Here is a 112,183-nt window from a genome sequence, read left to right as displayed (position 1 = left end):
GGCACAGCGCTTTGGGGATTTCCCGGGACCGCCAAGGGGAATTTCAGATTCGCATCGACGGGCAGAACGCCCGCAGTGCTGCGCAACTGGCAGAAATCCTGCCGCTGCAATTGATCAACCCCGACAGCTTCCGCCTGTTGGAAGGCGCGCCGAAAATTCGCCGGCAGTTTCTGGATTGGGGTGTGTTCCACGTGGAACCGCGTTTTATGTCCACGTGGCAGCGCTTGCAGAAGGCCCTGCGCCAGAGAAACTCTTGGCTGCGGCATGGTACACTTGACGCCGTTTCGCAAGCGGTTTGGGACAGAGAATTGTGCCAGGCCAGCGCTGAAATTGATGAATACCGCCGCGCTTATATCAAAGCCTTGAAACCAGTCTTTGAACAGACCTTGAGCGAACTCGTCGAACTCGAGGGCTTGACGCTTAGCTATTACCGGGGGTGGGACAAAGAGCGAGAGCTGAGTGCAGTGCTCGCCGCGTCCGTTCACCGGGATCAGCAAATGGGGCATACCCAGGCCGGACCACAACGCGCTGATTTGCGTCTTAGATTGGGCGCACACAATGCCGCGGACATCTTGTCCCGTGGTCAGCAGAAGTTGGTGGTCTGTGCATTGCGGATTGCCCAAGGGCATTTGGTCAGCCAGGCCCGGCGCGGCCAATGTATTTATCTGGTGGATGACTTGCCGTCCGAGCTGGATGAGCAGCACCGCCGTGCGCTTTGCCGTTTGCTGGAAGACTTACGCTGCCAGGTGTTTATCACCTGTGTAGATCACGAATTATTGAGGGAAGGCTGGCAGACGGAAACGCCAGTCGCCCTGTTCCACGTGGAACAGGGCCGTATCACCCAGACCCACGACCATCGGGAGTGAAGGCATGAGCGAAGAAAATACGTACGACTCAACGAGCATTAAAGTGCTGAAAGGCCTGGATGCCGTACGCAAACGTCCCGGTATGTACATTGGTGACACCGACGATGGCAGCGGTCTGCACCACATGGTGTTCGAGGTGGTCGATAACTCGATCGACGAAGCTTTGGCCGGCCATTGCGACGACATCAGCATCATCATCCACCCGGACGAATCCATCACCGTGCGCGACAACGGTCGTGGCATTCCGGTAGACGTGCATAAAGAAGAAGGCGTCTCGGCAGCCGAGGTCATCATGACCGTGCTGCACGCCGGCGGTAAATTCGATGACAACTCCTACAAAGTATCCGGCGGTCTGCACGGTGTAGGTGTGTCGGTTGTAAACGCTCTGTCTGAAGAACTGGTCCTGACCGTTCGCCGCAGCGGCAAGATCTGGGAACAGACTTACATCCACGGTGTTCCGAAAGAGCCGATGAAAATCGTTGGCGAGAGCGGAACCACCGGTACCCAGATTCACTTCAAGCCGTCCGACTTGACCTTCAAGAACATCCACTTCAGCTGGGACATCCTGGCCAAGCGGATTCGTGAACTGTCCTTCCTCAACTCCGGTGTTGGCATCGTCCTCAAGGACGAGCGCAGCGGCAAGGAAGAGCTGTTCAAGTACGAAGGCGGCCTGCGTGCGTTCGTTGAATACCTGAACACCAACAAGACTCCGGTCAACCAGGTGTTCCACTTCAACGTCCAGCGTGAAGACGGCATCGGCGTGGAAATCGCCCTGCAGTGGAACGACAGCTTCAACGAGAACCTGTTGTGCTTCACCAACAACATTCCTCAGCGCGATGGCGGCACTCACCTGGTGGGTTTCCGTTCGGCACTGACGCGTAACCTGAACACCTACATCGAAGCGGAAGGCCTGGCGAAGAAGCACAAAGTCGCCACCACCGGTGACGATGCCCGTGAAGGCCTGACCGCGATCATTTCGGTCAAGGTACCGGATCCGAAGTTCAGCTCCCAGACTAAAGACAAGCTGGTTTCTTCCGAAGTGAAGACCGCGGTCGAACAGGAAATGGGCAAGTACTTTTCCGACTTCCTGCTGGAAAACCCGAACGAAGCCAAGCTGGTTGTCGGCAAGATGATCGACGCGGCCCGTGCTCGTGAAGCGGCGCGTAAAGCCCGTGAGATGACCCGTCGTAAAGGCGCGCTGGATATCGCCGGCTTGCCGGGCAAACTGGCGGACTGCCAGGAAAAAGACCCTGCCCTGTCCGAACTGTACCTCGTGGAAGGTGACTCTGCTGGCGGCTCCGCCAAGCAGGGACGTAACCGCAAGACCCAGGCGATTCTGCCCCTCAAGGGCAAGATCCTGAACGTCGAGAAGGCGCGTTTCGACAAGATGATCTCTTCGCAAGAAGTGGGCACCTTGATCACTGCGTTGGGCTGCGGCATCGGTCGCGACGAGTACAATATCGACAAGCTGCGTTATCACAACATCATCATCATGACCGATGCTGACGTCGACGGTTCGCACATCCGTACCCTGCTGCTGACCTTCTTCTTCCGTCAGCTGCCGGAGCTGATCGAACGTGGTTACATCTACATCGCTCAGCCGCCGTTGTACAAAGTGAAGAAAGGCAAGCAAGAGCAATACATCAAAGACGACGACGCCATGGAAGAGTACATGACGCAGTCGGCCCTGGAAGATGCGAGCCTGCACCTGAACGAGGAAGCACCGGGTATTTCCGGCGAAGCCCTTGAGCGTCTGGTGAATGACTTCCGTCTGGTGATGAAGACCCTCAAGCGTCTGTCGCGCCTGTACCCACAGGAACTGACCGAGCACTTCATCTACCTGCCAGCGGTGAGCATGGATCAACTGTCCGATCACGCAGCGATGCAGGATTGGTTGGCCCAGTACGAAGTTCGCCTGCGCACTGTCGAGAAGTCTGGCCTGGTCTATAAGGCCAGCCTGCGTGAAGACCGTGAACGTAACGTCTGGCTGCCAGAAGTCGAACTGATCTCCCACGGCCTGTCGAACTACATCACCTTCAACCGCGACTTCTTCGGCAGCAACGATTACAAGACTGTTGTCTCCCTGGGCGCTCAATTGAGCACCTTGCTGGACGACGGCGCGTACATCCAGCGCGGCGAGCGCAAGAAGCCAGTCACCGAGTTCAAGGAAGCCCTTGAATGGCTGATGGCTGAAAGCACCAAGCGTCACACCATCCAGCGATACAAAGGTCTGGGCGAGATGAACCCGGATCAGCTGTGGGAAACCACCATGGACCCAAGCCAGCGCCGGATGCTCAAAGTGACCATCGAAGACGCCATTGGCGCGGACCAGATCTTCAACACCCTGATGGGTGATGCGGTCGAACCTCGCCGTGACTTCATCGAAAGTAACGCCCTGGCAGTGTCCAACCTGGACTTCTGATCCGGTGTCGGTTCTCAGAATGAATGAGAACGCTCACAAATAAACGACTCAAGCTTGTCAGCTCAACTGACTGAAAAAGCCAACGTTTAAAAACGTTGGCTTTTTTTTATCTTGAACAGCGTGGCGAAGTTGACCCGCGAGTGATACAGCGCGGTGGCGAATTCGTCGAGAAACATGAACAGCGCGGCCCAGATGGAAATCTGCACGAAGTTACTGAACAACATCAGTAACATCACCATCGACAACAATAGGATATTCAGCAGCGGTTACAGGACAACGATGATGAAAAGCCCCATCTTCGTCAGGAGTAACCGGCCTGGGTGACATGAAGGAAACATGGGCCCGTCAGATCTTCGGCTGGTCGTCCGGCACAGCGCCTTGCGGCTGATCCTGCACCCACTGCCAGAACAGCTGATAACCGACCGCAAGCACCACCGGGCCGATGAACAGACCGATAATGCCGCTGGTGACCATGCCCCCCAGTGCACCGATCAGCACCACGGGCATCGGCACATCGACACCGCGTCCCAGCAACAGTGGCTTGAGTACGTTATCGGCAAGGCCAGCAACGAAAATATAGAGAGAGAACACGATGGCTGTCGTGCTGGCACCTTCGGTGGCGAAAACAAAGACGATCACCGGAATGGTAATCAGCATGGCCGGTAACTGCATGATGCCGAGCAGCAGCACCGCCAGTGCGAGCAGACCTGCGCCGGGGATCCCCTTGACCACGAAGCCGACGCCAATCAGCAACATCTGGATGAAGGCGATACCGACCACACCCAGCGCTACCGCACGGATGGTGGCGGTGCACAGTTCGGTGATTTTCGGCCCCTTGAGCGGACCGCTGAGGCGCGAAGCGATCTGCACAGCGCTACGGCCACCGCTTTCACCATAAGCCATGAAAATGCCGGCGATGATCAGGGCGAAGATGAATATCAGGAGACCCATGCCGAGGCCGGCGAGCTTGCCCAGCAGGGTGAGACTGACATTTTTGAGCTGCGGTGCGAGCTTCTGCGCTAGACCGCTCAGGTCGGTGGCGGCTTGCAGCCAGAAGCCATACACAGGCTTACCCACCAGTGGCCAGCTGGCTACCGATTCGGCCGGCGGCGGAATATGGAAACTGCCGCTCTTGACCATGGCCAGGGCATCCTGCACCGAGTCGGCCATCGAGGTGCCCAACAGATAGATTGGCGCCATGAGGATGCCGATGGCAATCAGCACGATCAGTGTCGCGGTGCGCCCCTCGTTGTTCCCCAGCATGCCCTTGAGCCTGTCTTGTAGTGGGTAGAGGGTGATTGCCAGGATCAACGACCAGAGCATCAGGTCGAGGAACGGGTGGAAGATCTGGAAGCAGAAAATCACCAGAACGGCGATCAGCCCGGCGCGAATCAATACATCCAGCAGGCCACGGGACAACGCCTTTTCAGAAGTGGGTGTGGGCACCATTGATTGCCTCCCAGCAGATCGCTGCAAAGGTATGAGATCGGTAAGCCCAGCATAGACGCTCAATGGAGGGTCGTAGGCAACTACGGTTTGTCCACACGCGACTCCTCCCGACCGCCGATGAATGTGTCCCTGTGTTTGCAGGTGAGCAGCACCATCTATTTTGTGACTCTACATCCGGTGTGATCTGCAGTAATTAAAAAGGCCAACGCTCAGCGTTGGCCTTTTTAATTGTTCACAAAATACGGCTGAAGATGTTATTCGCTCGCCGCCGTGACGCTTTCCAGTCGATACCCATACCCGTAGATCGTCAGCAACTGCCAACCCCGATCGGCCGTCAGCCCCAGCTTGTTGCGCAAGCGGTAGATGTGGGTATCCAGTGGCCGTGAAGACACCATCTCTTCATGGGTCCAGAAACGTTCGTAGAGATATTCCCGTGATAGCGGCCGACCCAGGTTGGCAAACAGGCAGCGGGCCAGACGGTATTCCCGTTCCGTCAGGCTGATCGTTTTGCCGGCGCGGGTCACCGTCAGTTCGGCGTCGTCGAAGTTCAGATCGTTGAAACTCAGCACTTCGCTGGCCGCACTGCGCTGCAATCCATGTCTACGCACTACGGCGCTGACGCGGGCCTTGAGCTCATTGGGACGGAACGGCTTGCTGACGTAATCATCGGCGCCGGCGTTCAACGCCTGGACGATGTCACTTTCGGCATCGCGGCTGGTGAGCATGATGGCGGCGGGAGGCGCTTCCATGTGTTCGCGGGTCCAGCGCAAGAGCGATAGACCACTGAGATCAGGTAGCTGCCAGTCGAGTATCAACAGGTCGAAGGTTTCGCGTCGCAGCTGGCGGAGCAGATCTTCACCACGCTCGAAGCTGTGCAAGGTCCACGCTTGCTCTCCGGTTCCGGGAATCTGTCGCAGTGTCTGTTCCACCCGGCGTAGCTCGGCGGGTTCGTCATCCAGTATTGCGACACGCATGCGGGGCGTTTCCTTCAGCTCGTAGGGTGCGATGGGTAAAAAATCCTATGTGCCGAGTTTAGGCTGATTGTCTGAATCTGAACAATTATGGTGATTTTCTTCAGATTCCTTGTGTCTGGTTAGGCTGATATCAATTGGCCGTCAACCGGCGGATATCGGCTCGAAGACTCGAGGACACAACGATGGGGAACTGGCTGAATCTTCGTGCACTGATCGCGAAGGTGACGAAGGGGAAGGCGCTGATACGCGGCCTGTCGTTGGCGTGTGTGGCCTATGCGGGAGTTGTTTCGCATACCGTGAACTCGAGCGGCGAGGTACCGGATGAACACGTGACGCAACGCTACTTCAGTCCCGCGACGGCAAATGTGGCGTTCAGTGATTCACGGGGCTTTGCACCGGTGAGCACTTCCGCTGACGGCGAGCAATTGCCGTCGCTGCTGCTTCGTGAAGAGCAGCAGCGTTGGGTGTTTTAACGAAGGGGGGCGGGCAATTCTGAACAAATATGGAGAATTGCCTCAGCGACCCTGGGTGTCGGTAAATTCTCAAGCGTTGAGTGGCACAGGAGCATTCGGAAGTGCTCCGACACAGGGAGTGTCATCGCCAACCTGGCGGGACCGCCGATCGCCGGTTCGCTTGCGGTCTGCAGTTCAGGGGAAAAAAAGGAGTGCCACTTCACGTTGTAAAACCGGATCAATGTTGAATTGGTTCCGACACAAGGATGTGTCACCTCCTACCTTTTTTGATTTGTATACCGGCATGGATAACTGCGACTGCCTTTGTAATCGATGTGGGCGTTATGCATAGACGTGGGCTATCTGCCATAGAGCCCTGTCAGGTATGGTGCGTAAGGCTGATGAATCAGCTGGTCGGCCAGATTCCAGGAAAAGCGTGAAAAGCGAATCCAATGAACCCCATGACTTCTTTGCACTGCCGCCACCTGAGCACCTGTCTGTTGCTGGTCGTTGGCGTGGCAGGCCCATTGACGCAGAACGCATCCGCAGCGCTCTTCGACTCAAAGCGCTTGCCGTATATCGATGACCATCAGCAATGCCGTGGACAACCCCTGCCCGCCACCGTCGAGCACCTGACGGGCGAAGCCTGGAAGCTCGACCGCAAAGGCAAGCAGGTGGCGCTCGAAGAAGGAATGACGGTTGACGAGCAGGAAGGTGTGAAGACCTCTCCTTTAGCATTCGTCAGTCTGTCGCTGGGCGATGGATCGCGCATTGTTCTGCCGTCCAGTTCACAGGTCACGTTGCGTTTGAACGAAGAACTCGCCGTCCCGCAGGTGATACTTGAGCAAGGTCAGATCGAGTCGTATGTGATCAAGCGCGCCAGCGACTATGATCGTTTTCAGATCGTGACACCGGTCGGCGTGCTCGGGGTTCGTGGCACACACTTTCGGGTGCGAAACAGTGACAATGGGCAATCGTTGATCGAAGTGCTGAATGGCCAGGTGGCCGTCGATCGTGGTGAAGTCGTTGACGCGCCATCAAAAAAACGCACAGGCAAACCGCTCGCGAAAAAGGCCGAAAAACCAGCAGATGAAGTGCAGGTCATGGCGCGCCAGGGGTTACGCATTCAGAAAGAAGGCAAGCTGACGCCGATCGACCTGTTGCCCGCGCCGCAGTTGTTGGGGCAGACCGGTCAAACCGGCTCCACACCGGTTTGGCAGTTGATCATGAAACCCTTGCACGGGGCCACGCGCTACCGGGCGCAAGTGGCGACCGACACGGACTTTCTGAACATCAAGCAGGAACAGTTTTCCAGCACGCCAGAGATCAACTTCAGTGGATTGAAAGCGTTTTTCTACCATGTTCGACTCTCTGCGTATGACGCGCAGGGGCTTGAGGGAGAAACCGGGGTATATGACATCTTCTATTACCCCAGGACCACGCGTGTTCAATAACGACTCGGCTATTTGTCGATGAAGCGCTGGCCAAGGAAGGAAGGTCGCGAGCCGACCCAGGCACAGCGGTTGTTTCGTCGGATGGTCCGGGAATGGCTGTGGGTCAGTCTGATCCTGCTGCCGTTGACGGCGATTCTGTCCTTGAGCCATGGGCTGACGCTAAGCAATCTGCTGTACGACAACCTGCGTCGGCTGAGCCCGCTGCCGGTCGACCCGCGAATTCTCATCGTCACCATCGACGATTACAGCTTGCAGCAACTCGGTCAGTGGCCCTGGTCGCGGACCTTGCACGCCGACCTGCTGGATCGGCTCACCGAGGCGAAGGCCAGGGGCGTGCTGTTCGACGTCATCTTCAGCGAGCCCGACAAGCTTCCCGAGAACGACCTGCGCCTGGCACAAGCGATGTGCCGGGCCGGCAATGTGTTCGTGCCTTTGCTGCGCGAAGGGGTTGCGCGTTATGGGCAGCCGCTGGGTGAAATCGAACCTGTTGCGTCGTTGAGTCGCTGTGCCAAAGATATTGGCCATATCAACGCCGAGGCGGATGCTGATGGCATCGTGCGTAGTGTGTATCTGCGCGAAGGCCCTGAGCGCAACCCGAGAGCGCAACTGGCGTGGTTACTCTACGAGACGACCACTGACGGCTCGGACACCCTGCCCGGCTCGCCGTCGTCATTGACGGTTCAAGGCTGGCAACGAACCAACGGTATTCGAATTCCCTTTATCAGCGCGAATGCGGGTTTCCCCAGTGTTCCCTACGTCAGTGTGCTGCGCGGCGAAGTGCCGCCCGAGTTGCTGCGTGATCGCCTGATCCTGATTGGCTCCACGGCGCCTGGGCTGGGCGACCGATACGTGACACCGCAATCGGAGAGTATCGGCACAACACCGGGCATCGAGATTCAAGCCAACATCCTCAATGGCCTGTTGCAACAGCGCAGTATCGTGGTGCTCGCCGATGGCTGGGCGGTCGGGTTGTCGACGGTCGTCGTCGCGTTGCTGCTGGCCTTGCTGCTGTTCCGTCCACGACGCGCCTTATGGTTGACCCTGGGATGCATGGTGATGGCCCTGCTCGCCTCGGCGCTGCTGCTCCGAGCGGGTTGGTGGTGGTCGCCCGCCGCCAGTGTGCTCGGAATGCTGCTGGGTTACCTGATCTGGAGCTGGCGCCGCCTGAGCGCGGTGCTCGCCTACTTCGGCTGGGAACTGGCACGGCTTGATAGTGAGCCGAAAGTGTTTCCCGAGCGCCGCCGCACGCCGTCACCGGCCGGCGATGTATTGCAGGACCAGATCGTCGCGCTGGAACAGGCGATGAGCCGGACCCGCGACACCCGGCGGTTCATCGCCGACGGCCTGGAGTACCTGCCGGTGGCGACGCTGATCAGCGATCCCAACGGTCGAATTTTGCTGGCCAACCGCAATGCCCGGAGTCTGTTTGCCAGCGATCTGGTCGGCGAAGACCTGCTGCAACGGCTCTCGGATCTGGGTTGCCCGGGACTGCTTGAACAGGGACGTTGCGCGTTGTCGACACTTGAGACCAGCGAGTTTCGCGACACCCAAGGTCGAAGCCTGCGTCTGGACCTTGCGCCGTTACTGCCGGCTGAAGGTGGAACGGCGATTGGCTGGCTGCTCAGCCTCACGGATTTGAGCGTCGAGCGCGATGCCGAGGAACAGCGCACGGTGTTGCTGCGGTTCCTTTCCCACGACCTGCGCGCACCGCATTCGGCGATTCTGGCCTTGCTCGACGTCCAGCATTACCAAGGCACGGGTGATACGCAGCTGTTCAGCCAGATCGAATTGCAGGTACGCAAAGCCTTGAGCCTGACCGAGGCCTTTGTACAGTTGGCCAAAGCCGAGTCCGAGGCGTACCAGTTCGAACCGAGCATGTTCGCGATGTTGGTGCTCGATGCGTTCGATCAAGCGATGAGTACCGCGCAACTCAAGCAGATCGAGCTGCTGCACGATCTGGATGACGAGGCAGAATGCAGGGTCCTGGCCGACCAGTCGTTGCTGACCCGGGCACTGTTCAATCTGCTGGAAAATGCCATCAAGTACAGCCCGGCAGGTTCGCAGGTCCGCGTAAGGGTGAGTTGTGCACAGGGCTGGCTGACCTGCGCGGTCACCGACCAGGGAAAAGGTATTGCGGTCGAGGAACTGCCTGAGCTGTTTAGCCAGTACCGGCGCTTTGCCTCGTCTCAAGACAGTGACGGATTGGGCTTGGGGTTGTCGATGGTCAAAGCCGTAGTGGATCGCCATGGTGGACGGGTTTTCTGTGAAAGCCGGATCGGGCAAGGCACGACCTTCAGCGTTCAACTGCCGTTGCTGGAGGAGTGAAGGACTTTTAAACAGGCGTAAAAAAACCGGCGCAAATAGCCGGTTTTTTTAGTGCCGTGAAAACTTATGCACGTTTTCCTGCGTTTTATGAGCTTAAGAAATATCTATATAAATCATAAATTTAGCTGGCAAATAAGATGCTTTTCAACAAAACGGTACACAGGTTATCCACAAAACCTCAGACAGTCTCTTTATCCGCCGCAGCGGGCAGTGGCGGCAGCGAACCGATGTCCCGTTGGGTCTGTTCGTTCCAGGCCGCAGCACGGTCGTTGAGCTCGGCAATCGCTCGTGGGCCAGTGCCTTCGGCATACATCGGCGCACCGATGACGACGGTGATGGTGCCTGGTGTTTTCAACCAACCGGTTTTCGGCCAGAACTTGCCGGCGTTATGGGCGATGGGCAGCACCGGCAACTGCGCGTTGACCGCCAACGCCGTGCCACCACGAGAGAACTTGCCCACGGTGCCGAACGGTACGCGGGTGCCTTCCGGGAAGATCAGTACCCAGACATTGTCCCTGAGCAGCTCATCGCCCTTCTTCGCCACATGCTTGAGCGCGGCCTTCGGGTTGTCGCGATCAATAGCGATTGGCCGCAGCATGGCCATCGCCCAGCCGAAGAACGGCACGTACAGCAGTTCGCGCTTGAGCACCTGGCTCAGTGGCTCGAAGTAGGCCGACAGAAAGAACGTCTCCCAGGTGCTCTGGTGGTTCGACAGAATCACGCACGGCTGGTCGGGGATGTTCTCGGCGCCTTTGACTTCATAGCGGATACCCAGGAACACCTTGCTTAGCCACAACGCGCAACGGCACCAGTAGACGTTGATAAAGCGGTAGCGCGCCTTGAACGGTAAAAAAGGCGCGATAAAAAAGCTCAGGCTGCACCAGAGCAACGAGCTGGTGCCCAGCAGCAGGTAAAAAAGAAAGGTTCTGATTGCCTGCAAGATCGACATAGCGGCATTTGCCTATTAAAAGTGCGCTCCCGAACAGTCCTTGATCAGGATGTCAGAATCGCCCTAGTTGTGGATAAGTTCTGCGGCAATCGCCGCCAGATCGTCAAAAATCAAAGTACCTACCGGTAGGGTCAAGCCCTGAGTCTTTTCGCCTTTTCCGGTTTTTACCAAAACTGGCTGACAGTCGACGGCTTTTGCCGCCTCCAGGTCACCGAGACTGTCGCCGACGAACCATAGGTCAGTCAGCGCCACGTCGTAATGTGCGGCAATGGTTTTAAGCATGCCGGGTTTGGGCTTACGACAGTCGCAGCCTTCGTCCGGCCCGTGCGGGCAGTAGACGACGAGGCCGAGTTCGCCGCCCTGCTCCGCCACCAACGTGCGCAAGCGCTCGTGCATGGCGTCGAGGGTGGCGACATCGTAGTAGCCGCGAGCAATGCCCGACTGGTTGGTAGCCACGGCTACCGTCCAGCCGGCTTTGCTCAACTGCGCGATGGCTTCGATCGAACCGGGGAGCGGAATCCACTCTTCCACCGACTTGATGTAAGCGTCGGAGTCGTAATTGATCACTCCGTCCCGATCGAGAATCAGCAGTTTCAACAGCAGCTCCTCAGCCCAGCAACGAGATGTCGGCAACGCCGAGGAACAGGCCGCGCAAACGTGCCAGCAACGCATAACGGTTGGCACGGACCTTGGCGTCTTCCGCGTTGACCATCACCGCTTCGAAGAACGCATCGACCGGCTCGCGCAAGGCCGCCAGACGCGCCAGCGATTCGCTGTACTGACGGGCCGCAGCCATTGGCTGCACCGCTTGATCCGCTTGCTGGATCGCCGAGTACAGAGAAAATTCGGCGGCGTTGTCGAAGTACTTGGCTTCGACGGTGGTCGGCATGCTGCCTTCGAGTTTGCTCAGCAGGTTCGATACGCGCTTGTTCACCGCGGCCAATGCAGCGGCTTCCGGCAATTTGCGGAAGGCTTGCACCGCTTGTACGCGCTGATCGAAGTCCAGGGCCGAGCCCGGTTTCAGGGCACGAACCGACAGGTAAGTGGCGACATCCACGCCTTCGTCTTCGTAACGGGCACGCAGACGGTCGAAGACGAACTCCAGCACCGAATCAGCCAGGCCGGCAGCCTTGACCTTGCTGCCGAACGAGTTGACGGCGAAGGCCACGGCGTCGGTCAGGTCCAGGTCGAGCTTCTTGTCGATCAGGATCCGCAACACGCCGAGCGCGGCACGGCGCAGGGCATACGGGTCTTTGCTACCGGTGGGCAGCATGCCGACGCCGAAGATCCCGACCAGGGTGTCGAGTTTGTCGGCGATCGCCACAGCCGCACCGGTCAGGGTGGTCGGCAGTTCAGCGCCGGCACCGCGCGGCATGTATTGCTCGTTCAGCGCCAGCGCGACATCTTCCGGCTCGCCATCGTTGAGGGCGTAGTAGTAACCGGCGACACCTTGCATCTCCGGGAACTCACCGACCATCTCGGTCGCCAGATCACACTTGGACAGCAGGCCGGCACGCGCCGCCCACTGGGTGTTGCCGCCAATGTGTGGAGCGATGAACGCGGCCAGTTTGGAAACGCGCTCGGCCTTGTCGTAGACGCTGCCGAGTTTTTCCTGGAACACCACATTTTGCAGGCGCAGGTTGAAGTCTTCGAGTTTCTGCTTCTTGTCTTGCTTGAAGAAGAATTCGGCGTCGGTCAGGCGTGGGCGAACCACTTTCTCGTTACCGTCGATGATCTGCTGCGGGTCTTTGCTTTCGATGTTGGCCACGGTAATGAAACGTGGCAGCAACTTGCCGTCGGCATCCAGCAGGCAGAAGTACTTCTGGTTGTCCTGCATGGTGGTGATCAGGGCTTCTTGCGGCACATCGAGGAAACGCTCCTCGAACGAGCACACCAGCGGTACTGGCCATTCCACCAGCGCGGTCACTTCGTCGAGCAGCTCTGGCGGAACGATCGCAGTCCCTTCCTGACGGGTCGCCAGCTCAGCGGTACGCGTGCTGATCAGCTCGCGGCGCTCATTGGCATCGGCCAGCACAAAGGCAGCGCGCAGGTCATTCAGGTAGTTGGCCGGCGAAGTGATGCGTACGCTTTCCGGGTGGTGGAAGCGGTGACCACGGGAATCGCGACCAGCCTTCTGGGCGAGGATGGTGCAATCGACCACCTGGTCGCCGAGCAGCATCACCAGCCATTGGGTTGGACGAACGAATTCTTCCTTGCGAGCGCCCCAGCGCATGCGCTTCGGGATAGGCAGGTCGTTCAGCGAGTCTTCGACGATGGTCGGCAACAGGCTGACGGTCGGCTTGCCAGCGATGCTTTGGCTGTAACGCAGCTTCGGCCCGCTTTGATCGATTTCGCTCAGCTCTACGCCGCACTTCTTGGCGAAGCCCAGGGCGGCCTGGGTCGGATTGCCTTCGGCATCGAAGGCGGCCTGACGTGGCGGGCCGTCGAGGTTGATGCTGCGATCCGGCTGTTGGGTGGCCAGTTGGGTGAGCAGCACGGCCAGACGACGCGGTGCGGCGTAGACCTGCTTGGCTTCAAAGCTCAGGCCAGCAGCCAGCAGGCCCTTCTCGATACCGGCAAGGAACGCATCGGCCAGGGTGTTCAGGGCCTTGGGTGGCAGCTCTTCGGTGCCCAGTTCAACCAGGAAATCTTGAGCACTCATTGTGCAGCCTCCAGCTTAGCCAACACTTCATCGCGCAAATCCGGGGTCGCCATCGGGAAGCCCAGCTTGGCGCGAGCCAACAGGTAGGCTTGCGCAACGGAACGCGCCAGGGTGCGGACACGCAGAATGTATTGCTGACGCGCCGTCACCGAGATCGCCCGGCGTGCATCCAGCAGGTTGAAGGTGTGCGAGGCCTTCAGGACCATTTCGTAGCTTGGCAGCGGCAGCGGTTGATCGAGTTCGATCAGGCGCTTGGCTTCGCTTTCATAGAAGTCGAACAGTTCGAACAGCTTCTCGACGTTGGCGTGTTCGAAGTTATAGGTCGACTGCTCCACTTCGTTCTGGTGGAACACGTCGCCGTAGGTCACTTTGCCGAACGGACCGTCAGTCCAGACCAGGTCGTAGACCGAGTCCACGCCTTGCAGGTACATGGCCAGACGCTCGAGACCGTAAGTGATCTCGCCGGTCACCGGGTAGCACTCGATGCCGCCTGCTGCCTGGAAGTAGGTGAACTGGGTCACTTCCATGCCGTTGAGCCAGACTTCCCAGCCCAGACCCCAGGCGCCGAGGGTCGGCGATTCCCAGTTGTCTTCGACGAAACGGATGTCATGCACCAATGGGTCCAGGCCCACGTGCTTGAGGGAGCCCAGGTACAGTTCCTGGAAGTTGTCCGGGTTCGGCTTCAGGACGACCTGGAACTGGTAGTAGTGCTGCAGACGGTTCGGGTTTTCGCCGTAGCGGCCGTCAGTCGGGCGACGACTGGGCTGCACATAAGCGGCGTTCCAGGTTTCCGGGCCGATGGCGCGCAGGAACGTGGCGGTATGGAAAGTGCCGGCGCCTACTTCCATATCGTAGGGCTGAAGTACCACACAACCTTGCTCGGCCCAGTATTGCTGGAGGGCGAGGATCAAGTCTTGGAAGGTACGCACGGCTGGCGTAGGCTGGCTCACGAAATTCACCTGTTTCTTGGGCTGCGATTTAAAGAGCGGGAGTATACCCGATTCGTTCGTCCGCACGCCCCCTGGAGCCTTATGCCACGCTGCTTTTGGTGTTCCGAAGATCCGCTGTACATGGCTTATCACGATCAAGAGTGGGGCGTACCGCTACGCGATGCGCAGCGCTTGTTCGAGTTGCTTTTGCTCGAAGGGTTCCAGGCCGGTCTGTCATGGATCACCGTGCTGAGGAAACGCGAGCGCTACCGTGAGGTGTTGTTCGGCTTCGATGTACAGCGCGTGGCGCAGATGAGCGATGCCGAAATCGACGAATTGATGCTCGATCCAGGGATCATCCGCAACCGGCTCAAACTCAATGCCGCCCGGCGCAACGCTCAAGCCTGGCAGGCGCTGGAAGACCCGGTGGCGCTGCTCTGGTCATTTGTCGGTGGCACGCCGAAGGTCAATCATTTCAAAGACCGCAGCCAGGTGCCGGCGGTGACGCCCGAGGCCGAAGCGATGAGCAAAGGGTTGAAGAAAGCCGGCTTCACCTTTGTCGGCCCGACCATTTGCTATGCCCTGATGCAAGCCTCGGGGATGGTCATGGATCACACCACCGATTGTGATCGCTACGCCATCTTGCGCAGTGGGCGGTTAGAATAGCCGGCTCGTGATACGGATCATGACGTCGGATTAGAAGATCAGGAGTGACCTGTGGATAAGTTTAAAGGCGCCTTGCTGGTAGGCGCTCTGCGGTTATTTGCCCTGCTCCCGTGGCGGGCGGTGCAAGCGGTGGGCGCGGCGATTGGCTGGGTCATGTGGAAAACCCCCAACCGTTCCCGCGACGTGGTGCGCATCAACCTCGCCAAGTGTTTCCCGGACATGGACGCCGCCGAGCGCGAGCGTTTAGTGGGACAGAGCCTGATGGACATCGGCAAATCGCTGACCGAAAGCGCCTGCGCCTGGATCTGGCCCGCCCAGCGCTCCATCGATCTGGTGCGTGAAGTCGAAGGCCTGGACGTGCTCAAGGATGCCTTGGCTTCGGGCAAAGGCGTGGTCGGCATCACCAGCCACCTGGGCAACTGGGAAGTGTTGAACCACTTCTATTGCAGTCAGTGCAAACCGATCATTTTCTACCGTCCACCCAAGCTCAAGGCGGTGGATGAATTGCTGCGCAAACAGCGCGTGCAATTGGGCAACCGTGTGGCGGCGTCCACCAAGGAAGGCATCCTCAGCGTCATCAAGGAAGTGCGCAAAGGTGGTGCAGTGGGCATACCCGCTGACCCGGAACCGGCTGAATCCGCCGGGATCTTCGTGCCCTTCTTTGCCACCAGGGCCCTGACCAGCAAGTTCGTGCCGAACATGCTCGCGGGCGGCAAAGCGGTCGGAGTCTTCCTGCACGCCCTGCGCCTGCCGGACGGTTCAGGCTACAAAGTGATCCTGGAAGCCGCGCCCGAAGCTATGTACAGCACCGATACCGAGACGTCCTGCGCGGCCATGAGCCAGATCGTCGAGAAGTACGTGCGGGCTTACCCGAGCCAGTACATGTGGAGCATGAAGCGCTTCAAGAAACGCCCGCCGGGTGAAGAGCGCTGGTATTGATCCCATTGGCATGATCTGTGGATAACCTTGGGCTGGGGTTATCCACAACCGTTCACGCAAGGACGCAGAAGATGTCCGAACACCGTAAGTCATTTCGAATCAAGATCCAGCACGAGAGCTTCGGTGAGTGCCTGGGCCAGACTCGCAACCTGTCCGCCAGTGGCGTCTATGTGAAACACCCGTCGCTCGCGGCGTTGGCCAAGGGCACGGTGGTTTATGGCCAGGTGCAGGGTTTGCCGGGCAGTGCGCCGCGTGTGCCTATGGAAGTGGTGCAGGTCGACGCTGACGGTATCGGTCTGCGTTACCTTTGAATTGAGCGTTTTTTGATCAGTTGCCCAATCGGTCAAGCTTCTTCAGAAACACCGTCATTTCCTTTTCTGCCTGCTTGTCGCCATGTGCGCGGGCAGCTTCCAGGCCCTGTTCCCAGGCCTGACGGGCGGCGGCATGGTCAGCCAGTGCCAAGTGAGCCTTGCCCAACAACTTCCAGGCCGCCGAATACTTCGGATCGAACGCCACGCACCGGCTGAAATGCTCGGCGGCCTTGGCGTTTTCGCCCAGATCCAGATAACCCTTGCCCAGGCCGAAGCGCAGCAGCGAGTTATCCACACCCTTGGCGAGCATTTTTTCCAGGGATTCGATCATTGGTGGGTTCCTTTAAGCGTTGGAAGCGAAGATCAAAAGATCGCAGCCTGCGGCAGCTCCTACGCTGGCCTCTGTAGGAGCTGCCGAAGGCTGCGATCCTGGCAATGTCGGATCAGAAAAAGCTCAACCCCACATGGAACAACTTCTCCACATCGCGAATATGCTTTTTATCCACAAGGAACAGAATCACATGGTCGCCAGCTTCGATCACCGTGTCGTCGTGGGCGATCAGCACTTCTTCGTCGCGAATGATCGCACCAATGGTAGTGCCTGGCGGCAGGACGATGTTTTCGATGGCCTTGCCGATGACCTTGCTCGACTTCGCATCGCCATGGGCAATCGCCTCGATGGCTTCTGCCGCCCCGCGGCGCAGTGAGTGCACGCTGACGATATCGCCACGGCGCACGTGGGCCAGCAAGGTGCCGATAGTCGCCAGTTGCGGGCTGACGGCGATGTCGATGTCACCGCCCTGGATCAGGTCGACGTAGGCCGGATTGTTGATGATAGTCATCACCTTCTTCGCGCCCAGGCGTTTGGCCAACAGTGACGACATGATGTTGGCTTCGTCGTCGTTGGTCAGCGCCAGGAAGAGATCGGCGTCGGCGATGTTCTCTTCCAGCAGCAAATCACGGTCCGAGGCACTGCCCTGCAACACCACGGTGCTGTCGAGGGTGTCCGAGAGGTGGCGGCAGCGCGCCGGGTTCATCTCGATGATCTTCACCTGATAACGGCTTTCGATGGCTTCGGCCAACCGTTCGCCGATCTGCCCGCCGCCGGCGATGACGATGCGTTTGTAACTCTCATCGAGCCGGCGCATTTCGCTCATGACTGCGCGAATGTTCGCTTTGGCGGCGATGAAAAACACTTCGTCGTCGGCTTCGATCACCGTATCGCCTTGCGGCAGGATCGGCCGGTCACGGCGGAAAATCGCTGCCACGCGGGTGTCAACGTTGGGCATGTGTTCGCGCAGCTGGCGCAGTTGCTGCCCCACCAGCGGCCCGCCGTAATAAGCCTTGACTGCCACCAGCTGGGCTTTGCCCTCGGCGAAGTCGATGACCTGCAAGGCACCGGGGTGCTCGATCAGGCGCTTGATGTAGTGGGTCACCACTTGTTCCGGGCTGATCAACACATCGACCGGAATCGCGTCGTTGTCGAACAGGCCGGCGCGGGTCAGGTACGCGGCTTCGCGCACCCGGGCGATCTTGGTCGGCGTGTGGAACAAGGTGTGCGCGACCTGGCAGGCGACCATATTGGTTTCATCGCTGTTGGTCACCGCCACCAGCATGTCTGCGTCGTCGGCACCGGCCTGGCGCAGCACCGTCGGGAACGAACCGCGACCTTGCACGGTGCGGATATCGAGGCGGTCACCGAGGTCACGCAGGCGTTCGCCGTCGGTGTCGACCACGGTGATGTCGTTCGCTTCACTGGCCAAGTGTTCCGCCAGTGTACCGCCCACCTGCCCGGCGCCGAGGATGATGATCTTCATCCGGTCACTCCCTTGAAATCCGCTTAACCGCGTGCGGCGGCAATCTTGATCAGCTTGGCGTAGTAGAACCCGTCGTGACCGCCCTCTTGCGCCAGCAACTGGCGGCCATGCGGTTGCTTGATGCCCGCCTGGCTGGCGATATCCAGCTCGCGAGCGCCCGGGGTGCGGGAAAGGAAGGCTTCGATGACTTCGGTGTTTTCGGTCGGCAAGGTCGAGCAGGTGGCGTACAGCAGAATGCCGCCGACCTCGAGGGTCGGCCACATCGCGTCGAGCAGTTCGCCTTGAAGCGCCGCGAGCGCCGCGATGTCATCCGGCTGGCGGGTCAATTTGATGTCCGGGTGCCGACGAATCACGCCGGTCGCCGAGCAGGGCGCGTCGAGCAGGATGCGCTGGAACGGCTTGCCGTCCCACCACGTCTGAGTGTCGCGGCCGTCGGCGGCGATCAATTCGGCGCTGAGGCCCAGCCGCTCAAGGTTTTCCCGCACGCGAACCAGACGCTTGGCTTCCAGGTCCACGGCCACCACGCCGGCCAGTTTGGGCTCGACTTCAAGGATGTGGCAGGTCTTGCCGCCCGGTGCGCAGCAGGCGTCGAGCACCCGTTGGCCCGGTGCCAGGTCCAGCAGATCCGCCGCCAGTTGCGCGGCTTCGTCCTGCACGCTGATCCAGCCTTCGGCAAAGCCTGGCAACTGGCGCACATCGCCCGGCGCGTCGAGCACGATGCCATCCCGGCTGAACACGCACGGTTTGGCCGCGACGCCGGCATCGTTCAGCAAGGCGAGGTAGGCATCGCGGGAATGATGGCGACGGTTGACCCGCAGGATCATCGGTGGATGCGCATTGTTTGCCGCGCAGATCGCTTCCCACTGCTCAGGCCAGAACGCCTTGAGGGATTTTTGCAGCCAGCGCGGGTGAGCGGTGCGCACCACCGGATCGTGCTCAAGCTCGGCCAGCAGCGCTTCGCTTTCACGTTGGGCGCGGCGCAGCACGGCGTTGAGCAAGGCTTTGGCCCACGGCTTTTTCAGCTTGTCGGCGCAGCCCACGGTTTCGCCGATAGCGGCGTGAGCCGGGACACGGGTGTACAGCAACTGGTAGAGGCCAACCAGCAACAGCGCTTCGACATCGGCATCGACCGCTTTGAACGGTTTTTGCAGCAGCTTGGCCGCCAGCGCCGACAAGCGCGGCTGCCAGCGTGCGGTGCCGAAGGCCAGGTCCTGGGTGAAACCGCGATCACGGTCTTCGACCTTGTCCAACTGCGTCGGCAGCGAACTGTTCAGCGAAGCCTTGCCGTTAAGGACGGCGGCCAGAGCCTTGGCGGCGGCCAGACGCGGGTTCATTGGGCGTCCACCGCTTGCCCCAGGACGGTCCCAACGGCAAATTTCTCACGACGGCTGTTGAACAAGTCGCTGAAGTTCAGCGCCTTGCCACCGGGCAATTGCAGACGGGTCAGGCACAGCGCCTGTTCACCGCAGGCGACGATCAAGCCGTCCTTGCTGGCGCTGAGAATCTCGCCCGGTGCGCCCTTGCCTTCAGCGAGGCTGGCGGCCAGCACTTTCAAGGCTTCGCCATTGAGCGTGCTGTGGCAGATTGGCCACGGATTGAACGCGCGAACCAGACGTTCCAGCTCGACCGCTGGATGGTTCCAGTCGATGCGCGCTTCGTCTTTGTTCAATTTGTGAGCATAGGTGGCGAGGCTGTCGTCCTGCACTTCGCCTTCCAGCGTGCCTGCGGCCAGCCCGGCAATCGCCTGAATCACTGCTGACGGGCCCATCTCGGCGAGACGATCATGCAGGCTGCCGCCGGTGTCAGCGCCGCTGATCGGTGTGGTGACCTTGAGCAGCATCGGCCCGGTGTCGAGACCGGCTTCCATGCGCATCACGGTCACGCCGCTTGCAGCGTCGCCCGCTTCGACGGCGCGCTGGATCGGTGCTGCACCGCGCCAGCGTGGCAGCAACGAGGCGTGGCTGTTGATGCAGCCCAGACGCGGGATATCCAGCACCACTTGCGGCAGGATCAGGCCGTAGGCCACGACGACCATCAGGTCCGGCTTGAGCGCGGCCAGTTCGGCCTGGGCGTCGGCGTTGCGCAGGGTGGGCGGTTGCAGCACCTGGATGTTGTGTTCCAGAGCCAACTGTTTGACCGGGCTCGGCATCAGCTTTTGCCCACGGCCCGCCGGACGATCCGGTTGGGTGTAGACCGCAACGATCTCGTAAGGGCTGTCGAGCAGGGCCTTGAGGTGTTCGGCGGCAAATTCGGGGGTGCCGGCAAAGACGATGCGCAGTGGCTCAGTCATGGGAATTCTCGGTTGAAAACACGCGGAAAAGAAAAAGGCTTGCCGCAGCAAGCCTTTGGAGGGGCATCAAGCGTTCTGGCGATGGAGCTTTTCCAGTTTCTTCTTGATCCGGTCGCGTTTGAGCGTGGACAGATAATCGACGAACAATTTGCCGTTGAGGTGGTCGCATTCGTGCTGAATGCACACCGCCAGCAGCTCTTCGGCGATCAGCTCAAAAGGTTTGCCGTCACGGTCCAGGGCGTTGACCTTCACGCGTTGCGGGCGGTCGACGTTTTCGTAGAAGCCCGGCACCGAAAGGCAGCCTTCCTGGTACTGACCCATCTCGTCGGTCAGGACTTCGAACTCGGGGTTGATGAACACCCGCGGTTCGCTACGGTCTTCGGAAAGGTCCATGACCACGATGCGTCTATGTACGTTGACCTGGGTCGCCGCGAGGCCGATGCCGGGTGCTTCATACATTGTTTCAAACATGTCATCGACCAACTGCCGCACTTCGTCGTCCACTACGGCCACCGGTTTGGCGATAGTACGCAGGCGCGGGTCGGGAAATTCGAGGATGTTCAAAATAGCCATAAGCGTAATTGCTGCACGTGTGAAGTAAAGTCTGGGCCGATGGCCTGGCGGGTCCGAAGATGCAGGCTACCGTTGTAAAACGTAGCTCCCTTCTTTTCATTAGCAAGGGGGGAGCGAGCCACGGGGGCTCTGGCGTTCTACGCGAATGCACATAATAAAGGGATTCACCGCATGAGGAAATCACTACTCGCCTTGCTGCTTCTGGCCTCGGCCGGTTTCGCACACGGACAAGTGCAACTCAAGGAAGGTTTTCCACAGCATTACACGGTGGTGGCGGGTGACACACTTTGGGACATCTCTGGGAAATTCCTTCGCGAACCCTGGAAATGGCCCGAACTCTGGCAGGCCAATCCGCAAATTGAAAACCCCAACCTGATCTATCCCGGCGACTCGCTGTCGCTGGTCTATATCAACGGGCAACCGCGCCTGACCCTCAATCGCGGGGCTTCACGGGGCACCCTCAAGCTCTCGCCACAAGTGCGCAGCACGCCGATGGCCGACGCCATTCCGAGTATTCCGCTGCGATCGATCAACAGCTTCCTGTTGAGCAACCGCATCGTCGACAACCTGGAGGACTTCAACAAGGCGCCGTACATCGTTGCCGGCGACGCCGAACGGGTGCTCAGCGGCATGGGCGATCGCATCTACGCACGCGGCAAGTTCGACCCGGCGCAGTCGGTGTACGGCATCTTCCGCCAGGGCAAGGTCTACAGCGACCCGCAAAGCAAAGAGTCTCTGGGAATCAACGCCGATGACATCGGCGGCGGCGAGATCATCGCCACCGAAGGTGATGTAGCGACCCTCGCCTTGCAACGCACTACCCAAGAGGTCCGTCTCGGCGACCGTTTGTTCAGCGGCGAAGAGCGGGCGATCAACTCGACCTTCATGCCCAGCGCACCCAAAACCGATATTCACGGCTTGATCATCGACGTGCCACGGGGTGTTACGCAGATCGGCGCGCTCGACGTGGTGACCCTGAACAAGGGCCAGCGCGACGGTTTGGCCGAAGGCAATGTGCTGGCGGTGATGAAAACCGGTGAAACCGTGCGTGACCGGGTGACGGGCGAGCAGGTGAAAATCCCGGATGAGCGCGCCGGTTTGCTGATGATCTTCCGCACCTACGAAAAGCTCAGTTATGGCTTGGTGCTCAACGCTTCACGCTCCCTCGCGGTGATGGATAAAGTGCGCAATCCGTAAAAGACTCAACAAGTTACCAACAGACTTATCCACAGCTTGTTGCTGATTCAACAGGACCAATAACGATCAAGGATGATCTTATGCCGCTGTTCGCCTCTACGCAGGTTTCACCCGCGGAACTGGAAGCGCGTTTGCGTTTACATCGTCTCCCGGAGCTCGGTCCACGACGGTTTCAAAAGCTGCTCGAAGCCTTTGGTTCGGCCTCAAAAGCCATCAGTGCCCCGGCCAGCGCCTGGCGCGCGTTGGGGCTGCCAGCGGCGTGTGCCGAGGCCCGACGCAGCCCCGAAATACGCGATGGTGCCTACCATGCACTGGCCTGGTTAGAGCGTGAGGGCCAATATTTACTGATGGTTGACCAGCCGGGCTACCCGGCACTGTTGGCAGAAATCAGTGATCCACCGCCGCTGCTATTTGTTGCGGGCGATCCGGGCATTCTGGAAAAACCGCAGCTGGCGATGGTCGGCAGCCGACGCGCGTCGAGGCCGGGAATGGACACCGCCGCAGCGTTTTCCCGCAGCCTCGCGGGCGCCGGTTTTGTTATCACCAGCGGTCTGGCGCTGGGCATCGATGCGGCGGCGCATCAGGCCGCGCTGGATGTTGGAGGGCAGACGGTTGGAGTGCTCGGCACTGGCCTGGAAAATTTTTATCCACAGCGCAATCGACGCATTGCCGACGCGATGATTGCTCAGGGCAGCGCGGTGGTGTCCGAGTTTCCGCTGGACGCCGGGCCACACGCCAGCAACTTCCCACGGCGCAACCGGATTATCAGCGGATTATCCCTCGGGGTGCTGGTGGTCGAGGCCAGTGTTGCCAGCGGCTCGTTGATCACCGCCAGGCTGGCGGCGGAGCAAGGGCGTGAAGTGTATGCGATTCCAGGCTCCATCCATCATCCCGGCGCCCGTGGTTGCCACCAGTTGATCCGCGATGGCGCGGTGTTGGTGGAAACCATCGAACATATCCTCGAAGGTCTGCGCGGTTGGCAGAATCTGCCGTTATCCACAGAAGCCCCGGCGCCCATCGATCACCCGTTGCTGTGCCTGCTGTTTGCCGCGCCGCATACCAGTGAGGCCTTGGCCGACGCGGCGGGATGGGCGTTGTCGAAGGTATTGGCCGCGCTGACAGAGCTTGAAATGGATGGCCGGGCGGTGAGCGAAGGCGGACGCTGGTTTGCACGCCTACGCTAGGTTCATGAAAGATCGGTAAACTGCGCACAGCCTTATTTTGGAGAGTCGGTAATGGTCAACAGTTGGCGTGTGCAACAAGCCGCACGAGAAATTCGCGCAGGGGCGGTGATTGCCTATCCAACCGAAGCCGTCTGGGGCCTGGGTTGCGACCCGTGGGATGAAGAGGCGGTGTATCGCTTGCTGGCGATCAAGGGCCGTTCGGTGGAAAAGGGCTTGATCCTGATTGCCGACAACATTCGCCAGTTCGACTTCCTGTTCGAAGACTTCCCGGAACTGTGGATGGATCGCATGGCCAGCACCTGGCCGGGGCCGAATACCTGGCTGGTGCCCCATCAAAACATGCTGCCGCAATGGATCACCGGGGTGCACGAGACCGTGGCGCTGCGGGTCAGCGATCACCCGCTAGTGCGGGACTTGTGTGCGTTGGTCGGGCCGTTGGTGTCGACTTCAGCCAACCCGCAAGGCCGGCCGGCAGCGCGCACGCGAATTCGCGTCGAGCAGTATTTCCGCGGGCAAATCGACCTGGTGCTGGGCGGTAACCTGGGCGGGCGCAAGAACCCGAGTGTGATTCGCGATCTGGCGACGGGCAAGGTTGTGCGCCCGGATTGAGACCGACTTGAGGCCTTCGCGAGCAAGCCCGCTCCCACACTGGATCTATGTCGTACACAAAATCTGTGTTCACTGAAGATCTACTGTGGGAGCGAGCTTGCTCGCGATGAGGCCCGATCAAACACCCTGATACTTAAGGCAAAAGCACCGTCGACCCGGTCGTACGCCGTGCCGACAACTCAATCTGCGCCTTCGCCGCTTCCGCCAATGGATAACGCTGGCTGATGTCCACTTTCAGCTTGCCGCTGATGATCATCCCGAACAGCTCATCGGCCATGGTTTGCAGGTTCTCGGCAGTGTTTGCGTAAGTCCCCAGGGTTGGCCGGGTCACGTACAGCGAGCCTTTCGCGGCGAGAATCCCCAGGTTCACCCCGTCCACCGCCCCCGACGCATTACCGAAACTCACCACCAGCCCGCGTGGCGCTACGCTGTCGAGCGAGGTCAGCCAGGTGTCTTTGCCGACGCCGTCATAGACCACCGAGCACTTTTTGCCGTCAGTCAGTTCCAGCACCCGCTGTGCGACGTTTTCCTTGCTGTAGTCGATGGTTTCCCAGGCGCCGAGGGATTTTGCCAGCGCGGCTTTCTCCGGTGAGCTCACGGTGCCGATCAACTTCACGCCCAAGGCCTTGGCCCACTGGCAAGCCAGCGAACCGACACCACCGGCAGCGGCGTGGAACAGAATGGTTTCGCCACCCTTGAGTTCATAGGTCTGACGCAGCAGGTACTGCACGGTCAGGCCCTTGAGCATGACGCCCGCGGCCTGTTCGAAGCTGATGGCGTCCGGTAGATGCACCAGATTGTCTTGCGGCAACACATGCACCTGGCTGTAAGCACCCAGCGGGCCACTGCCATAGGCCACACGGTCGCCGACCTTGAAACGAGTGACTTCGCGGCCCACCGCTTCGACTACGCCTGCGCCTTCCGAGCCCAGGCCTGATGGCAGGGCGGGCGGTGCATAGAGGCCGCTGCGGAAATAGGTGTCGATGAAATTCAGGCCGATGGCCTTGTTGCTCACGCGCACCTGCTGCGGGCCAGGCTCGGCCGGTTGGAAGTCCACATACTCAAGCACTTCGGGGCCGCCATGGGCTCGGAACTGGATACGTTTGGCCATCTGCTCTCTCCTTGGGTCTTGGCTACTAGCGTTGTAGCGCGTAGCGCCCTATCGGACTCCTAAGCTTGATCTTCGTCAACTGCGACGGTCACGAGTGCAGTGTTATGCTACGCGCCCATTTGCGCCGGCCGCCGTTCTGATCGAGCGCCGCGTAGCTTTGCCCGATTCAAGGTGATGCCATGACTACCCGCACCGAGGCCGTTAAAGCCTACCTGCTCGACCTGCAAGACCGTATTTGTGCCGCGCTGGAAGCCGAAGACGGCGGTACTCGCTTCGTCGAAGACGCCTGGACCCGGCCTGCCGGTGGTGGTGGTCGCACGCGAGTGATCGAAAACGGTGCAGTCATCGAGAAAGGTGGCGTCAACTTTTCTCACGTCTTTGGCAGCGGTCTTCCGCCGTCCGCCAGCGCCCATCGGCCGGAACTGGCCGGGCGCGGCTTCGAAGCCCTTGGCGTGTCGCTGGTGATTCACCCGCACAATCCACATGTACCGACGTCTCACGCCAACGTGCGCTTTTTCATCGCTGAGAAAGAAGGCGAAGAGCCGGTCTGGTGGTTTGGCGGCGGCTTCGACCTGACCCCTTACTACGGCAATGAAGAAGACTGCGTGCACTGGCACCGCGTGGCTGCGCAGGCTTGCGCGCCGTTCGGTCCGGACGTCTACAGTCGTTACAAGGACTGGTGCGACAGCTATTTCCACATCAAGCATCGCAACGAGCCCCGGGGGATTGGCGGCCTGTTCTTCGATGACCTGAACGAGTGGGACTTCGACACCTGCTTCGCTTTCATGCGTGCTATTGGCGACGCTTACATTGATGCGTACCTGCCGATCGTCCAGCGCCGCAAGGCGCAAGCCTTCACCGAGAAACAGCGCGAATTTCAGGAATTCCGTCGCGGGCGTTACGTCGAATTCAACCTTGTTTACGACCGTGGCACGCTGTTCGGCCTGCAATCGGGTGGGCGTACCGAGTCGATTCTCATGTCGCTGCCGCCGCAAGTGCGTTGGGGCTACGACTGGAAGGCCGAGCCAGGCAGTGAAGAAGCGCGCCTGACCGAGTATTTCCTGCAAGACCGCGATTGGTTGGCTAACGCCTGAACGAGGAATCCTGATGGACCGTTACGTCGTATTCGGTAACCCGATTGGCCATAGCAAATCGCCGTTGATCCATCGCCTGTTTGCCGAGCAGACCGCTCAGCACCTGGACTACAGCACCTTGCTGGCGCCACTGGATGACTTTTCCGGTTGTGCCACCGAGTTTTTCCGCGAAGGCCGTGGCGCCAACGTCACCGTGCCGTTCAAGGAAGAAGCCTATCGTCTGGCCAACAGCCTGACGGAACGGGCGCAGCGGGCCGGTGCGGTCAACACCTTGAGCAAACTGGCCGACGGCAGCCTGTTGGGCGACAACACTGATGGCGCTGGGCTGGTGCGGGATTTGACGGTCAACGCCGGGTTCAGCCTGCGCGGTAAACGCATTCTGCTGCTGGGCGCAGGCGGTGCGGTGCGTGGCGCGTTGGAACCGTTGCTGGCCGAGCAGCCGGCGTCGGTGATCATCGCCAATCGCACGGTGGAAAAAGCCGAATTGCTGGCCGAGCTGTTTGCCGATCTCGGCCCGGTGTCCGCCAGTGGTTTCGACTGGCTGCGTGAGCCGGTGGACCTGATCATCAATGCGACGTCGGCCAGTCTGTCAGGCGATGTACCGCCGATTGCCAGCAGCCTGATCGAGCCCGGCAAGACCGTTTGCTACGACATGATGTACGGCAAGGAACCCACCTCGTTCTGCCGCTGGGCCAGCGAGCACGGCGCGGCGGTGGCGATGGATGGCCTGGGGATGCTGGCCGAACAGGCCGCCGAAGCGTTCTTCCTGTGGCGCGGCGTACGCCCGGATACCGCGCCGGTGCTGGCCGAACTCCGCCGGCAGTTGGCGCTTTAAGATCAAAAGATCGCAGCCTTCGGCAGCTCCTACGCCGTACTCCTGTAGGAGCTGGCGAAGCCTGCGATCTTTTCAATCCTCAAACCGGATCGGGCATTTCTCCGCTCCTTCGAGCTTTATCAACTCTTCGACCACATGCCCCCGCGCCCGGCGCAGGATCAGGCTGCGGTTATCTCTAAGCAGTCGTCGCGCTTCCTGGTGCAGCATCTCTACGCCGGAATAGTCGATGAAGTTGATGTACTGCGCTTCGATCACCACCTTCAGACCTTGAGTATGTTGCAGGCGGACTTGCAGGTAGTGGCTGGCACCAAAGAAGATCGAGCCACCGAACCGCAGAATCTCTTCATCGCCTTCGCGCCATTGCTGCACGCGGGGTTGCGAGGTGCGTTTGAGGTAAAAAAACAGCGAGGCCAACACCCCGGCGTAGATCGCCGTTTGTAGCTCCAGCAGCAAGGTGGCGACGCAGGTCAGTGCCATCACCGCGAATTCGGCATGGCTGACCCGAAACAAAGCGCGAATGCCGCGATGGTCCACCAACCCCCAGCAAATCAGCAGAATGCTCCCGGCCATCGCTGGAATCGGGATCTGGGCAATCAACGCTGCCCCAGTCAGCGCAAACAACGCCACCCACAGTGCCGAGAACACCCCGGCCAGCGGCGAACAGGCGCCCGCTTCATAACTCAAGCCCGAACGGGTAAAGGAGCCAGCCGACAGCGAGCCTGCGAAAAAACTGCCGACAATGTTCGAAAGCCCCTGCGCGCGGACTTCCTGATTCGCATCGAGCAACTGCTGCGAGCGCGCTGTCAACGAGCGGGCAATCGACAGGCTGGTGACCAGCCCGAGCATGCCGACCGCCACCGCGCTGGGCAGCAGGCGCAACACCAGGTCCAGATCCAGCGGTAACGGGCTGAACGGCGGCAACCGGCCCACGAACGAGCTGACCAACTTCACATGGCCAAACATCGATGGCCACAGCCACACCAACAGGCCGCTGAAGATCAGGCTGAACAGCAGACTCGGCCAGCGTGGCACCAGCAGTTTCAGCGCGATGCCTACCGCCAGTGTGACGAGGCCCAGCGCCAGCGACGGTTTATCCAGCTCGCTGATGTGGCCGATCAAGGACATCAAACTGTTCAGCGCCGTGGCCTGATTCGGCAGATCCAGCCCCAACAGGTTCGGCAACTGCCCGAGGGCGATCACCACCGCCGCACCCAAGGTGAAGCCCAGCACCACCGAGTGCGAGACGAAGTTCACCAAGGCACCAAAGCGCAGCATGCCCAGCAACCACTGGAAAACACCGGCGAGGAAGGTCAGCAACAGGATCAGCGTGACGTAGTCCTGGGAGCCGGGTACGGCCAAGGGACTGACGCTGGCGTAAAGAACGATGGAAATCGCCGCCGTCGGGCCACAGATCAAATGCCAGGAAGAACCCCAGAGGCAGGCGATCAATACCGGGATGATCGCGGCGTACAAGCCGTATTCGGCGGGTAACCCGGCGATCAATGCGTAGGCAATGGACTGCGGCAACGCAAGAATCGCCCCGCTGAGACCAACGACAAGGTCGCGGCCGACGCTGGCACGGGTTTGCCGGGGCAGCCAGCTGAGAAAGGGGAAGAGTTTATGGCGGTTGGGGATTGCCATGGATCCTCTCGGTGAGTGACTGAAAATGCTTCAGAGTGGTGTTTCAGTTGCGGCGGTGCAAGGGCAAAAATCGATTCGCGAGCAAGCTCGCTCCCACAGGTTCGCGCATTTCTCTGTGGGAGCGAGCTTGCTCCGGGCGGCGATCCGACGATGGCGTCCTCGGACTTTATAACTTGGCTTTGACTACTGACAACGCATCCTTCCCATCCGCCGTTTTCACGCCATCCAGCCACTTCTCCAGCACTGCCGGGTTGGCCTTGATCCACGCCTTCGCCGCGTCGGCGTTGCTGACCTTTTTGTTCACCACCTCGGCCATGATGCTGTTCTCCATCTCCTGGGTGAAGCTCAGGTTGGTCAGCAGCTTGCCGACGTTCGGGCAGGCCTGTGCATAACCTTTACGGGTCAGGGTGTGGACGCTGCCGGTGTCGCCAAAGTACTTTTCGCCGCCCTTCAGGTAATGCATTTTCAGCTGCACGTTCATCGGGTGCGGGGTCCAGCCGAGGAAAGTCACGAACTTCTGTTTTTTCACCGCACGGGAGACTTCGGCGAGCATCGCCTGTTCACTGGACTCGACCAGCTTCCACTGGCCGAGGTTGAAATCATTCTTCTTGATGATCTCTTGCAGCGAGATGTTCGCCGGGGCACCGGAGCCGATGCCGTAGATCTTTTTATCAACTTCTTTTGGGTGTAGCTCGGCGTACTTGTTGAGGTCGGCAAAGTCATGCACGCCGGCATCCCATACGTAGTCCGGCACGGCCAGGGTGAACTCGGTGCCGTCGAGGTTCTTCGCCAGTTGGGTGACATCGCCATTGGCCACGAACTTGTCGTAGAAGCCTTGCTGCGCCGGCATCCAGTTGCCCAGGAACACATCGACCTGGCCATCCTTGAGCCCGCCAAAGGTGATCGGCACCGCCAGGGTGTCGACCTTGGCCTTGTAACCCATGCCTTCAAGCAGGAAACCGGTGATGGCGTTAGTCGCGGCGATGTCGCTCCAGCCCGGATCTGCCATTTTCACCGTGTCGCAACTTTGCTCGGCGTAGGCCGACACACTGCTCAAGGCCAGCAGCCCCGCTGTCAGTACTGTGGATAACCTTTGCATGTTCTTCCCCTTACGTTATTGGTTTTGGCAGGGTTGTGGATAACGTGCTTTGCGCTCCAGATCATCGAGGTCGATGTGGTTGCGCATGTATTGCTGACTGGCGTCGACCAGCGGCTGGTGGTCCCAGCTCTTCAGCTTGCCGAGCGTCAGTGCCTGAGAGACGAAACGTCGTCGACGCTGGCTGTCGAGCACCTGTTGGTGGATCGCCGGGATGTTCCATTTGGCCCGCGCTTCGGCGAGAAAATCGTCGAACAACGGGCGATTTTGCGCGGATTGGCTGAGTTCTTCCTGTTCACGCGGATCGTTATGCACGTCGAAGAGCAGACACGGGTCGTCTTCGCTGTAGATGAATTTGTAGGCACCGCGGCGGATCATCATCAGCGGACTGATGGTGCCTTCAGCCATGTATTCGCCGAACACTTCGTCGTGCCCGCCCTGCCCCAGCAAGTGTGGAACCAGCGAACGACCGTCCAGCGGCAAACCGGGTTCCAGGCTACCGCCGGCCAGTTCCACCAACGTCGGGAGCAAATCGGCAGTCGACACCGCTGCGCTTACTCGGCCTGCCGCAAATTGCCCCGGCGCACTGACCAGCAGTGGCACCCGGGCGGCCATTTCGAACCAGTGCATTTTGTACCAGAGCCCACGCTCGCCGAGCATGTCGCCGTGGTCGCCCGAGAAGACGATGATGGTGTCGTCGATCAGTCCGGTTTCTTCGAGGGTTTGTAGAAGTTTGCCGACGTTAGTGTCGATATAGCTGCATGCACCGAAATAGGCGCGGCGCGCATCGCGGATCTTATCCACAGGCAGCGGCTTGTCCCACAGGTCGTAAACCTTGAGCAGACGCTGGGAATGCGGATCGAGTTCGTCTTGCGCCGGGGTTTCCGGCAGCGGGATGTCTTTGTCGTCGTATAGGTCCCAAAAGGCTTTGGGAATGGTGTACGGATCGTGTGGGTGAGTCATCGACACGGTCAGGCAGAACGGCTGATCGCCGTCTTCGCGGATGTGATCGAACAGGTACTGCTGGGCCTTGAACACCACCTCTTCATCGAAATCCAGCTGATTGGTGCGCACGCAGGGCCCGGCCTGCAGCACCGAGGACATGTTGTGATACCAGCTCGGGCGCACGTCCGGTTCATCCCAGTTCACTGCCCAACCGTAGTCAGCCGGATAGATATCGCTGGTCAGGCGTTCTTCGTAGCCATGCAGCTGATCCGGGCCACAGAAATGCATCTTGCCGGACAGCGCAGTGCGGTAGCCGAGGCGCCGCAGGTAGTGGGCATAGGTCGGCACGTCCGCAGGAAAATCTGCCGCGTTGTCGTAGGCGCCGATCTTGCTCGGCAACTGGCCGCTGACCAGGGTGAACCGCGAAGGGGCGCACAACGGGCTGTTGCAATACGCGGCGTCGAACACCACGCCCTGCGCGGCCAGGCGGCTCAGGTTGGGCAGCTTGATCGGTGATGGGCCGTAGAACGGCAACAGGGGCGCGGCCATTTGATCGGCCATGATGAAAAGAATGTTCTTGCGCTTCATGTGATCGCGGCATTCCATAGTGAGGAGTTATGCGAAAGTGCTGTGATCGAGGATGTAGCCCATGCACTTCGTGGTAAATCCCACGCCAGGCAATGACTAGGATAAGAGCAGCTTATGTATGACGCCCTTGGTGATTTGTCCCTGGACCTGTTCCGCGCCTTTGAAGCCGCCGCGCGTCATCGCAGCTTCACCGCCGCGGCAGTGGAGCTCGGCACCACGCAGCCCGCTGTCAGCCAGCAGATCAAACGGTTGGAGGAGCAACTCGGTACGCGGCTGTTCGACCGCATTTACCGAGGCATCGAGCTGACCGAGGCCGGGGCGATTCTGTTCGAGCAAGTGCAGGCCGGTTTGCAGAGCATCGACGCCGGACTGAATGCGATCAGCGCCCAGCATCAGCACGAGGTGTTGCAGGTGGCCACCGACTTCGCCTTCGCCGCGTATTGGCTGATGCCGCGCCTGCACCGCTTTCACCAAGCCAACCCGCAGGTGGACGTCAGCCTGGTCACCAGCGAGCGCAGCCACACCATGCTGCGCACCGACATTGATGTGGCCGTGCTGTTTGGCGATGGGCGTTTCAAGCAGGGCGAAAGCCATTGGTTGTTCAGCGAAGAAGTGTTCCCGGTGTGCAGCCCGTTGCTGCTCAAGGAGCGCACGACGCCCCTGCCCGCTCACGCCCTGCAAGCGTTGCCGCTGCTGCATTTGCGCGGCGAAAACAGCAGTCACTGGTTCGATTGGAGCGGCGTATTCCGCGCACTGGGTATCGCCACACCACCCGCGCCGGGGCAGTTGCGCTTCGACAACTACACGCTGTTGATTCAAGCGGCGATTGGCGGCCAGGGCGTGGCCATCGGTTGGCGGCACCTTGTGGATAACTTGCTGGCGCAAGGTTTGTTGTGCCGGCCGATTGCCGAGACGGCGATATCGAGCTTCGGCTATTACGTGGTGCTGCCCCAGCGTAAACGCCGCAGTGCGCTGATCCAGCAGTTCGTCGACTGGCTGATGGCCGAACAGGCCAGCAGCGCTGAATCACTGACTGGCTTGGCCCTGCCGTCGATTGCGGTGTAGCGTTGCGGGTGGGGAATGAATCCCGCGACACGAGAACGCTATGCAACAGATCACGGGCTACCACGCCCACGTTTACTTCGACGCGAGCACGATTGATCAGGCGCGAGCCCTGTGTGAGAAGGCTGCGCGGTTGTTCCCGCTGAAGATGGGCCGGGTGCACGAACGGCTGGTCGGCCCGCACCCGGACTGGAGTTGTCAGCTGGCCTTCGCGCCGGAGCAGCTTGGCGAAGTGCTGCCGTGGCTGGCGCTCAATCGCAAAGGTTTGGTGGTGTTTCTGCACCCGGATACCGGTGATGACCTGGCTGACCACACCGATCATGCAATCTGGATGGGTGCGATACGGCCACTGGATTTGTCGATTTTTTGAGCAGGGTGGGAGCTGGGTTGGCTGTCAGGGCCTCATCGTCGGAACGCCGCCCGGAACAAGCTCGCTCCCACATTGAAATGCGTTCCCCTGTGGGAGCGAGCCTGCTCGCGATGGCGGTGGTTCGGACTACACAAAACCCCGATCAACACTCAATACAACACACCCTCCAGCACCTCATAAACCACCCCGGTGCCTATGGCAATCAGCACAATGTCGCCGCCCATGCGTCGCCATTCGTAACCCGGATAGTACGGCAAGTGTTCGAGGGCTCGGCTGTCCAGGCGTTCGCCGTAGTAGCCGCGCGGCAAGGGCTGGCCTCTGACCCAACGAATGCCCGGCGGTGGCGGTGTGCCGCGTACGAAATACCCGTGGTTGACGCGGATGACTTCGCGTACCGGGCCGAAGTCCCGTGGTGGTTCGCGGTAGTACCGGCCATGATCGCGGTGATCATCGTCGCGATGCTCATACCGCGGGCCGCCGCGATCATGATCGTCGCGTTCATCGGCGCTTACGTGGAGCAAGGGCGTGGCGCTGAGCATCAATACACCCAGGCTGGCGATCAGGCGTTTGGGCATTTTCATTTGGGTCTTCCTCACAGCGTCCACAGCAAAAAAAGGGGGCTCAGAACTCGGTTCCAAACCCCTGGGTCTTGCTATTTAGTCTGCGGCGCCGGGCGCTAATTCCTCTGTATCAGGAACTTTACTCTCAGCTGACGCGGGCCTTACGCACGCCTTCGGACAATGCCGAGCACAGGCTCAGCACGCCGTCGATGGCTTGCTCAGGTGTGGTCGCGTTGGCGATGTGGTCGATCAGCGCCGAACCCACCACCACGCCGTCTGCCAGACGGGCAATGGACGCAGCTTGCTCCGGTGTGCGGATGCCGAAGCCGATGCTGATTGGCAGGTCGGTGTGGCGACGCAAACGGGCGACGGCTTCTTCGACGTGCTCCAGCGTCGCTGCACCAGCACCGGTCACACCGGCCACCGACACGTAGTAAACGAAACCGGAACTGCCATTGAGCACGGTCGGCAGGCGCGCGTCATCGGTGGTCGGGGTGGTCAGGCGGATGAAGTCGATGCCTGCCGTTTGCGCCGGGTCGCACAGCTCGGCGTTATGCTCGGGCGGCATGTCGACCACGATCAGACCGTCAACACCGGCTTCTTTGGCATCGCTGATGAAGCGCGGTACGCCGTAGTAGTGGATCGGGTTGAAGTAACCCATCAGCACCAGCGGAGTGTCGTTGTTGTCTTTGCGGAACTCGCGAACCATTTGCAGGGTTTTCGCCAGGTTCTGTTTGGCGCCCAGGGCGCGGATGTTGGCGAGCTGGATCGCCGGGCCGTCGGCCATCGGATCGGTGAAGGGCATGCCCAACTCGATCACGTCGGCACCCGCCGCTGGTAAACCTTTGAGGATCGCCAGCGAGGTGTCATAGCTCGGGTCGCCGGCCGTGACGAAGGTCACCAGGGCGGCGCGGTTCTGTTCTTTGAGTTCGGCGAAGCGCGTTTGCAGGCGGCTCATCAGTGTTTCTCCTGCTTGGACTGTTCCATGTGGTGCATCACGGTTTGCATGTCTTTGTCGCCACGGCCGGACAGGTTGACCACCATCAGGTGATCTTTCGGCAGGGTCGGTGCGCGTTTGAACACTTCGGCCAGGGCGTGGGCGCTTTCCAGCGCGGGAATAATCCCTTCCAGGCGGCAGCATTTGTGGAAGGCGTCGAGGGCTTCGTGGTCGGTTACCGAGGTGTACTGGACGCGGCCGATGTCATGCAACCAGGCGTGTTCCGGGCCGATGCCCGGATAGTCGAGGCCGGCGGAGATCGAGTGTGCGTCGATGATCTGGCCGTCGTCGTCCTGCAACAGGAAGGTCCGGTTGCCGTGCAGCACGCCCGGTACGCCGCCGTTCAGGCTGGCTGCATGTTTGCCGGTTTCGATGCCATGACCCGCCGCTTCAACGCCGATGATTTCGACGCTTTTGTCATCGAGGAACGGGTGGAACAGGCCCATGGCGTTGGAACCGCCGCCGATGCATGCCACGAGGCTGTCCGGCAGGCGGCCTTCCTGGGCTTGCAGTTGTTCGCGGGTTTCCTTGCCGATCACCGCCTGGAAGTCGCGGACCATCGCCGGATAAGGGTGCGGGCCGGCCACGGTGCCGATCAGGTAGAAGGTGCTGTCGACGTTGGTCACCCAGTCACGCAGGGCTTCGTTCATTGCGTCTTTCAGGGTGCCGGTGCCGGCAACCACCGGGATCACCTCGGCGCCCAGCAGTTTCATGCGGAACACGTTGGCCTGTTGGCGCTCGATGTCGGTGGTGCCCATGTAGATCACGCAATCGAGGCCAAAACGTGCAGCCACGGTGGCGGTGGCCACGCCGTGCATGCCGGCGCCGGTCTCGGCGATGATGCGTTTTTTGCCCATGCGCCGCGCCAGCAGGATCTGGCCGATGCAGTTGTTGATCTTGTGCGCGCCGGTGTGGTTCAGCTCTTCGCGCTTGAGGTAGATCTTCGCGCCGCCGCAGAACTCGGTCAGGCGTTCGGCGAAATACAGCGGGCTTGGGCGACCGACATAGTCGCGCTGGAAGTAGGCCAATTGTTCTTTGAACGCCGGGTCGATCTTGGCCGCTTCGTATTCGCGGGCCAGGTCGAGGATCAACGGCATCAGGGTTTCGGCAACGTAGCGGCCGCCGAACGCGCCAAACAGGCCGTTGGCATCAGGGCCGTTGCGCAGATTAGTCTGGGTCATGGGGCGCTCCAGGTGAATTCGTGAAGTGGCAATGGCATTCACTCTACCCCTGACGTTCCAACCTGAAAACCGATAAGATCGCCGTAACCTGTCAGGAAAACTCACAGATCATATGAGCCACGACCTTCCCCCGCTGAACGCTCTGCGCGCCTTCGAGGCCACCGCCCGCTTGAACAGCGTCAGTCAGGCTGCGGAGCAATTGCACGTGACCCACGGCGCGGTCAGCCGGCAGTTGAAACTGCTGGAGGAACATCTAGGCGTGAGCCTGTTCGTCAAGGATGGGCGCGGCCTGAAACTCACAGATGCCGGCGTGCGGTTGCGCGATGCCAGCAGCGACGCCTTTGAGCGTTTGCGCACTGTGTGCGCCGAGCTGACCCAGAGCACCGCCGACGCGCCGTTCGTGCTCGGGTGCTCCGGCAGCCTGCTGGCGCGCTGGTTCATTCCGCGTCTGGGCCGGTTGAATGCCGACCTGCCGGATTTGCGCTTGCATCTGTCGGCCGGCGAAGGCGATCTCGACCCACGGCGACCGGGGCTCGATGCCTTGTTGGTGTTTGCCGAGCCGCCGTGGCCTGCGGACATGCAGGTGTATGAGTTGGCCAGCGAGCGGATCGGCCCGGTGCTAAGCCCACGCTTTGCCGATTACGACACCCTGCGTCAGGCGCCGGCCGCTGCGCTGCTCAACGAACCCTTGTTGCACACCACCTCACGCCCGCAAGCCTGGCCCAGCTGGGCGCAGCGCAACGGCCTCGACGCCAAAGCGTTGAAGTTCGGGCAGGGTTTCGAGCATTTGTATTATTTGCTGGAGGCGGCGGTGGCCGGGTTGGGCGTGGCGATTGCCCCTGAGCCGCTGGTGGCCGAGGATTTGCAGGCCGGTCGCCTGGTTGCGCCATGGGGTTTTAGCGAAACCCCGGCGCAACTGGCGTTGTGGCTACCCAAGCGCGCCGCGGACGGCCGCGCTCAGCAGTTGGCGCAATGGCTGAAAAACGAGCTGCGCCAAACCCTTTAATTACCGCGTTTGTACAGCAGATATGCCGCCAGCAAACCCAGAGCGCCGACTGCGACGCTGGCGGTGGTCCATGGGTGTTCCTGGGCGTAATCGCGGGTGGCGATCCCGGTTTCACGGGTTTTGACTTTGACTTCTTCGTACGCGTCGCTGAGCAGGTGGCGCGAGTGTTTCAGCGCGCTCTCGGCGTTGCTTTTGAGAGCCTTGAGGGTTTTCAGCGACTCGTCCGAGGCATCGCTCTTCAGGCTTTCCAACGACTTGAGCAGACTCTCGATCTCGGCTTCCATGCTTTGCAATGACGCTTTACGCAACGAGGTGATGGCCATGATGACTCTCCTGCATTGATTGAGTGCGTATGTTGGTTGGGACTCCAGCGGTTCGCGAAAGTGCAGTAAATCTGAGCCTGTACTTGGGAATGGCAGGCACAAGAAATACCGAAAATCGCTGCTAGGCTCTAATCACTACTCAAGGAGAGCGCCATGACTGACCATCACACTTACAAGAAAGTCGAGCTGGTTGGCTCGTCCCCTACCAGTATTGAAGAAGCCATCAACAACGCCCTGGCCGAGGCCAGCAAAAGCATCAAGCACATGGAATGGTTCGAAGTCACCGAAACCCGCGGGCACATCAAGGACGGCCAGGCGGCGCACTTTCAGGTGACGCTCAAGGTCGGTTTCCGGATTGCCAATAGCTGAGGTTGAGCTAGGCTTCTGAACTTGTGCGCTGGCCGATTGCCATAGGGAATGGCAAAGCGCTACTTCGTCTTGGGCGACAGACGCTCAAGTGTTAACGCTTACCCCTTTTGATCCGACCAGGGAATGTGACCGATGAAGAAATTTATGTTGGCGGTGGGTTTGTTGAGCATTGCGGGAACAACCTTTGCGGCGGGCAAGCCGTGCGAAGAGTTGAAAAGCGAGATCGCGGCAAAAATCGACGCCAAGGGCTCCAAAAACTATTCGCTGGAAATCGTTGATAAAGGCGCGGCCGCGGGCGGCAAGGTGGTCGGCAAGTGCGAGGCAGGGAAGAAGGTCATCGTCTACAAGAAGTAGATTGAGTCCGTTGTTTATGTAAAAGCCGACGCCATCGCGTCGGCTTTTTTCTGAGTGCGGTTTGGGGCTCAGCCCTTCATCACTTGCGCCAGCAGTTCGTAGGAATGCAGGCGATCGGCGTGTTCGTACAGATCGCTGGTGAAGATCAGTTCGTCGGCCTGAGTCTGCTCGATCAGCACCTCCAGTTTTGCGCGAATCTTCGCCGGGCTGCCGACCATGGCCAGACCCAGGAAATCACCGACGGCTTCTTTCTCATGAGGCAACCACAGACCGTCCATGGTTTTCACCGGAGGGCGCTGAACCAGGCTTTTGCCGCGCATCAGCGCCAGAATCCGTTGGTAGACCGAGGTCGCCAGGTAATCGGCTTGTTCATCGGTGTCGGCGGCAACCAGCGGCACGCCGAGCATCACGTAGGGTTTATCCAGTACGGCTGAAGGCTTGAAGTGATTGCGGTAAACCCGAATCGCTTCGTGCATATAACGCGGTGCGAAATGCGAGGCGAAGGCGTAAGGCAAACCGCGTTCGCCGGCCAGTTGCGCGCTGAACAGGCTGGAACCCAGCAGCCAGACCGGCACATTGGTGCCCGTGCCGGGCATTGCGATAATGCGCTGGTCCGGCGTCCGTGGGCCGAGGTAGCGCACCAGTTCGGCCACGTCTTCCGGGAAATCGTCGGCGCTGCCGGAGCGCTCACGGCGCAAGGCGCGGGCGGTCAACTGATCGGAACCCGGAGCGCGGCCCAGACCAAGGTCGATTCGCCCCGGATAGAGGCTTTCGAGGGTGCCGAACTGCTCGGCGATCACCAGCGGCGCATGGTTAGGCAGCATCACGCCACCGGAACCGACACGAATGGTCGACGTTCCGCCGGCCAGATAGCCAAGCAGTACGGAAGTCGCGGAACTGGCGATGCCATCCATGTTGTGGTGTTCGGCGACCCAGAAGCGGTTGTAGCCCCACTTCTCGACGTGTTGCGCCAGGTCCAGCGAGTTGCGCAGCGATTGCGCGGGGCTACCGTTCTCGCGAACGGGCACCAGGTCCAGCGTCGAGAACTTGATATCGGACAGTTGTTTCATAAGCCGGCTTCTCCAATGAGGGTACGCAGGCTTTTCTCACCAACGAAAACCTGCCGAATGCATGAGCGTGCTCTATGCAATGTGGGCATATACCCGAGTTTCAATAGCAGACATGAATTTGCCGACCAGATAAGTGGTTCGATCCGACAAGGTGAACTTTGCCCAGTCTTCTATCCTCAGAACCCTGGCAACCGAAAACCATGAAGGCGCGACCCTCGTGCCGGATTTTGAGGAGGCAGAGATGAGTATCAAAAAGAAAGCATCGGCGCATTGGGTCGGTGATCTGAAAACCGGCCTGGGTTCTATCTCGACTGAAACCGGGGTCCTGAAAAATGCACCTTATGGCTTCAAGGCACGTTTTGAAGGCGGCCCGGGCACTAACCCGGAAGAACTGATCGGCGCCGCTCATGCGGGGTGTTTCTCCATGGCATTTTCGATGATTCTCGGTGAGGCTGGCCTCAAGGCCGACACAATTGACACCCATGCCGAGGTGACACTGGATCAGGTCGACGGTGGGTTTGCGATCACTGCCGTGCACCTGACGCTCAAAGCGAAAATCCCCGGCGCCAGCCAGCAGCAGTTCGAAGAGCTGAGCAAAAAAGCCAAAGAGGGCTGCCCGGTGTCCAAAGTGCTGAACGCCAAAATCACGCTTGATGCGACGCTTGTAAGTTGACCGCTCCGCGAAGCAGCTGGCACGCCAGCTGCTTCAAATCAGAACTCGCCGGGTGAATCTGTGGTCGAATAAGTGACAGCAGCTTCAGCGCATAACTGTGCGCGCTGCCTAAAGGGAGCTTCAACCATGAAACGTTTTGCCTTGGCGATTATCTGCAGCGTGCTGGCCACATCGGCCCTGGCGGTCCCCAAATCGTGCGAAGAACTCAAGGCCGAGATCGAAGCCAAGATCCAGGCCAATAATGTGTCGTCTTACACCCTGGAGATCGTCAGCAATGACGAAGTGCACGACCAGAACATGGTGGTCGGCACCTGCGAAAGCGGCACCAGGAAAATCATCTACCAGAAGAACGACAGATAATTCGTCCTACTGCACACAAAAAGTCTGGCTATCTTCGGCGACGAGCTCGCGCTTGGCGTTATACAGCAGGGCGCTGGGCGTGAAGGTCAGCGAGCGAGCTTCGAGCAGGTAACGTTGGCCGGCTTCGAAATGATCGTAGTGCACGGTCAAATAGCACAGTCGGTTTGGCGAGTCGAAGTTCATGCCAAAGCCTCCGTAAAACACCTCGAAGTCGAAGCGAACCTTTAATTCGTGGCTGCCGGGTGTGACCTGGAAGAATCGCCCGTCGTTGAGGGTCTTATTGTCCAGTCTCTCGGCCATGAGGACTTTGCCACCGGGCGTTGGCATGGCGAAGTCGACCCAGGCCATGTTTGGGTTCGCGGCTGGCAGCGGACTCACACAGGCGGTCAGCGAGCTGATAGCGAAAAACAGCAGAGTCCTGCGCATGATTAATTTCCGGGTGGTCAGGTATTAATCATAGCGCCGATCAGGTGCGCCGGCAGCCCACCGGATGCGCCTGGCCAACGACTTTTCGCTGCTGATCGTAGAGCTTGGCCCACGGATGGAAACCAATATTCCCTGCTTGCAGCTGATATCGCTGACCGGCGTTGAAGTCGTTGAATTTCACACTCAACTGACAATCGCGCCACAACGGTTCGGCGTCGGGGCCGATGTCAGTCGGTTGCACCGCAAACAGATAACGCACCTTCAGCTCATGGCTGCCCGGGGGTACTTCGAAGTAGCGTTTATCGACGGAGGCCTTGGCATCGACTTCCAGCGCTTGCAGCGTGGTGCCGTTTTGATGGGGGCCGAGGTCGATCCAGGCTTGTGTCGGGTCGGGTTGTGGCAGTCCGGCACAGCCGGCCAACATCAGCAGGCTTCCAGTTAGCATTAACGCGCGCATAGCGAAGCTCCAGTCAGGCGAGATAGTCTTGCGGGCAGACTCCCCAAGGATGATTCGATGTGATCAGGCCGCTTTCAGGTCATCGGTTACTTGATCGCGTTTTGCGCGTTTTGTTTCCGGCCACACTGCTTTTACTGCTCAACGGTTGCACGAGCGTCAGTTACTACAGTCAGTTGGCCAGCGGTCAGTGGCAATTGCTGCGGGAGCGTGAGCCGGTGAGCGAGGTGATTGCCGACCCCGGGCGCGATGCGAAACTGCGTGCGCGCCTGGCCCAATCACAAAAGGCCCGCGAGTTCGCCAGCCAGCAGTTGCACCTGCCCGACAATAAAAGCTATCGCCTTTATGTCGACATCGGCCGACCGTATGTGGTGTGGAATGTGTTCGCTACGCCGGAGTTTTCCCTCAAACCGCAGAACCATTGCTTTCCGATTGCTGGATGCGTGGCCTACCGCGGGTACTACAGCCAGAGCGCCGCACGAGGTGATGCTGCGCTGCAACGTCAGCAAGGCATGGACGTGTCAATCAGTGGCGTTGAAGCCTATTCGACCCTGGGCTGGTTCAACGACCCGATCATCAGTTCGATGATGAGCTGGGGCAACGAGCGCTTGGCAACGCTGATTTTTCATGAGTTGGCGCATCAGCGTTTTTATGTGAAGGACGACACCGAGTTCAACGAGTCTTTTGCCACCTTCGTCGAGCAGGAAGGGACCCGCCAATGGCGCGCGGCGCGCGGTTTGCCGCCGGCCAGTAAGGCTCAAGAGCAGCAACGCGATCAATTTACCCGATTGGTTCTGGATACCCGTACGCGGCTCGAAAAGCTCTACGCATCGCCCCTGGCGGCTGAGCAAATGCGTCAGGGTAAAGCCGCCGAGTTCGAACGTTTGCGCAGCGACTACCGAGCCCTGCGCGACGGCCAATGGGCTGGCGAGAAGCGCTATGACGCCTGGATCAATGCCCCGATGAACAACGCCAAGTTGCTGCCATTCGGGCTCTATGACCAATGGGTGCCGGCGTTTTCTGTGGTGTTCAAACAATCGGGTGGGGATTGGCTGAAGTTCTATATGGCGGTCGAGAAATTGGGTGCGTTGCCGGTAGAACAACGCAAGGCTGCGTTGAAGGCGTTGGCAGCCCTTTGAGATTTGCGTTGGATGAACTGACGCCATCGCGAGCAAGCTCGCTCCCACATTAGACCGAGTTGTTGGGTAAGTACGCGATCCCCTGTGGGAGCGAGCTTGCTCGCGATGGCGGTGCAACTAGCGCTGCAAAAACGCCTGATGCAACTCGGCCAATGTCTCGAAGTGATACGCCGGTTGTTCGGCGCTCAATTCTTCGTGGCTGCCGAAACCATAGCCCACTGCTGCCGCGTCCAATCCATTGCGCTTGGCACCGATCAGGTCATGTTTGCGGTCGCCGATCATCAGCGTGGTGGCCGGATCCAGGCCTTCTTCGGCCATCAAATGCGCAATCAGCTCGACCTTGTCGGTGCGGGTGCCGTCCAGTTCGCTGCCGTAGATCACCTTGAAGTGCCGATCGAAGCCGAAGTGCCGGGCGATTTCCCGGGCGAAGATCCACGGCTTCGACGTCGCGATATACAGTTGCCGCCCTTGCCCGCTGAGGGTTTCCAGCAGTGGCGTGACACCGTCGAATACCCGGTTCTCGTACAGACCGGTGACCTTGAAACGCTCGCGATAGAAATTCACCGCCTCCCAGGCCTTGGGCTCGTCGAAGTCGTAGAACTGCATGAAGGCTTGCAGCAACGGCGGGCCGATGAAGTGTTCGAGCCTGGTCAGGTCAGGTTCGTCGATCCCCAGTTTGCTCAAGGCGAACTGGATCGAGCGGGTGATGCCCTCACGCGGGTCGGTCAGGGTGCCATCGAGGTCGAATAAAACGGTTTGGTAATGCATGAACATTCCTGAATGAGTCTGCCTAAGTCAGAGCAGGTCGTAGCCTTCGGCCAGATGCAGGTCCTTGAGCTTCACGTAATTCGCCGCGCTGTAGGTGAAAAACGCCCGTTCCTTGTCAGTCAGTGGACGGATCTGTTTCACCGGGCTGCCGACATAGAGGAAGCCACTTTCCAGGCGTTTGCCCGGCGGTACCAGACTGCCAGCGCCAATGATCACCTCATCTTCGACCACCGCACCGTCCATGACGATGCTGCCCATGCCGATCAGAATCCGGTTGCCAACCGCGCAGCCGTGCAGCATGACTTTGTGGGCGATGGTCACGTCATCGCCGATCAGCAGCGGGAAGCCGTCGGGGTTGAAGGGCCCGGCGTGGGTGATGTGCAAAACGCAACCATCCTGCACGCTGGTGCGCTGGCCAACGCGGATGCGGTGCATGTCGCCGCGGATCACGGTCAGTGGCCAGACCGAGCTGTCTTCGCCTATTTCGACGTCGCCGATCACCACCGCCGAGCTGTCGACAAAGGCGCCTTTACCGAGCATGGGGGTGTGGTTCTGGTACTTGCGAAGGGACACGATAGGCTCTCTCTCTGTTGTTGATAGCTGCGGTTGGCGTCGATTGTAATTAAGATGGCCGCATGTTTCTTCCAGCCAAGGTGCCAACCGTGAGCGTGAACAACCCTCTTTTGCAGTCCTACGACCTGCCGCCGTTCTCGACGATCCGCGCCGAGCACGTACAACCGGCCATCGATCAGATTCTCGCGGACAACCGCGCCGCCATCGCCGAGATCCTCAAAAGCCAGGGCAAACAGCCTACCTGGGCGGGTCTGGTGCTGGCGATGGACGAACTGAACGATCGTCTGGGCGCGGCCTGGAGCCCGGTCAGTCACCTGAACGCGGTGTGCAACAGCGCCGAATTGCGTGAGGCTTACGAGTCCTGCCTGCCGGCACTGAGCGCCTACGCCACCGAATTGGGCCAGAACCGTGAACTGTTCGAGGCCTATGAGGCCCTGGTCAACAGCCCGGAAGCAGCCGGTTTCGACGTCGCGCAAAAAACCATTCTCGAACACGCGCTGCGTGACTTCCGTCTGTCGGGTATCGATTTGCCTGCGCCTGAGCAAAAGCGTTATGCCGAGGTGCAGAGCAAACTGTCCGAGCTGGGCAGCCATTTCTCTAATCAATTGCTTGATGCCACCCAGGCCTGGACCAAACACATCACCGATGAAGCGGCCCTCGCCGGCCTGACCGATTCAGCCAAGGCGCAGATGGCCGCCGCCGCCCAAGCCAAAGATCTGGACGGCTGGCTGATCAGCCTGGAATTCCCGAGCTACTACGCGGTGATGACCTACGCCCATGACCGCGCGTTGCGCGAAGAAGTCTACGCCGCTTACTGCACCCGTGCGTCGGACCAAGGCCCGAACGCCGGTCAGAACGATAACAGCCCGGTGATGGAAGAGATCCTCGACCTGCGTCAGGAACTGGCCAAGTTGCTGGGTTTCGCCAGTTTCTCGGAGCTGAGTCTGGCGACCAAAATGGCCGAGTCCAGCGATCAGGTGCTGAGCTTCCTGCGCGATCTGGCCAAGCGCAGCAAACCGTTCGCCGCGCAGGATCTGGAACAACTCAAGGCTTATGCCGCCGAACAGGGCTGCCCGGATCTGCAAAGCTGGGACAGCGGTTTCTACGGCGAAAAACTCCGTGAACAGCGTTACAGCGTCGCCCAGGAAGCGCTACGTGCGTATTTCCCGATCGATAAAGTACTGAGCGGTCTGTTCGCCATCGTCCAGCGTCTGTACGGCATCGAAATCGCCGAGCTGAAAGGCTTCGACACCTGGCACCCGGACGTTCGCCTGTTCGAAATCAAGGAAAACGGCCAGCACGTCGGGCGCTTCTTCTTCGACCTGTATGCCCGCGCCAACAAGCGTGGCGGTGCCTGGATGGACGGCGCCCGCGATCATCGCCGCACTGCCAAAGGTGTGCTGCAAAGCCCGGTGGCTAACCTGGTGTGCAACTTCACTCCGGCCGACAGCGGCAAGCCTGCCCTGCTGACCCACGATGAAGTCACCACGCTGTTCCACGAATTCGGTCACGGCCTGCATCACTTGCTGACCCGCGTCGAATATTCTGGCGTATCCGGTATCAACGGCGTGGCGTGGGACGCGGTCGAGTTGCCAAGTCAGTTCATGGAAAACTGGTGCTGGGAGCCGGAAGGCCTGGCGCTGATCTCCGGTCATTACGAAACCGGCGAGCCACTGCCGCAGGACCTGCTGCAAAAAATGCTCGCGGCGAAGAATTTCCAGTCCGGGCTGATGATGGTGCGTCAGCTGGAATTCTCGCTGTTCGACTTCGAATTGCACGCCACTCACGGCGACGGCCGTAGCGTGCTGCAAGTGCTCGAAGGCGTGCGTGATGAGGTTTCGGTAATGCGTCCGCCGGCCTACAACCGTTTCCCTAACAGCTTCGCGCACATCTTCGCCGGCGGTTACGCGGCGGGCTACTACAGCTACAAATGGGCTGAAGTGCTGTCGGCCGATGCCTTCTCGAAATTCGAGGAGGATGGCGTGCTCAATGCGGCCACCGGTCGTGCGTTCCGCGAGGCGATTCTGGCGCGCGGCGGTTCTCAGGAGCCGATGGTGCTGTTCGTCGATTTCCGCGGACGTGCGCCGTCGATTGACGCACTCTTGCGCCACAGCGGCCTCAACGAGGACGCGGCAGCATGAGTGACGGACCTGTGAGCAAAACCAAGAAGCGCTTCATCGCCGGGGCTGTCTGCCCGGCGTGCAGTGAGCCGGACAAGCTGATGATGTGGAGCGAAGACGACGTGCCGCACCGCGAATGCGTGGCCTGCGGTTATTCCGACACGCTGAACGAGCAAGGTCTGTCAGTGCCCAAGGAATTGGGAACGCGGGTCAACACCACCGCGTTGAAGGTCCCGGACGCCAAGGTTCAGGCTGTGCAGTTCTTTCCAAATCCGAAGCTGAAGAAAAAGCCCGACGATCATTCCTGATCATCCCGCGCTTTGAAATCCGCCTTTGAGCCTGAACGCTCAAGGGCGGTATTTATCTGGCACTACAATTCTCTATTGCAGGTCCGCAATCCGCCTTACCTGATCGGGTAAGGGGCTTGTTGCGGCGTGCCCCTCAGATCTTCGGTTGTTCGCTGTTGACCGTTTTGAGCCAGCTTTTCATCGAGCAGGTGGCAAACACGCTGGTACTGCAATCGCCATTGGCCAAAGCCGTACGCAGTTTGTCGACATCTGCCTGCATCATGTAGCGAATACCGTTCTTGAAGTGGGTAGTGTCGTTGAAGCCACCCTGAGTCATTTCGCTCAGCGCATCTTCCTTGCTCCAGCCTTGCACTACCACACGGTACATCGCGGCTATCAGGCCAGTACGGTCCGACCCTCGCTTACCGTGAATCAATACCGGGCCTTTGCTTTGACCGGTTTGAATGGCCCGCAACGCGCTCAGGACTTCGCTGTCATCAACATGGCTGGTTTTGTACGGCAATTGCACCAGGTTAATACCGGGTGTCGATAGCCAGCTTGCGTCGGACTCGGGCAGAAAATTGATCACCGTCTCGACCTGGAGTTTTTCCAGCAGCGGCAGCGCTCCGCGATCCGGGAGTGCGCTGCGGTAGAGGGTCGGTGACATCTGGTAAAGGTCGTACTGCGCCTCGACGGGCTGGGCCCACTCACCGGGACGGATGGATTGGGATTGCTCGACCTGAACCTGACCGAACGCAAATAACGCCATGAACGACAGGCACAGTGCGAGCAGGAGGCGGTTTTTCGACATGAGTCAGAGGGCCGTGGATGAAGGAATGGGTGACTAAATTCCAGCCTGAACCCTGATCAGTCAAAGCTCTGTGAGGGGCGTGTCAAAGAATCGTTAAGCCTGACGGTGCCGTCGACGTTAACGAGGACGGTATTTGTCAGGTGTTTGTCGGATCAGGAAGTGCTGGATGGGGTGAACTTTAGATGGGCAGAGAACGCTTAACGATGTTGGGGGATTAATGAAATGTTATTAATGGATTTTAAATTGTTCTAACTAACGCCTGCGAAAATATTTTTGCAGGCGTTAGTTTTTGAGTCGCAGTCCGTATTATAAAGTGCCGGACCAGGCCCAATTATGGACTTACAATGCTTGCATACGCTTTGGCCAATGCCAGCAGCTTGGCTTTGTCATTGGCATCGATGTCGCCATCGCCGTCCACATCCTTTTTAACGGTCCCGATGCTGAAGGACTGGCCTCGGTCGCTGGAAGTCGCGGTGATAAAAATCGAGTCCACCAGTGTTTCAGTCTGGACTTCGTTTTCTGCATCCCAGCCCAGTTCTTTTCGTGCAAGTTGCATCGAAACCTGTGCTTCCTGAGGGCTAACAATAGAGGGGGCCAGCAGTTGAAGAAAAATACCGCGTTGATTGAAGAAAGACATTGTTAAATCCTTTTAATGGTTGTCCAGTAGGTTGTTGCGTGTGCCAAGGATAATACGGGAGATTTTTATCGGGTGACCAATGGTTATATGTTTCTCGTTCTTACGCTTATGGGTTGTTTAACAAGTAGTTGTATAAAACGGATAGGGCTTTAACTTGGCGCCTTTGCTGAAGGTGCCGAACGGCACTGGCCTGACAGCAAGTCTTCCGATACTGTACGAACATACAGCTATAGGATTTTTTCCAATGTCCACGCCCTTGCCACCTCGCGGACGCGGCACCGCCGCCAACCCGCACAATCGCTTTGCGCCGAACCGTTCGGTGGCCGAGGACGATGGCTGGTATCAGGAAGCACCGCTGACCCAGGGCACCGAGGTGCGCATCGAGACGGCGAAAACCATCATCACCCGTAACAACTCACCCGACCTGCCTTTCGACCGTTCGATCAATCCCTATCGAGGTTGCGAACACGGCTGCATCTACTGCTATGCGCGGCCCAGCCATGCCTATTGGGACCTGTCGCCGGGCCTGGATTTCGAGACGAAGCTGATCGCCAAAAGCAACGCTGCCGACGTACTGGAGCAACAGCTTTCCAAACGCGGTTATCAGTGCGCGCCGATCAACCTGGGCTCCAACACCGATCCCTATCAGCCGATCGAGCGCGAACACAAAATCACCCGTCGAATTCTCCAGGTGCTGCTGCGTTACCGGCATCCGGTGACGATTATCACCAAGGGCTCATTGATTCTTCGCGATCTGGATCTGCTCAGCGAACTCGCCGAACAGCGGCTGGTGGCGGTGATGATCAGTCTGACCAGCCTCGACGACGAGCTCAAACGCATTCTTGAGCCGCGAACGGCTGCCCCGAAGGCGCGGTTGCGGGCGATTCGGGTCATGCGCGAGGCCGGAATTCCGGTGGGCGTCTTGTGTTCGCCGATGATCCCGATGATCAATGACAGTGAACTGGAAAGCCTGCTGACCGAAGCACACGCGGCCGGTGCGCAGAGTGCGGCCTATATGATGTTGCGCCTGCCGTTGGAAGTGGCGCCGCTGTTCGAGGAATGGCTGGCGGCTCACTATCCGCAACGTGCAGCCCATGTGTTGAGTTTGATCCGCCAAAGCCGCGGCGGTGAACTGTATGACAGCCGCTTTGGTGCTCGCATGCGCGGTGAAGGCCCGTTCGCCGACCTGCTGGCGCAACGCTTCGCCAAAACGATAAAACGTCTTGGGCTCAATCAACGTGAAAGCTTCAATCTGGACTGCGCAGCCTTTTGTCCGCCGGGTGCTCAAATGTCGTTGCTTTAGCAACATTTGGCCTATGGTTGAGGAGTGACAAACAGCTCGCTGTTTGTACGCTGGTCACGTTTTTTGTGACCTGTAACACAAGTTCTAGAGCGGTTTATTCAGTTTGAGTTAAGTTTCGCTAGGTACCTTGTTCATCGAGTGACTGGACGGTCACTGATCGGTGGTCCGGATGTTTTCTAACCAGTCGCTGGCTTTATCCCAGGTAAAACGGGAATATTTCCCTACTCCGTCAAAGAGGATGAATTATGAGTGACAAGGATAAACAGCCGTTGGCTGCGTCGGCATCCGCCCTGCCCGAGGCCGAAAGCGCCGATGCAGCGCTGCAGCACATCGTTGACGGTTTTTTACACTTCCACCACGAGGTCTTTCCGCAACAGGAAGAGCTCTTCAAGAAACTCGCTACGGCTCAGCGGCCCAAAGCGATGTTCATTGCGTGCGCGGACTCGCGCATCGTTCCCGAATTGATTACCCAAAGTGCCCCTGGCGATCTGTTCGTCACCCGCAACGTCGGCAACGTAGTGCCGCCCTATGGCCAGATGAATGGCGGGGTTTCCACGGCCATCGAATATGCGGTGCTGGCCCTTGGCGTGCAGCACATCATCATTTGTGGGCACTCCGATTGCGGTGCCATGCGTGCGGTACTCAATCCGCAAAGCCTGGAAAAGATGCCCACGGTCAAAGCCTGGCTGCGTCACGCCGAGGTGGCAAAAACCATGGTCCAGGAAAACTGCCATTGCGCTGACGAAAACGAAAGCATGCAGGTGCTCACTGAAGAAAACGTCATTGCCCAGTTGCAGCATTTGCGTACTCACCCCTCAGTGGCCTCGCGCATGGCCAACGGTCAGCTGTTTATCCATGGCTGGGTCTACAGCATCGAAACCAGCGAAATCAAAGCCTACGATGCGGACCAAGGGCGTTTCCTGCCTCTGGATGGCAGCCATCCGATTCCCGTGGCGACGCCCAAAGCGCGCTTCTAAATCCTCCTAAACACCTTGTCTGGTCTGGCCAAGACTGCTGAAAAAGCGGTCGGGCTTCGCCACGCCTGAAGAATCTCAGGAGAACGCTAATGCATGCTGCGCAATTGAAAGCTGTTTTGCCACGGGAGCTGCTGGCTTCGGTGGTGGTGTTTCTGGTTGCCCTGCCCTTGTGCATGGGTATTGCAATCGCTTCCGGCATGCCGCCGGCCAAGGGCCTGATTACCGGAATTATCGGTGGTCTGGTGGTCGGTTGGCTGGCCGGTTCGCCGCTGCAAGTCAGCGGTCCGGCTGCGGGGCTGGCGGTATTGGTCTTTGAATTGGTGCGCCAGCATGGCCTGGCGATGCTCGGGCCGATTCTATTATTGGCCGGGTTTCTGCAACTGGTGGCGGGACGTTTACGCCTGGGGTGCTGGTTTCGTGTGACGGCGCCGGCAGTGGTTTACGGCATGCTGGCGGGCATCGGTGTGTTGATCGTGCTGTCGCAGGTGCATGTAATGCTCGACGGTGTGCCCAAACCCTCGGGCCTGGATAACCTCAGCGGGTTTCCGGCGGCCGTTGCCCAAGCCTTGCCGACTCTGGGGGGTGGATTGGGTTGGCAGGCCGGTCTGCTGGGGCTGTCGACGATTCTGGTGATGGGCTTGTGGGAGAAGTTTCGTCCGCAATCGCTGCGTTTCATCCCCGGCGCCTTGCTTGGTGTGGGGTTGGCGACCCTTGTCAGTCTGGCGCTGGCATTGAACGTCAAACGGGTCGAAGTTCCGGCGAATCTGGCCGAGGCGATTGACTGGCTGAAGCCGGTCGACCTGTTGAATCTGGCCGACCCCAATCTGCTGATCGCCGCCTTCGCCGTGGCCTTCATCGCCAGTGCCGAAACCCTGCTCTCGGCCGCCGCGGTGGATCGCATGCACAGCGGCGAGCGTTCGGATTTCGACCGCGAATTGTCAGCCCAGGGTGTGGGCAACATGCTCTGCGGGCTGGTCGGTGCGCTACCGATGACGGGGGTGATCGTACGCAGTTCAGCCAACGTACAGGCGGGCGCCAAGACGCGGTTGTCGGCGATTCTCCACGGTGTCTGGCTGCTGGCGTTTGTGTTGCTGCTGTCCAGTGTGCTGCAAAGCATTCCGGTGGCCAGTCTGGCCGGCGTGCTGGTGTATACCGGGGTGAAACTGGTGGATTTGAAGGCATTTCGCGGACTGGGACGGTATGGCCGGATGCCAATGTTCACCTATGCGGTGACTGCGCTGGCGATCATCTTCAGCGATTTGCTGACCGGGGTGCTGATCGGTTTTGGCCTGACTCTGGCGAAGTTGGCCTGGAAGGCCTCGCGGTTGAAGATCAGCCTGATCGACCTTCCGGAAGAAGGTGAAATGGAGTTGCGACTGGTGGGTGCTGCGACCTTTCTCAAAGTGCCGGCGTTGACCCAGGTGCTGGGGGCTATCCCGGCCGGTTCGACGGTGCATGTGCCGCTGAATAACTTGAGTTACATCGACCACTCATGCCTGGAACTGCTTGAGGAATGGGGGCGGGCCAATGCCAGCAAAGGCTCGAAACTGCTGATCGAGGCGCGCGGCTTGAAGCGCAGGCTGGAGGGGCGGTTGCGGACAACCGTGGGGGTAGGTTCCGTCAGATAGATAACAGTGTGGGAGCGAGCAAGCCCGCTCCCACAGGTGTTAGGTTTTTACAGTTAGATCAGGCGGCTGGCTGATCCAGCTCCAGACCTACGCCCAACTGGCGCGATAAACACGGCCAGCGCTTCCAGGCAGCGCCAGTGTCCGGGCTGTTAAGTTTTTCCCGGTAGGCTTCGACGGACTCCAGCGCGAAGCTTTCTTCATTCAGCATCTCGTCAACGGCGTGATGCACAGCCTCATCCAGCTGATTGGCGAACTCCTCGCCGATCAATTGGTGGGCAATCAGGTTGGCGACAGTCATGTCCAATGGGATCAGTGGCTGGCCGAAATGTTTGATGTAGAGGTCGTTAACCTCTTCTACCAGGCGATGTGCCAGGTAGGCTTCGTCCAGCAGGCTATCCAGGCCAACGTGACCGGCAATGATCGCCGGTGGCTGGAGGAAGAACTGCTCGGCAATTTTCAGCACCGGTTTGATCTGCGACTCGATACCCGCTTCGCGAGCTACATCGTTGGCGGCGTCGAGCAGGTCCGGCACTTGTTCTATATAGGCTGCAACAAAACGGGTCATCACGCCTTTCGCGTCAACGTCAGGCAGTTGGATAGCGGAATGCAGGTGTGGCAATTGGACTTCCAGCTGACGAGTCAGCTGACCGGTTTCAGCTTCATGTTGTTGGGCACGTTGAATCTGCTCGCGCAATGCGGCGGTGTTCATGAAAACTCCAGGAAACGAAGGCAAGGAAATAGGGGAAGACATAAGTTAGCCGGCTTATAAAAGTGGCTAAGACGTATTTGTCATAATTATTTCACCTTTGATGCCGCTGCGTTATATCGATTTGCCATCACCGATCCCACATCCTTCTCCATTCGTGGCCTGCGGCGCAAGTGCCAGGTGTTTCAGTTCATTTACGCCCTCGCGTTGCGAGGTCGCACTCGCTGTCTATACTCGGTTCTGAATGGAGTTAGCTGATGACGCCCGACTGCATAGGCAGCAAGGCCCGGCGATTCAAGTTCGTAGTCTGAAAAAAGCCGCTCCCTTGCCACCGGTGTTAGCCGGCGGGATAACAAGAACGATAAGGGGAACCCGCAATGATGCGACATCCACACGTCTGGATGGGCCTCCTGTTGTGGTCGATTTTCAGCCAGGCGCAAGCGGCCTGGACTGTGAATATGGCGCCTGGAGCGACTGAGATCAGTCACGCAGTATTCGATCTGCACATGACCATTTTCTGGATCTGTGTGGTGATCGGCATCATCGTTTTCGGCGCCATGTTCTGGTCGATGATGATGCATCGACGCTCCACCGGGCAGGTGGCCGCCAAGTTCCATGAAAGTACGACGGTCGAGATCCTCTGGACCGTGGTGCCTTTCATCATTCTGGTTGCCATGGCCGTTCCGGCGACCGCGACCCTGATCAAGATGTACGACACCAGCGAGCCGGATATCGATATCCAGGTCACCGGTTATCAGTGGAAGTGGCACTACAAATACCTTGGCCAGGACGTCGAGTTCTTCAGCAATCTGGCCACACCGCAAGAGCAAATCCACAACCAGAGCGCCAAAGGCGAACACTACCTGCTCGAAGTCGATCAGCCGCTGGTGCTGCCGACCGGTGCCAAGGTGCGTTTTCTGGTGACCTCTGCCGATGTCATCCACTCGTGGTGGGTGCCGGCGTTTGCGGTCAAGCGCGATGCGATTCCCGGGTTCGTCAACGAAGCCTGGACCCGGGTCGACAAGCCAGGCATCTACCGTGGTCAGTGCGCTGAACTGTGCGGCAAGGACCACGGTTTCATGCCGATCGTGGTCGACGTCAAAACCAGGGCCGATTACGACACCTGGCTGTCCGATCGCAAAGCCGACGCCGCCAAGCTCAAAGAGCTGACCAGCAAAGAGTGGACCCTCGACGAGCTGAAGGAACGCGGCGACAAGATTTATCACACCACCTGCGCTGCCTGTCACCAGCCCGAAGGCCAGGGTATGCCGCCGCTGTTCCCGGCTCTCAAGGGCTCGCCAATCGCGACCGGGCCAATAGAGGACCACCTGCACCGCGTGTTCTTTGGCAAACCCGGCACCGCCATGGCGGCGTTCGGCAAGCAGTTGTCGGAAGTCGATATCGCCGCCGTCGTGACCTACGAACGCAATGCCTGGGGCAACAACAAAGGCGACATGGTCACCCCTAAAGACGTACTGGTCCTCAAACAGGCGGCAAGCAAATGACGCGGTCTATTGCGTGTTCCCGTGAACGCTTGGGGTTAAGCACCCCGAGCCGCCCAGCCCACCCGTTTGCAGGAGACAGGCCATGAATGCCGTGAACGATGAACACGGTCATGCAATCGTCGACAACCACGTCCACGGTCCCGCCAAGGGCCTGATGCGCTGGGTGCTGACCACCAACCACAAAGACATCGGCACGCTGTACCTGTGGTTCAGCTTTACGATGTTCCTGCTTGGCGGTTCGTTTGCCATGGTGATCCGCGCCGAGTTGTTCCAGCCCGGATTGCAGATCGTCGAACCGGCGTTCTTCAATCAGATGACCACCATGCACGGCCTGGTGATGGTCTTCGGTGCGGTGATGCCGGCGTTTGTCGGCCTCGCCAACTGGATGATCCCGCTGATGATCGGCGCGCCGGACATGGCCCTGCCGCGGATGAACAACTTCAGCTTCTGGCTGCTGCCGGCAGCGTTCCTGCTGCTGGTGTCGACGCTGTTCATGCCGGGCGGCGGACCAAACTTCGGCTGGACCTTCTACGCCCCGCTATCGACGACCTATGCGCCGGAAAGCGTGACCTTCTTCATCTTCGCCATCCACCTGATGGGTATCAGCTCGATCATGGGCGCGATCAACGTGATTGCGACCATCCTCAATCTGCGTGCTCCGGGCATGACCCTGATGAAAATGCCGCTGTTCGTCTGGACCTGGCTGATCACCGCGTTCCTGTTGATCGCGGTAATGCCGGTGCTGGCGGGTTGCGTGACCATGATGCTGATGGACATCCACTTCGGCACCAGCTTCTTCAGCGCTGCGGGTGGCGGTGACCCGGTGCTGTTCCAGCACGTGTTCTGGTTCTTTGGCCACCCCGAGGTGTACATCATGATCCTGCCGGCGTTCGGTGCCGTCAGCTCGATCATTCCGACCTTCGCCCGCAAGCCGCTGTTCGGCTACACCTCGATGGTCTACGCCACGGCGAGTATTGCCTTCCTGTCGTTCATCGTCTGGGCGCACCACATGTTCGTGGTCGGCATCCCGCTGGTGGGCGAGTTGTTCTTCATGTACGCGACGCTGCTGATCGCGGTGCCGACCGGGGTCAAGGTGTTCAACTGGGTCAGCACCATGTGGCAGGGCTCGCTGACCTTCGAGACACCGATGCTGTTTGCCGTGGCGTTCGTGATCCTGTTCTCCATTGGCGGGTTCTCCGGGTTGATGCTGGCCATCGCCCCGGCGGACTTCCAGTACCAGGACACCTACTTCGTGGTCGCGCACTTCCACTACGTACTGGTGCCGGGCGCGATCTTCGGGATCTTCGCTTCGGCCTACTACTGGATGCCGAAATGGACCGGCCACATGTATGACGAAACTCTCGGCAAGCTGCACTTCTGGCTGTCGTTCATCGGCATGAACATGGCCTTCTTCCCGATGCACTTCGTGGGTCTAGCGGGCATGCCGCGGCGGATTCCGGACTACAACCTGCAGTTCGCCGACTTCAACATGGTGTCGTCGATTGGTGCGTTCACCTTCGGTGCGACGCAGATCTTCTTCCTGTTCATCGTGATCAAGACCATTCGCGGCGGCCCGGCAGCGCCGGCGAAACCTTGGGAAGGGGCAGAAGGCCTGGAGTGGAGCGTGCCTTCGCCGGCGCCGTACCACACCTTCGTCACGCCGCCGGAAGTGAAATGAACAGCCTCGCTCCCACAAGGTTCTATTTCTATATAGAGACCCGCCGCCATGGCTGACTCTATTTCCATGAAAAAGCTGGTCACCCGACTGCTGCTGGTGGTGGCCGGTATGTTCGTCTTCGGTTTTGCCCTGGTGCCGATCTATGACGTGATGTGCAAGGCGTTCGGCATCAACGGAAAAACCGCCGGGCAGTACGAAGGCGAGCAGGTGGTCGATAAGTCGCGGCAAATCCGCGTGCAGTTTCTGTCGACCAACGCCGTGGACATGGTCTGGGAGTTTTATCCCAAGGCCGACGACATGGTGATCAATCCGGGTGCGGTGAACGAGATGATCTTTGTCGCCCGCAACCCGACCGATCACCCGATGAGTGCGCAGGCGATACCGAGCATTTCTCCGGGCGACTCAGCGGTGTATTTCCACAAGACCGAGTGCTTTTGCTTCACCCAGCAGGTACTGCAACCCGGTGAACGGATCGAAATGCCCGTACGTTTCATCGTTGACCGCGAGATTTCCAAGGATGTGAAGCACCTGACGCTGGCTTACACGCTGTTCGATATCACCGCACGTCATCCACCGGTCGTGGCCAACACCAATGCCGGTCCTTGAGACGTTCAAGCGTGCCCGATAAGGAGAACAATAAATGGCAATTCATGAGCACTATTACGTTCCCGCCCAGAGCAAATGGCCGATCATTGCCACGGTCGGCATGTTCGTCACCGTGTTTGGCCTGGCCACCTGGTTCAACGATCTCAAGGCAGCACGCCCGGAATCCCACGGCCCGCTGATCTTCTTTGTTGGCGGCCTGTTGCTGGCCTACATGCTGTTCGGCTGGTTCGGTACGGTGATCAAGGAGAGCCGCGCAGGACTGTATAGCTCGCAGCTCGATCGCTCGTTCCGCTGGGGCATGAGCTGGTTCATTTTCTCCGAGGTGATGTTCTTCATTGCCTTTTTTGGTGCGCTGTTCTACGTGCGCAACCTGTCCGGGCCGTGGCTCGGTGGTGCGGGCGACAAGGGCATCACGCACATGCTCTGGCCGAGCTTCCAGTTTGCCTGGCCGCTGCTGAACACCCCCGACCCGACACTCTTCCCGCCACCCAAGGAAGTCATCAGCCCCTGGGGCTTGCCGCTGCTGAACACGGTATTGCTGGTCAGTTCCAGCGTCACGGTGACCATCGCCCACCATGCCTTGAAGAAGGGCCATCGCGACGCACTGAAAATCTGGCTCGCACTGACGGTGCTGCTGGGTTGTGGGTTTCTCGGCTTCCAGGCCAAGGAATACATCCACGCGTATCACGAGCTGGGGCTGACCCTGGGCTCAGGCGTATATGGCGCAACCTTCTTCATGCTCACCGGTTTCCACGGTGCTCACGTGACCATCGGCTCGATCATCCTGTTCGTGATGCTGATGCGGATCATGCGTGGTCATTTCGACGGCGAGCACCATTTCGGTTTCGAGGCGGCCACCTGGTATTGGCACTTCGTCGATGTGGTGTGGATCGGTCTGTTTGTTTTCGTTTACGTGCTCTGAGGCAGCGCTTACCAGGGCGCGCTGGACACCAACTGGCCGCTGAAGAATCCCCAGGCAATCAAGCCGACGGTGATAGCCGCCAGGCTGACACGAACACTTAAGGCGATGACCAGGCGGTTTGAGCTGCTGTCGTCCTTGACCAGAAAAAACAGGCCGCTGAACAGGCTGACAACCGTGGCAATCAGCATCAGGACGATGGCTGCTTTGAGCATGGTGAGACTCCGGGGGGAATACGATGCACTTGAGTATAGCTAGCCGGACTACAGACTTTATGGCGGCGCCATGAAGCGCTTTGCGCCGGGCATCGCGCCGACCCTGGTGGTGCTTGTGTTGCTGCCGTTGCTGGTCTTTCTGGGCTTTTGGCAATTGAGCCGGGGCGAGCAGAAGCGCGTATTGCTGGAGAGCTACGCCGAACGTCGCGCGGCTGAACCAATGGCCAGCGAACAACTGTCGAGCACACAAGACCCGGCATTCCGGCGCGTTCGCCTGCATGGCCAGTTCGATGCCGCCCACACTTACCTGTTGGACAACCGCACCCGCAATGGCCGGCCTGGGGTCGAGTTGCTGCAACCCTTTCACGACCAGGCCAGCGGCCTCTGGTTATTGCTCAATCGTGGCTGGATGCCGTGGCCGGACCGGCGCACACCGCCGGTGTTCACCACCCCGGAACAATCCTTGAGCCTCGACGCCTGGGTGTATGTCGCACCGGGCGCGACCTTTCAGCTGCACGCCGATCCAGCGAATGCCAACTGGCCACGGCTGGTGACGGCGATCGATCCGGCCAAGCTCTGGAGCGAGTTGGGCCGCAACGGTTTTGCGTACGAATTACGTGAAGAGGCGGGCCCGGCGTCCTACCAGGCCGATTGGCCGGTCGTGGCCATGGGGCCGGAAAAACACCTCGGTTATGCCGTGCAGTGGTTCGCCATGGCGTGCGCACTGTTCGGCCTTTATCTCTACCTCGGCTGGTACAACGCAAGGGAGAAACAGCATGGGAGCGGCCATGAATCCACCCAACATGTCTGAAGCGCAGGTGCCACACCGTCGTCGTGGGCGCTGGCAGTTGGTCCTGATCCTGCTGATGGTGATCGGTCCGATGATCCTCGCCACCGGCATGTACAAATTGCAGTTCTGGGTGCCGGACGGCCGCAGCTATCACGGTGAACTGATCGGCAACGGTCAGAGCCGCGCCGAGCTGGGGGTACAGGCGGATGAAGACCGTTGGCAGATGCTGGTCACCGCGCCGCAGGACTGTTCGGTGGATTGTCAGCAACTGGTGTACCTGGCCCGGCAGATTCAGGTCGGTCTGGGGCGGGATGCTTCGCGTGCCAGTCATGCATTGGCCACTGCCCAACCCTTGAGCGCGGACTATGAGGCTAAGCTCAAACGTGAGTACCCGCAGTTGCAGCGTTACCCGCTGGAACTGTCGACCTACAGCAAAAACGTTCAGGGCAAGGGATCGGCGCAGCTGTGGATCATCGACCCCCACGGCAACCTGGTGCTGCGCTACGACCCCACCGTTAAAGGCAAGGACCTGCTCAACGATCTGCGTCACCTGTTGAAACTGTCGAACATCGGATAAGGGCATCGTCATGGCCAAACCTGGATTTCGCCTCGCGCTGTTTGCCACCTTGCTGGCACTGATTGTCGTATTGCTGGGCGCCTATACCCGGCTGACTCACGCTGGCCTTGGTTGCCCGGACTGGCCGGGTTGCTACGGTTTTATCAGCGTGCCGAAGAGCGAAGCCCAACTGGCCCATGCCGAGCTGCATTTTCCGGACACCCCGGTGGTTGCCCACAAGGGCTGGAACGAGATGATTCACCGCTATTTCGCCGGCACGCTTGGCTTGTTGATTGTGTTGCTGGCGGCGCGTGCCTGGACCCACCGTCATCATCTGGATCAACCCCTGAAGCTGCCGTTGTTCTTGCTGGCGGTGGTGTTCGCCCAAGCAGCATTCGGCATGTGGACGGTTACCCTTAAACTCTGGCCGCAGGTGGTGACGGGGCATTTGCTCGGTGGTTTTGCGACCTTGAGCCTGCTGTTTTTGCTGACTTTGCGCTTGTCCGGCGTATTGCCGGCGCTGATCGTGCCGCGACGTTTGCAGTACTGGGCGACGGCCGGGTTGCTGCTGGTGATCGGGCAGATTGCGCTGGGTGGTTGGGTCAGCTCCAACTATGCGGCAGTGGCCTGTATCGACTTTCCCACCTGCCACGGTCAATGGTTGCCGCCTGCCGATTTCGCCAACGGTTTTCACCTGAGCCAACACATCGGCCCCAATTACCTCGGCGGGCAGCTCGACAGCGATGCGCGTACGGCGATTCACCTGACTCACCGCATTGGCGCTTTGCTGGTCACGCTGGTGCTGCTGGGGCTGGCCTGGCAGTTGAAGGTTGTCGGTATGACCCGGCTTGCCGGGCTGGTGCTGGTGGCCTTGGCGGCGCAGATCACCTTGGGCATCAGCAATGTGCTGTTTCACCTGCCGTTGCTGGTGGCCGTCGCCCATAACGCGGGTGGCGCGGCGCTGTTGCTGACGATGGTGCTGGTCAATTATCACGCACGAACCAGCCTGGTTCGAGTCAGGCAGCAGGCGCCCGGGCGCTGGCGTTTCAGCCCGCGTAAACACACGGCCGGGCCCATAACAATAAAAGGAGAAATGCCATGGCGACTCTGATCGGCGAACGTCACCAACAAGCGATCTGGCGTGACTATCTGGAGCTGACCAAGCCGAAGGTCGTGGTGTTGATGCTGATCACCTCGCTGGTCGGCATGTTCCTGGCCACGCGTGCCGGGGTGCCGTGGACGGTGCTGGTGTTTGGCAACCTGGGGATCGGCCTGTGCGCGGGCGGTGCGGCGGCGGTCAACCATGTGGTGGACCGGCGGATCGACGCGGTGATGGCGCGCACGCACAAGCGGCCACTGGCCGAAGGCCGGGTTTCGCCCGCCGCTGCACTGACCTTCGCGCTGTTGCTGGCGGTGGCCGGGCAAGCCTTGCTGCTGGCCTTCACCAATCCGCTGACCGCCTGGCTGACCCTCGCCTCGCTGCTTGGTTACGCGGTGGTCTACACCGGCTTTCTCAAGCGCGCCACGCCGCAGAACATCGTTATCGGCGGGCTGGCCGGCGCCGCGCCACCGCTGTTGGGTTGGGTCGCCGCCACCGGGCATGTCAGCGCTGAACCGCTGCTGCTGGTACTGATCATCTTCGCCTGGACCCCGCCTCACTTCTGGGCACTGGCGATTCACCGCAAGGAGGAGTACGCCAAGGCTGATATTCCGATGCTGCCGGTGACCCATGGCGAGCATTACACCAAGATCCACATCCTGCTTTACACCTTCGCCCTGCTGGCCGTGAGCTTGATGCCCTATGTCATCCACATGAGCGGCCTGCTGTACCTGATCTGCGCCCTCGGGCTGGGCGCGAGGTTTCTGCAATGGGCCGTGGTGCTGTACCGTGGCACTCAGCCGCACGCGGCGATCAACACCTTCAAGTACTCTATTTACTACTTGTTCCTGCTGTTCATCGCCCTGCTCGTAGACCACTACTTGTTGTTGAACCTATGACTCGAACCCAGAAAACCGTCTTCATTCTTGTTGCCCTGATCGCGCTGGTCCTGGGGCTGACCGTCAACAAAGTACTGTCTGGCAAAGGCCAGGGCGACCCGACTGCGCTGATCGACGCGGGGATCATCCTGTTGCCGCAAAGCCGCAACCTGCCGGACGTGCAGATGACCAACCAGGACGGCCAACCGGTCACGATCAACGCGTTGAAAGGCAAATGGAGTCTGCTGTTCTTCGGCTACACCTTCTGCCCGGACATCTGCCCGACTACGCTGGCGCAACTGCGGCAGATCAAGAGCGAGCTGCCAGCGGATGCGGTCGACAAGTTGCAGATCATTCTGGTCAGCGTCGACCCGAATCGCGACACCCCCAAGCAGCTCAAGCAATACCTGGGCTACTTCGATCCGCAGTTCATCGGCCTGACGCCGGCGTCGGTCGAAGATCTGCAAAAAGTCGCTAATGCGGTGAGCATTCCATACATCCCGGCGGATACCAGCAAACCCAACTACACCGTTGATCACAGTGGCAACCTGGCGGTGATCGGGCCGGACGGCATGCAGCGCGGGTTCATTCGCGCACCGTTGAACAACACGAAACTGGTGGCCCAGTTGCCGGTGATGCTCAAGCGTCAGTAAACACCCCAAAATTAATGTGGGAGCGAGCTTGCTCGCGATGGGGCCATCACTGTCAACATCGATCTTGAATGTCAGTCCGCTATCGCGAGCAGGCTCGCTCCCACAAGGTCAGTGTTTCAGGCATAAAAAAACGGGGACACAGTGATTGTGTCCCCGTTTTGTTTTACATCAGCAGATCAGAACGCCGGCAATACCGCGCCTTTGTACTTCTCCAGAATGAAGGCTTTCACTTCCGGGCTGTGCAGGGCAGCAACCAGTTTCTTCATCGCGTCGCTGTCCTTGTCGTCCGGGCGGGCGACCAGGATGTTCACGTAAGGCGAGTCTTTGCCTTCGATCACCAGCGCGTCCTTGGACGGATCGAGCTTGGCTTCCAGCGCGTAGTTGGTGTTGATCAGCGCCAGGTCGACCTGGGTCAGCACGCGCGGGATGGTCGCGGCTTCCAGTTCACGGAATTTCAGGTCTTTGGTGTTTTCGGTGATGTCCTTGACGGTCGACAGGATGTTTTTCGAATCCTTCAACTTGATCAGACCGGCCTTCTCCAGCAGCAACAGCGCGCGGCCGCCGTTGGTGGCGTCGTTCGGGATCACCACGTTGGCGCCGCCTGGCAGTTCAGCGAGGGTCTTGTACTTGCTGGAGTAAGCACCCAGTGGCTCCAGGTGTACACCGGTAACGCTGACCAGGTTCGTACCTTTGGCCTTGTTGAATTCATCGAGGTACGGCTGGTGCTGGAAGAAGTTGGCGTCCAGGCGTTTCTCGGCAACCTGTACGTTTGGCTGCACGTAGTCGGTGAACACCTTGACCTTGAGGTCGACGCCTTCTTTGGCCAGTGCCGGTTTCACGAATTCCAGGATTTCCGCGTGCGGAACCGGGGTAGCAGCGACGGTCAGGGTTTCAGCGGCCTGAGCGGAGAACGCTGCAACGGCAGCGAACGCGACGAGTAGTTTTTTCATCCAGCAAACTCCTTGTGAGGCGCCCTTCCGAGCGCCCGCCAGCCGTGGCCGGCGATTGCATTTATTTTCGGGAAAAGTGCACCACCAGCTTATCGCCGACGGTTTGCAGAACCTGGACCAACACCAGCAGCAACACCACGGTCACCACCATCACGTCAGTCTGGAAGCGTTGGTAACCGAAGCGAATCGCCAGGTCACCCAAACCACCCGCGCCGACCACACCGGCCATCGCCGTGTAGGACACCAGCGTAATCGCGGTCACCGTGATCGCTGCGAAAATGCCTGGGCGGGCTTCCGGCAGCAGCGCGTTGATGATGATCTGGCGGGTCGTCGCGCCCATCGCCTGGGTCGCTTCGATGATGCCGCGATCGACTTCACGCAGCGCGGTTTCCACCAGGCGGGCAAAGAACGGCGTAGCACCGACTACCAACGGCGGGATCGCACCGCCGACGCCCAGCGAGGTGCCGGTGATCAGTACGGTGAACGGGATCATCACGATCAGCAGAATGATGAACGGCAGCGAGCGCAGGATATTCACGATCAGCGACAGCAGCGCGTAAATGCCTTTGGCTTCGAGCAACTGGCGCGGGCTGCAGAGGAACAGCAACACGCCCAGCGGCAGGCCGAGCAGGACGGTGAACAACAGCGAACCGCCGAGCATCAGCAGGGTGTCACCGGTGGCGAGCCAGATTTCGAACCAGTCGATATTGGCGAAGAAACTCATCAGGGCTTCCATTAACGCAGCACCTCCATGTGGACGTCAGCCGCAGTGAAGCGGGCAAACGCCGCGTCCATGTCGCCGCCGGTGACCGCCAGGGTCAGTTGCCCGTAGGGGACGTCTTTGATGCGATCGATACGACCGGCGAGGATGCTGTAGTCCACACCCGTTTCGCGGGCGACGGTGCCCAGCAACGGCGCGTAGGTAGCGTCGCCCTGGAAGGTCAGACGCACGATACGGCCCGGCACGTGGGCGAAGTCGTCGCGTTGTTCGCTTTCGTCGATCTGCTCGTCTTCCTGAACGAAGCGCTTGGTGGTTGGGTGCTTCGGGTGCAGGAACACGTCGGCCACCGGACCTTGCTCGACGATGACGCCCGCATCCATCACCGCGACCTGGTCGCAGACCCGGCGAATCACGTCCATTTCATGGGTGATCAGCACGATGGTCAGGTTCAGCTCACGGTTGATCTCCGCCAACAGTTGCAGGACCGACGCCGTGGTTTGCGGGTCGAGGGCGCTGGTGGCTTCGTCACAGAGCAGGATTTTCGGCTTGGTCGCCAGAGCGCGGGCGATGCCGACGCGCTGCTTCTGGCCGCCAGACAGTTGCGCCGGGTACTTTTTGGCGTGGTCGGACAGGCCGACACGCGCGAGCAACTCGGCCACGCGTTGCTCGATCTCGCTGCGCGACAGTTCACCGGCCAGGGTCAGCGGTAGCGCGACGTTGTCGGCAACGGTCTTGGAGGCCAGCAGGTTGAAGTGTTGGAAGATCATCCCGACTTGCTGACGGAAGCGGCGCAGCGCATTGGCATCCAGCGCGGTGACTTCTTCGCCGTCGACGATGATCTTGCCGCCGCTGGAGTCTTCCAGGCGGTTGATCAGACGCAACAGGGTACTTTTTCCCGCACCGGAATGACCGATCAGGCCGAACACCTGACCGTTCTCAATCGACAGATTGGTGGGGTGCAGCGCGGGAATATCCTTACCGGCAACGCGGTAAGTTTTATGGACGTTTTGAAACTCGATCACGTAGCGAACCTTGTGGGGCGCGTTAGAAAAGGATCAGCGGTTAGCCGGGCGGGCATTTTAGCTTGTCCGTATAGAGGTTCTTAGCATTTATTTCGCATTCATCCAGTCATTTGGAAATAACGCGATCAAAGGTCATAAACAAGAAAAAGATCGCAGCCTGCGGCAGCTCCTACACCGGTCCGTAGGAGCTGCCGAAGGCTGCGATCTTCTCTTTTATGGCTTGCGCGGCGTCAGAACCATCTGTGCCGGGACATTGCGCAGAATCTGCCGTTCGATCTTCAGGTCGAAGTCGGCATCAAGCTTCTTTACCCGCTTGGTCAGCAGCGTGGCCAGCCACGGGTAATCCTCGGTGCGCGGCGCCTGGAGGCTGACGTTGCACTGGAAATTCACCACATCGCTGGCAATCGCATCGAGTTGCCGACGCAGTTGCTTGCTATCGGTGATGTTCAGCGCAACGGTGGTGCTTTCAGCGGCGGGGTCGATCACCTTGGCGACAGGTTTGGCTTCGGCGGCCTTGAGGGCGGCCTCGGCCTGGTCCAGTTCGGCTTTGCGCGCATGGCTGATGGCATTGTTGACGCCACCGGTCAGCGCCGGGGCTTTGGGCATCAATGCACGGGCCCGGCTCAGGGCCGTGGCGGCAGCATTCACGTCGCCTTTTTGTAGCACGATCTGGCTGCGTTGCAAGTAGGCTTCGGCGAGTTGCCGTTGATATTGCTCCAGCGACTGATCGTTGGGCGATTCGGCCTGCAAGGCGGCCAATTGATCTTCGGCAGTGGCCAGTTCACTGCTGGCCAGGCTTTGCTCCAGCTGCGCGATCGCCATAGCCCGTGCGTCCGGGACCTCGGGGGCTGGCGGCGTGCTTTGGCAGGCGCCAAGTAGCAGCGAAAATGCAACAAGGAGCAGATAACGGGAGGCGAACGGCTTCATTCCTGCGACTCTCTGATTGCGCAAAAAACGAGCAAGTCTACACCCCTCGACGGGGCAGGACAAAACTCAGCAGAAACAGCGCGGCAGCAGCCACCACAATCGATGGGCCGGCTGGCGTGTCCTTGAACCACGACAGCGCCAGGCCGCCGCAGACCGCGAGTATACCGAGCAAACTCGCGCCCAAGGCCATCTGTTCTGGAGAGCGTGCGTGACGTTGTGCCGCAGCCGCCGGGATGATCAACAAGGAAGTAATCAGCAGCACGCCGACGATTTTCATCGCCACCGCGATCACCACCGCAATCAACAGCATCAAGGTCATGCGCAATGCTGCTACCGGCAGGCCTTCAACCGTGGCCAGCTCTTCGTGCACGGTAATCGCCAGCAATGGGCGCCATAGCGCCACCAACAGCAGCATGACTGCCGCGCTGCCGCCGAGGATCCACGAAAGATCGGTCGGGCTGATTGCCAGCAAGTCGCCGAACAGATAGGCCATCAGGTCGATCCGCACTTCATGCATGAAGCTTAGTACCACCAGCCCCAGAGAGAGCGTGCTCGGTGCAAGAATCCCCAATAAGGTGTCGGAGGCCAGCGGCTGGCGCTGTTGCAAGGTCACCAGCAACACAGCCAGCAACAGGCAGCCGACGGTGACCGCGATGGTCGGGCTGACATCCAGCAGAAAACCCAGCGCCACACCGAGCAGCGCCGCGTGGGACAGGGTGTCGCCGAAATAGGCCATGCGCCGCCAGACCACGAACGATCCCAGTGGACCTGCGACGGCGGCCAGGGCCAGGCCTGCGAGCAGGGCGTACAACAGAAAATCAGCCATGCTTGCAGCCATCTCCATGAACGTGGGTGTGAGCGGCCGGTGCCGCGCTGACGACCGAGCCATGCAGGTTGTGGGCGTGGTCGTGATGGTGGTGGTAAACCGCCAGGCTCTGCGCGTTCTTGCCGAACAGCTCGACGAACGCCGGGTCACCGCTGACCTGCTCGGGATGCCCGGAGCAGCAGACGTGGCGATTGAGGCAGACCACTTGGTCGGTGGTGCTCATCACCAGGTGCAGATCGTGAGAAACCATCAACACCCCGCAACCGTGACGGTCGCGCAGGCGGGTGATCAGGCTGTAGAGCTCGGCTTGTCCGGCGACGTCGACACCTTGCACCGGCTCGTCGAGCACCAGCAGCTCGGGCTCGCGCAACAGGGCACGGGCCAGCAACACGCGTTGCATTTCGCCGCCGGAAACGCTCTGCACCGGGCTGTCGATCACCTGTTCGGCACCGACTTCCTTGAGCGCCGCCAAGGCGCGCGCACGGTCCACACCCGGCACCAGGCGCAAGAAGCGCAGCACCGAGAGCGGCAAGGTCGGGTCAACGTGCAGCTTCTGCGGCATGTAGCCGATCCGCAGTTTCGGCTTGCGCCAGACGCTGCCGCTGTCGGGCTTGAGCAGGCCAAGCACAGCGCGGACCAGTGTGGTCTTGCCGGCGCCGTTGGGGCCGATCAGGGTGACGATCTGTTTCGGCTCGACGCTCAGCTCAATGTTGTCCAGCACGCTTTGCCCGGCAAAGGTCACCGTAACCTGATTGAGGCGGATCAACGCAGTGCTCATCAAGCCCCCTGGCAGCCCGAGCAGAGACCCACCACTTCGACGGTCTGGCCTTCGACCACAAACCCGACTTCGCCGGCGCTGTGGATGATTGTGTCGCTGATGGATTGCTGTTCGAGCTCGATGGCCGCATGGCATTTGCGGCAAATCAGGAATTGGCCCTGGTGGACGTGCCCCGGATGATTGCAGCCAACGAAGGCGTTGAGCGAAGAGATGCGATGGACCAGGCCGTTATCCAGCAGGAAATCCAGCGCGCGGTACACGGTCGGCGGCGCAGCGCGGCGGCCATCCTGCTCGCTGAGTACCGCCAGAATGTCGTAGGCGCCCAGCGGCTTGTGGCTTTGCCAGACCAATTCCAGCACCCGCCGACGCAACGCAGTCAGGCGCAAGCCCTGACGTGCGCAAATGACGTCGGCCTCGGACAACGCGCTGTGCACGCAGTGAGAGTGGTCGTGGGGACGGCTGGCTAGCGGTGTTTTAGGCATGAGCGGCGACGAGTTTTGTGAGAGACGTTATTATGTTACCCGTTCTCGCCTCTTTGAGTGGTCATCGTGTCCAGACTTTTTGCCATTTTTGTCACATTTACTGCCGGTTTGTTTGCAATCAGCTCCGCTGATGCCGAGGTGAGCGTGATGACCAGTATCAAACCCCTGCAGCTGATTGCTGCTGCGGTGCAGGACGGCGTCGGGGTTCCCGAGGTGTTGCTGCCGCCGGGTGCGTCGCCGCATAACTATGCCTTGCGCCCTTCCGACGTACGGAAAGTGCAGTCGGTGGATTTGCTCTACTGGATAGGTCCGGACATGGAAGGTTTCCTTCCGCGCGTGCTCAAAGGTCGTAGCCTGCCAGCGGTTGCTGTGCAGGACCTGCCAGGCTTGAAACTGCGCCGTTTCGCGCAAGACAGCCACTCCCACGCGGAGGAAGCTGACGAGCACGATCACGACCACCGCCCCGGCAGCCTCGATGCTCACCTTTGGTTGTCGCCGGTCAATGCGCGGGTGATCGCGGCAAAAATCGCCACTGACCTCAGTGCTGCCGATCCGGCCAATGCGCCGCGTTATCAGAGCAACCTCAAGGCGTTCGATGAGCGCCTGGACGCGCTGGATCTGCGCTTGAAAGCGCGCCTGGCGGGTGTCGCAGGCAAACCTTACTTTGTGTTCCACGAAGCGTTCGATTACTTCGAAGACGCCTACGGCCTCAAGCACACCGGCGTGTTCAGTGTTGCTGCCGAAGTGCAGCCAGGTGCCCAGCACGTTGCGGCAATGCGCTCGCGCTTGCAGGAAGTCGGCAAGACCTGCGTGTTCAGCGAACCGCCGTTGCGCCCACGATTGGCCGAGACACTGGTGGCCGGTTTGCCGGTGAAACTGGCGGAGCTGGATGCGTTGGGTGGTTACACGCCGGCGACGGCTCAGGGCTACGAGCAGGTGCTGGAGAAGTTGGGGAATGATCTCGCGGGTTGCCTGGAGTCGCTTTAACTCTGGGATATGCATCGCCTCCATCGCGAGCAAGCTCGCTCCCACAGGATTTTCGCTGTCCATGTGGGAGCGAGCTTGCTCGCGATGCTTTTAGAGGGCGAACGGCAACGGCGTGCTGACGTGCTGACGCTGCGCCAGGCGCTGCTGAAACTCCATCGGATCGTGAATCAGCACATCCTGCCCGGCAAAGGATTCGGCGGCGATCAAGCGCGATAGCCAGAACCGCACACACGCCACCCGCAGCATGGTCGGCCACAGCTCGGCCTCGGCGGCGGTGAACGGACGCAATGCCGCATAAGCCCCCAGCAATGCCCTCGCCCGTGGCCCGTCAATCAAGCCGTCTTCGTCCGAGCACCAGTCATTCAGGGCAATCGCCACGTCGTAGAGCATCGGGCCTGAACAGGCGTTGTAGAAGTCGATCAACCCGGTCAGGTGCGTGCCTTCGAACATCGCGTTGTCGCGGAACAAGTCAGCGTGGATGTTGGCCCGAGGCAGCGCCAGGATTTTGGTCTTCTGCTCAGTGATTTCGTTCAAGGCGCGTTGCAGCAGATTGCTTTGCGCGGCATTCAGGTGCGACAGCAGCTGTGTGCCTTCTTCGAGCATCCAGTCGAGGCCGCGATCGGTTTTGCGCTTGATCATGTGGTCTTTGGTTGCCAGGTGCAGGTGCCCCAGCAACTCACCGACTTGCGCGCAATGCTGTGCGTTGGCGTCCTTGATGTGCTTGCCGGCCAGCCGTGGCTGCAGCAGCGCGGGTTTGCCGGCCAATTCGCGCAGGGCGATGCCGTCGGTAGTACGCAACGCGTAAGGCACCGGCAGGTTGGCGTCATGCAGCACGTCGAGCAGCTCGATAAAGAACGGCATCTCCTGCACGGGGCCGCGTTCAACCAGGGTCAGGACAAACTCGCCCTGCTCCAGGCTGATAAAGAAATTGGTGTTTTCGCTACCGGCGGCAATCCCCTGGAAATCAAGCAGGCGGCCGAGCCCATAAGGGGCGAGAAAGGTTTCCAGCTCGGGCCGAGCCAGGGGGGTAAACACAGACATGGTTAAAAACTGCTCAGTTCGGGCGCCGCGGTTGAGGCAGCGCCGATTAAAGTTAAGAAACTACTTCCACGTAAAAATTTCCCACGCCGGGATCAGCATATCCGGCTGATCCGAGCGGATATAGTTTGCATCCGTTCCGTCCGCCCGTATCAGAAAATACGGTTTCCCGCCTTTCGGGGTGACCTTGATCGCGTATACGAAGCCGTTCTGGCGGTACTCCTGAATGACTTTGTCACCTTCAGTGTGGATGGTGACTTCCGGTTCTGGCGTCGGTGCATCGTCGGCTGCCATGACGGCCAGGGGAGTCATTGCAAAGAAGCCAGTCAGCAACAGGCGATTTAGTGAGCGCATGATAACCTTGTCCCTTTGTCGTCAACGGTCCCGCTATTCTAGCGCCGGACCCGCCGAAAAGGTTGATCCTGCTCATGAGCCAAGCCCCCCTCGTCCTGGTGGACGGTTCTTCTTACCTGTACCGCGCCTTTCACGCGCTACCACCGTTGACCACCTCCAAAGGCCTGCCGACCGGCGCGGTCAAGGGCGTACTGAACATGCTCAAGAGTCTGCGCAAGCAGTACCCGGACAGCCCGTTCGCCGTCGTGTTCGATGCCAAGGGCGGGACATTTCGCGATGACCTGTACGCCGAATACAAAGCCAACCGCCCAAGCATGCCCGACGACATGCGCGTTCAGATCGAGCCATTGCACGCGAGCGTGATCGCCCTGGGCTTTCCGCTGCTGTGCGTCGAAGGCGTTGAGGCTGACGACGTCATCGGTACGCTGGCCCGCAGCAGCGCGGCGGCTGACCGTCCGGTGGTGATCTCTACCGGTGACAAGGACATGGCGCAGCTGGTCGACGGGCACATTACCTTGGTCAATACCATGACCGGTAGCGCGATGGATGTGGCTGGCGTGAAGGAGAAATTCGGCGTCGCTCCCGAACAGATCATCGATTATCTGGCACTGATGGGCGATTCCTCCGACAACATTCCAGGCGTGCCGGGTATTGGTCCGAAGACGGCATCCGGCCTGCTGGTGGGTGTGAACGGCGGCCTGACCGAGCTCTATGCGCAGCTCGATATCGTTCCGACCTTGCCGATTCGTGGCGCTAAAACGCTGCCGGCCAAGCTGGAAGAGCACAAGGAGATGGCGTTCCTCTCCTATCAACTGGCGACCATCAAGGTCGACGTACCGCTGGACATTGGTCTCGACGACTTGCACCTGGATGAGCCGGACCGTGAAAAGCTTGCCGAGCTCTATACCCTGCTCGAGTTCAAGAGCTGGTTCGAGGAGCTTCAGCGTGACGCCAAGCGAGCGGGCCAGGACGTGGTGGCGGCGGTTGAAGAAGCCGTGGTCGGCGACGATGGGCCCAAGTACACCACGATCCTCACCCAGGCTGATTTCGACATCTGGCTGAAGAAGCTGCAAAACGCCAAGCTGTTCGCCTTCGATACCGAAACCACCGGCGTCGACGCGCAGCAAGCGCAACTTGTCGGGCTGTCGTTTGCTGTACAGGCCAACGAAGCGGCCTACATCCCGCTGACCCACTCCTACATGGGCGTGCCGGATCAGTTGGATCGTGACACGGTGTTGCGCGCGCTGAAACCGATTCTGGAAGATCCGAGCAAGCTCAAGGTCGGCCAGCACGCCAAGTTCGACATGAACATCCTGGCCAACTGCGCCATTGGCGGCGATCAGAGCTGTGGCATCACGGTGCAAGGCATTGCCTTCGACACCATGCTTGAGTCCTACGTGCTGGATTCGACAGCAACCCGTCACGACATGGACAGCCTGGCGCTCAAGTATTTGGGCTACACCACCACCAGCTTCCAGGACATCGCCGGCAAGGGCGTCAAGCAACTGACCTTCGACCAGATCTCGCTGGAGCTGGCCGGGCCGTACGCCGCTGAAGACGCCGACGTGACGCTGCGTCTGCATCAGACCTTGCAGGAAAAACTCAACGCCATTCCAAGCCTGAGCAAAGTCCTCAGCGAAATCGAGATGCCGCTGGTGCCAGTGTTGGCGCGTATCGAGCGCCAGGGCGCGTTGGTCGACGCCAACCTGCTGGGCATACAGAGCGTTGAACTGGGCGACAAGTTGGTAGCTCTCGAACGTGAGGCGTTCGCCATCGCCGGTGAAGAGTTCAACCTCGGTTCGCCGAAACAATTGGGCGTGATCCTGTACGAAAAACTCGGGCTGCCGATTCTCAGCAAAACCGCCAAGGGCCAGGCTTCAACCGCCGAAGCGGTGCTGGCGGAACTGGCCGAGCAGGATTACCCGTTGCCCAAAGTGCTGATGCAGTACCGCTCCTTGAGCAAGCTGAAAAGCACCTACACCGACCGTCTGCCAGAGCAGATCAACCCACGCACCGGGCGGATTCACACGTCTTACCATCAAGCGGTGGCAGCGACCGGTCGTTTGTCTTCCAGTGATCCGAACCTGCAGAACATTCCGATTCGTACCGCCGAAGGTCGACGGATTCGTCAGGCGTTCGTCGCGCCAAAGGGCTACAAGCTGCTGGCGGCGGACTATTCGCAGATCGAGCTGCGGATCATGGCCCATCTGGCCAAGGACGAAGGGCTGTTGCATGCGTTCCGCAACGACCTGGATGTGCACAAAGCCACCGCTGCCGAGGTGTTCGGGGTTGAGCTGGCGGATGTCACCACCGATCAGCGGCGCAGTGCCAAGGCGATCAACTTCGGCCTGATCTACGGCATGAGCGCGTTTGGCCTGGCCAAGCAGATCGGCGTCGACCGCAAGCAGTCCCAAGCCTATATCGACCGTTATTTCGCCCGCTATCCAGGTGTGCTCGAGTACATGGAGCGCACCCGGGCCCAGGCGGCAGAGCAGGGGTTCGTCGAAACCATTTTCGGTCGTCGCCTGTACCTGCCGGACATCAACGCGAAAAACCCGGCCCTGCGCAAAGGCGCCGAGCGCACGGCGATCAACGCGCCGATGCAAGGCACCGCGGCGGACATCATCAAGAGAGCCATGGTAGCGGTGGACAACTGGCTGACGACTTCAGGTCTGGACGCCAAAGTGATTCTGCAGGTGCACGATGAATTGGTGCTTGAGGTTCGCGAAGACCTGGTCGACCAGGTTCGTGAGGAAATTCGCGTTCACATGAGCGGCGCAGCGACCCTGGATGTGCCACTTTTGGTGGAAGTCGGCGTCGGAAACAACTGGGATGAGGCGCATTAAGCCGGTTTGAGGCGGGCTTGCCGCGGCATAGTGTCGCGGCAACTCGCACGCGAAGGGCTATTAGTTCGGAAAGTTCTTTGGGTTATTCCCAATAGGTTTTGAAACCAATCGGAACTAAATTCGTGAACCGCCACTCAGAGTTACTGAATGGGTGGTGAAGCCCTTCGATGCTCCTATGTTGTGTTAAGTGTTGGCAGATATCTGGACCCCGCCCTAGCGGTCCGGAAACTTAGACCCCGAATTTCTCCCTCCCCATACGAAATTCGGGGTTTTTTTTGCCTGAAAACTGCCTGTGGAACGATCATGCTGCGTTAAAAGCACGGCTCGAAATGCTCATTTAGGTCCCTAAACTCCGCTTTCGAGCCGTGCTTTTGCCTTGCCTGATCGCCCCACAGACAGTTTTCCGGATATCCCCAAAGCTTACTGAGCTTCTGTCTCGGCGCCCTTGTCTGCCAGTTCCATCCAGTTCGCCAATACCGTGTAGGCGTCTTCCAGGCCCAGGCGTTTTGGTGCCGAGAACAGCTGGATAGTCACGGTTTCGCCCCAGCCTTTACGGATTTCCGCCTGAACCTTGAGCAAGGTGTTCTTCGCTGCGCCGTAGGTCAGTTTGTCGGCCTTGGTCAGCAGAATGTGCATCGGCATGCCGCTGGCCACGGCCCAGTCGAGCATCAGCAGGTCGAAGTCGGTCATTGGATGACGGATGTCCATCATCAGAATCAAACCCTTCAGGCTCTCGCGGCTGCCCAGATAAGCTTCCAGGTGGCGCTGCCAGTGCATCTTCAACGGGATCGGCACTTTGGCGTAGCCGTAACCCGGCAGGTCAACCAAACGGCGTTCATCGTCTAGCTTGAAGAAGTTCAAGAGTTGCGTGCGGCCCGGGGTTTTCGAGGTGCGAGCCAGGCTGGCGTGAGTCAGGGTGTTCAGGGCGCTGGACTTGCCGGCGTTGGAACGCCCGGCGAAGGCCACTTCAAAGCCTTCGTCGTCGGGGCATTGGTCGACTTTGGCGGCGCTGAGCATGAAGGTGGACTGTTGGCACAGACCGAGGATGGGGTTCTTGAGTTGCATGGGATTTCCGATGTGGGCGGTGCCGAGATTGGTCGCAAAGAGCAGCGTCGTTTCCGTTTCAGTGACGCCAGTATATAATGCCGCAGATTTTGTGTGCGCTTTGTCCCAGCGTAGGATGAAGTTCACGAGAGCGATTGACCTTGATTGCGCACTAGAACGCAGCACGCTCTCAACCCTGAAAAGGTCGTTTTATGACGAAATGGCTGCTAGCTACCGGTATCTTGATGCCGCTTTACAGCGCTCAGGCTACACAGGATCCGGAAGCTGTGTACAACCGTGTTTGTGGAGCCTGTCATTCCGGCCAACTCCCAACGGCGCCTCAAAAGGGCGATAAGGAAGCTTGGGCGCCAAGACTGGCGCAAGGTATGGAGACGCTGGTGCAACACGTGACCCAGGGTTTCAAGGCGATGCCGCCGCGTGGTTTGTGCATGGACTGCAGTGCCGAGGATTACTCAGCAATCATCCAGAGGATGAGCGAGTGATTCCGGTCCATAACTCTTTAACCCTTAGCCGTAGTTGGATTAGCTGATGAACAAATTGATCGTGAGTCTGCTGTTGACCCTGGGGATCTCCGGCATTGCCCATGCTGCAGGTGATGCGACTGCTGGTCAGGCGAAAGCCGCAGTATGTGGCGCCTGTCATGGCCCGGACGGCAACAGCATGGCGCCAAACTTTCCAAAGTTGGCGGGGCAGGGTGAGCGTTACCTGAACAAGCAGCTGCACGACATCAAGTCGGGCAAGCGCACCGTTCTGGAGATGACCGGCCTGTTGACCAACCTGAGTGATCAGGACCTGGCCGACCTCGCTGCCTACTTCGCCAGCCAGAAAGGCAGCGTCGGCGCAGCAGACCCGAAAGTCGTGGCTCGCGGTGAAGAATTGTTCCGCGGCGGCAAACTGGATCAGGGCATGCCCTCATGCACCGGTTGCCATTCGCCTAACGGTGCAGGCAACGCTGCTGCTGCCTTCCCGCACCTGGGTGGCCAACACGCTCAATACGTCGCCAAGCAACTGACCGATTTCCGTGAAGGTAACCGTACCAACGACGGCGACACGAAAATCATGCAAAGCATCGCGGCAAAATTGAGCAACAAGGACATCGAAGCGGTGTCCAGCTACATTCAAGGCCTGCACTAAGGCCGGTTGAGCGGGCGTTGCGCAAGGTGTTGATCTCGCGCAATGTTAACGCTCGATTAATCCTTCGATGCAAGCATAAAAAGGGTGGCTTTGGCCGCCCTTTTTTGTGGCCGCTGCCGTTACACTAGACAACTAATGCCCGCCATGATCTGCCGGAAAACAGGTCGCGCGAGGCGAGCCAATTTGTTCAGGAGTAAAGCATGCGTAATCTGATTCTCAGCGCCGCACTCGTCACTGCCAGCCTGTTCGGCATGACCGCCCAAGCTGCCGAACCGCTTGAAGCCGGTAAACAATATGTCGAGTTGAGCAGCGCCGTTCCGGTGGCTGTGCCTGGCAAGATCGAAGTCGTGGAACTGTTCTGGTATGGCTGCCCGCATTGCTATGCGTTCGAGCCGACCATCAACCCATGGGTTGAAAAACTGCCTGCCGACGTGAACTTTGTACGTATTCCGGCCATGTTCGGCGGTATCTGGGACGTACACGGTCAGCTGTTTATCACCCTGGAAGCGATGGGCGTGGAGCACAAGGTTCACAAAGCCGTGTTCGAAGCGATCCATGGTGGCAAGAAGCTCGCTACCCCGGAAGAAATGGCTGAGTTCCTGGCCGGCGTAGGCGTCGACAAGGACAAGTTCCTGAGCACCTACAACTCGTTCGCCGTCAAAGGCAAAGTTGAAGATGCCAAGAAAAAGGCTCAGGCCTATCAGATCTCTGGTGTACCGACCATGGTCGTCAACGGTAAATACCGCTTCGACCTGGGCACTGCCGGTGGTCCTGAAGGTACCTTGAGCGTGGCCGATCAGCTGATCGCCAAGGAGCGCGCCGCTAAGTAAGCGGCGCACGCCATGCGACGCTGGGGTACTGAACGTCTCGTTGGCCTGCACGACCCGCAGGTCAACGAGCATCATCTGGAATCCTCGGGCTTGCCCGCAGACAGCCGTTTGCGTTTGCTTAGTTTCAACATCCAGGTCGGCATCAGTACCGAGCGTTATCGGCATTACCTGACCCGTAGCTGGCAGCATTTGCTGCCGCATACCGGGCGAGCGGATAACCTGCAAAAAATCGGCAATCTGCTGGGCGACTACGATCTGGTCGCTTTGCAGGAAGCCGATGGCGGCAGCCTGCGGTCAGGCTACATCAATCAAGTCGAACACCTGGCCCAACTCGGCGCCTTCCCCTACTGGTATCAACAACTCAATCGCAACCTCGGTCGCCTCGCTCAGCACAGCAATGGCGTGCTCAGCCGTTTGCGCCCGTGGGCGATTGAAGATCATCCGCTGCCCGGGCCCAAGGGCCGTGGTGCGATTCTTGTGCGGTTCGGTGAGGGGCCGGAGGCGCTGGTGGTGGTGATGATGCACCTCGCGTTGGGGGCACGCGTGCGGACAATGCAACTGGCCTATATTCGCGAGTTGATTGGCGACTACAAACATCAAGTGTTGATGGGTGACATGAACACCCATGCCAGTGATCTGCTGCAAACCTCTCCCCTGCGTGACCTCGGTCTACTCGCGCCACAAGTCGAAGCGACTTTCCCCAGTTGGCGCCCGCAACGCTGTCTGGACCATATTCTGCTCAGCCCTACGCTGACCCTCGAACGGGTCGAAGTGCTGGCACAACCGATTTCCGATCACCTGCCGGTCGCGGTAGAGATTCGTCTGCCGGGTTCGCTCACGGCCGATGCATTGCCCGCGTTGAGTCCTGCCCTTCGCGGAACCCCTGAATGAGCGACGAAGCACAGCGCTGGAAAGAGAAATACCTCAAAGGTATCGAACAGCAGGAAAAGCTCGAGCGCCGCTGGGATGCCCGCCTTGACTTGCTGCGTCGTGGTTTGGTGCGCAGCACGCTAGCGGCTGAGGGCACCGACCGCGCGGTTGACCAGTGCATGAAGGAAATGCGCGAAGTCATCCGCACCAACGATATGGACGCAGGGCTGGCCGCATTGCTGCCGCGCCTGGAAAAAGCCGTGCTCGACTCCGAGCAGCGTCGCGAGACCCGGGTCAATCAAGTCAGCGCTGCGTTGACCGCCCTGGTCAGTCAGCTCCAGGCCTTGCCGTTGCCGCGCGAGATCAGCCGCCCGCTCAAGACGTTTGCCAAGCAACTCGACGGACGGGTCAGCCAGGCACGTGAGATCCCTCTGTTACTCGGTGAGCTCAGTGGTCTGCAAGGTCAGGCGCTGAGCCTGCTGGAAAACCCCGCCGAGCCAAGCCGCCCAGGTTTGCTGCAGCGTTTGTTTGGCGGTCGAGATGCGGATGCTCAGGCCGCAGAAGCCGATGCGTTTCAACACGAAGCGTCTACCCCGAGCCCTGTTGAGCAAGCGCCGGTACCTGCTGTAGAGGCGACACCTTGGCTGGTGCATAAATCACCGACGCCGGCGCCGATCCAGGTTGTTATGCCAACGGTGCAGGAAGTCCCGGTACCGACTGCGCCAGTGTCGCACGCGGTGATTGCGACGCCTGCGCCGGCGGCACCTCAGCCGGAAGAAACCAAGCCATCACCTGAAGTAGTGGCTTTTGTGCCTCCAGTGCTTGCCGCCGAAGCGCCGAGTACCCACGCGCAGGTAGCGGATCAAGATCTGCCTGATGCGGATACGCTGCAAGAGTCGCAGGCTATTTCGGTACCCAACCCGACGACGGCTTCCGACTCCATGGTGATCAATCCCGACGAGTTGACGTCCGTTGTCCCTCCATCGGGCGATGAAGCCTCGCTGTTACTCGGCAGCGTTCCACTCCCATCGGCGATGGCAGAAGCGCCGGCAGCTCTGGAGTCGGAACAACCAGAGCAGGATATTCTGTACGCACTGCCGGATTCGCCGGAACCGTCTTACAGTTCGGTGGCCAAGCACATCGAAGACACGTTGCTGGGTCTGCTGGACGACTTGTCATTGCCCGAGCGTCACCGACCGCAAGCCGAGGCGATGCGAGATCGGCTACAAAATGGGTTGAATTGGTACGAACTGCTGCCGATCCTCGATGACCTTGCAGTTTTGATGCTGGCGATTACCGACAGTGGCCAACATGAGTTCGAGGTTTACCTCAAGCAGCTCAATGAGCGACTGGAATCCTTCCAAAGCAACCTGCAAGCCGCCAGCGAGGGACATGCCGACAACCGCTCTGCGGCGCGGGAGATGGATACGCAGATCCGTGAGCAAGTCGATGGCCTACAGAGCAGCATGCAGGACGCTGCGGATCTGGAAGGCCTCAAGCATGTGCTGGAGAACCACCTTGAAGGTCTGCTCGGCACCATGGATCAGCATCAAAAGCAGCGCGATGAGCGGGAGCAGGAGGTTGCGGCACGCCTGCAAGGCCTGGCCGAGCGGGTTGCGAGCATGGAGCAGGAAGCTCAGGGCTACCGCGAACACCTTGAAGAGCAGCGCCAGAAAGCCCTGATCGATCCGCTGACCGGCTTGCCGAACCGGGCGGCCTGGGGCGAGCGTCTGGAACACGAGATCGCCCAGTGGCAGCAACACGGCAACTCACTGTTGCTGGCAATGCTCGATCTCGACCACTTCAAGCGCATCAACGATAACTACGGCCACCTGGCGGGTGACAAAGTGTTGAAGATCATCGCCAGCGTCCTGCGCAAGCGCCTGCGCGGTACAGACTTCATCGCCCGTTTCGGTGGTGAGGAGTTTGTCTTGCTGGTACCCAACACCCCTTTGGCGGTCGGCGCCAAGTTGGCAGAAACCCTGCGCTCGGCTATCGAAGCCTGCCCGTTTCATTTCAAAGGTGAGCGCGTGACGATCACCGTTTCCATGGGAATGACGGCGTTCAAGGCGGGAGAACACAGTGATTTAGTGCTGAAAAGAGCCGATCAGGCGCTGTACCGGGCAAAAAACGCCGGCCGCAACCGAGTGGAGCTGGGCTGACTACAATTGATCCATTTTGTTTAATGCCAAGCTTTTGCCGGCCCGGAAGAAGGCAGTACGTTACACTGTTGCATTACTGTCATCAGCGTATTGCCTTTGTCATGAAATCTATTCCTCTGCTTTTTTTGCTGCTTGTTCTGGCGGGCTGTGCCAGCGGTCCTCGAATCGACACCAGCCATCCTTCGGTGAATCACGACAACCGCGTGCAGTTTATTGTGGTGCATTACACCACCGCCTCGCAGGAGCGTTCGTTGGCGTTGTTGACCCATGGCGAGGTCAGCAGTCATTACCTGATTGGCGACGACAAGAACGCCACCATTTTCAAACTGGTGGATGAAAGCCGCCGGGCCTGGCATGCCGGGGAAAGCGAGTGGGATGGCCGGACCTGGCTGAACTCAAGCTCGATTGGCATCGAAATCGTCAATCCGGGTTTTCACGATACGCCTGCCGGGCGTGTCTGGTATCCCTACAGCGAGGCGCAGGTTCAGTCTTTGATCTTCCTGATCAAGGACATCAGCAAGCGCAACAACATCAGCCCGCGAAACATCATCGGCCACAGCGACATCGCGCCGCTGCGCAAGCTTGACCCGGGTCCGTTGTTCCCGTGGAAGCGTCTGGCCGACGAAGGGCTGGTGGTCTGGCCCAATGCCGAGGCGGTGGCGCGTCAGCAAGCGTCATTCGAAGCGCAACTGCCGAGCATCACCTGGTTCCAGCAAGAACTGGTGCGTTTGGGCTACACGACGCCGCAGACCGGCGAGTTGGATGTGGCCACCCGGCATGTGCTGGCAGCCTTCCAGATGCACTACCGACCTTCACGGTTTGACGGTACGCCAGACGCGCAAAGTGCCGCGATCCTGCAGGTGCTCAACCAGACAAAATAATGACGCCCGCCCGACGGTCAGGGCTATTCCCTAATCACTAGCTATAACTCATTGGTAATCCTTCGGATATTCAATGATGACGGCCGCTAGCGAAACCCTGCGCAGTTGGTTCTATCGCCCTTGGTCTTTGGCGATACTAGCGGCTGCGCTGAGTGCGGCTTTGCTATTGGCCGGTAGTCTGGGCGTGGCGCTGCGGCAGGTCCAGCAACGCGAAAGCGAACAGATGAATGCTCAGGGCGAACGATTTGTGGAGCGCCTGGAGCAGCTGTTCGGCCAACTGCGTGAAGGCCTTGATGATCTGGAAGCACAGCCGTTGCGCAGTTGCGACACGGAGATGATCGCAACCTTGCAGCAGGTCAGTTTCAATTACCGTTTTGTGTATGAAGCGGCCTATATCGACGCCACGCAAATGTGCTCCAACCGACCGCGGCAGGATGCGCTCTCGGCGATCCGGCCACCTGACATCAAAGGGCCGATCTACAGTTATTGGCTCAACACCTCGACCGAGCCCGACGAAAACCGCGCAGCGTTGATGCTGGGGCGCGGTAACTTTCGTGTAGCGACTTCACGCGGGCATTTGACCGACATGGTTGACCTGACGCCCGACAGCAGCCTGGTGGTGGTCGATCATGGCACGCGGGCGATCCCGGTCCTCGGGGCGCCTCAAGCCTGGCCGCCGGCCGATCCCTGGTCGCCCTTCAGCAGTGAACCGTTGCAGGTCACGAAAACCCGGCTGATCTATCGCATGCCAACCAACAATCCCGAATATCAATTGGTGTTGATCAGTCCTCGAACCGCACTGCACCTGCCCACGCTGTGGTGGTGGCTGGTGCCGGCAAGCCTGGTGCTGGGCGTGAGCATTGGTGGTTTGGTGTTTCTGCTGGCCCGTCAGCGGCAGTCGTTGGGCGGCGAGTTGCAGGGAGCCCTCAAACGTGGCGAGTTACAGGTCCTGTATCAGCCGATCTTCGACCTCAAAAGCCGTCACTGTGTCGGGGCCGAAGCCTTGTTGCGCTGGCGCCGACCGGACGGCACGCTGACCAGCCCTGACCTGTTTATCCCCATGGCGGAAAACACCGGCCAGATTCGTCAGATCACTGACTTCGTGTTGGAGCGATTGCTTGAACAGCTCGGTAAGTTACTGCGCGCCAACCCGCAGTTGTATATCTCGGTCAACCTCGCCGCCTGCGACGTCATGGTGCCGCGAATCGGCCAGGTCATGGCGCGTTTGCTGGCCATGCACCGGGTCGCTGCACGGCAGATCGCGTTTGAAGTGACCGAGCGGGGGCTGATCGATGTGGTGGTCGCGCGGGAGAACCTGCAAGCCTTGCGTGATGCCGGGCATCAAGTGCTGATCGACGACTTTGGCACCGGATATTGCAGCCTGGCCTACCTGCAAACCCTGCCGGTGGACTGCCTGAAAATCGACAAGGCCTTCATTGATGCGCTGGGCCACGACGCCGCCAGCAGCGGCGTGGCGCCGCATATCATTCGTATGGCGCATGCCTTGCAGCTCAAGGTGATCGCCGAAGGTATCGAATATGAGGCCCAGGCCACGTTGCTGAGCAGCGAAGGGGTGAACTACGGCCAGGGTTGGCTATTTGCCCGTGCCTTGACCGCGGCGCAGTTCATTGAGCTGATCACCCGAGGCCGTCGACTGGCGCCACGGCGGCTGGATGACGAGGCCTGAGCGTCCGTTACAGCGGCAGCGCCATATAAAACTGAGTGCCTTGCCCCGGCCGGGAATATACGCCCATGCGGCCACCGTGCAGTTGCACGATCTCCTTGCACAGCGCCAGGCCGAGCCCGGCGCCGCCCTTCTTGCGCCCGACCTGAACGAAGGGTTCGAAAATCCGCCCCTGCTGGCCGTAAGCGATGCCTTCACCATTGTCTTCAACACTGACGATCACCCTTTCGCCATGCCGGCGCGCCTGCAAGCGTATCTGCCCATTGTGGCCGGTATGACGCAGAGCGTTGTCGATCAGGTTATCCAGTACCCGGTCGAGTTGCACCTGATCAGCCTGCAATCGCGGCAGCGGTGCATGCACTTCCACCAGCAACTCGATGCTTTGCTCATGGGCCCGTTCGGCAAAACGCCCCTGTGCTTGCTCCAGGAGGTCATCGATGTTGCACGGCGCCAAGGTGAGTTTTTGCAGACCATTTTGATAACGAGAGAAGTTCAGCAGGTCGTTGATTAACTGCATCAAGCGCTGCATTTCCTCATTCACCGTGTTCAGCAGGTCGGCTTCGCGAGAGTCCTCGGCAAAGTGTGCGCGCTCGCGGAACAGGCCGAAGGCCATGTGCATGCCGGTGACCGGCGTACGCAGCTCATGGGAGGCGCGCAGTACGAACTCACTGCGCACCCGTTCAAAGGCCCGTTGCTCGGTGACATCGTGCAGCACCATGACGGCACCGAGGATATGCTCCTGGGGATGAATGACCGGTGTCAGGCTGTAGGTCAACAGCCGCGACTCGCCATCGACTTCGATGCTCAGGTCTTCAGGTGCACGCTCCAGTGTTCCACCGCGTAGTACCGTTTGTAGTTGTTCATCGAGCTCCGGCCGTTGGAGCGCGGTGCCCAGGCCTTGACCGAGGCGATCTTCATCCCAACCCAACTGGCGCTGTGCTACCGGGTTGAGGTGCTCCAGATGGCCCTGACGATCAATCATCAGCAAACCGTCATCAATGCTGTCGAGCACGGCTTGCAAGCGTTGCTGGCCGGCGAGCAGTTCATCGACGTTGATTGCCTGATGCTCACGCAGGGCTTCGGCCATGATCCCGAAGCGCCGCGTGAGCTGGATCATCTCCGCCGCCGGGGAAATCGGCAGGGTGACATCGAAGTTACCCTGGCCGATGTTATCCGCAGCCTTGGCCAGTGCCTCGATTGGCTCACCGAACCGTCGGGCGATGGCGTGAGCGGTGATGAAGCCAATGGTCAGTACTGCCAATCCGACCAAACCGAGCAAACCGGCAATCAGCAGCGCATGTTCACGGGCATTGCGTTGGGTCTCGTTGATGTTGTCCAGCGCCTGTTTGTGTTCGGCGATCAGGCCGTTGCGCAGCACGTTGAATTTTTCGGTGAGGTCCCGATTGCCGGTGAGCTTGCCGGACGGTTCCTGCGTGCGGCTGAAGGCTTTGAGAAAGGACAGGTAGTCAGTGCGGGCTTGCTCGAAGCCGTGATGGTCGCCATTAAAACTGTTTTCGTGCTCGATGCCTTGATCCAGCAGCTCGAAGTAGTGCCGTTCAGAGGTTTCCAGCGCCTCAAGGTCGGGCTTTTCGCCGAGCATGATGATCAACTGATCGTCCAGGGTCTGGCGCAGCTTGAGTTCCAGGTCCAGGGTGATGAAGTTATCGCGGATCAGCGCTTCCTGGTTACTGGCTATCTGCATCACGCTGACCAGCCCGAGTACCAACCCGAGCAACGCCACGGTGATCAGTGCCGAGATACTCAGAAACAGCCGTGTGCGCAACTTTATCGTCAGCTTCATAAGGAGCTGCTCACAAGTTGTACTGTTTGCGTTTGCGGTACAGCGTCGAGGCGTCGATACCCAGGGTCCTGGCAGCCTGATCGAGGGTGCCGGCGCTGGCCAGTATCGCGCCGATGTGGGCTTTCTCCAGTTCATCCAGGCTTAGCGCCGCACCGACTCTTGGCGCGTTGCTGGTGGTTTGCTCGGCCATGCCCAAGTGGCTGATCTCGACCTGCTCCTGTGGGCAAATGATGCTCGCGCGTTCGACCACGTTGCGCAGTTCGCGGATATTGCCTGGCCAGCGATAGCCGAGCAGCGCCTCGCGTGCTTCGTCGCTGAAGACGCGGGCCGGCCGTGCGTACTCCTTGACGAAGCGCGCCAGGAAGCGGTCGGCCAGGGTCAGGATATCCTCGGCCCTTTCGCGCAGTGGCGGCAGGTGCAAGGTGATGACGTTCAGTCGATAGAGCAGGTCTTCGCGGAAACGACCGTCGCGGACCATGTCTTCGAGATTGAGGTTGGTTGCAGCGAGGATCCGCACGTCAGCGCGACGAGTCACCGGGTCGCCGACCCGTTCGTATTCCTTGTCTTGAATGAAGCGCAGCAGTTTGGGCTGCAAGGTCAGCGGGAAATCGCCGATCTCATCGAGGAACAGCGTTCCGCCATCGGCCTGGTTGACCCGGCCGAGCGTGCTTTCGCTGGCACCGGTGAAGGCGCCGCGGCTGTGGCCAAAGAGTTCGCTTTCCATCAGTTCGGTCGTCAATGACGGGCAATTAATGGTGACACAGGGTTTTTTCGCGCGTTTGCTCCAGCCGTGAATGGCCCGGGCCAGTTCGCCTTTACCGGTACCGGACTCGCCGAGAATGAGGATGTTGGCATCGGTGCTGGCGACCTGGCGGGCGGTTTCCAGTACGACTTTCATCGCCGGGCTGTGGGAATCCAGGCCATCGTTGGGCTTGCGGACTTCACCTTCGAGGGCTTCAAGGCGTGCCGAGAGCTGGCGGACTTCCAGTTGTTTGGCAGTGGCCAGGCGCAATTGGTCGGGGCTGCAAGGTTTGACCAGATAGTCGGCGGCGCCGGCCTGGATTGCATCGACGGCGGTGTCCACGGCCGAGTGCGCGGTGACGATGACCACGCGCATCCAGGGCGCCTGCACGCGCATCTGTGCCAGGACGTCGAGCCCGTTGTCTTCGCCCAGGCGCAGGTCGAGGAAGCACAGGTCGAAGACCTGTCGTTGCAATAAGACGTCGGCCTGGGCTGCGCTGTTGGCGGTGGCGACGGTATAGCCTTCGTCTTCCAGGCAGTAGCGGAAGGTGCGCAGGATGGCGGATTCATCATCTACCAGCAGAATGCGGCCTTGATGCTCGTTGGCTGATTCCATTTTTCCTACACTCCTTAAATGAATGCTCTTAATTTAGTCTCGGAAAAATCGGGCAAGTTGCATGGTTGATTCTGGGCGCTTCTCGTCATATCGGGGTGGTTGTCTGTTAGAAATTCTAATAACTGTATGATTTTAATCATTTTTATTTTTATAGCGGTGGCCCTGGCGTTTTCCCGTCTCTTTTTCTGACATCCGTGACCCTTCATACATTCCAAAAATTTTCGATTTCCTGAAAATCGATCGTGCATTACGCATGATCCAGCTCGAGCCATCGTGCAGGATGCGTCCGCATGTATTTCTTTTTATTAAATAACTATTTGATTTTATTGAATTTTTATCTCGTGAAGAAGCTGGCATGCAGGCTGCAATGGTCTGGTTAAGCCGGGGGCAGTTCAAGAAGGAGCCCCCCTAACCAATAGCCACCAGTGTGGGAGGAGTTTCAGGATGAATCGCCAACGTGCCGCCCAATTGCGTATCTCGCCACTGTCTATCCAGCAAGGATTGTTTGCCGTTTTTGCTTTGTTGATCACCTTGATCGGCGGCCAGCAGTTCTTGCGCTGGGAACAAAGCCAGCAGCCAGAGGCAGCGATTGCACCGGCTCATCACTTGACCCAAACCCATTTCAGCGCAGTCAGCAACCGGTCTGCTGATGCGACCCCAATGAGAATGATGAGTGTGGACCAGGCAAAACCTGAGTCCGGAATGCTGAATCAGGAGCGTTGGGTGTTCTAGGTAACAGGCTTGGCGCGATGTTCATGTGCCGGGAATAACTGCACCTCTAAATAGAAGCGTAAGGAGAATCACCATGTTGAGCTGGGCAATCACCTTCTTGATCATTGCCATTGTCGCTGCCGTACTGGGCTTCGGTGGTATCGCGGGCACCGCCACAGGTATCGCCAAGATTCTCTTTGTCGTGTTCCTGGTAATGTTTGTTGCTTCGTTCTTCTTTGGTCGCCGCGGTCGAGGCTAACGTCAGAATCGGAGTGACCTACGGGTACAGGGAGTGCCTGCGCAAGGGCCGGGTCAGGACAAGCAGCGCCGCCGATTTGACCGTCTCTTATGACGTGACAAATCGGCGGCGCGCTTATGTGTGCAAAGCATCGCCCTAGAGCGGCCAATTGATTTTTATCGCTGTGCCTGCCGGCAAAAAAAATATCGACAGCCGTCACACAGCATTTCGCGGCGTATCCGGGCGACCGTATATCGAGAAATTTGGCGTTAATTCCCGCTCACTTTTCACTATGGCTCGTAGGATTTTTCTCTGTTTTTGTCCCTGTTCCGCTGCTCAAAAAACCTCCAATCTCCTCTGCGATGGCCGGTTCACGGCACTTATGCCTGCCGAAATGTCGTATTCGAACCGCTTGTGATGGTCATTTTGTTTGAAAATCTCATGCCGATTCGGCATAGGGTAGGCGTTTACGGCATTAGACGTCGCTCCCGTGCATCGGAATAGTTGCGCCTTTTTTATCTGCCAGAGAGCCGTAATTACGCGCTCCGGGCGACCTTATCCGGGGGCAGATGCACAGACTTTTTCGCAATAGAGCGTTCCAGTTTGTGCATCTTCCCGAGTCCATTTATAAGAAAAGGGTAATGATATGAAGAAGGCAAAGCTTAGCCTCGCCTGGCAGATCCTCATCGGTCTGGTGCTGGGGATTGCAATTGGGGCGCTGCTCAACCATTTCAGTGCCGAAAAGGCTTGGTGGATCAGCAACGTTCTGCAACCGGCAGGCGATATCTTTATCCGTCTGATCAAGATGATCGTGATCCCGATCGTGATCTCCTCGCTGGTCGTCGGCATTGCCGGTGTGGGGGATGCAAAGAAGCTCGGGCGCATTGGTCTGAAGACCATCGTTTACTTCGAAATCGTCACCACCATCGCCATTGTGGTAGGTCTGGTGCTGGCCAACGTGTTCCACCCGGGTTCCGGCATCGACATGAGCACCCTGGGTACTGTGGATATCTCCAAGTACCAGGCGACCGCAGCCGAGGTTCAGCATGAACACGCGTTCATCGAAACCATCCTCAACCTGATTCCATCGAACATCTTTGCCGCCATGGCGCGTGGCGAGATGCTGCCGATCATCTTCTTCTCGGTGTTGTTCGGTCTTGGTCTGTCGAGCCTGCAATCGGACCTGCGCGAGCCGCTGGTGAAGATGTTCCAGGGCGTCTCGGAAAGCATGTTCAAGGTCACTCACATGATCATGAACTACGCCCCGATCGGCGTATTCGCACTGATCGCAGTGACCGTTGCCAACTTCGGTTTCGCGTCCCTGCTGCCGCTGGCCAAACTGGTGATCCTGGTTTACGTCGCCGTCGCCTTCTTCGCCTTTGTGGTGTTGGGCCTGATCGCTCGCCTGTTCGGTTTCTCGGTGATCAAGCTGATGCGCATCTTCAAGGATGAGCTGGTGCTGGCCTACTCCACCGCGAGCTCCGAAACCGTGTTGCCGCGCGTGATCGAGAAGATGGAAGCCTACGGTGCACCGAAAGCCATTTGCAGCTTCGTGGTGCCGACCGGTTACTCGTTCAACCTCGATGGTTCGACCCTGTACCAGAGTATCGCGGCGATCTTCATTGCCCAGCTGTACGGTATCGATCTGTCGATCAGCCAGCAGTTGCTGCTGGTACTGACCCTGATGGTCACCTCCAAAGGTATCGCCGGCGTGCCGGGCGTGTCCTTCGTGGTCCTGTTGGCAACGTTGGGCAGCGTGGGCATTCCATTGGAAGGCCTGGCGTTCATCGCGGGTGTCGACCGCATCATGGACATGGCCCGTACTGCACTGAACGTGATCGGCAACGCCCTCGCCGTACTGGTCGTCTCCCGTTGGGAAGGCATGTACGACGACGCCAAGGGTCAGCGCTACTGGAACTCCCTGCCGCACTGGCGCAGCAAAGAGAAGCTGCCGGCTGGCGAAATCTCCAGCAACTGATAGCTAAACCCTGTGGGAGCGGGCTTTTGTGGGAGCGAGCTTGCTCCGGGCGGCGATCCGACGATGACTGAGTAACAGCCAACATTGATGTCGACTGATACACCGCTATCGCGAGCAAGCTCGCTCCCACAGTGAACTGCGCCAGTCCTCACACACAAACCCCGGAGAAATCCGGGGTTTGTCGTTTCTCCCCACCCCGCTATCATTCGCGCATCTTCTGGGGGGATTTGACTGATGCTCAATGGCCTGTGGCTTGGCTTTTTCATCGTGGCGGCCGTTTCGGCACTGGCGCAATGGCTGATCGGCGGCAACGCCGGGATCTTCGCGACGATGGTGGAAAGCATCTTCGCCATGGCCAAGCTGTCGGTCGACGTGATGATGTTGCTGTTCGGCACCCTGACCCTGTGGCTGGGCTTTCTGCGAATCGCCGAAAAGGCCGGGATCGTCGACTGGCTGGCCAAGGCGCTCGGCCCGCTGTTCCTGCGCCTGATGCCGGAAGTGCCGCCAGGCCATCCAGCCATCGGCCTGATCACCCTCAACTTTGCTGCCAACACGCTGGGTCTCGACAATGCCGCTACGCCGATTGGCCTCAAGGCTATGCGTGCGTTGCAGGAGCTCAACCCCAGCACAACGGTCGCGAGCAATGCACAAATCCTGTTCCTGGTGCTTAACGCGTCATCTCTGACCCTGCTGCCCGTGACTATCTTCATGTACCGCGCCCAGCAAGGTGCTGCCGACCCGACGCTGGTGTTCCTGCCGATTTTGCTGGCGACCAGTTGTTCAACCATAGTCGGCCTGCTGTCGGTGTCGTTCATGCAGCGTCTGCGGCTGTGGGACCCGGTGGTTCTGGCCTATCTGATTCCGGGTGCGCTGGTACTGGGTGGATTCATGGCCCTGTTGACGGCGCTCTCAGCCACTGCGCTGGCGAGCCTGTCATCGATCCTCGGCAACCTGACGATGTTCGGGATGATCATGCTGTTTCTGGTGATTGGCGCGCTGCGCAAGGTCAAGGTCTACGAAGCCTTCGTCGAAGGCGCCAAAGAAGGCTTCGACGTTGCCAAGAACCTGCTGCCGTATCTGGTGGCGATGCTCTGTGCGGTGGGTGTGCTGCGGGCGTCCGGGGCGCTGGACTTTGGTCTGGACGGGATTCGTCATCTGGTGCAGTGGGCCGGATGGGACACGCGTTTCGTCGACGCCCTCCCGACCGCGATGGTCAAACCCTTCTCCGGCAGCGCTGCACGGGCAATGCTGATTGAAACCATGAAGACTCAAGGTGTCGACAGCTTCCCGGCGCTGGTGGCGGCGACTATTCAGGGCAGTACCGAAACCACCTTCTATGTGCTGGCGGTGTACTTCGGAGCGGTGAGTATTCAGCGTGCCCGACATGCCGTGGGTTGCGCGCTGTTGGCGGAACTCGCCGGGGTGCTGGGGGCGATCGGGGTTTGCTACTGGTTCTTTGGTTAACCCGGAAAAACCTGTGGGTTTCAGGGTTTCAGGGTCGCGTTCTTCTGCCCCTGCTCTACCGTCCACGCAATCACCTGCGCCGTGAGCGTGTCACTGGCCTGACCGAACCCGGCCACCACCGCGGGCACCTTCACATCGCTTAATGGCTGGCGTACTTCAAAACGTCGGCTGGCGAGGATCCGCTGGTCATTGCCACGCACCAGCAGCGCATCCAGGCTAATGACTACTTGCGCGGTGTTGCCCTGATATTCCGTCTGGAATGCCTGCAAATTTCCCCCCAGCTCCAGGTCCGTTTGCAAGTTGCTGTCGTCGGTGCTCAGCAGCTGCACGCGGCCGTCCTGTGCAAAGCCGGCGAGTAGCCGATTGCGCAGCAGGATCGGCGTCGGGTCGCTCCAGCGCGAAGCCTTGTAGCTGCTGATCAGATCGCCTTGAGGGATCACGGCAATTTTGGCGCTATTGAGCACGTCACTCGCCTGGGGTTTGGCCAGACGCAGCGACCAAGGCACAGGATTGGCACGCGTCGACGACGCAGCACTCGGCACGGACGGCAGGCGATAAACATCCAGCGGGTCAGCCTTGGGTAATATCGAGCAGGCACCGGTCAGCGCGAAACTCGCCAACAGCGAGCAATGGGCGAAGGCGCGGTAGACAGGCTTCATGGTGTGAACTCCTTATCCTTGTCGCCACCCAGCAAGTAACCGCTGGGGTTGGAATCCAGGCGACGCGAGATGGCGCGTAACGAACTCAGGGTGTCGCGCAACTCACGTATGGCCGGGGCCAGGCCGTTGAGCCCCTGCATGCCGTTATTCAGCGCATCCTGATTGTCTGTCAGCAAGCTGTTGATGGTCGCGCTGCTCTGCTCCAGCGACTTCATGGCTTGCTCGGCACTGCCGAACATCTGTTTGCCTTGATCGTTGAGCATACCGTTGGCGTTACGCATCAACGCAGAAGTCTGCTCCAGGGTCGCGCTCGCCTGTTTGCCAACCGACGCCAGCTGTTGCATTGCCTGGCGCAGATCCCCGCGCTGTTCGGCAACGCTTGCGGTGGTTTGCTGCAGATTCTCAAGGGTGCCGCTCAACCGATCGACGTTTTCCGGCGACAACATCTGGTTGGCGTTATGCAGCAACAGGTTGACGCTGCTCATCAGGTCATCGCTGTTGTTCAGCAACCGCGAGATGGGGGATGGCGAGGCGACGATCTCCGGCAGATTGCCGTTCTTGCCTTCCAGCTCCGGACTTTGCGGGGTGCCGCCGCTGAGCTGAATGATCGAGGTGCCGGTGATACCGGTCAGCGCCAGTTTCGCCTGGGTGTCTTCCTTGATCGGCGTATCGCCGCTCAGACGAATCTGCGCCAGTACCCGGCGTGGGTCTTTGGGGTCAAGGCGCAACGTCACCACATCGCCGACCTTGATCCCGCTGTACTGCACCGCACTGCCTTTGGACAGGCCACTGACCGCCTCGTTGAAAACCACCTCGTAGTCCTTGAAGGCGGTGTCGACGCTGGACTTGGCAAGCCACAGACCGAACAGCAACGCACCGGCCACCACCAATACGGTGAACAGACCGATCAATACATGATGGGCTCGGGTTTCCATGTCATACCTCGTTGAGCTGTGATGCGGCTGAAAGCGCCGCGCGGCCGCGTGGGCCATGGAAGTATTGGTGAATCCACGCGTCGTCGGTTTCCGACACGGTGTCGATGGCGTCGGCCACCAGCACTTTTTTCTGCGCCAGCACCGCCACCCGGTCGGTGATGGTGTACAGCGTGTCGAGGTCGTGGGTGACCAGGAAGACGCTCAACCCCAACGCATCGCGCAGGGTCAGGATCAACTGATCGAACGCCGCAGCGCCGATCGGATCAAGGCCGGCGGTCGGTTCATCGAGGAACAGGATGTCCGGGTCCAGCGCCAGGGCGCGAGCCAGCGCCGCACGTTTGATCATGCCACCGGACAGCGAAGCCGGGTACTTGTCGGCAGCCGACAGCGGCAGACCGGCCAGGGCCAGTTTCACCGCCGCCAGATGCTCGGCGTCCGCACGGCTCAGGCCGGCGTGTTCAATCAATGGCAGGGCGACGTTTTCGGTCACGGTCAGCGAAGAGAACAGCGCGCCCTTCTGAAATAGGACGCCGAAGCGTCGCTCCACCATCGAGCGTTCATGCTCCGACAGGCTCGGCAGGTTTTTGCCGAACACCTTCACCACGCCTTCGTTGGGCCGGCGCAGGCCGACAATGCTGCGCAGCAACACCGACTTGCCGCTACCGGAACCGCCGACCACAGCGAGAATCTCGCCCTTGTACAAATCCAGGTCGAGGTTTTCATGCACGCTCTGGGGGCCGAAGCGATTGCACAGCCCACGGACTTCGATCACTGCCTCGCAAGGCTCACGGAGTAAACGACTCACCAGCCCATCTCCATAAAGAACAACGCGGCCACCGCGTCGAGCACAATCACCACGAAAATCGATTGCACCACGCTGGAGGTGGTGTGGGCACCGACGGATTCCGCACTGCCGCTGACCTTGAAGCCTTCCAGGCAACCGATGGAGGCGATCAGGAACGCGAAGATCGGTGCTTTGACCATGCCGACCAGAAAATGTTGAACGCCGATGTCCGATTGCAGCAAGGACAGGAACATCGCCGGTGAGATGCCCAGTGATATCGCACAGACCACCCCGCCACCGATAATCCCGGAGAGCATCGCCAGAAACGTCAGCATCGGCAGCGTCACCAGCAATGCCAACACCCGTGGCACTACCAGCAGCTCGATTGGATCGAGGCCCAGGGTGCGGATCGCGTCGATTTCTTCGTTGGCTTTCATCGAGCCGATTTGCGCGGTGAAGGCACTGGCGGTGCGCCCGGCCATCAGGATCGCGGTCAGCAGCACACCAAATTCACGCAGGAAGGAGAACGCCACCAGGTCCACGGTAAAAATGCTCGCACCAAAACTGGCGAGCACCGTGGCGCCGAGGAAGGCCACCACCGCGCCCACCATGAAGGTCAGCAAGGCGACGATGGGTGCGGCATCGAGGCCGGTTTGTTCGATGTGCGCGATCATCGGGGTGATCCGCCAGCGCTTGGGGCGAAGCAGACTGCGAGTGATGGTTTCCAGAATCAGGCCGACAAAGCCCAGCAGTTGCAGGGTGTCCTGCCAGACTGCATCAACCGCCCGCCCGATGCGCGTCAGCAGTTGGATGCCGACGCTGATTTCGGGTTCTTTGACGGGGATGCAGAAGTCGGTCAGCGAGCAATAGACGGTTTGCAGCAGTGCGCGGTCGGCTGCGGACAGGCTGCAATCGGGGTGTTCGGCGGACTTGCCGAGGCGCTCGGCACCGAGCAGTTCGACCAGCAGCGAGGCGCCGGCGGTGTCAAGTGCGCCGAGACCGTTGAGGTTGATGGGCGTGCGGTCGTCGTACTGGCCTTTGAGGGAATCGCTCAGGCGCTTGAGGTCGGCGTAATGGACGAGCGTCCAGTCACCCGTGACCCGCAATTGCGCAGGGGTGTTCGAAGTATCGAGTTGGGCACTGCCGGCAATCGTGCTGCTCATAATCTCCGTGCTTGTTCTACTGATACGCAGTGCTACGTAATAGCACGATCCCGGTTACTTTGCCTCGCTCGGCGTATTGCCGTTTTGACCTGAGTCGGTCACGTCGAAGCGCAGGACGCCAATCACCTGACCGTCTTCGGTCAGTACCCGCACCTGCCAGTCGCCCACCGAGTCACCGGGGAAGTTCTGTTTATGGCTCCAGGCTCGGTAGCCTTCCTTGCGCCCGCCGTGGATATCCAGGGCAATGCGGTCGACCTCTTTGCCGTTGAATTGCCAGACGTGATAAATCCGCTCGTCCAGCCCGCGCGGCGCGTTGATCGCGGTGTAAGCGTAGAGGCCGTCCTTGCGCAATTGCGCGACACTGACTTCATCGAGGCTGTCGCCGGGCGTACGGTCCTGCAGTTGCGTGCTGATCGCCACTTGCGTCATCCACAGGGTGGCCGGCGGCACCCAGGAGCGCAGCAGCCAGCCGGCGCTGCCGATGACCAGGGTGATACTGAGCGCGCTCAGACCGCCGCGGATCGTGCGAATCGGAAAGATCGACGCCAGGCTCGGAAAGGACAGCAGCATGGCGGTGCCCAGTGCCAGTTTGAAGCTCTGCGCGGTGGTCAGGTTCAGGATGATCGGCAATGCGGTCAGCAGTGCGGCGAACAGGGTCAGGGTGTGCATCGCCAGGAACAGCCAGCGGCGCGGTGCCAGCCATTTGTAATACAGCGGGTCGGTGATCGAAACCAGCGCTGCTGCTCCGAGCAGCCCGGTGAACACCAGTTGCCCGCTGTTCCAGGTGGTGGTGACGAAAAAGAATGGCAGGACGAAAAACAGACTTTCCTGATGGATCATCTGCGTCGCATAGCGCAGCAGCGGCTGGGGGATTTCGCGTTTGAAGACCTTGGCGAATAGCGCTGTCAGGCTGTTTTCCAGCATCAGCCAGACCCAGCTGACCAGCATGACGAGCGCAATCCAGGTCGCGAGGCTTTGTTGGCGGTCGACCAGAATGAAGCTGCCGACCCCTGATATGAAGCCACCGAGCGCAATGACCCCAGGATAGCGCTTCATCAGTTCGAGGATGCGCTGTACGTAAAGGGTCAGGATAGGCATTCGGCAGTTCGCAATGGTCGGAGGGAAAAACCCCGACAGGATAACGCTGGCACAGTGATGTTGCGAGAAAGCTTGGCCCCCTATTTGTGACGTGAGCGCCAACCCAGAATACCAAGCGCTATCAACCCCAACACCCCACCCAGTAACCACAGCACCTCGTCATAGCTGAGCAGTGGCTTCTCGATTCGAATGTAACCCTGCTGTTCGAGCAGTTTGTGCAGGGCTTGGTTGGCCTGGTCCAGAGTCACTGTTTGCAGGTGTTTGGCCGGGTCGTCGAAATGTCCGTCCTCGTAGTCGCTCACCGCGCTCCAGTAGTAGTCGGCCAGCCCGCTGTTGCCTTGCACGGCCCAGGCCTGTCGGGCGATGGCGGCCTGTTTCAAGCGTTCGAATCCCGCGGGGTCGAGGCCATTCTTCAGAAGATCGGCTTTAAGCTCATCGAGTACCTGCTGCGCTTGTGGCAGATCATCGCGTTCCAGATCGGCGTTCAGGCTGAGGAAACCGACGCCGCCGAACACCTCGCGTTCCGCCCAAGGTCCGTAGGACAACCCGTGTGCCAGGCGCAGCTGATGGTATAGCGCCCAGTCGAAGTAGTCCTTGAGCAGGTCGAACGTCTCGTCGTACTGATCGTCGAGCGCCGGTTCCGGGAATAACCAGTGCAGTTTGGCGCCACCACCCACCCAGCCGTGGATCAGATTGCGCTCGGCTAGCGCCGGGTGCTGGATATCCGGTAGCGGCAAATGCTCGGTGGGATCAATCGGTTTCAGCTCACCATAGGTGCGCTCCAGATAGGCCGGCAGCAGGCGATCGAGCTCACCGACAATAATCAGCGTCATGTTGTTCGGTGCGTACCATTCCTTGCGGACCTTCTCCAGTTGTTCGCGGGTCAGGTGCTCTACCTGAGCGCGCTCCGGGCACTTCAGGCCCAGTTCCACCGCCAGCTGATTGCTCGCGGTGTGGCCCAGATCCTGGCGATCGAGCCAGCGCTGCAAATGGGAATAATGGCCGCCGTCTTCGCGTTCGACCACCCGCTTGGCCGCGCTGATGGCGTTGTCGTCGATTCGGGTTTGGGTCAGTAGCGCCAGCAACAAATCGAGGACTTTGCGTTGATTCTTTGCCGGGGCTTCGATGACGAACGTGGTGTCGGCGTTACTGGTGTAGGCGTTCCATTCACCGCCCAGTGCCTGCATGCGCTCCTCAAGCCCACCTTCGCCGCTGGCGTCGATGCCGCTGAACAGCAAATGCTCAAGCAGGTGTGGCAGCTCTTTGTCGGCGCAGGCGAAGTCGTCGAGGCCAACGCCCACCACCAGTCGAATCGCCACATGCCCGCGTTCGCTGCCGGGCTTGAGCAGCAATTGCAGACCATTGGGCAGCGCATAACCTTCGACCTGAAAGCGATCCAGGGCAAATGAGCAGGTGGAGCCCAACAGCAGACACGCGAACAACAGACAACGCATAACAACCTTCCAGGCGGGTAAATGCGGGCACAAAGGTTTGCCTTCAACCTTTCAACTGACTTCCTTCGACGCTAGACGTTCAAGGTGAATGAGTAATGTCAGCCGTTTCGTCGGAGGTTAATGCACCGGTTTCGGCGGTTTCCAGGACCACATAGGCGCTGCCACAGAACAGCGAGTTCAAGCGTCTCATGTCGGCGATCAGCTCCAGATGCAGCGAGCTGGTTTCGATACTTTGGACGATCTTACGTTGCAAGCGGCTGACATGGGCGTGGGCCAGGCGTCTTTCCTGTGCACGGAAGCGACGTTTCTCACGCAGCAGTTGTCGGGCGCTTTCCTTGTCGGCACTCAGGAACACCGACAGCCCCAGACGCAGGTTGGCGATCAACTGATGGTGCAACCCGGCCAGTTCTTCCAGACCAACCTCGGAAAACGAGCGGTGTTGCGAGGTCTTCTGCTGCTGCACCTTGCGCAACATGCGTTCGATCAGGTCAGAGGCGAGTTTCAGATTGATTGCCAGTTCGATGATCTCCGCCCAGCGCCGGCTGTCCTGTTCGCTGAGGTCTTCGCGGGGCATCTGCGCCAGATAGAGCTTGATCGCGCCGCACAGCGCTTCTACATCATCGCTCAAGCGGCGCATTTCCTGAGTGACGGCGGTTTGCTTGCCCCGCAATACATCGAGCATGGCTTCGAGCATGTTGTCGATCAGGTCGCCCATGCGCAGGGTTTCCCGGGCGGCGTTGGCCAAGGCCAGGCTTGGCGTGGCAAGGGCCGTCGGGTCCAGATGACGTGGTTTGGCTTGACCATTGATTTCCGGGTGCTCCGGCAACAGCCAGGCACAGATCCTGGCCATCGGGCCGACGCTGGGCAACAGCACCAGGCACCGCACCGTGTTGTAGAGCAGATGAAAGCCGATCACCAGGCCTTGCGGGCGGTAATTGAGTTTGTCCATCCAGTGCACCAGTGGGCCGAGCACTGGAATGATCAGCAGCAGGCCGATCAGTTTGTACAGCAGGCTGCCCAACGCCACCTGACGTCCGGCGGCGTTCTGCATGCTGGTGCCGAGAAACGCCAGCACGCCGCTGCCAATATTGGCGCCGATCACCAGGCCGATGGCCACTGGCAGGCTGATCACTCCGGCACCGGCAAGGGTTGCGGTGAGCAGGACGGCGGCCAGGCTGGAGTAGGAAATCATCGCGAACAGCGCACCGACGAGGGCATCGAGCAAGATGTCGCCCGTCAGCGAGGCAAACAGCACTTTGACGCCGTGAGCGTGGGTGATCGGATCAGCCGCTTCGACGATCAGTTGCAGCGCGAGAATAATCAGCCCCAGGCCGATGCCGACCCGGCCGAGCTGGCCCGCACGCGTCTGTTTGCGTGAGAGAAAGAAAATCACCCCGAGGAAAATCAGCAGCGGCGACAGCCATGACAAATCGAGGGTCAGGACCCGCGCCATCAGTGCGGTACCGACGTCGGCACCGAGCATGGTCGCCAGGGCGGGCGTCAGCGCCATCAAACCCTGGCCGACAAACGAGGTCACCAGCATCGCCGTGGCGTTGCTGCTCTGGACCATGGCGGTGACGAGAATCCCGGCGATAAAGGCCAGCCAGCGTTTGGACATGTTCTGGCCAATGACATGGCGCAGGTTCGAACCGTAGACCCGCAGGATGCCGGTTCGGACGATGTGCGTGCCCCAAATCAGCAAGGCTACCGCAGACAGTAAATTAAGCAGGGTCAGCATACTCGGCCCCCTGAATGAATAGCGCCCCAATGGAGCAAGTTGACGGTGCCGCAACGTTCTACGTTCTGTACTTAAGCTGTAGTTGGCTAACGGTCCGGGCGCCAGCATCGCATAGCTAAAGAGTCGATTGAAACAAAACTGTCATGGAGACGGCTTCATGCAGACGTGAAAAAGGGGCTCGTAAGCCCCTTCTTCTACTGCTCTTCAGCACATTCGGGTTATTGACCCGGGATGTCCTTGCGCAGTTTTACTGGCTCCTGTTGTTTCTTCTTTTTCGCGATCGCGGTACGCATCTTGATGTTGATCGCTTCCACGGCCAGCGAGAATGCCATGGAGAAGTAGACGTAGCCTTTGGGTACATGCACACCGAAGGCTTCGGCGATCAGCACGGTACCGACCACCAGCAGGAACGACAGCGCGAGCATTTTCAGCGACGGGTGCTTGTCGATGAATTCGCTGATCTTGCCCGAGGCCATCATCATCACCAGTACGGCAACGATGATCGCGGCCACCATGACCGGGACATGGGACACCATGCCGACCGCAGTGATCACCGAGTCCAGAGAGAACACGATGTCGATGATCGCGATCTGGATGATGGTGTACAGGAAGTTGCCGCCCTTGCCGCTTGGCCCATCGTCAGTTTCGTCTTCACCTTCCAGTGCGTGGAACATCTCCTGGGAGCTTTTCCACAGCAGGAACAGACCGCCGAAGAACAGGATCAGGTCTCGCCCGGAAATACCCTGACCGAAGAGCACGAACAAGTCGGCGGTCAGACGCATGACCCAGGTGATCGACAGCAACAGGAGGATCCGCGTGACCATGGCCAGCGCCAGGCCGACGATCCGGGTACGTGCCTGCATGTGCTTGGGCATGCGGCTGACCAGGATCGAGATCATGATGATGTTGTCGATGCCCAGAACGATTTCCAGGGCAGTCAGCGTAAAGAAGGCAACCCAGATTTCCGGGTTGGTCAGCCATTCCATGTGTATTCCTTTGAGCGAGTGTTAAACCACGACGCCAGCATTTAGCTGGCGGCGCGGTGAGTTGATGCTGTTACAGCGTGCTGAACAGCGGAAAAATCCCCATCAGCAATGCGGCGACCAGTATGCACATGCAGACCAGCACTGCCCATTTCAAGGTGAAGCGTTGGTGGTCACCGAATTCGATCCCGGCCAGTGCCACCAGCAAGTATGTAGACGGTACCAGCGGGCTCAGCAAGTGCACGGGTTGACCAACGATCGAGGCGCGAGCCATTTCCACAGCAGTGATGCCGTAGTGGCTGGCTGCTTCGGCCAGAACCGGCAACACGCCGTAATAAAATGCGTCGTTGGACATGAAGAAAGTGAACGGCATGCTCGCCAGTGCGGTGATCACGGCCAGGTACGGGCCCAGGAAGTCCGGGATCACGGCGAGCAGGCTTTTCGACATGGCATCGACCATACCGGTGCCGGTCAGGATGCCGGTGAAGATACCGGCGGCGAAAATCAGCCCGACCACCGACAACACACTCCCGGCGTGGGCTGCAACGCGGTCTTTCTGCTGTTGCAGGCATGGGTAGTTGACGATCATCGCGATACTGAACGCAACCATGAACAGCACAGGCAGTGGCAGCAGGCCGGCGATCAGTGCACACATCAGGGCCAGGGTCAGGGCGCCGTTGAACCAGATCAGCTTCGGACGACGAGCATCCGGGAACTGCGAAACACTGATTTCGCTGTGGTCGATCTCGTCGCCCACCAGGTGCAATTCACCCAGACGCGCACGCTCACGTTTACCGTACAGGTAGGCAATTGCCAGGATCGCTACCACGCCGGCAAGCATGGCCGGGATCATCGGCACGAAGATGTCCGACGGGTCGACATGCAGCGCACTGGCGGCACGCGCGGTCGGGCCGCCCCACGGGGTCATGTTCATCACGCCACCGGCGAGGATGATCAGGCCGGCCATGATCCGCGGGCTCATGCCGATGCGGCTGTACAGCGGCAGCATGGCAGCCACGCAGATCATGTACGTCGTGGCGCCGTCACCGTCCATGGACACCACCAATGCCAGCACGGCGGTGCCGACGGAAACCTTCAGCGGGTCGCCTTTGACCAGTTTGAGGATCTTGCGCACGGCCGGGTCAAACAGGCCGGAGTCGATCATCAAGGCAAAATAGAGGATGGCGAACATCAGCATCACCCCGGTCGGGGCCAGCTTGGTGATGCCTTCGAGCATCATCGGGCCGATCTTCGGGGCAAAACCACCGAACAGGGCGAACAGGATCGGAACGATGATCAGGGCGATCAGCGCCGAAAGGCGCTTGGTCATGATCAGGTACATGAACGTGATGACCATGGCAAAGCCAAGGAAAGTCAGCATGGGAATACTCCAGGCGTAGCGCGGCTAGGGAATGGCGAACCGGGTGGGGTCAGCGCAGAACGGGAAGCACGAGGCGTACGGGGGGAGTCGGGGCAAACAGGCGGGCACGAGCGGACATCAGAATCACCATTGTTGTTGTTAATTGGGCCGAGCGAACGTTGCGACATTCGTTTGGCCAACCGGTCTGTTGCCGGCAGTGCGGGCGATCCTAATCGGCAAACCTTTCAGCCAGCTTTCGCTGAGCAAACACCGGACGAGATGTTCCTGGTGGGCGGACGGGGCAAGGAGCTGCCGAAGGCTGCGATCTTTTGACTTAAGGCAGCTCCAACCCACCGGCCGCCTTATGCAGCGCTCGCAGGTGCGTGCCCAATTGTTTGATGTTGGCTTCATTAGCCGCGATCTCGGCCGCTCGACCTGGTTCAAGCAGCGCCCTGACCTCTTTGTCCAGATCGCCGGTCAACACCTGCAATTTCTTCTGTCGCGTGCTGCTTTCCGACTCCAGACGTTTCCATTCATTGGGCTGCGGCAGGCCGTAACCGCCCTTTTCGAGCAGCTCTGCCGGACGACTGAGGAAACCGCTGTTGGCGAGAATCTGTTTCAAGGTCTGATTGGCTTGATCCATACCGCCGTTTTTCAACTCGCGGGCATCCAGATAACGTTGCTTCACTTCATTTTGGGCCAGCAGCAATTGCTGGCGGAAACTGGCTTGCTCCAGCAACAGCAATGCTGCGCTGGTGCGCAGGTCGGCCTGCTCAAACCACGGGCGACGTTCTGCGGCACTCAGGGCTAACCAGTCTTCAACCTTGTCCTGTTTGATCGGCAGGTGCTTTTTCAGCACCTCGAACATCGCTTGATAGCGATCGCGGAACGAGTCGAAGCGATAGCCCAGACGCAAGGCCTCGCGCGGATTGTCGAGTACGCTGGTGTCCGCCAGTCCGCGGGCCTTGAGTATTTCCAGCAAACCGTTGGGCATGATGCTGTCCAGGCCGATCAGCTGTGGTTTGTTACTGCCACTGCGCAACAGTTTCAGGCTCTCGACCGCGCAGTTGTTGGACAGGAAGAAGTAGTTGCCGTCGTAGCTCCAATGCATCTCGGCGGCGTGTTCGACCACGTCTGCAATTTCACCGCGCGACAGATTGAGCGGCACCGAGGCCAGGCTGCGCAATTCGGTTTTGGTGTATTCATCGATGACTTGCGACAGCGGCAACACGAAGAGTCGCGACGGGTACTTCCCGACCAGACCGTCCCAGCTCGACAGTTGTACGTCACCGACAAAGGCGCGGTAGGACAGCACCAGGGAATATTCCAGGTCCAGTCGACAGTCCGGCCCGCGTGGGCGACCGGGTGCACAGATCACCAGTCGCAACATGCTGTGACCCCAACGGCTGACCAGATTCTGGTTGGCTTCGGCCAGCAGGTAGTCGACGGCGTAGACCCTTTCCGGATCGACCTGGCCCAGCGGTTGTTTGGCGAAGTCGTTGCCGGCGTTCAGGAAGGCGAAGGACTGGGCGCAATTGTCCTTGGCCGGTGGAGCCCAGCCGAAGTGTTCCTGGTAATAACGGTACAGCGCCGGGCGGCGGCAGGCGTAACTCGGATCGAGGAGGAAGTACTCCATGTTGACCGCGACGAACTCCTTGGGGCTGCTCGTCTCGTAGAGGTCCGGGCTGCGGGAGATCTGACGGTTGTGCTGTTCGCGTTCACCGCGACGACCGACGTATTGCGGCCAGCCGGCAAGGTCCAGCAGGCGCGGATCGTCGCTCAAGGTGAAACGACGGTCAGTCTGGCCACGGCATTGATCGGGAATACCGACGAGGCCCGAACTGTTGTTCTGTCTCGTACAGCGCTGGATCAGTAAGCGCTCGGCACTTGTCCACAAGCGCGCACGGTCATAAATATGCGTGAGTTCATGCAGCACCGTTGCGAGCATTTCACGGCGTACGGTGCCGTGGGGACGATTGGTTTTTTGAGTGGCTGCGCTGCCGTCGACCAGCCCCTTGAGCAGGTTGCGATTGAGGTTCAGCTCTGAAACCAGGGACGCCTCTCCATAGGCGTTGCCGGGCATTTCGTTGGTCCAGCCAACATCAACCCGGCGATCCAGTTGCTGGATGAAGCGCGGCGGCAATGCTTGTATCGCTTCATCCAGCAGTGCCTGGCTGGCCTGTTGTTCTGCCGGGCTAAGACCGTCAGTGATGAGGTGCAATTGCAGGCTGGCCTGAGCCGTGTTGCCGAGCAGTAATACGGTGGCTGCCAGTAGCCAGGCAGTGAGCGTCCTCACAGTGCGAGGATGGCTTCGGCGAGTACCTGATCACTGGCGTCGCGAGCTTCCGGCACGCGGGTGCGCAAGGTGTCAAAAGCGGCTTCCAGATGTGCGCCACGGATATCGCCGTTACTGGCGACGAAACTGGCCGCGTCATCATGGGCTTCGCGCACGACTTTCAGGTCACGAATCGAGGTGGTGGTGTCGGAGGTGAAATCGAGTGTGCGCCGGGAGGCGCGAATGATCATGTTACTGGTGGCTTCCAGGGTGTGTGCCTGGGCCACGTCAGCCAACAGCAACAGGCCAAGGGTGGCAGCAATCAGCGGGCTACGCATGGAACGGCTCCGGAAGAACAGGGATAACTATTGGACGAGAATTGCCTGTGCCAGTTCAAGGTCGCTGGCATGAAGTTTTGGCTGGGTCTGGCGCAGGTAAATCAGGGCGGACTCCAGTTGCGCTCCTCTGCCCGGAACAGAGCCAGCGCTGAGCAAACGGGGCCCATTGTGGGAGCCCCGTTTCCTATGTCGATCAGATGGCCAGAATGGCTTGAGCCAGCTGTGCGTCAGTGGCTTTCAACTGTGGAGCCTGTGTGTGGATGTAGTCGAGAGCACTTTCCAGGCGGACGCCACGGATGGCGCCTTCGCTGGCCACGAAACTGGCAGCGTCATCACGGGCGGCGCGAACGATCTTCTTGTCACGCAGCGAAGACGAGAGGTCGGATGTGGCGTCGGAGCTGTCCTTGAGTGCACCGACGACAGTGTCAGTGGTGACAATGAAGCTGGAGGCATGCGAATTGGCAGCCACGGCCAGCAGGGCTGCAGCGCTGAGCAGACGAAGACGGGACATGGGGTAACTCCTGTGAATGAACCATAAATAGTGGCGCCAAGAAAAACACTGGGCAGCCACTGCGCGTTGCGTAATGTCTGAGTGATCAGACGTGCCCTGCGCAGAGCTCGCCACGTTGTCCTTGGATATTAGGCCGTTGTTCAACCGTTCGAATAGCCTTGTCACCTCATCTAGACACGGTTAGCGCCAAAAAGGTTTGCACAGTTCGACCAGTCGATCAGAGTGGCTGATACCCATGTCAGACAGCTGCTGGTCATTGAGTTCCGCTAGCAGGCGGCGGGTTCTGGCCCTTTCCATGCTACGACCGGTAGCGGTGATCAATCGGGCCAGGAGCTTGAGGACAGAGGGCCGGCGAGTACGCGGGAGCGAAATATCAAGTAACCGATTCATGGTGTATTCCTCGCGGTGGGGCCGATTGAACAGCCTTGGGACACCATGTTGGTCGCTTCGCCGTCGCCGGAGCAGCTACACCCGCGTTAAATTGTACTGGTTAAGTTATGTATTTATTCAAACTGTATCTGTTCTGCGATTACCCTTCTGTACTGTCTGTTTTCCAGCCCTGAAACGACAAAACCCGTCGTGGTTTCCCACGACGGGTTTTGTGTGTTCAATTCGGGGTGCTGGCGGTGGACCCGGAGGGTCAGGGCCAGCGACGCTAACTTAGCGCCAGAACGGCTTGCTCAGCTCTTCGTAGCGTTGTGCTTCGCTAATCCCGGCGTCAGCCAGCAGACGCGAATCCAGACGAGCCAGTTGGTGGCGGCTGGAGATGCGGCGCTGCCACAGCATCAGGTTGGCGATAACGCGAAGAGGCATAGCAGCCTGGTTTTTTGCAGCGTTGTCTTCGAAGAACAGTTCGGAACTGAGTGTACGTTCCATGGTTGACATCCTTCCGCTTATGGCGGGATTAGGTAGTGGTTTAACTGATGCCAATGATCCTCTCGTTTGGCCAGTCTCTCTAGATACAGTTCACCTGTATTGTGAGGGACCAGTTAACTGTTAATAGGTGCTGTACTGCTCGAAAACGAGGCAACTGTACCTGTCAGCACTTTTATGGTGCGTTTTTTGGTGATTTGCTCAGAAGTGTAGGCAATTACGGTAGGAAGTGACCGGTACAGCAGTACAGTTTTTGAAGGATATTAGAGTGGCAATGGCGAGCTGACGAAATTGTGTTTGCGTCAGCTGCCATCTGTATTAATTACACGGCGAGCATTCTTCCGGTTTCTTCCAGGTTCATGTGCCAGCTGAGGGCATCGCGCAGGATGTGCGGGGTATGTCCGCCGACGGCGCAGGCCGCCTCGAAGTAGGTATTCAACGCTTCGCGGTAGTCCGGGTGCACGCAGTTGTCGATCACCACCCGCGCCCGCTCCCGTGGCGCCAGGCCCCGCAAGTCGGCAAGGCCGATCTCGGTAACGAGGATGTCGACGTCATGCTCGGTGTGGTCAACGTGGCTGACCATCGGCACCACACTGGAAATCGCCCCGCCCTTGGCAATCGACTTGGTGACGAAGATCGCCAGGTGCGCGTTGCGGGCGAAGTCGCCGGAACCACCGATGCCATTCATCATCCGCGTACCGCAGACGTGGGTGGAGTTGACGTTGCCGTACAGGTCGAACTCCAGCGCGGTGTTGATGCCAATGATGCCCAGGCGACGAACCACTTCCGGGTGGTTGGAGATCTCCTGCGGGCGCAGCACCAGTTTGTCCTTGTAGCGCGCAAGATTGCCGAACACATCGGCATTGCGACGGCTCGACAGGGTGATCGAGCTGCCCGAGGCGAAGCTCAGTTTTCCGGCGTCGATCAGGTCGAAGGTCGAGTCCTGCAGGACTTCGGAGTACATGGTCAGGTCTTCGAACGGCGAATCAATCAGCCCGCACATCACCGAGTTGGCGATGCTGCCGATACCTGCCTGCAGCGGACCGAGCTTGTTGGTCATGCGCCCTGCCTCCACTTCCTGTTTGAAGAAGTCGATCAGATGGTCGGCGATGGCCTGGGTGTCGCTGTCCGGTGGCAACACCGTGGACGGCGAGTCGGACTGGTTGGTGATGACGATGGCGACGATTTTTTCCGGTGGAATCGGGATGGCGGTGCTGCCGATGCGGTCGTCGACCTTGACCAGCGGAATAGGCGTGCGGGTCGGACGGTAGGTCGGGATATAGATGTCGTGCAGACCTTCCAGATTCGGGTTGTGCGCCAGGTTGATCTCGATGATCACGTGTTTGGCGAAAATCGCGAAGCTGGCCGAGTTGCCGACCGAGGTGGTGGGCACTATATGGCCAAGCTCTGTGATCGCTACCGCCTCAATCACCGCGATGTCCGGCAGTTTGAGTTGCTGGTTGCGCAGTTGCTCCACGGTTTCCGACAGGTGCTGGTCGATAAACATCACCTCGCCAGTGTTGATCGCCTTGCGCAGGGTGCTGTCGACCTGAAACGGCATCCGGCGGGCCAGCACACCGGCTTCGGTCAGTTGTTTGTCGAGGTCGTTGCCCAGGCTGGCGCCGGTCATCAGGCTGATTTTCAGCGGCGTGACCTTGGCGCGTTCGGCCAGTGCATGGGGTACGGCTTTGGCTTCGCCAGCGCGGGTGAACCCGCTCATGCCGACGGTCATACCGTCCTGAATCAGAGCGGCAGCGTCAGCGGCGCTCATTACCTTATCCAACAACGAAGGCAAGCGGATACGATCACGGTACATGGATTGTTATCTCGGGCAACGGAGGCAAGATGTTCAGTCTAATGATTTCAAAAAAATTCTCCCCGCGACCATGGTCGAATGCCGGGCCCTGATTTATGGCCTTTGATCGGGTTTGCGCAGTTAATCTAGTGTGCAATAAAAAACCCCAGCCTACTAAGGCCGGGGTTTTTGGTTTTGCTGCTTGCGCCGTTTTTATTCGACGGCTTTAACCATGTCTTCGATGACTTTCTTCGCGTCGCCGAAGACCATCATGGTTTTGTCCAGGTAGAACAGTTCGTTGTCCAGACCGGCATAACCGCTGGCCATCGAGCGCTTGTTGACGATGATGGTCTTGGCCTTGAAGGCTTCGAGAATCGGCATGCCGGCGATTGGCGATTTTGGATCGTTCTTCGCCGCCGGGTTGACCACGTCGTTGGCGCCGAGCACCAGCACCACGTCGGCCTGGCCGAACTCGGAGTTGATGTCTTCCATCTCGAACACCTGGTCGTAAGGCACTTCAGCCTCGGCCAGCAGCACGTTCATGTGGCCGGGCATACGACCCGCTACCGGGTGGATCGCATACTTCACGGTCACGCCACGGTGGGTCAGCTTCTCGGTCAGCTCTTTAAGCGCGTGCTGCGCCCGTGCTACCGCCAGGCCATAGCCTGGAACGATGATCACGGTGTCGGCGTTGGTCAGCAGGAAGGTTGCATCGTCTGCCGAGCCGGATTTCACCGGGCGGGCTTCTTTCGAGCCAGCCGGGCCAGCCGCGTCTACGTTGTTGCCGAAGCCACCGAGCAGTACGTTGAAGAACGAACGGTTCATCGCCTTGCACATGATGTACGAGAGGATCGCACCGGACGAACCGACCAGGGAGCCGGCAATGATCAGCATCGAGTTGTTCAGCGAGAAGCCGATCCCCGCTGCTGCCCAGCCGGAGTAGCTGTTGAGCATCGACACCACGACCGGCATGTCTGCACCGCCGATCGGGATGATGATCAGCACGCCCAGCACGAAGGCCAGGGCCAGCATCAGGGCGAAGGCGCCGAGGTTACCGGTCGACATGAAGGTAATGCCCAGGCCCAGTGTCGCCAGACCCAACAGCAGGTTCAGTTTGTGCTGACCACCGAACTGTACCGGTGCGCCCTGGAACAGGCGGAACTTGTACTTGCCTGACAGCTTGCCGAACGCGATCACCGAACCGGAGAAGGTAATGGCACCGATCGCCGCGCCCAGGAACAGCTCCAGGCGGTTACCGGCCGGAATCGAATCGCCCAGCTGTTTGACGATGCCCAGCGACTGCGGCTCGACCACGGCGGCGATGGCGATGAACACGGCAGCCATACCGATCATGCTGTGCATGAAGGCGACCAGTTCCGGCATCTTGGTCATTTCAACGCGTTTGGCCATGATCGAACCGGCGGTGCCGCCGATCAGCAGGCCGACGATCACGTAGCCGATACCAGCGGTGGCCAGTTCAGAGCCGAGTTTGAACACCAGACCGACGGTGGTGACGATGGCCAGCGCCATGCCGAGCATGCCGTACACATTGCCGCGTCGCGACGAGGTCGGGTGCGACAGGCCTTTGAGGGCCTGGATGAAGCAGATCGACGCGATCAAGTAGAGCGTCGTTACGAGGTTCATGCTCATTACTTGGGCGCCTCTTCTTTTACGGCTTTCGGGGCTTTTTTCTTGAACATCTCAAGCATTCTGCGGGTCACCAGGAAACCACCGAACACGTTGACCGCAGCCAGAGCCACAGCGAGGGTGCCCATGGTCTTGCCCAGTGGCGTCACGGTCAGCGCCGCCGCCAGCATGGCGCCGACGATCACGATCGCCGAAATGGCGTTAGTGACTGCCATCAGGGGTGTGTGCAGCGCGGGTGTAACGTTCCAGACCACGTGATAACCGACATAAATCGCCAGCACGAAGATGATCAGGTTGTAGATACCGGGGGAGATAAGCTCTTCCATCGTCTGAATCCCTGCTTAGGCGTTTTTGCGGATGACTTGGCCGTCGCGGCACATCAGGCACGCTGCGACGATGTCGTCTTCTAGGTTGATCTGGAATTGGCCTTCAGGTGTGAAGACCAGCTTCAGGAAGTCCAGCAGGTTGCGGGCATACAGCGCTGAGGCGTCTGCACCGACCTGGGCTGCCAGGTTGGTCGGGCCGGCAATGGTCACGCCGTGCGCGACGATCACCTGGTCGGCTACGGTCAGCGGGCAGTTACCGCCCTGGGCCGCCGCGAGGTCGATGACCACCGAACCTGGTTTCATCTGCGCGACAGTTTCAGCGCTCAGCAATACCGGTGCCTTGCGGCCGGGAATCAGTGCGGTGGTGATGACGATGTCGGCTTGCTTGGCGCGTTCGTGCACAGCCAGGGCCTGACGTTGCATCCAGCTGGCCGGCATGGGCCGTGCGTAACCGCCGACACCGACGGCGCATTCGCGTTCTTCATCGGTCTCGTACGGGACGTCGACAAACTTGGCGCCGAGGGATTCGATCTGTTCCTTCACCGCTGGACGCACGTCGGACGCTTCAATCACCGCGCCCAGACGCTTGGCGGTGGCGATCGCCTGCAAGCCAGCCACGCCGGCGCCGAGGATCAGCACGCGAGCGGCTTTCACGGTGCCTGCTGCCGTCATCAACATCGGCATGAAGCGCGGATAGTGATGGGCGGCCAACAACACCGCTTTATAGCCGGCAATGTTGGCTTGCGAGGACAGCACATCAAGGCTTTGCGCGCGGGAGGTGCGCGGAGCCGCTTCCAGGGAGAACGCGGTAATGCCGCACTCGGCCAGTTTGGCGATGGTTTCGTTGCTGAACGGGTTGAGCATGCCAACTAGCACGGTGCCGCGTTTGATCAGGGTCAGTTCGCTGTCGCTGGGTGCTACGACCTTGAGAATCAGCTCTGCGCCAAATGCATCGTTGGCACTGCCAATCATTGCGCCTGCCGCTTCATAAGCACTGTCGACAACGCTGGCATTAATGCCGGCACCGCTTTGCACAGTGACTTTATGACCCTGGCCGATCAGCTTCTTGATGGTTTCCGGGGTTGCAGCAACCCGCGTTTCACCGGTCTGGGTTTCGAGAGGAACACCAATGTGCACGTCAAATCTCCTGCTTGATCTTATTGCTTTTGATCTTTCTTGGAAGGCCAGCGCACTGCGGAGGGTGCGACTGGGGCGGCCGATCAGCACGATCCCGCCGTATTTCGGGCGGGGCGCGGCATTTTGCAGGCGAACTTTGTGGCCTTCAAGGGATTATGACGGGTGACGGAAAATTAACTACAAGTCACCCCGTGACCGAATGTCGCAGTGACCGCCTAAACCCCTTGCAGGCCGTGCCTTGTAAGGATTTTTGCCGAAATTCAAGAATTTACACATCGGCGCTGTGAATGACGCAGTATTGCTTTGAATCAGAACCTCAAAGCCACGCCGTTAGGCGCTTGTGGGACGATTGTGCATTCAATGGGCACAGTCTGCTTAAATGCGACAAATAGTTACATCTGTAGTGCTTTGATTTTACTGACTACTAGGTCAGTTAATGCTGGATAAGCCCTGCCCCTCTAGGTTGTAGCTGCGTGCCTGGTTAACCAGCCAATCGCGAAATGCGCGTAAAGAGGCTGATTCGACCTTTCGGTCAGGAATCATCAGGTAATAGGCCTTGATGCTCGACAGGGCCTGAGGGTTGGCAATCACCAGTCGTTTCTCCGCCAACTCACGTTGAATCAGGAACGGTGGGATCAGTGCGATGCCCATGTCATGCATCGCTGCCTGAGCCAGCATGGAGAATAGCTCGTAACGCGGACCTGTCATGTCGCGAGGGACATTCAGGTGCTGTGAGTCGAACCACTGGCGCCAGGCGTAAGGGCGCGTGGTCTGCTGCAGTAGCGGCAGGTCGGCAATCACTTCAGCGCTGAGGTGAGCGCGATCAGCGAGTAACGCTGGGCTGCACACCGGCATCGGATTCTCGCCCATCAGCCTGTGGGATTCGGTGCCGGACCAGTCGGCGTCACCAAAGTAGATCGCGGCGTCAAAGTCGGTGTTGGCAAACAGAAAGGGTCGTGTGCGGTTGGTCAGGTTGACCGTGACTTCCGGATGTTGCTGCTGGAAGTCCTTGAGTCGTGGCAGCAGCCATTGAGTGCCGAAGGTCGGCACCACCGCCAGTTCGATGACGTTAGCGCCCTGCTGACCCATCACCGACAGTGTGTCTCGTTCAACGGCATCCAGTTGGGTTGCGACTCGCCGGCTGTAGGAAAGCCCTGCTTCGGTCAGCTTCACGCCGCGTCGTGAGCGTCGGAACAGTTCGACGCTGAGGAACTCCTCCAGGCCGGCGATCTGTCGGCATATCGCTCCTTGGGTCAGCGATAGTTCTTGAGCCGCCTTGGTAAAGCTCTCATGACGGGCTGCCGCTTCGAAACTGATCAGTGCAGCGGTGCTGGGTATCTTTCTGCGCATATACGGCAACCTCACTAATAGTTTGCATAGATGCCGTTTAAGGCTATTACGGAGTGAGAAATTAGCACAACAGTATGCAAAATCCTCGTTTGCCCAATGCAGAAACGGCGCCTAGGATCAGTCCACGATATTTGACCTACTTCGCGAGGACTCTCTCATGGCCGGTAAAGCTAGCTTCAACTGGATCGATCCCCTGCTGCTGGATCAACAGCTCACCGAAGAAGAGCGCATGGTGCGCGACACCGCCGCTCAGTTTGCTCAGGACAAGCTGGCGCCACGTGTTCTGGAAGCTTTCCGTCATGAGAAAACCGATCCGGCGATCTTCCGCGAAATGGGTGAGATCGGCTTGCTGGGTGCGACCATTCCTGAGCAGTACGGCGGCAGCGGTCTGAACTATGTCAGCTACGGCCTGATTGCCCGTGAGGTCGAGCGCGTCGACTCCGGCTATCGCTCGATGATGAGCGTGCAGTCTTCGCTGGTCATGGTGCCGATCAACGAGTTTGGCACCGAAGCCCAGAAACAGAAGTACCTGCCGAAGCTGGCTACCGGTGAGTGGATCGGTTGCTTCGGTCTGACCGAGCCGAACCATGGTTCCGATCCGGGTTCGATGATCACTCGTGCGCGCAAAGTGGAAGGCGGCTACAGCCTGACCGGCAGCAAGATGTGGATCACTAACAGCCCGATCGCTGACGTATTCGTGGTTTGGGGCAAGGATGATGCCGGCGATATCCGTGGCTTCGTTCTGGAGAAAGGCTGGAAAGGCCTGAGCGCTCCGGCGATCCACGGCAAGGTCGGTCTGCGCGCCTCCATCACTGGCGAGATCGTGATGGACAACGTATTCGTTCCCGAAGAGAACATCTTCCCGGATGTCCGCGGTTTGAAAGGCCCTTTTACCTGCCTTAACTCTGCACGTTATGGTATCTCCTGGGGCGCTCTGGGGGCGGCCGAGTTCTGCTGGCATACCGCTCGCCAATACACACTGGACCGTCAGCAGTTTGGTCGGCCTTTGGCTGCCACCCAGTTGATCCAGAAGAAGCTGGCGGACATGCAGACTGAAATCACTCTGGCCTTGCAAGGCTGCCTGCGTCTGGGGCGTATGAAAGATGAGGGCACGGCCGCCGTCGAAATTACCTCGATGATGAAGCGCAACTCTTGCGGCAAGTCGTTGGACATCGCCCGTATGGCTCGCGATATGTTGGGTGGCAATGGCATCTCCGACGAGTTCGGTGTTGCGCGTCACCTGGTCAACCTTGAGGTGGTGAATACCTACGAAGGGACTCACGACGTTCACGCGCTGATTCTGGGTCGCGCGCAGACCGGTCTCCAGGCGTTCTATTAATAGGAGAGCGGCCATGGGTGCGTTATCGCATTTGCGGGTACTGGATTTATCGCGAGTATTGGCCGGGCCTTGGGCCGGGCAGATCCTCGCGGATCTCGGTGCCGAGGTTATAAAGGTCGAGCGCCCGGGCAATGGCGATGACACTCGCGCTTGGGGGCCGCCCTTCCTTAAGGACGCTTACGGCGAGAACACCAGCGAGGCGGCTTACTACTTGTCGGCCAATCGTAACAAGCAGTCGGTGACCATCGACTTTACTCAGGCCGAAGGCCAGCGTCTGGTTCGTGAGCTGGCGGCGAAGTCCGACATCCTGATCGAGAACTTCAAGGTCGGTGGTCTGGCGGCTTATGGGTTGGATTACGAGTCGCTCAAAGCTATCAACCCTGATCTGATTTATTGCTCGATTACGGGTTTCGGTCAGACCGGTCCTTATGCCAAGCGTGCTGGCTATGACTTCATGATCCAGGGCCTGGGTGGCTTGATGAGTCTGACCGGTCGCCCTGAGGGTGATGAAGGTGCCGGGCCGGTAAAAGTCGGTGTGGCGCTGACGGATATTCTGACAGGGCTCTACTCGACGGTCGCGATCCTGGCGGCGCTGGCTCACCGGGAGCATGAGGGTGGTGGTCAGCACATCGACATGGCGCTGTTGGACGTTCAGGTGGCATGTCTTGCTAATCAGGCGATGAACTACCTGACTACTGGTATTGCACCCAAGCGCTTGGGTAACGCTCACCCAAACATCGTTCCCTACCAGGACTTCCCGACGGCGGATGGTGACTTCATTCTGACAGTGGGTAATGACGGGCAATTCCGCAAGTTCGCGGAAGTGGCTGGCCAACCGCAGTGGGCGGATGATCCTCGGTTCGCGACGAACAAGCTTCGCGTTGCGAATCGTGCGGTGCTGATCCCGCTGATTCGCCAGGCTACGGTCTTCAAGACCACTGTCGAATGGGTGGCGCAACTGGAACAGGCAGGTGTGCCGTGCGGGCCGATCAATGATCTGTCGCAGGTGTTTGCCGATCCACAGGTTAAAGCGCGTGGTCTGGCGATCGAACTTCCTCATGCGCTGGCTGGGTTGGTGCCGCAGGTTGCCAGTCCCATTCGCTTGTCTGAGACGCCAGTGGAGTACCGTAGCGCCCCTCCTCTATTGGGTGAGCACACGCTTGAGGTTCTGCAGCGAGTGCTGGGTCTTGAGGCTGCCGCCGTTGCTGCTTTTAAAGAGGCTGGAGTGCTCTGAGGGTTCCTTCTATATAGAAGCGGTGTTTCCCCCTCTCTATATAGAGAGGGGGAAACGCTGTTTTTTCGGGTTTCTGCAACTCATTGATAGAAAAGCAAAATTAAGTGTTGACGGCAGATTCTGGACGTCTATAATTCGCCCCACTTCCGGCGCAGTCGAAACGGAAAACTCCTTGGTAAACAAAGAGTTATGCAGTTTTCGGCAGCGGTTACGCTTCAGTTCATCGAAGCCTGAAGGAGTTGGTAAGGCCGTGTGTTGTCGCCTTATTGACGGTTCGATCTTCTCGGTCGAAAGCGGAGAAAAAGAGGTGTTGACAGCAGCGAGTAACGCTGTAGAATTCGCCTCCCGCTAACGAGAGATCGGAAGCGCAAGTGGTTGAAGTTACAAAGGAAACTTTGAAAGCTTCTGAAAATAACCGCTTGACAGCAACAGAGGCTGCTGTAGAATGCGCGCCTCGGTTGAGACGAAAGATCTTAACCAACCGCTCTTTAACAACTGAATCAAGCAATTCGTGTGGGTGCTTGTGCAGTCAGACTGATAGTCAACAAGATTATCAGCATCACAAGTTACTCCGCGAGAAATCAAAGATGTAACCAACGATTGCTGAGCCAAGTTTAGGGTTTCTTAAAAACCCAAAGATGTTTGAACTGAAGAGTTTGATCATGGCTCAGATTGAACGCTGGCGGCAGGCCTAACACATGCAAGTCGAGCGGCAGCACGGGTACTTGTACCTGGTGGCGAGCGGCGGACGGGTGAGTAATGCCTAGGAATCTGCCTGGTAGTGGGGGATAACGCTCGGAAACGGACGCTAATACCGCATACGTCCTACGGGAGAAAGCAGGGGACCTTCGGGCCTTGCGCTATCAGATGAGCCTAGGTCGGATTAGCTAGTTGGTGAGGTAATGGCTCACCAAGGCGACGATCCGTAACTGGTCTGAGAGGATGATCAGTCACACTGGAACTGAGACACGGTCCAGACTCCTACGGGAGGCAGCAGTGGGGAATATTGGACAATGGGCGAAAGCCTGATCCAGCCATGCCGCGTGTGTGAAGAAGGTCTTCGGATTGTAAAGCACTTTAAGTTGGGAGGAAGGGCAGTTACCTAATACGTGATTGTTTTGACGTTACCGACAGAATAAGCACCGGCTAACTCTGTGCCAGCAGCCGCGGTAATACAGAGGGTGCAAGCGTTAATCGGAATTACTGGGCGTAAAGCGCGCGTAGGTGGTTCGTTAAGTTGGATGTGAAATCCCCGGGCTCAACCTGGGAACTGCATTCAAAACTGTCGAGCTAGAGTATGGTAGAGGGTGGTGGAATTTCCTGTGTAGCGGTGAAATGCGTAGATATAGGAAGGAACACCAGTGGCGAAGGCGACCACCTGGACTGATACTGACACTGAGGTGCGAAAGCGTGGGGAGCAAACAGGATTAGATACCCTGGTAGTCCACGCCGTAAACGATGTCAACTAGCCGTTGGGAGCCTTGAGCTCTTAGTGGCGCAGCTAACGCATTAAGTTGACCGCCTGGGGAGTACGGCCGCAAGGTTAAAACTCAAATGAATTGACGGGGGCCCGCACAAGCGGTGGAGCATGTGGTTTAATTCGAAGCAACGCGAAGAACCTTACCAGGCCTTGACATCCAATGAACT

Annotated in this window: 110 protein-coding genes, 1 pseudogene and 1 other annotated feature (1 of these 112 running past the window's edge); of the genes and pseudogenes, 50 read left to right on the top strand and 61 right to left on the bottom strand. The window is 59.3% G+C overall.

Going from position 1 to position 112,183, the window contains the following annotated elements; translation table 11 throughout:
- Both recF and gyrB read left to right on the top strand, forming a co-directional pair.
- A protein-coding gene (gene recF, locus AC1RPZ_RS03740) for a DNA replication/repair protein RecF (protein WP_019694407.1) crosses the window boundary here: on the top strand, positions 1-866 show its 3' portion. 238 nt of this gene lie to the left of the window's left edge; 866 of the gene's 1,104 nt are visible here — the last part of the coding sequence; the start codon falls outside the window, past its left edge; its stop codon occupies positions 864-866.
- A gap of 4 nt (positions 867-870) precedes the next feature.
- On the top strand, positions 871-3,288 hold the full coding sequence (gyrB, locus tag AC1RPZ_RS03735; RefSeq protein WP_493135025.1) for a DNA topoisomerase (ATP-hydrolyzing) subunit B: 2,418 nt from the start codon (positions 871-873) through the stop codon (positions 3,286-3,288).
- Positions 3,289-3,374: 86 nt separating this feature from the next.
- Here gyrB and AC1RPZ_RS03730 read toward each other — a convergent pair whose 3' ends face one another.
- The 3 genes from AC1RPZ_RS03730 to AC1RPZ_RS03720 all read right to left on the bottom strand — a co-directional run bounded on the left by AC1RPZ_RS03730 (position 3,375) and on the right by AC1RPZ_RS03720 (position 5,711).
- On the bottom strand, positions 3,375-3,512 hold the full coding sequence (locus AC1RPZ_RS03730) for a hypothetical protein (protein WP_493135022.1): 138 nt from the start codon (positions 3,510-3,512) through the stop codon (positions 3,375-3,377).
- Positions 3,513-3,633: 121 nt separating this feature from the next.
- A complete protein-coding gene (locus AC1RPZ_RS03725) occupies positions 3,634-4,737 on the bottom strand; it encodes an AI-2E family transporter (RefSeq protein ID WP_493135020.1) in 1,104 nt (367 codons plus the stop codon).
- Between the two features lie 254 nt (positions 4,738-4,991).
- A complete protein-coding gene (locus AC1RPZ_RS03720) occupies positions 4,992-5,711 on the bottom strand; it encodes a response regulator transcription factor (protein ID WP_493135018.1) in 720 nt (239 codons plus the stop codon).
- A gap of 182 nt (positions 5,712-5,893) precedes the next feature.
- On the opposite strand from AC1RPZ_RS03720, the gene AC1RPZ_RS03715 reads away from it, so the two are divergent.
- From AC1RPZ_RS03715 to AC1RPZ_RS03705, 3 genes are all read left to right on the top strand, one after another.
- Positions 5,894-6,184 (top strand): hypothetical protein, encoded by a 291-nt coding sequence (locus tag AC1RPZ_RS03715; protein ID WP_493135016.1) that lies wholly within the window; start codon positions 5,894-5,896, stop codon positions 6,182-6,184.
- Between the two features lie 431 nt (positions 6,185-6,615).
- Entirely contained in the window at positions 6,616-7,617 is a 1,002-nt protein-coding gene (locus tag AC1RPZ_RS03710) for a FecR family protein (protein ID WP_493135014.1), read from the top strand.
- 18 nt (positions 7,618-7,635) lie between these two features.
- The gene (locus AC1RPZ_RS03705; RefSeq protein WP_493135012.1) at positions 7,636-9,942 is read left to right on the top strand and encodes a CHASE2 domain-containing protein; all 2,307 of its coding nucleotides are present in this window, start codon (positions 7,636-7,638) and stop codon (positions 9,940-9,942) included.
- A gap of 178 nt (positions 9,943-10,120) precedes the next feature.
- Here AC1RPZ_RS03705 and AC1RPZ_RS03700 read toward each other — a convergent pair whose 3' ends face one another.
- From AC1RPZ_RS03700 to glyQ, 4 genes are all read right to left on the bottom strand, one after another.
- The gene (locus AC1RPZ_RS03700; protein WP_493135010.1) at positions 10,121-10,891 is read right to left on the bottom strand and encodes a lysophospholipid acyltransferase family protein; all 771 of its coding nucleotides are present in this window, start codon (positions 10,889-10,891) and stop codon (positions 10,121-10,123) included.
- 63 nt (positions 10,892-10,954) lie between these two features.
- On the bottom strand, positions 10,955-11,494 hold the full coding sequence (gmhB, locus tag AC1RPZ_RS03695; protein ID WP_493135684.1) for a D-glycero-beta-D-manno-heptose 1,7-bisphosphate 7-phosphatase: 540 nt from the start codon (positions 11,492-11,494) through the stop codon (positions 10,955-10,957).
- 4 nt (positions 11,495-11,498) lie between these two features.
- The gene (gene glyS, locus AC1RPZ_RS03690; protein WP_493135008.1) at positions 11,499-13,553 is read right to left on the bottom strand and encodes a glycine--tRNA ligase subunit beta; all 2,055 of its coding nucleotides are present in this window, start codon (positions 13,551-13,553) and stop codon (positions 11,499-11,501) included.
- Positions 13,550-14,503 (bottom strand): glycine--tRNA ligase subunit alpha, encoded by a 954-nt coding sequence (gene glyQ / locus AC1RPZ_RS03685; RefSeq protein ID WP_493135006.1) that lies wholly within the window; start codon positions 14,501-14,503, stop codon positions 13,550-13,552. The genes glyS and glyQ overlap by 4 nt, the downstream gene beginning before the upstream one ends.
- A gap of 81 nt (positions 14,504-14,584) precedes the next feature.
- Between glyQ and AC1RPZ_RS03680 the strand changes: the two genes are divergently transcribed.
- The 3 genes from AC1RPZ_RS03680 to AC1RPZ_RS03670 all read left to right on the top strand — a co-directional run bounded on the left by AC1RPZ_RS03680 (position 14,585) and on the right by AC1RPZ_RS03670 (position 16,398).
- A complete protein-coding gene (locus AC1RPZ_RS03680; protein WP_493135004.1) occupies positions 14,585-15,148 on the top strand; it encodes a DNA-3-methyladenine glycosylase I in 564 nt (187 codons plus the stop codon).
- 51 nt (positions 15,149-15,199) lie between these two features.
- Complete coding sequence (locus AC1RPZ_RS03675) at positions 15,200-16,087, top strand: lysophospholipid acyltransferase (protein WP_493135002.1); 888 nt, start codon at positions 15,200-15,202, stop codon at positions 16,085-16,087.
- Between the two features lie 71 nt (positions 16,088-16,158).
- On the top strand, positions 16,159-16,398 hold the full coding sequence (locus tag AC1RPZ_RS03670; RefSeq protein ID WP_493135000.1) for a PilZ domain-containing protein: 240 nt from the start codon (positions 16,159-16,161) through the stop codon (positions 16,396-16,398).
- A 16-nt stretch (positions 16,399-16,414) separates the two neighbouring features.
- On the opposite strand, the gene AC1RPZ_RS03665 is transcribed toward AC1RPZ_RS03670, so the two are convergent.
- The 5 genes from AC1RPZ_RS03665 to def form a co-directional block, all read right to left on the bottom strand.
- Positions 16,415-16,729, bottom strand: a complete 315-nt coding sequence (locus AC1RPZ_RS03665) for a tetratricopeptide repeat protein (RefSeq protein ID WP_071552633.1) — start codon at positions 16,727-16,729, stop codon at positions 16,415-16,417.
- 112 nt (positions 16,730-16,841) lie between these two features.
- On the bottom strand, positions 16,842-18,215 hold the full coding sequence (gene trkA, locus AC1RPZ_RS03660) for a Trk system potassium transporter TrkA (protein ID WP_493134998.1): 1,374 nt from the start codon (positions 18,213-18,215) through the stop codon (positions 16,842-16,844).
- A 23-nt stretch (positions 18,216-18,238) separates the two neighbouring features.
- The gene (rsmB, locus tag AC1RPZ_RS03655; RefSeq protein WP_493134996.1) at positions 18,239-19,549 is read right to left on the bottom strand and encodes a 16S rRNA (cytosine(967)-C(5))-methyltransferase RsmB; all 1,311 of its coding nucleotides are present in this window, start codon (positions 19,547-19,549) and stop codon (positions 18,239-18,241) included.
- Complete coding sequence (fmt, locus tag AC1RPZ_RS03650; protein ID WP_493134994.1) at positions 19,546-20,505, bottom strand: methionyl-tRNA formyltransferase; 960 nt, start codon at positions 20,503-20,505, stop codon at positions 19,546-19,548. The genes rsmB and fmt overlap by 4 nt, the downstream gene beginning before the upstream one ends.
- Before the next feature lie 66 nt (positions 20,506-20,571).
- Complete coding sequence (gene def, locus AC1RPZ_RS03645) at positions 20,572-21,078, bottom strand: peptide deformylase (RefSeq protein ID WP_493134992.1); 507 nt, start codon at positions 21,076-21,078, stop codon at positions 20,572-20,574.
- 171 nt (positions 21,079-21,249) lie between these two features.
- Here def and AC1RPZ_RS03640 point away from each other — a divergent pair, with 171 nt between their 5' ends.
- The 3 genes from AC1RPZ_RS03640 (at position 21,250) to tsaC (ending at position 24,068) form a co-directional block, all read left to right on the top strand.
- Positions 21,250-22,275, top strand: a complete 1,026-nt coding sequence (locus AC1RPZ_RS03640; protein WP_493134990.1) for a LysM peptidoglycan-binding domain-containing protein — start codon at positions 21,250-21,252, stop codon at positions 22,273-22,275.
- An 80-nt stretch (positions 22,276-22,355) separates the two neighbouring features.
- Positions 22,356-23,459 carry a DNA-processing protein DprA gene (gene dprA, locus AC1RPZ_RS03635; protein ID WP_493134988.1) on the top strand — a complete coding sequence of 368 codons (1,104 nt, stop codon included), beginning with the start codon at positions 22,356-22,358 and terminating at the stop codon, positions 23,457-23,459.
- A 51-nt stretch (positions 23,460-23,510) separates the two neighbouring features.
- Entirely contained in the window at positions 23,511-24,068 is a 558-nt protein-coding gene (gene tsaC, locus AC1RPZ_RS03630) for an L-threonylcarbamoyladenylate synthase type 1 TsaC (protein WP_493134986.1), read from the top strand.
- A gap of 133 nt (positions 24,069-24,201) precedes the next feature.
- On the opposite strand, the gene AC1RPZ_RS03625 is transcribed toward tsaC, so the two are convergent.
- Positions 24,202-25,179 (bottom strand): NADPH:quinone reductase, encoded by a 978-nt coding sequence (locus tag AC1RPZ_RS03625; RefSeq protein ID WP_493134984.1) that lies wholly within the window; start codon positions 25,177-25,179, stop codon positions 24,202-24,204.
- 179 nt (positions 25,180-25,358) lie between these two features.
- Between AC1RPZ_RS03625 and hemF the strand changes: the two genes are divergently transcribed.
- Both hemF and aroE read left to right on the top strand, forming a co-directional pair.
- A complete protein-coding gene (gene hemF / locus AC1RPZ_RS03620) occupies positions 25,359-26,273 on the top strand; it encodes an oxygen-dependent coproporphyrinogen oxidase (protein WP_262111456.1) in 915 nt (304 codons plus the stop codon).
- Positions 26,274-26,286: 13 nt separating this feature from the next.
- Complete coding sequence (gene aroE, locus AC1RPZ_RS03615; RefSeq protein ID WP_493134982.1) at positions 26,287-27,108, top strand: shikimate dehydrogenase; 822 nt, start codon at positions 26,287-26,289, stop codon at positions 27,106-27,108.
- A gap of 72 nt (positions 27,109-27,180) precedes the next feature.
- Here the strand turns inward: aroE and AC1RPZ_RS03610 are convergent, their stop codons facing one another.
- The 3 genes from AC1RPZ_RS03610 to betC form a co-directional block, all read right to left on the bottom strand.
- Positions 27,181-28,749, bottom strand: coding sequence for a SulP family inorganic anion transporter (locus AC1RPZ_RS03610; RefSeq protein WP_493134980.1), 1,569 nt, complete (start codon positions 28,747-28,749; stop codon positions 27,181-27,183).
- Positions 28,750-28,915: 166 nt separating this feature from the next.
- Complete coding sequence (choX, locus tag AC1RPZ_RS03605) at positions 28,916-29,848, bottom strand: choline ABC transporter substrate-binding protein (RefSeq protein ID WP_493134978.1); 933 nt, start codon at positions 29,846-29,848, stop codon at positions 28,916-28,918.
- A gap of 15 nt (positions 29,849-29,863) precedes the next feature.
- Positions 29,864-31,378, bottom strand: coding sequence for a choline-sulfatase (gene betC / locus AC1RPZ_RS03600; RefSeq protein WP_493134976.1), 1,515 nt, complete (start codon positions 31,376-31,378; stop codon positions 29,864-29,866).
- Between the two features lie 114 nt (positions 31,379-31,492).
- Here betC and AC1RPZ_RS03595 point away from each other — a divergent pair, with 114 nt between their 5' ends.
- Both AC1RPZ_RS03595 and AC1RPZ_RS03590 read left to right on the top strand, forming a co-directional pair.
- Positions 31,493-32,443 (top strand): choline sulfate utilization transcriptional regulator, encoded by a 951-nt coding sequence (locus tag AC1RPZ_RS03595; RefSeq protein ID WP_493134974.1) that lies wholly within the window; start codon positions 31,493-31,495, stop codon positions 32,441-32,443.
- A gap of 40 nt (positions 32,444-32,483) precedes the next feature.
- A complete protein-coding gene (locus tag AC1RPZ_RS03590; RefSeq protein WP_493134973.1) occupies positions 32,484-32,810 on the top strand; it encodes a DOPA 4,5-dioxygenase family protein in 327 nt (108 codons plus the stop codon).
- Between the two features lie 149 nt (positions 32,811-32,959).
- Here the strand turns inward: AC1RPZ_RS03590 and AC1RPZ_RS03585 are convergent, their stop codons facing one another.
- The 3 genes from AC1RPZ_RS03585 to trpB all read right to left on the bottom strand — a co-directional run bounded on the left by AC1RPZ_RS03585 (position 32,960) and on the right by trpB (position 35,548).
- Positions 32,960-33,391, bottom strand: coding sequence for an anti-virulence regulator CigR family protein (locus AC1RPZ_RS03585; protein WP_493134971.1), 432 nt, complete (start codon positions 33,389-33,391; stop codon positions 32,960-32,962).
- A gap of 124 nt (positions 33,392-33,515) precedes the next feature.
- Positions 33,516-34,328, bottom strand: coding sequence for a tryptophan synthase subunit alpha (gene trpA, locus AC1RPZ_RS03580; RefSeq protein ID WP_493134968.1), 813 nt, complete (start codon positions 34,326-34,328; stop codon positions 33,516-33,518).
- Positions 34,328-35,548 carry a tryptophan synthase subunit beta gene (gene trpB / locus AC1RPZ_RS03575; protein WP_493134965.1) on the bottom strand — a complete coding sequence of 407 codons (1,221 nt, stop codon included), beginning with the start codon at positions 35,546-35,548 and terminating at the stop codon, positions 34,328-34,330. Before trpB ends, trpA begins: the two co-directional genes overlap by 1 nt.
- A 112-nt stretch (positions 35,549-35,660) precedes the next feature.
- Here trpB and AC1RPZ_RS03570 point away from each other — a divergent pair, with 112 nt between their 5' ends.
- Positions 35,661-36,554, top strand: a complete 894-nt coding sequence (locus tag AC1RPZ_RS03570) for a LysR family transcriptional regulator (RefSeq protein ID WP_493134963.1) — start codon at positions 35,661-35,663, stop codon at positions 36,552-36,554.
- Here the strand turns inward: AC1RPZ_RS03570 and AC1RPZ_RS03565 are convergent.
- Positions 36,551-36,877 (bottom strand): ElaB/YgaM/YqjD family protein, encoded by a 327-nt coding sequence (locus AC1RPZ_RS03565; RefSeq protein ID WP_493062809.1) that lies wholly within the window; start codon positions 36,875-36,877, stop codon positions 36,551-36,553. The two genes, AC1RPZ_RS03570 and AC1RPZ_RS03565, sit on opposite strands and share 4 nt — an antisense overlap.
- Positions 36,878-37,030: 153 nt before the next feature.
- On the opposite strand from AC1RPZ_RS03565, the gene AC1RPZ_RS03560 reads away from it, so the two are divergent.
- Complete coding sequence (locus tag AC1RPZ_RS03560) at positions 37,031-37,246, top strand: dodecin (protein WP_123427033.1); 216 nt, start codon at positions 37,031-37,033, stop codon at positions 37,244-37,246.
- A 132-nt stretch (positions 37,247-37,378) separates the two neighbouring features.
- Positions 37,379-37,600 (top strand): DUF1161 domain-containing protein, encoded by a 222-nt coding sequence (locus AC1RPZ_RS03555; protein ID WP_123427032.1) that lies wholly within the window; start codon positions 37,379-37,381, stop codon positions 37,598-37,600.
- Between the two features lie 68 nt (positions 37,601-37,668).
- On the opposite strand, the gene AC1RPZ_RS03550 is transcribed toward AC1RPZ_RS03555, so the two are convergent.
- On the bottom strand, positions 37,669-38,670 hold the full coding sequence (locus AC1RPZ_RS03550) for an LLM class flavin-dependent oxidoreductase (RefSeq protein ID WP_493134961.1): 1,002 nt from the start codon (positions 38,668-38,670) through the stop codon (positions 37,669-37,671).
- Between the two features lie 241 nt (positions 38,671-38,911).
- Here AC1RPZ_RS03550 and AC1RPZ_RS03545 point away from each other — a divergent pair, with 241 nt between their 5' ends.
- Positions 38,912-39,343 carry an OsmC family protein gene (locus AC1RPZ_RS03545; protein ID WP_493134959.1) on the top strand — a complete coding sequence of 144 codons (432 nt, stop codon included), beginning with the start codon at positions 38,912-38,914 and terminating at the stop codon, positions 39,341-39,343.
- A gap of 126 nt (positions 39,344-39,469) precedes the next feature.
- Positions 39,470-39,703: a DUF1161 domain-containing protein gene (locus AC1RPZ_RS03540; RefSeq protein WP_493134957.1), complete on the top strand. Its 234-nt coding sequence runs from the start codon at positions 39,470-39,472 to the stop codon at positions 39,701-39,703.
- Between the two features lie 6 nt (positions 39,704-39,709).
- Here the strand turns inward: AC1RPZ_RS03540 and AC1RPZ_RS03535 are convergent, their stop codons facing one another.
- A complete protein-coding gene (locus AC1RPZ_RS03535; protein WP_493134955.1) occupies positions 39,710-40,129 on the bottom strand; it encodes a PA0061/PA0062 family lipoprotein in 420 nt (139 codons plus the stop codon).
- A gap of 40 nt (positions 40,130-40,169) precedes the next feature.
- Positions 40,170-40,586: a PA0061/PA0062 family lipoprotein gene (locus AC1RPZ_RS03530; protein WP_493134953.1), complete on the bottom strand. Its 417-nt coding sequence runs from the start codon at positions 40,584-40,586 to the stop codon at positions 40,170-40,172.
- A 59-nt stretch (positions 40,587-40,645) separates the two neighbouring features.
- Here AC1RPZ_RS03530 and AC1RPZ_RS03525 point away from each other — a divergent pair, with 59 nt between their 5' ends.
- Entirely contained in the window at positions 40,646-41,722 is a 1,077-nt protein-coding gene (locus AC1RPZ_RS03525; protein ID WP_493134951.1) for an aminopeptidase, read from the top strand.
- A 117-nt stretch (positions 41,723-41,839) separates the two neighbouring features.
- On the opposite strand, the gene AC1RPZ_RS03520 is transcribed toward AC1RPZ_RS03525, so the two are convergent.
- Positions 41,840-42,490, bottom strand: a complete 651-nt coding sequence (locus tag AC1RPZ_RS03520; protein ID WP_493134947.1) for an HAD family hydrolase — start codon at positions 42,488-42,490, stop codon at positions 41,840-41,842.
- 27 nt (positions 42,491-42,517) lie between these two features.
- Entirely contained in the window at positions 42,518-43,063 is a 546-nt protein-coding gene (locus AC1RPZ_RS03515) for a gamma carbonic anhydrase family protein (RefSeq protein WP_493134944.1), read from the bottom strand.
- Positions 43,064-43,125: 62 nt separating this feature from the next.
- Between AC1RPZ_RS03515 and prlC the strand changes: the two genes are divergently transcribed.
- Complete coding sequence (gene prlC, locus AC1RPZ_RS03510; RefSeq protein ID WP_493134942.1) at positions 43,126-45,204, top strand: oligopeptidase A; 2,079 nt, start codon at positions 43,126-43,128, stop codon at positions 45,202-45,204.
- Positions 45,201-45,491, top strand: coding sequence for a YheV family putative zinc ribbon protein (locus AC1RPZ_RS03505; protein ID WP_401120127.1), 291 nt, complete (start codon positions 45,201-45,203; stop codon positions 45,489-45,491). The genes prlC and AC1RPZ_RS03505 overlap by 4 nt, the downstream gene beginning before the upstream one ends.
- A 133-nt stretch (positions 45,492-45,624) precedes the next feature.
- Here the strand turns inward: AC1RPZ_RS03505 and AC1RPZ_RS03500 are convergent, their stop codons facing one another.
- Complete coding sequence (locus tag AC1RPZ_RS03500; RefSeq protein WP_493134941.1) at positions 45,625-46,281, bottom strand: protein-tyrosine phosphatase family protein; 657 nt, start codon at positions 46,279-46,281, stop codon at positions 45,625-45,627.
- A 331-nt stretch (positions 46,282-46,612) separates the two neighbouring features.
- The gene (locus tag AC1RPZ_RS03495) at positions 46,613-46,918 is read right to left on the bottom strand and encodes a hypothetical protein (protein WP_493134939.1); all 306 of its coding nucleotides are present in this window, start codon (positions 46,916-46,918) and stop codon (positions 46,613-46,615) included.
- Positions 46,919-47,162: 244 nt separating this feature from the next.
- Here AC1RPZ_RS03495 and AC1RPZ_RS03490 point away from each other — a divergent pair, with 244 nt between their 5' ends.
- The 3 genes from AC1RPZ_RS03490 to AC1RPZ_RS03480 all read left to right on the top strand — a co-directional run bounded on the left by AC1RPZ_RS03490 (position 47,163) and on the right by AC1RPZ_RS03480 (position 50,826).
- Positions 47,163-48,221: a PA0069 family radical SAM protein gene (locus AC1RPZ_RS03490; protein ID WP_493134937.1), complete on the top strand. Its 1,059-nt coding sequence runs from the start codon at positions 47,163-47,165 to the stop codon at positions 48,219-48,221.
- Between the two features lie 245 nt (positions 48,222-48,466).
- Positions 48,467-49,198: a carbonic anhydrase gene (locus AC1RPZ_RS03485; protein ID WP_493134935.1), complete on the top strand. Its 732-nt coding sequence runs from the start codon at positions 48,467-48,469 to the stop codon at positions 49,196-49,198.
- Between the two features lie 89 nt (positions 49,199-49,287).
- Positions 49,288-50,826 (top strand): SulP family inorganic anion transporter, encoded by a 1,539-nt coding sequence (locus AC1RPZ_RS03480; protein WP_493134933.1) that lies wholly within the window; start codon positions 49,288-49,290, stop codon positions 50,824-50,826.
- Between the two features lie 58 nt (positions 50,827-50,884).
- On the opposite strand, the gene AC1RPZ_RS03475 is transcribed toward AC1RPZ_RS03480, so the two are convergent.
- Positions 50,885-51,535, bottom strand: coding sequence for a hypothetical protein (locus AC1RPZ_RS03475; RefSeq protein WP_493134931.1), 651 nt, complete (start codon positions 51,533-51,535; stop codon positions 50,885-50,887).
- A 374-nt stretch (positions 51,536-51,909) separates the two neighbouring features.
- Between AC1RPZ_RS03475 and coxB the strand changes: the two genes are divergently transcribed.
- The 4 genes from coxB (at position 51,910) to AC1RPZ_RS03455 (ending at position 56,243) form a co-directional block, all read left to right on the top strand.
- Positions 51,910-53,037 (top strand): cytochrome c oxidase subunit II, encoded by a 1,128-nt coding sequence (gene coxB / locus AC1RPZ_RS03470; RefSeq protein WP_493134929.1) that lies wholly within the window; start codon positions 51,910-51,912, stop codon positions 53,035-53,037.
- An 82-nt stretch (positions 53,038-53,119) separates the two neighbouring features.
- Entirely contained in the window at positions 53,120-54,715 is a 1,596-nt protein-coding gene (gene ctaD / locus AC1RPZ_RS03465) for a cytochrome c oxidase subunit I (protein WP_493134927.1), read from the top strand.
- Positions 54,716-54,763: 48 nt separating this feature from the next.
- A complete protein-coding gene (locus AC1RPZ_RS03460) occupies positions 54,764-55,321 on the top strand; it encodes a cytochrome c oxidase assembly protein (RefSeq protein ID WP_493134925.1) in 558 nt (185 codons plus the stop codon).
- Positions 55,322-55,355: 34 nt separating this feature from the next.
- Positions 55,356-56,243, top strand: coding sequence for a cytochrome c oxidase subunit 3 (locus AC1RPZ_RS03455; protein WP_493134923.1), 888 nt, complete (start codon positions 55,356-55,358; stop codon positions 56,241-56,243).
- Between the two features lie 8 nt (positions 56,244-56,251).
- On the opposite strand, the gene AC1RPZ_RS03450 is transcribed toward AC1RPZ_RS03455, so the two are convergent.
- Positions 56,252-56,455, bottom strand: coding sequence for a twin transmembrane helix small protein (locus AC1RPZ_RS03450; protein WP_123427013.1), 204 nt, complete (start codon positions 56,453-56,455; stop codon positions 56,252-56,254).
- A gap of 70 nt (positions 56,456-56,525) precedes the next feature.
- Here AC1RPZ_RS03450 and AC1RPZ_RS03445 point away from each other — a divergent pair, with 70 nt between their 5' ends.
- The 5 genes from AC1RPZ_RS03445 to AC1RPZ_RS03425 are packed head-to-tail and all read left to right on the top strand — an operon-like array spanning position 56,526 to position 60,431.
- Entirely contained in the window at positions 56,526-57,266 is a 741-nt protein-coding gene (locus tag AC1RPZ_RS03445) for an SURF1 family protein (RefSeq protein ID WP_493134920.1), read from the top strand.
- Positions 57,232-57,822: a PA_0111/PP_0108 family redox-active disulfide protein gene (locus AC1RPZ_RS03440; RefSeq protein WP_493134918.1), complete on the top strand. Its 591-nt coding sequence runs from the start codon at positions 57,232-57,234 to the stop codon at positions 57,820-57,822. The genes AC1RPZ_RS03445 and AC1RPZ_RS03440 overlap by 35 nt, the downstream gene beginning before the upstream one ends.
- Positions 57,823-57,832: 10 nt before the next feature.
- A complete protein-coding gene (locus tag AC1RPZ_RS03435; protein WP_493134916.1) occupies positions 57,833-58,912 on the top strand; it encodes a COX15/CtaA family protein in 1,080 nt (359 codons plus the stop codon).
- Positions 58,900-59,799, top strand: coding sequence for a heme o synthase (gene cyoE / locus AC1RPZ_RS03430; protein WP_493134914.1), 900 nt, complete (start codon positions 58,900-58,902; stop codon positions 59,797-59,799). The genes AC1RPZ_RS03435 and cyoE overlap by 13 nt, the downstream gene beginning before the upstream one ends.
- Positions 59,796-60,431 carry an SCO family protein gene (locus tag AC1RPZ_RS03425; RefSeq protein WP_493134911.1) on the top strand — a complete coding sequence of 212 codons (636 nt, stop codon included), beginning with the start codon at positions 59,796-59,798 and terminating at the stop codon, positions 60,429-60,431. Before cyoE ends, AC1RPZ_RS03425 begins: the two co-directional genes overlap by 4 nt.
- A 176-nt stretch (positions 60,432-60,607) precedes the next feature.
- On the opposite strand, the gene AC1RPZ_RS03420 is transcribed toward AC1RPZ_RS03425, so the two are convergent.
- From AC1RPZ_RS03420 to AC1RPZ_RS03390, 7 genes are all read right to left on the bottom strand, one after another.
- A complete protein-coding gene (locus tag AC1RPZ_RS03420) occupies positions 60,608-61,381 on the bottom strand; it encodes a MetQ/NlpA family ABC transporter substrate-binding protein (RefSeq protein ID WP_493134909.1) in 774 nt (257 codons plus the stop codon).
- A 61-nt stretch (positions 61,382-61,442) separates the two neighbouring features.
- Complete coding sequence (locus AC1RPZ_RS03415) at positions 61,443-62,117, bottom strand: methionine ABC transporter permease (protein ID WP_493134907.1); 675 nt, start codon at positions 62,115-62,117, stop codon at positions 61,443-61,445.
- Positions 62,117-63,124 (bottom strand): methionine ABC transporter ATP-binding protein, encoded by a 1,008-nt coding sequence (locus AC1RPZ_RS03410; RefSeq protein WP_493134905.1) that lies wholly within the window; start codon positions 63,122-63,124, stop codon positions 62,117-62,119. The genes AC1RPZ_RS03415 and AC1RPZ_RS03410 overlap by 1 nt, the downstream gene beginning before the upstream one ends.
- A 213-nt stretch (positions 63,125-63,337) precedes the next feature.
- Positions 63,338-64,051 carry a PA5502 family lipoprotein gene (locus tag AC1RPZ_RS03405; RefSeq protein WP_493134903.1) on the bottom strand — a complete coding sequence of 238 codons (714 nt, stop codon included), beginning with the start codon at positions 64,049-64,051 and terminating at the stop codon, positions 63,338-63,340.
- Positions 64,052-64,088: 37 nt separating this feature from the next.
- On the bottom strand, positions 64,089-64,877 hold the full coding sequence (znuB, locus tag AC1RPZ_RS03400) for a zinc ABC transporter permease subunit ZnuB (protein ID WP_019694475.1): 789 nt from the start codon (positions 64,875-64,877) through the stop codon (positions 64,089-64,091).
- Entirely contained in the window at positions 64,870-65,655 is a 786-nt protein-coding gene (znuC, locus tag AC1RPZ_RS03395; protein ID WP_493134901.1) for a zinc ABC transporter ATP-binding protein ZnuC, read from the bottom strand. Before znuC ends, znuB begins: the two co-directional genes overlap by 8 nt.
- Positions 65,655-66,137, bottom strand: coding sequence for a Fur family transcriptional regulator (locus tag AC1RPZ_RS03390; RefSeq protein ID WP_493134899.1), 483 nt, complete (start codon positions 66,135-66,137; stop codon positions 65,655-65,657). Before AC1RPZ_RS03390 ends, znuC begins: the two co-directional genes overlap by 1 nt.
- Positions 66,138-66,194: 57 nt before the next feature.
- Here AC1RPZ_RS03390 and AC1RPZ_RS03385 point away from each other — a divergent pair, with 57 nt between their 5' ends.
- A complete protein-coding gene (locus tag AC1RPZ_RS03385) occupies positions 66,195-67,124 on the top strand; it encodes a zinc ABC transporter substrate-binding protein (RefSeq protein ID WP_493134897.1) in 930 nt (309 codons plus the stop codon).
- Positions 67,125-67,214: 90 nt separating this feature from the next.
- On the opposite strand, the gene AC1RPZ_RS03380 is transcribed toward AC1RPZ_RS03385, so the two are convergent.
- Complete coding sequence (locus AC1RPZ_RS03380; protein WP_493134895.1) at positions 67,215-68,165, bottom strand: homoserine kinase; 951 nt, start codon at positions 68,163-68,165, stop codon at positions 67,215-67,217.
- Between the two features lie 60 nt (positions 68,166-68,225).
- The gene (locus AC1RPZ_RS03375; RefSeq protein WP_493134894.1) at positions 68,226-68,516 is read right to left on the bottom strand and encodes a DUF2782 domain-containing protein; all 291 of its coding nucleotides are present in this window, start codon (positions 68,514-68,516) and stop codon (positions 68,226-68,228) included.
- Positions 68,517-68,590: 74 nt separating this feature from the next.
- On the opposite strand from AC1RPZ_RS03375, the gene polA reads away from it, so the two are divergent.
- Entirely contained in the window at positions 68,591-71,362 is a 2,772-nt protein-coding gene (polA, locus tag AC1RPZ_RS03370; RefSeq protein WP_493134892.1) for a DNA polymerase I, read from the top strand.
- Between the two features lie 420 nt (positions 71,363-71,782).
- Here the strand turns inward: polA and yihA are convergent, their stop codons facing one another.
- Positions 71,783-72,427 carry a ribosome biogenesis GTP-binding protein YihA/YsxC gene (yihA, locus tag AC1RPZ_RS03365; RefSeq protein WP_262111532.1) on the bottom strand — a complete coding sequence of 215 codons (645 nt, stop codon included), beginning with the start codon at positions 72,425-72,427 and terminating at the stop codon, positions 71,783-71,785.
- Positions 72,428-72,618: 191 nt separating this feature from the next.
- Here yihA and AC1RPZ_RS03360 point away from each other — a divergent pair, with 191 nt between their 5' ends.
- From AC1RPZ_RS03360 to AC1RPZ_RS03330, 7 genes are all read left to right on the top strand, one after another.
- Positions 72,619-72,909, top strand: a complete 291-nt coding sequence (locus AC1RPZ_RS03360; protein ID WP_493134889.1) for a c-type cytochrome — start codon at positions 72,619-72,621, stop codon at positions 72,907-72,909.
- Positions 72,910-72,955: 46 nt separating this feature from the next.
- Positions 72,956-73,561 (top strand): c-type cytochrome, encoded by a 606-nt coding sequence (locus tag AC1RPZ_RS03355; RefSeq protein ID WP_493134887.1) that lies wholly within the window; start codon positions 72,956-72,958, stop codon positions 73,559-73,561.
- Positions 73,562-73,761: 200 nt separating this feature from the next.
- The gene (locus AC1RPZ_RS03350; RefSeq protein ID WP_493134885.1) at positions 73,762-74,391 is read left to right on the top strand and encodes a thiol:disulfide interchange protein DsbA/DsbL; all 630 of its coding nucleotides are present in this window, start codon (positions 73,762-73,764) and stop codon (positions 74,389-74,391) included.
- Between the two features lie 12 nt (positions 74,392-74,403).
- Complete coding sequence (locus AC1RPZ_RS03345; protein WP_493134883.1) at positions 74,404-75,282, top strand: endonuclease/exonuclease/phosphatase family protein; 879 nt, start codon at positions 74,404-74,406, stop codon at positions 75,280-75,282.
- A complete protein-coding gene (locus tag AC1RPZ_RS03340) occupies positions 75,279-77,423 on the top strand; it encodes a GGDEF domain-containing protein (protein WP_493134881.1) in 2,145 nt (714 codons plus the stop codon). The genes AC1RPZ_RS03345 and AC1RPZ_RS03340 overlap by 4 nt, the downstream gene beginning before the upstream one ends.
- Positions 77,424-77,524: 101 nt before the next feature.
- Positions 77,525-78,304 (top strand): N-acetylmuramoyl-L-alanine amidase, encoded by a 780-nt coding sequence (locus tag AC1RPZ_RS03335; RefSeq protein WP_493134878.1) that lies wholly within the window; start codon positions 77,525-77,527, stop codon positions 78,302-78,304.
- 73 nt (positions 78,305-78,377) lie between these two features.
- Positions 78,378-79,991: an EAL domain-containing protein gene (locus AC1RPZ_RS03330; RefSeq protein WP_493134876.1), complete on the top strand. Its 1,614-nt coding sequence runs from the start codon at positions 78,378-78,380 to the stop codon at positions 79,989-79,991.
- A gap of 7 nt (positions 79,992-79,998) precedes the next feature.
- Here AC1RPZ_RS03330 and AC1RPZ_RS03325 read toward each other — a convergent pair whose 3' ends face one another.
- Positions 79,999-81,789 (bottom strand): ATP-binding protein, encoded by a 1,791-nt coding sequence (locus tag AC1RPZ_RS03325; RefSeq protein ID WP_493134874.1) that lies wholly within the window; start codon positions 81,787-81,789, stop codon positions 79,999-80,001.
- Between the two features lie 10 nt (positions 81,790-81,799).
- Entirely contained in the window at positions 81,800-83,146 is a 1,347-nt protein-coding gene (algB, locus tag AC1RPZ_RS03320; protein WP_493134872.1) for a sigma-54-dependent response regulator transcription factor AlgB, read from the bottom strand.
- Positions 83,147-83,590: 444 nt separating this feature from the next.
- Here algB and AC1RPZ_RS03315 point away from each other — a divergent pair, with 444 nt between their 5' ends.
- The 4 genes from AC1RPZ_RS03315 to AC1RPZ_RS03300 all read left to right on the top strand — a co-directional run bounded on the left by AC1RPZ_RS03315 (position 83,591) and on the right by AC1RPZ_RS03300 (position 87,537).
- Entirely contained in the window at positions 83,591-83,878 is a 288-nt protein-coding gene (locus AC1RPZ_RS03315) for a hypothetical protein (protein ID WP_493134868.1), read from the top strand.
- Between the two features lie 73 nt (positions 83,879-83,951).
- Positions 83,952-84,116: a DUF1328 domain-containing protein gene (locus AC1RPZ_RS03310; RefSeq protein WP_007989444.1), complete on the top strand. Its 165-nt coding sequence runs from the start codon at positions 83,952-83,954 to the stop codon at positions 84,114-84,116.
- Positions 84,117-84,741: 625 nt separating this feature from the next.
- A complete protein-coding gene (gene gltP / locus AC1RPZ_RS03305; RefSeq protein ID WP_493134866.1) occupies positions 84,742-86,073 on the top strand; it encodes a glutamate/aspartate:proton symporter GltP in 1,332 nt (443 codons plus the stop codon).
- Between the two features lie 234 nt (positions 86,074-86,307).
- Complete coding sequence (locus tag AC1RPZ_RS03300; RefSeq protein WP_493134864.1) at positions 86,308-87,537, top strand: nucleoside recognition domain-containing protein; 1,230 nt, start codon at positions 86,308-86,310, stop codon at positions 87,535-87,537.
- 20 nt (positions 87,538-87,557) lie between these two features.
- Here the strand turns inward: AC1RPZ_RS03300 and AC1RPZ_RS03295 are convergent, their stop codons facing one another.
- The 20 genes and pseudogenes from AC1RPZ_RS03295 to AC1RPZ_RS03200 all read right to left on the bottom strand — a co-directional run bounded on the left by AC1RPZ_RS03295 (position 87,558) and on the right by AC1RPZ_RS03200 (position 107,963).
- Positions 87,558-88,196 (bottom strand): ABC-type transport auxiliary lipoprotein family protein, encoded by a 639-nt coding sequence (locus AC1RPZ_RS03295; RefSeq protein ID WP_493134863.1) that lies wholly within the window; start codon positions 88,194-88,196, stop codon positions 87,558-87,560.
- Positions 88,193-89,131 (bottom strand): MlaD family protein, encoded by a 939-nt coding sequence (locus AC1RPZ_RS03290; RefSeq protein ID WP_493134861.1) that lies wholly within the window; start codon positions 89,129-89,131, stop codon positions 88,193-88,195. The genes AC1RPZ_RS03295 and AC1RPZ_RS03290 overlap by 4 nt, the downstream gene beginning before the upstream one ends.
- 1 nt (position 89,132) lies before the next feature.
- Positions 89,133-89,936 carry an ABC transporter ATP-binding protein gene (locus AC1RPZ_RS03285; protein WP_493134859.1) on the bottom strand — a complete coding sequence of 268 codons (804 nt, stop codon included), beginning with the start codon at positions 89,934-89,936 and terminating at the stop codon, positions 89,133-89,135.
- Complete coding sequence (locus tag AC1RPZ_RS03280; protein WP_493134857.1) at positions 89,933-91,078, bottom strand: ABC transporter permease; 1,146 nt, start codon at positions 91,076-91,078, stop codon at positions 89,933-89,935. The genes AC1RPZ_RS03285 and AC1RPZ_RS03280 overlap by 4 nt, the downstream gene beginning before the upstream one ends.
- 54 nt (positions 91,079-91,132) lie before the next feature.
- Complete coding sequence (locus AC1RPZ_RS03275; RefSeq protein ID WP_493134855.1) at positions 91,133-92,176, bottom strand: DUF5924 family protein; 1,044 nt, start codon at positions 92,174-92,176, stop codon at positions 91,133-91,135.
- Between the two features lie 80 nt (positions 92,177-92,256).
- On the bottom strand, positions 92,257-93,630 hold the full coding sequence (locus AC1RPZ_RS03270) for a M16 family metallopeptidase (RefSeq protein WP_493134853.1): 1,374 nt from the start codon (positions 93,628-93,630) through the stop codon (positions 92,257-92,259).
- A 79-nt stretch (positions 93,631-93,709) separates the two neighbouring features.
- The gene (locus tag AC1RPZ_RS03265; RefSeq protein ID WP_493134851.1) at positions 93,710-95,368 is read right to left on the bottom strand and encodes a Na/Pi cotransporter family protein; all 1,659 of its coding nucleotides are present in this window, start codon (positions 95,366-95,368) and stop codon (positions 93,710-93,712) included.
- 218 nt (positions 95,369-95,586) lie between these two features.
- Positions 95,587-96,354, bottom strand: a complete 768-nt coding sequence (locus AC1RPZ_RS03260) for a TerC family protein (RefSeq protein WP_493134849.1) — start codon at positions 96,352-96,354, stop codon at positions 95,587-95,589.
- A 70-nt stretch (positions 96,355-96,424) separates the two neighbouring features.
- Complete coding sequence (locus AC1RPZ_RS03255; RefSeq protein ID WP_493064479.1) at positions 96,425-97,732, bottom strand: CitMHS family transporter; 1,308 nt, start codon at positions 97,730-97,732, stop codon at positions 96,425-96,427.
- A gap of 313 nt (positions 97,733-98,045) precedes the next feature.
- On the bottom strand, positions 98,046-100,007 hold the full coding sequence (locus tag AC1RPZ_RS03250) for a DUF7844 domain-containing protein (protein WP_493134847.1): 1,962 nt from the start codon (positions 100,005-100,007) through the stop codon (positions 98,046-98,048).
- Positions 100,004-100,324 carry a DUF2388 domain-containing protein gene (locus tag AC1RPZ_RS03245; protein WP_019694505.1) on the bottom strand — a complete coding sequence of 107 codons (321 nt, stop codon included), beginning with the start codon at positions 100,322-100,324 and terminating at the stop codon, positions 100,004-100,006. The genes AC1RPZ_RS03250 and AC1RPZ_RS03245 overlap by 4 nt, the downstream gene beginning before the upstream one ends.
- Before the next feature lie 27 nt (positions 100,325-100,351).
- Positions 100,352-100,456 (bottom strand): annotated as a pseudogene (locus AC1RPZ_RS03240) (DUF2388 domain-containing protein); the annotation flags it as partial.
- 61 nt (positions 100,457-100,517) lie between these two features.
- Complete coding sequence (locus tag AC1RPZ_RS03235; protein WP_493134845.1) at positions 100,518-100,835, bottom strand: DUF2388 domain-containing protein; 318 nt, start codon at positions 100,833-100,835, stop codon at positions 100,518-100,520.
- Between the two features lie 180 nt (positions 100,836-101,015).
- A complete protein-coding gene (locus AC1RPZ_RS03230; RefSeq protein WP_493134843.1) occupies positions 101,016-101,225 on the bottom strand; it encodes a DUF1127 domain-containing protein in 210 nt (69 codons plus the stop codon).
- A 270-nt stretch (positions 101,226-101,495) separates the two neighbouring features.
- Positions 101,496-101,711 (bottom strand): DUF1127 domain-containing protein, encoded by a 216-nt coding sequence (locus AC1RPZ_RS03225; RefSeq protein ID WP_493134841.1) that lies wholly within the window; start codon positions 101,709-101,711, stop codon positions 101,496-101,498.
- A 319-nt stretch (positions 101,712-102,030) separates the two neighbouring features.
- Complete coding sequence (scpC, locus tag AC1RPZ_RS03220) at positions 102,031-103,524, bottom strand: succinyl-CoA:acetate CoA-transferase ScpC (RefSeq protein WP_493134839.1); 1,494 nt, start codon at positions 103,522-103,524, stop codon at positions 102,031-102,033.
- Positions 103,525-103,716: 192 nt separating this feature from the next.
- Complete coding sequence (locus AC1RPZ_RS03215) at positions 103,717-105,153, bottom strand: NAD(P)(+) transhydrogenase (Re/Si-specific) subunit beta (protein WP_493134837.1); 1,437 nt, start codon at positions 105,151-105,153, stop codon at positions 103,717-103,719.
- Complete coding sequence (locus AC1RPZ_RS03210; protein ID WP_003187010.1) at positions 105,153-105,476, bottom strand: NAD(P) transhydrogenase subunit alpha part 2; 324 nt, start codon at positions 105,474-105,476, stop codon at positions 105,153-105,155. The genes AC1RPZ_RS03215 and AC1RPZ_RS03210 overlap by 1 nt, the downstream gene beginning before the upstream one ends.
- 15 nt (positions 105,477-105,491) lie before the next feature.
- Entirely contained in the window at positions 105,492-106,613 is a 1,122-nt protein-coding gene (locus AC1RPZ_RS03205) for a Re/Si-specific NAD(P)(+) transhydrogenase subunit alpha (protein WP_262111576.1), read from the bottom strand.
- A gap of 429 nt (positions 106,614-107,042) precedes the next feature.
- Entirely contained in the window at positions 107,043-107,963 is a 921-nt protein-coding gene (locus AC1RPZ_RS03200) for a LysR family transcriptional regulator (protein ID WP_493134833.1), read from the bottom strand.
- 157 nt (positions 107,964-108,120) lie between these two features.
- On the opposite strand from AC1RPZ_RS03200, the gene AC1RPZ_RS03195 reads away from it, so the two are divergent.
- Positions 108,121-109,302 carry an acyl-CoA dehydrogenase gene (locus AC1RPZ_RS03195; RefSeq protein WP_493064472.1) on the top strand — a complete coding sequence of 394 codons (1,182 nt, stop codon included), beginning with the start codon at positions 108,121-108,123 and terminating at the stop codon, positions 109,300-109,302.
- 13 nt (positions 109,303-109,315) lie between these two features.
- Entirely contained in the window at positions 109,316-110,536 is a 1,221-nt protein-coding gene (locus AC1RPZ_RS03190) for a CaiB/BaiF CoA transferase family protein (protein WP_493134831.1), read from the top strand.
- A gap of 652 nt (positions 110,537-111,188) precedes the next feature.
- Positions 111,189-112,059 (top strand) — a sequence feature (16S ribosomal RNA rRNA prediction is too short).
- The last annotated feature ends 124 nt before the right edge of the window (positions 112,060-112,183 follow it).

The organism is Pseudomonas sp. GW822-FHT02D10 (genome assembly GCF_058802345.1).
This window is presented reverse-complemented; position numbering and strand designations above follow the sequence as displayed.

Coding starts and splice junctions, on each gene's coding strand:
- gyrB (WP_493135025.1), top strand. CDS start 871: ATGAGCGAAGAAAATACGTACGACTCAACGAGCATTAAAGTGCTGAAA.
- AC1RPZ_RS03730 (WP_493135022.1), bottom strand. CDS start 3,512: ATGTTGTTCAGTAACTTCGTGCAGATTTCCATCTGGGCCGCGCTGTTC.
- AC1RPZ_RS03725 (WP_493135020.1), bottom strand. CDS start 4,737: ATGGTGCCCACACCCACTTCTGAAAAGGCGTTGTCCCGTGGCCTGCTG.
- AC1RPZ_RS03720 (WP_493135018.1), bottom strand. CDS start 5,711: ATGCGTGTCGCAATACTGGATGACGAACCCGCCGAGCTACGCCGGGTG.
- AC1RPZ_RS03715 (WP_493135016.1), top strand. CDS start 5,894: ATGGGGAACTGGCTGAATCTTCGTGCACTGATCGCGAAGGTGACGAAG.
- AC1RPZ_RS03710 (WP_493135014.1), top strand. CDS start 6,616: ATGAACCCCATGACTTCTTTGCACTGCCGCCACCTGAGCACCTGTCTG.
- AC1RPZ_RS03705 (WP_493135012.1), top strand. CDS start 7,636: ATGAAGCGCTGGCCAAGGAAGGAAGGTCGCGAGCCGACCCAGGCACAG.
- AC1RPZ_RS03700 (WP_493135010.1), bottom strand. CDS start 10,891: ATGTCGATCTTGCAGGCAATCAGAACCTTTCTTTTTTACCTGCTGCTG.
- glyS (WP_493135008.1), bottom strand. CDS start 13,553: ATGAGTGCTCAAGATTTCCTGGTTGAACTGGGCACCGAAGAGCTGCCA.
- AC1RPZ_RS03680 (WP_493135004.1), top strand. CDS start 14,585: ATGCCACGCTGCTTTTGGTGTTCCGAAGATCCGCTGTACATGGCTTAT.
- AC1RPZ_RS03670 (WP_493135000.1), top strand. CDS start 16,159: ATGTCCGAACACCGTAAGTCATTTCGAATCAAGATCCAGCACGAGAGC.
- AC1RPZ_RS03665 (WP_071552633.1), bottom strand. CDS start 16,729: ATGATCGAATCCCTGGAAAAAATGCTCGCCAAGGGTGTGGATAACTCG.
- trkA (WP_493134998.1), bottom strand. CDS start 18,215: ATGAAGATCATCATCCTCGGCGCCGGGCAGGTGGGCGGTACACTGGCG.
- rsmB (WP_493134996.1), bottom strand. CDS start 19,549: ATGAACCCGCGTCTGGCCGCCGCCAAGGCTCTGGCCGCCGTCCTTAAC.
- fmt (WP_493134994.1), bottom strand. CDS start 20,505: ATGACTGAGCCACTGCGCATCGTCTTTGCCGGCACCCCCGAATTTGCC.
- def (WP_493134992.1), bottom strand. CDS start 21,078: ATGGCTATTTTGAACATCCTCGAATTTCCCGACCCGCGCCTGCGTACT.
- AC1RPZ_RS03640 (WP_493134990.1), top strand. CDS start 21,250: ATGAGGAAATCACTACTCGCCTTGCTGCTTCTGGCCTCGGCCGGTTTC.
- dprA (WP_493134988.1), top strand. CDS start 22,356: ATGCCGCTGTTCGCCTCTACGCAGGTTTCACCCGCGGAACTGGAAGCG.
- tsaC (WP_493134986.1), top strand. CDS start 23,511: ATGGTCAACAGTTGGCGTGTGCAACAAGCCGCACGAGAAATTCGCGCA.
- AC1RPZ_RS03625 (WP_493134984.1), bottom strand. CDS start 25,179: ATGGCCAAACGTATCCAGTTCCGAGCCCATGGCGGCCCCGAAGTGCTT.
- hemF (WP_262111456.1), top strand. CDS start 25,359: ATGACTACCCGCACCGAGGCCGTTAAAGCCTACCTGCTCGACCTGCAA.
- aroE (WP_493134982.1), top strand. CDS start 26,287: ATGGACCGTTACGTCGTATTCGGTAACCCGATTGGCCATAGCAAATCG.
- AC1RPZ_RS03610 (WP_493134980.1), bottom strand. CDS start 28,749: ATGGCAATCCCCAACCGCCATAAACTCTTCCCCTTTCTCAGCTGGCTG.
- choX (WP_493134978.1), bottom strand. CDS start 29,848: ATGCAAAGGTTATCCACAGTACTGACAGCGGGGCTGCTGGCCTTGAGC.
- betC (WP_493134976.1), bottom strand. CDS start 31,378: ATGAAGCGCAAGAACATTCTTTTCATCATGGCCGATCAAATGGCCGCG.
- AC1RPZ_RS03595 (WP_493134974.1), top strand. CDS start 31,493: ATGTATGACGCCCTTGGTGATTTGTCCCTGGACCTGTTCCGCGCCTTT.
- AC1RPZ_RS03590 (WP_493134973.1), top strand. CDS start 32,484: ATGCAACAGATCACGGGCTACCACGCCCACGTTTACTTCGACGCGAGC.
- AC1RPZ_RS03585 (WP_493134971.1), bottom strand. CDS start 33,391: ATGAAAATGCCCAAACGCCTGATCGCCAGCCTGGGTGTATTGATGCTC.
- trpA (WP_493134968.1), bottom strand. CDS start 34,328: ATGAGCCGCCTGCAAACGCGCTTCGCCGAACTCAAAGAACAGAACCGC.
- trpB (WP_493134965.1), bottom strand. CDS start 35,548: ATGACCCAGACTAATCTGCGCAACGGCCCTGATGCCAACGGCCTGTTT.
- AC1RPZ_RS03570 (WP_493134963.1), top strand. CDS start 35,661: ATGAGCCACGACCTTCCCCCGCTGAACGCTCTGCGCGCCTTCGAGGCC.
- AC1RPZ_RS03565 (WP_493062809.1), bottom strand. CDS start 36,877: ATGGCCATCACCTCGTTGCGTAAAGCGTCATTGCAAAGCATGGAAGCC.
- AC1RPZ_RS03560 (WP_123427033.1), top strand. CDS start 37,031: ATGACTGACCATCACACTTACAAGAAAGTCGAGCTGGTTGGCTCGTCC.
- AC1RPZ_RS03555 (WP_123427032.1), top strand. CDS start 37,379: ATGAAGAAATTTATGTTGGCGGTGGGTTTGTTGAGCATTGCGGGAACA.
- AC1RPZ_RS03550 (WP_493134961.1), bottom strand. CDS start 38,670: ATGAAACAACTGTCCGATATCAAGTTCTCGACGCTGGACCTGGTGCCC.
- AC1RPZ_RS03545 (WP_493134959.1), top strand. CDS start 38,912: ATGAGTATCAAAAAGAAAGCATCGGCGCATTGGGTCGGTGATCTGAAA.
- AC1RPZ_RS03540 (WP_493134957.1), top strand. CDS start 39,470: ATGAAACGTTTTGCCTTGGCGATTATCTGCAGCGTGCTGGCCACATCG.
- AC1RPZ_RS03535 (WP_493134955.1), bottom strand. CDS start 40,129: ATGCGCAGGACTCTGCTGTTTTTCGCTATCAGCTCGCTGACCGCCTGT.
- AC1RPZ_RS03530 (WP_493134953.1), bottom strand. CDS start 40,586: ATGCGCGCGTTAATGCTAACTGGAAGCCTGCTGATGTTGGCCGGCTGT.
- AC1RPZ_RS03520 (WP_493134947.1), bottom strand. CDS start 42,490: ATGCATTACCAAACCGTTTTATTCGACCTCGATGGCACCCTGACCGAC.
- prlC (WP_493134942.1), top strand. CDS start 43,126: ATGTTTCTTCCAGCCAAGGTGCCAACCGTGAGCGTGAACAACCCTCTT.
- AC1RPZ_RS03505 (WP_401120127.1), top strand. CDS start 45,201: ATGAGTGACGGACCTGTGAGCAAAACCAAGAAGCGCTTCATCGCCGGG.
- AC1RPZ_RS03500 (WP_493134941.1), bottom strand. CDS start 46,281: ATGTCGAAAAACCGCCTCCTGCTCGCACTGTGCCTGTCGTTCATGGCG.
- AC1RPZ_RS03495 (WP_493134939.1), bottom strand. CDS start 46,918: ATGTCTTTCTTCAATCAACGCGGTATTTTTCTTCAACTGCTGGCCCCC.
- AC1RPZ_RS03490 (WP_493134937.1), top strand. CDS start 47,163: ATGTCCACGCCCTTGCCACCTCGCGGACGCGGCACCGCCGCCAACCCG.
- AC1RPZ_RS03485 (WP_493134935.1), top strand. CDS start 48,467: ATGAGTGACAAGGATAAACAGCCGTTGGCTGCGTCGGCATCCGCCCTG.
- AC1RPZ_RS03480 (WP_493134933.1), top strand. CDS start 49,288: ATGCATGCTGCGCAATTGAAAGCTGTTTTGCCACGGGAGCTGCTGGCT.
- AC1RPZ_RS03475 (WP_493134931.1), bottom strand. CDS start 51,535: ATGAACACCGCCGCATTGCGCGAGCAGATTCAACGTGCCCAACAACAT.
- coxB (WP_493134929.1), top strand. CDS start 51,910: ATGATGCGACATCCACACGTCTGGATGGGCCTCCTGTTGTGGTCGATT.
- ctaD (WP_493134927.1), top strand. CDS start 53,120: ATGAATGCCGTGAACGATGAACACGGTCATGCAATCGTCGACAACCAC.
- AC1RPZ_RS03460 (WP_493134925.1), top strand. CDS start 54,764: ATGGCTGACTCTATTTCCATGAAAAAGCTGGTCACCCGACTGCTGCTG.
- AC1RPZ_RS03455 (WP_493134923.1), top strand. CDS start 55,356: ATGGCAATTCATGAGCACTATTACGTTCCCGCCCAGAGCAAATGGCCG.
- AC1RPZ_RS03450 (WP_123427013.1), bottom strand. CDS start 56,455: ATGCTCAAAGCAGCCATCGTCCTGATGCTGATTGCCACGGTTGTCAGC.
- AC1RPZ_RS03445 (WP_493134920.1), top strand. CDS start 56,526: ATGAAGCGCTTTGCGCCGGGCATCGCGCCGACCCTGGTGGTGCTTGTG.
- AC1RPZ_RS03440 (WP_493134918.1), top strand. CDS start 57,232: ATGGGAGCGGCCATGAATCCACCCAACATGTCTGAAGCGCAGGTGCCA.
- AC1RPZ_RS03435 (WP_493134916.1), top strand. CDS start 57,833: ATGGCCAAACCTGGATTTCGCCTCGCGCTGTTTGCCACCTTGCTGGCA.
- cyoE (WP_493134914.1), top strand. CDS start 58,900: ATGGCGACTCTGATCGGCGAACGTCACCAACAAGCGATCTGGCGTGAC.
- AC1RPZ_RS03425 (WP_493134911.1), top strand. CDS start 59,796: ATGACTCGAACCCAGAAAACCGTCTTCATTCTTGTTGCCCTGATCGCG.
- AC1RPZ_RS03420 (WP_493134909.1), bottom strand. CDS start 61,381: ATGAAAAAACTACTCGTCGCGTTCGCTGCCGTTGCAGCGTTCTCCGCT.
- AC1RPZ_RS03415 (WP_493134907.1), bottom strand. CDS start 62,117: ATGGAAGCCCTGATGAGTTTCTTCGCCAATATCGACTGGTTCGAAATC.
- AC1RPZ_RS03405 (WP_493134903.1), bottom strand. CDS start 64,051: ATGAAGCCGTTCGCCTCCCGTTATCTGCTCCTTGTTGCATTTTCGCTG.
- znuB (WP_019694475.1), bottom strand. CDS start 64,877: ATGGCTGATTTTCTGTTGTACGCCCTGCTCGCAGGCCTGGCCCTGGCC.
- znuC (WP_493134901.1), bottom strand. CDS start 65,655: ATGAGCACTGCGTTGATCCGCCTCAATCAGGTTACGGTGACCTTTGCC.
- AC1RPZ_RS03390 (WP_493134899.1), bottom strand. CDS start 66,137: ATGCCTAAAACACCGCTAGCCAGCCGTCCCCACGACCACTCTCACTGC.
- AC1RPZ_RS03380 (WP_493134895.1), bottom strand. CDS start 68,165: ATGTCTGTGTTTACCCCCCTGGCTCGGCCCGAGCTGGAAACCTTTCTC.
- AC1RPZ_RS03375 (WP_493134894.1), bottom strand. CDS start 68,516: ATGCGCTCACTAAATCGCCTGTTGCTGACTGGCTTCTTTGCAATGACT.
- polA (WP_493134892.1), top strand. CDS start 68,591: ATGAGCCAAGCCCCCCTCGTCCTGGTGGACGGTTCTTCTTACCTGTAC.
- yihA (WP_262111532.1), bottom strand. CDS start 72,427: ATGCAACTCAAGAACCCCATCCTCGGTCTGTGCCAACAGTCCACCTTC.
- AC1RPZ_RS03360 (WP_493134889.1), top strand. CDS start 72,619: ATGACGAAATGGCTGCTAGCTACCGGTATCTTGATGCCGCTTTACAGC.
- AC1RPZ_RS03355 (WP_493134887.1), top strand. CDS start 72,956: ATGAACAAATTGATCGTGAGTCTGCTGTTGACCCTGGGGATCTCCGGC.
- AC1RPZ_RS03350 (WP_493134885.1), top strand. CDS start 73,762: ATGCGTAATCTGATTCTCAGCGCCGCACTCGTCACTGCCAGCCTGTTC.
- AC1RPZ_RS03345 (WP_493134883.1), top strand. CDS start 74,404: ATGCGACGCTGGGGTACTGAACGTCTCGTTGGCCTGCACGACCCGCAG.
- AC1RPZ_RS03340 (WP_493134881.1), top strand. CDS start 75,279: ATGAGCGACGAAGCACAGCGCTGGAAAGAGAAATACCTCAAAGGTATC.
- AC1RPZ_RS03335 (WP_493134878.1), top strand. CDS start 77,525: ATGAAATCTATTCCTCTGCTTTTTTTGCTGCTTGTTCTGGCGGGCTGT.
- AC1RPZ_RS03330 (WP_493134876.1), top strand. CDS start 78,378: ATGATGACGGCCGCTAGCGAAACCCTGCGCAGTTGGTTCTATCGCCCT.
- AC1RPZ_RS03325 (WP_493134874.1), bottom strand. CDS start 81,789: ATGAAGCTGACGATAAAGTTGCGCACACGGCTGTTTCTGAGTATCTCG.
- algB (WP_493134872.1), bottom strand. CDS start 83,146: ATGGAATCAGCCAACGAGCATCAAGGCCGCATTCTGCTGGTAGATGAT.
- AC1RPZ_RS03315 (WP_493134868.1), top strand. CDS start 83,591: ATGAATCGCCAACGTGCCGCCCAATTGCGTATCTCGCCACTGTCTATC.
- AC1RPZ_RS03310 (WP_007989444.1), top strand. CDS start 83,952: ATGTTGAGCTGGGCAATCACCTTCTTGATCATTGCCATTGTCGCTGCC.
- gltP (WP_493134866.1), top strand. CDS start 84,742: ATGAAGAAGGCAAAGCTTAGCCTCGCCTGGCAGATCCTCATCGGTCTG.
- AC1RPZ_RS03300 (WP_493134864.1), top strand. CDS start 86,308: ATGCTCAATGGCCTGTGGCTTGGCTTTTTCATCGTGGCGGCCGTTTCG.
- AC1RPZ_RS03295 (WP_493134863.1), bottom strand. CDS start 88,196: ATGAAGCCTGTCTACCGCGCCTTCGCCCATTGCTCGCTGTTGGCGAGT.
- AC1RPZ_RS03290 (WP_493134861.1), bottom strand. CDS start 89,131: ATGGAAACCCGAGCCCATCATGTATTGATCGGTCTGTTCACCGTATTG.
- AC1RPZ_RS03280 (WP_493134857.1), bottom strand. CDS start 91,078: ATGAGCAGCACGATTGCCGGCAGTGCCCAACTCGATACTTCGAACACC.
- AC1RPZ_RS03275 (WP_493134855.1), bottom strand. CDS start 92,176: ATGCCTATCCTGACCCTTTACGTACAGCGCATCCTCGAACTGATGAAG.
- AC1RPZ_RS03270 (WP_493134853.1), bottom strand. CDS start 93,630: ATGCGTTGTCTGTTGTTCGCGTGTCTGCTGTTGGGCTCCACCTGCTCA.
- AC1RPZ_RS03265 (WP_493134851.1), bottom strand. CDS start 95,368: ATGCTGACCCTGCTTAATTTACTGTCTGCGGTAGCCTTGCTGATTTGG.
- AC1RPZ_RS03260 (WP_493134849.1), bottom strand. CDS start 96,354: ATGGAATGGCTGACCAACCCGGAAATCTGGGTTGCCTTCTTTACGCTG.
- AC1RPZ_RS03255 (WP_493064479.1), bottom strand. CDS start 97,732: ATGCTGACTTTCCTTGGCTTTGCCATGGTCATCACGTTCATGTACCTG.
- AC1RPZ_RS03245 (WP_019694505.1), bottom strand. CDS start 100,324: ATGCGTAGCCCGCTGATTGCTGCCACCCTTGGCCTGTTGCTGTTGGCT.
- AC1RPZ_RS03235 (WP_493134845.1), bottom strand. CDS start 100,835: ATGTCCCGTCTTCGTCTGCTCAGCGCTGCAGCCCTGCTGGCCGTGGCT.
- AC1RPZ_RS03230 (WP_493134843.1), bottom strand. CDS start 101,225: ATGAATCGGTTACTTGATATTTCGCTCCCGCGTACTCGCCGGCCCTCT.
- AC1RPZ_RS03225 (WP_493134841.1), bottom strand. CDS start 101,711: ATGGAACGTACACTCAGTTCCGAACTGTTCTTCGAAGACAACGCTGCA.
- scpC (WP_493134839.1), bottom strand. CDS start 103,524: ATGTACCGTGATCGTATCCGCTTGCCTTCGTTGTTGGATAAGGTAATG.
- AC1RPZ_RS03215 (WP_493134837.1), bottom strand. CDS start 105,153: ATGAGCATGAACCTCGTAACGACGCTCTACTTGATCGCGTCGATCTGC.
- AC1RPZ_RS03210 (WP_003187010.1), bottom strand. CDS start 105,476: ATGGAAGAGCTTATCTCCCCCGGTATCTACAACCTGATCATCTTCGTG.
- AC1RPZ_RS03200 (WP_493134833.1), bottom strand. CDS start 107,963: ATGCGCAGAAAGATACCCAGCACCGCTGCACTGATCAGTTTCGAAGCG.
- AC1RPZ_RS03195 (WP_493064472.1), top strand. CDS start 108,121: ATGGCCGGTAAAGCTAGCTTCAACTGGATCGATCCCCTGCTGCTGGAT.
- AC1RPZ_RS03190 (WP_493134831.1), top strand. CDS start 109,316: ATGGGTGCGTTATCGCATTTGCGGGTACTGGATTTATCGCGAGTATTG.